A 115,343-nucleotide genomic window follows, 5' to 3' on the forward strand; every position below is an offset into this window, starting at 1 on the left:
CCCCGCAACCAATAAAAAACGCCTCTCAGCTTGTATAAGTTGAGGGGCGTTTTTTGTGCTCGGAAGTATTACGGAAGCCAATGATGTGTTTGTATTTAATTGTTAATGACGGGCAAAGCGGAGAAGCTTGAAAATATAGTAGAGATTTTGTTTTTATTCGAGGCGTTAATTTTAAGTTCAAACGTTGGATCGCTAAAGTAAATTTCTGTATAAAAACAATGACTACCGTTGTAAAATAAAGGTAAATTTTTAGTGTCGTCAACTTTGAAATTACTAAACCAACATGGGCGAGGCCGCTGCCAAGGCAAGCACATTTTTATTTCCGATCTATTTCCGGTGCATAATGCTGGACTCCGCTAAAGCGTCGAATGATCAACCTGGGCTTCTCGCTCAAACATCATTTCTTCAAGATCTCTACAACTGATACCATAGCGACAATACCAACGAACACATTGATGGATGAGTGTGCCATGATAGTGGCGCTATCTGACATCTAATAATTCCGAAAAGAAAATGAAAATATTTTAAATAATAAGATTTATACAATCTTTTGCAACAAACCCAGATCTCAGTGTATAGAGTTTACACTGAACAGCATCGGACAATTCTGACTTCGACCAAGGCATACAATGAATATTGGAATAACAGAATAGATAATTGATGTGAGGAAATTCAGCATCGAAAATTTATGTAAATATAACTTATCCAAGAATAGAAAACTTTAAAGATGACACGCCGAAATAATGGACAGGGCAAATGACAGAGCACACACCCCATAACCGTGATAAAAATTACAGAATTCGCAAGGAAAGCTCGTTTTTAAAAGCCTTAAGTGTTTCTAACGATGCCGGAGAAATTAAACCGAGCATGTACAACAAGTACAGGCAGATCTGTAGGTTTATCGAAATCTTCATGGAAAGGGTTGAGCGGACACAAGCCATAAAGCAAAAGAGAGTAAAGGTTTTAGATATTGGATCGGGCAAAAGCTACCTAACTTTCGCAATCTACGATCAACTTACTGAGGCAGGTCTCAATCCAAAAGTCGATGGCGTCGATACAAGGCCAGAGATGGTAAATCTCTGCAACGATGCAGCAGAAGTGTGTGGTTTTGAGAACCTTGCATTTCACAATCTGAAAGCTGAAGATTTTTTTGAAGGCTACTATGATGCAATCGTTGCTTTGCACGCCTGTGACACGGCGACAGATGATGCACTATTTTACGGAATTAAATCGAAATCCAAGTTGATAGTTTGCGCGCCTTGCTGTCAAAATGAAGTTTTAAAGGATCTTCAAAAAAGCGGCACACAAAGCAGGAAATTTATTTCACACGGGTTATTCCTACAAAAGCAAGCCGACATTATTACGGACAATAGCCGCGTGATGCTTCTGAGATCACAAGGGTATCAGGTGGACGTTATTGACTTCGTCTCTACAGAGCACACACAAAAGAACACACTTATTACAGCGACAAGAAAAAATAAACCTTCGCGTGAATATGAGAATGAATACGAAAATTACAAAAAATCTTTTGGTTTTAATGGTATAAAATTGGAAAGATTGATGAGGGTCGAGGGGTTGTTACGTTCCAAATGATCCCATTCTCAATTATTGTAAATCACGTATTTTTTCCTAATCGATAAGATGAGTAATTTTAAATGCCGTCATCTTTAAGGAGAAATCATCCTCTGGGTCATAATATAATCTAATCCTGGGTTTGTATGCCCCGCAACTATTAAAATCAACGCCTTAGGCGTTTTTTGCTGTGTGGAAAATTGTAGAAGAGAAAATGGGAGGGGGGGGGGATATGTGGGGTCAAATCGACGCGTAACTAAGTTCATAATACTATTAATGAAAGCGCGGTATACTGGGGAAAGCAATACTACCTCACTTAAGATAGCTGGGTGAAGTCTATGAAGGGCTTTTGTCACAGATATAAATGACGGGCTTTGAAAGTATACAAATGTACTGTCCAGCAAAAAAATGAGAAGTACCTGAGACTTTAGCCTCTCTGGGTATAACTTCATTGCGCCCTATAGTTTTGAAGTTATTCTAATGGTCGATAGATATATTTTTTATAACTGTCATCTAGCCCTTCTAAAAAAGGGTTATCAATTTCAAAGTACCGACGAGAATTCAGATTGGCAAAGGTTATGCTTGGGCCATAGGACTTCTCCCAGAGTTCTATGAGAGACCCGTCTTCATAAGCAATGATCAATCCTTCGTGTATGCGTTGAGCAGCCTCTTTGTTTTCCTTTGCGGTAAAGAAAAAGCGTGGAAGAGGATAATAAAGAGTAAAGCTTTCATCGTAAGCTAAGTTCGGGATATGTTGGTGAGCGATCCATTCTTCTAAAAGCTCATTTACGCCACGCGTGAAAAGATCAACTCTACCGTTCGCAACCATTTTGAACATACCTTCGTATGAACTGACAGATTCAACTTGAAGATCATGTGATTTCAGTATCTTAGTATCCAACCAACCAAAGCCTTGTACGATGTTAAATTTTTTTAAATCTTCTAGATTTTTAACTGAATTAAGGAGAGCTTTAGTACCCTCTGAAGTGAACGCAACTCGGTATCCGACAATGCCTAGATCTACGGGAAAAGGCACTGCCGCCATCTGGTCAACGTTTTTTAATGATACAGAATTTCGGACAAAGAAATTTTCATATTTACCTTGCCGAGCATCAGCAAGAGATCGCTTAATATTAGAACCTAATGGTGCAAATTCTAACTTATAAGAACCATATTTAGATTTGGTTTTTTCCAACGCTAGTTCAAGGAGTTTGATGGTGTAGTCTTGCCGTTTGTCATTAGGACTTTCAGGTGCTCTTGTTGTATAGACTGTTTGTGCTAGGACTTGGTTTGTATAAAAGCAAAGAAAAAATAATATGAGGAATTTCATGAGTACGCTATTTTTGAATAAAAACTAGATGTACTATAAGGTAGGGAAGTTAATGAAGTAATACTTACTTTTACTCTTTTGACAATTCATAGACATGCCAAAAAAAGTATGTGTTACAGAACATTGCACCCACTCCATTAATAGGCTGATAAATGAGTAAGAAGTCCCTCGTAATGAGAGGGATTTTCGCGTACAAACCAGCTCATTATTTGTATTTATGTATAGCCGATTCTTCGAAGGCACGTTTTCAGGAAAGATATAGTCAAATGGAAATCACTGTAAATTTTTTGGATAACCTTCGGCTAGAGGCTAAGTTTGATGACTTTTCGATAATAACTGATCAGCCTATCCGGTATAAGGGCGATGGAACAGCCCCAAGCCCTTTTGATTATTTCTTGGCCTCTTCCGCCCTTTGCGCTGCATACTTTGTAAAGGTTTATTGTCTGTCGCGTGATATCTCCACAGATGATATTCGGGTTTCTCAAAATAATATCATTGATCCGGAAAACAGATACAATCAGATCTTTCAAATTCAAATCGAATTACCGTCCAACATTTCTGAACGCGATCGGGCTGGTATTTTAAGGTCTGCCGATCGCTGCACTGTAAAAAAAGTCATCCAGCAAGGGCCTGGTTTTACAATTGACCCTGTGGACGATTTGAATGATACGTCGTTGTTACAAGCGTATGAGGGGGATGGCAATACAACGATTGTGGGCAAAGATCTTCCTTTGGAACAAACCATTGCCAATATGACGTCCATTCTATCGGATGTTGGCATTAAAATTGAAGTCTCGTCTTGGCGTAATATTGTACCAAATGTATGGTCGCTTCATGTTCGCGAAGCCTCGTCCCCTATGTGTTTTACCAACGGAAAAGGGGCGACGAAGGAAAGCGCGCTTTGTTCGGCCTTGGGCGAATATATCGAACGGATGAGCTGTAATTTCTTCTATAATGATTATTATTTTGGTGAAGAAATCTCGAATAGTAAATTTGTTCATTACCCCAACGAAAAGTGGTTTAAAGCCGGTACAAACGATGCGTTGCCTGAGGGGCTTATGGATGAAAGATGCCTGCAACTCTATAATCCAGATGATGAACTCAGGGCATCTCATTTAATTGATACAAATTCGGGGCTTACAGAGCGTGGCATCTGTGCTTTGCCCTTTACGCGTAGTTCCGATCAGGAGACGGTCTATTTCCCGTCTAATTTGCTCGAAAATTTATTTGTTAGCAATGGCATGAGTGCGGGCAATAATCTGTACGAGGCACAGGTACAATGCCTGTCTGAAATATTTGAACGCGCTGTCAAACGACAGATTATCGAGGAAGAAATCATTCTGCCCGATGTGCCAAAAGAAATTCTTGCAAAATACCCCCATATTTTAGCCGGTATAGAGGAGCTGGAAAATAAAGGTTTCCCCGTTTTGGTTAAGGATGCGTCTTTGGGGGGGAAGTTCCCTGTTATGTGTGTGACCTTAATGAACCCGAAAACAAGCGGTGTTTTTGCATCCTTCGGTGCGCATCCAAGTTTTGAAGTGGCGTTGGAACGTTCTCTTACGGAACTCCTACAAGGACGTAGTTTTGAGGGCTTAAATGACGTGCCTCCTCCGACATTCGATAGCAATGCGTTGACTGAGCCTAATAATTTTGTTGAGCATTTTATTGATTCAACCGGTGTTATCTCATGGAAATTTTTTAGTGCGAAACATGATTACGCGTTTTGTGAATGGGATTTTAGTGGCACGACAGAGCAAGAAAACGAATGTCTGATGAATATCCTTGCAGACCTTGGAAAAGAGGTTTATGTCGCGACCTATGAAGATTTTGGGGCGACTGCTTGTCGGATATTAGTACCAGATTATTCAGAAATTTATCCGACAGACGATTTGATTTGGGATAATACCAACCAGGCGCTGATGTTCAGAGAAGATATTCTGAACCTTCATTCATTAACGGATGAAAAGCTTGAAGAATTACTTGAACGTTTAGAAGGACCGGAACTGGATCCTTATACTGTAATATCAAGTCTGGTCGGAATAGTATTTGATGAAAATACGGTTTGGGGCAAGTTGGATATTCGTGAACTGAAGATATTAATTCATTTAGCTTTGAAACAATATGAAGACGCGAAAGAGCTTATCGGCGACTTCTTAAATTTCAATGATAATACGGTGGAGCGTGTTTTATTTTACCGGGCAATGGACGCAGTGCTTGATATTACAATGGATGATGACTTGGATATCGATGATTATGTACCAAATCTCATCAGGATGTACGGCTCTGAAGTCATGGACAGTGTGCTGGGGTCTGTGACGGGGGATGTTAAATTTTCGGGTTTAACAAAGACAAGCATGAAGCTCGAAGGACTAGATAAACACCTGAAATTGATTGAGAGCTATAAAAAATTACATAAGGCGCGGGAATTACAGCTTTAGAGCAGAGGTGGATTTTTTGTATAATTTTTTTGGGGGATGAGCGAAGAAAATCAATACTTGGTACTTTGTTCACTCTTCGCTGAATTACAAACGATAAATTGGCTAGTGCCATGGTGGTGTTTTATTCTTGAAGCAGCAGCATTTGGTCAGAGTTTGGAGAGACAGTTTAGGCTGGAACTTGGTTCTGGGCACGAACTTTTCGATACTTGCCAAAACTATAGAGCAATTGCGAAGAGAGAAGATTGCGATGATGTTCTGTTCTTTCTTCCTGACGCAACTAAGCCGTATGCTCTTGTGCATTTGACTTGGGGGAGTAAATTTTCGGATAGTCCTACTTGGCCTCAATTTATACAATTCAACGATTTGCAAGAGTTCAATCTGCGCGTACTACTCCCGGTTTATAAAGAGTTTAATGATTATGGGTGAGCATGAAGTTGTGATTATCGCACCTTAATTAATTTAAGCCCTCGTATTTGAGTCAAAACTAAAGAGAATGTCTTAGCTAAGAGGAGGCGCCTATTTCCGGGTCGTACTGTCACGCTGGATGAGATCAAAGCCGATATCGATTTGGTTGTGCTCTGGCGTTTCGCCTTTTAGGCGTTGGAATATTGCCTCTATGGCGAGTTGTCCAATTTTATATCTGTTGGTACGAACGCTTGTAAGAGATGGGTAGGCAGCGCTCATCATCTCAAAATCGTTAAACCCGATCAGCCCGATTTGATCGGGGACTAATATGCCTTGAGATTGACATTCAAAAAGGGCTCCCAAGGCGATATCATCATTGGCACAGATCACGGCGTCAGTGTCTGGGGCATTATCCAACAATTTACGCATTAAAGTTCGGCCGCAATTAACTGATGAAGCTTTTTCTGTGAGAATTACGCGTCTTGGATCATAGAGATCTAGAGGTTTAAGCATACTGCGATACGATTCCAGTCGCCGTTCCATACGGGGATCCATCCGGGCGGCTAGATATCCTATCTTACAGAAACTTTGTTCCAGTAGATGCTCTGTCATGGCCTGTCCAGCGGCTATGTGAGAGAGGCCAATATTCATATCAATAGGCTTATCACCTGTTTCATATATTTGAACGATAGGAATTTTTGCTTCATAAAGCAAGTTTACAGATTTTTCTGATTGATCAATACCCGCCACGATAAGAGCCGCAGGTCGATGCCCTAGAAAAAGGGAAATCAAACGATCTTCTTCTTGAGGATCATAACGGGTATTCCCGATCAAGACTTGATAGGGGGTGCCCTTAATACCGTCATGGATGGCACGGAGTGTGTCGGCAAAAACATTATTTGAGATCGAAGGAATAAGAACACCGATTATGTCGGCCTGGCCAGAAGCAAGTGCACGAGCCTTTGGGTCTGGGGTATAGTTTAAAGTCGTAATTGACTGCTCTATACGGGTTCGCAGTTTATCTGAGACTTTTGACGGATCGCGTAACATTCGTGAAACCGTGATAGCACCGACCTTGGCGTGTTCTGCAACATCTGTAATTGTTGCTCTTCCCGATCCTTTACGCTTTCCCACCGATAGTTATTCCTCACTAATTATTTACAAATTTACTTTTGAAACAAGATTCGAGGCCAAAATTAAATTTAATTTTAAGTACATTCTTAAGCCCGGATCATGGTTTTATCAAGATGGTTTAAAATCTTCGATTTACTAATTTTACTGTTCTCGTTTATTTCCACAATTGACAATATGGTAGCGCTACCATATTAAGGAAATAGCTACAAACAGCAGTCGCAATTAAAAAAATAAAGAAATTCAATAGGTTGTTATCAAGTGTTCTTTTTAAAGAGCACCTGCCTGGCTGAATAAATGATATAAAGTGAACAAAAATCGTCCTTGGGAGTAGTAACACGATGTTTAAGAAAATTACGACAGGTCTCGCTATGGGACTTTCAGCTGCAGTAATGTCCACAGCAATGTCTGGGGCGTCGTTTGCCGCAGATTATAACTTTAAATTCCAATCCAGCGATCCTGCTGGCAACCCGAACTTTATGCTAAAGCAAGAATGGGCCGAGCGTGTAGATATTATGACGGGTGGTCGTCTTAAAATCGAAATGATGCCTGTGAACTCTGTGGTTCAGCATTCAGAAACTCAAGATGCAGTTGCTGGTGGTATCTTGGATGGTCATATTACCGATACCAGTTATTTTGCGGGTAAAGATCCTGCTTTTGGTTTGATTGCCAACCCAGTTGGCGCTTGGTCCGATCCATCAGAAATGCTGCGATTTATCAATTACGGCGGCGGTTCTGAATTAATGAACGAAATCCTGGAGCCTTATGGCCTGCATTTCATTGGTGCTACAACACCTGGTCTGGAAGCTTTTATTTCCACAAAACCACTCGATGGTGTTGCTGATCTTAAAGGCCTTAAAATGCGTGCCCCAGAAGGCATGGTTCAAGAAGTCTTTGCTGCTGCTGGTGCTTCACCTGTTAATTTACCAGGTTCTGAAGTCTTTACATCTTTGGATAAGAAGGTGATTGAAGCTGCTGATTATACTGTGTTTTCAACCAACCACGCACAAGGCATGCACGACATTGCAAAGCACCCGGTTTATCCTGGTTTCCATTCTATGCCGATGGTTGAAGTATCCATGAACAAAGCCAAGTGGGATGCGTTACCTGCGGATATTCAGAAAATTATGGAAATATCTGTGCGTGATTTTGCAATAGATATGACTTCTAAGTTGGCAATGAAAGATCTGCAAGCTGTTGCGGAAGCAAGTAAAGATCCTAGCCTTACAATTCACAACTGGTCAGCGGTTGAACGCGCTAAATTTCGTAAGATTGCGCAAAATCAATGGGCAGAAGTGGCTAAACGTTCTGAAAATGCACAAAAAGTTTATGATGTGCTTTTGGGTTACCTTACCAGTCAGGGCCTGATCTGATACGTTGAAATAAGATGACGCCAATAGATGACGTACGAGAGGGGTTCTCTCGTACGTTTCTTGCCAGGAGTAAGTTATGGCCGACCCCATTACCCCCGATAATATCCCAAAGGCTCCAAAAGTACTGGAAAGCCTTGAAAACGAAACCGCTCCAGCAGAAGCTGGCGCTCTTGGCCGGGTTATTAATGCACTAGGTTCTGTATTTGCCTTTTGCTTTGCCGTAAGTATGGCAGTGCTGATTTACGAAATTGTGTTGCGTCACCTCTTTGACGCCCCAACTTTGTGGGCTCATGAAACTACGACATTTCTCTGCGCAGCAGGTTTTATTTTCGGTGGCCTTTTCAGCGCTTCGCGTAATAAGCATATCCGAGTAGTGATCTTTTACGATTACGTTGGACCAAAAGTTAAATGCTGGCTAGATATCGGGATATATATCACCTGTGCGATCGCAACCGGTTTTTTCTCTTATGCAGCGTGGCTTGTCGTGAAACGGGCAATTTTTACACCTGGCGGCGAATTACGTTTTGAGACCAGTGGCAGCGCGTGGAATCCTCCAACGCCGGCTCTACTGAAGATGTTTTTACTGACCGTTTTAGTGGTTATGACCATTCAGTTCATTGTATTTGCTATTTCCCACATTCGCGCGAATACATCCGGTGATAAGAAATCCCTGAACAACGCTTAAAATCGGAATAAATTGATGATTGATCTTTCTTTGCTCGGCGTTGAATACGGGACGCTGGTCATGTTTATAATGCTGCTTGTGATGTTGCTCACGGGTATGCCGCTTGCGTTTGTAACACTCCTTGTTGCCTTGGTGTTTGCCCTAGGATGGTTTGGACCTATGGCTGTGCCTTTGATAACCAGCAGGGTATATTCTTTCGTATCCTCCTTTGTTTTTGTGTCTGTTCCCATGTTTGTTCTCATGGCTGCGTTATTGGATAGGTCAGGCATTGCACGCGATCTGTTCGATGCTATGAAACTGGTTGGTGGACGTGTTAGGGGCGCTGTTGCAATCCAAACTATTTTTGTCGCTGTGGTACTTGCCGCCATGAGCGGTATTATTGGCGGTGAGATTATTTTGCTTGGTTTATTGGCATTGCCACAGATGTTGCGACAGGGCTATGATCGTAACCTTGCAATTGGTGTCGTTTGCGCCGGTGGATCACTTGGTACTATGGTGCCGCCGTCTATTGTTCTTATCATTTACGGCCTAACAGCAAATGTATCAATTGGTGATCTCTTTACCTCTGCTTTTATTCCGGGCTTGATGTTAGCGAGCTTTTATGTCGCTTACGTTCTAATTCGTTGTTATCTCAATCCAAATTTAGCGCCTGCCCCAGAAGTGGAACCTCTGCCGTTTAAAGAAAAGCTTCAACTTCTCAAGGGAATTGTTCTCCCGATTATGGTTGTAATCTTTGTTTTGGGATCAATTTACGGCGGGATCGCGTCTGTAACGGAGGCATCCGCCGTGGGTGTAGCCGGGGTATTACTTTCGGTGATCATTCGTGGTGAATTTACTTTTGATATGTTCAAAGGGGCTGCCATCCAAACTTTATCTACCTGTGGCATGATTGTCTGGATCGGGATCGGAGCTAGTGCCCTGGTTGGAGTTTTCAACCTTATGGGAGGGATAAATTTTGTCTCTTCTTTGATCACGGGTATTTCTGACAGCGGGATTGTTATCATACTCTTTATGATGTTGATTTTGTTTGTGCTTGGTATGTTCCTTGATTGGGTCGGTATCGCGCTTTTAACCATGCCTATTTTTGTACCTATCGTTATTTCTCTTGGGTATGATCCCGTATGGTTTGGTGTTTTGTTTGCCATGAATATGCAGGTAAGTTTTCTATCACCGCCCTTTGGCCCGGCAGCGTTCTATCTTAAATCTGTGGCTCCGCCCGATATTAGCTTAGGGGTTATCTTCCGGTCGTTATTGCCTTTTATCTGTATTCAAATTGTTGCCGTTGGTTTGCTGATCGCATTCCCTGGTTTGACTGGTCGTTAAGGGATTTAAGACTATGACAAAAAATAAACCACAACTTCGATCTCGTTCTTGGTTCGATGATCCTGACCATCCGGATATGACGGCGCTCTATCTCGAACGCTATTTAAATTATGGCCTGACCCGCGAAGAGCTTCAGTCTGGTAAACCGATTATTGGTATAGCCCAAACGGGATCTGATTTATCGCCGTGTAATCGCCCGCACCTAGAGCTTGCCAAACGTATTCGCGATGGCATTAGGGATGCTGGTGGTATTGCGATGGAATTTCCTGTTCACCCCATACAAGAAACGGGCAAACGTCCGACAGCTTCACTCGATCGAAATTTAGCATATCTTGGTCTCGTTGAAATTCTTTACGGTTATCCACTAGATGGGGTGGTTCTGACTGTTGGTTGCGATAAAACGACACCAGCATGTTTAATGGCAGCCGCCACGGTTGACATTCCGGCGATTGTTTTGAGCGGAGGACCAATGCTCAATGGATATTCAGGTGGACGATTATGTGGATCAGGAACCGCTATTTGGGAAGCACGAGAAGAACATGCCAAGGGTGAACTTGATTACGAAGGTTTCATGAAGCGCGCGGCAGATTCTGCGCCTTCTGCAGGCTATTGTAACACCATGGGAACGGCCTCGACCATGAACTCTCTCTCAGAAGTTTTGGGCATGCAACTTCCCGGGGGCGGTTCAATTCCTGCTCCTTATCGGGAACGAGGTCAGGTTGCTTATCATACCGGACAACGAATTGTTGATTTGGTACGTGAGGATATAAGGCCTTCTTCGATCCTGACCCGTGAAGCATTTGAGAACGCAATCGTGGTCAATTCTGCGCTTGGTGGCTCAACCAATGCACCCATTCATATTACAGCAGTTGCCCGTCACATTGGTGTTGATCTTCAAATTGAAGATTGGGAAAAGCATGGTTTGGATGTGCCGATGCTGGTTAATCTCCAACCTGCAGGAAAGTACTTAGCCGAAGATTTTCATCGTGCAGGAGGGGTTCCGGCGGTTGTTGGTGAGTTATCGAAGAAAGGCTTGATCCATGAGGGATGTTTAACCGTCTCGGGTCAATCTATTGGCGAGAATTGCAAAGGTCGCGGGTCAGAAAACTCCGATGTTATCAGATCTTTTGATAAGGCCTTGATGCCGTCGGCTGGTTTTAAAGTTATTAGCGGGAATTTGTTTGATTCAGCCATTATGAAACTGAGCGTTCTATCAGAAGATTTTCGAGATCGCTATTTGAACAATCCAGATGATCCCGATGCTTTCGAGGGAGATGCTGTGGTTTTTGATGGCCCAGAGCATTACCGTAAACTGATTGATGATCCGAGCTTGAACATAACTAAGAACTCGATCCTCTTTATTCGTGGGGCAGGGCCTATTGGTTACCCTGGTGCGGCAGAAGTCGTAAACATGCGGGTGCCGGATTATCTTTTAAGACGTGGAATAAAATATCTTCCGTGTATTGGTGATGGAAGACAGTCAGGTACTTCAGGATCTCCTTCCATTCTCAATGCGTCCCCAGAAGCTGCGGTTGGGGGTGGGCTTGCTCTTCTTAAAAATGGCGACCGGATACGTATTGACCTAAACAAAGGTCAAGCCAATATGCTTGTGTCCGAACAGGAGATTCAAAGTAGACAACAAGACTTGGAAGCCGCAGGCGGTTACGCCTATCCAGAAAGCCAAACTCCCTGGCAGGAAATTCAACGTGGAATTGTCGACCAATTGTCAGAAGGCATGGTGTTGAAGAATGCTGTTAAATATCAAAGAATAGTTGCAACAAAAGGTGTTCCCAGAGACAGCCACTAAAAATAGGACAGTAACGAGTTCTGTCTTAATAAGTGCTTTCATATAAGACCACTGGACCCGTAAATGAGTGACTGAATAACGGTTATGACAAAAATATTGACGATTGGTGAAGTAATGCTCGAGATGTCTGATGTGGGCGACGGGCTGTTTAAAAAGAGTTTTGCCGGCGATACCTTTAATGTGGCGCACTACATCAATGTTGCAAGTCACGGCCTTATAAAGGCTGAATATCTTACTGCCCTGGGGCAAGATGATAGTAGTAGAGATTGTCTGTCTTTCCTTGAAGAAATGGGGGTTTCAACAAACAAGGTACAAACCCTTGAGGGGCGCACCATTGGTCTCTTTGTACTTAGTAACGACGCTGCTGGGGAAAAGAAATATGGCTATTGGCGCGGCCAATCGGCGGCGAGGCACTTGTTTGATCAAGTACAGGATTTATCTGGTTTTGATATCGTTTACTTTTCCGGGATCACTGCTGCGATCACGGAAAACAAAAATAACCTGATTAAGTCGCTCGCCCAAGTTAAACAAAACAGGGGATCTGATAAGGTTAAAATCATTTATGATTTTAACCACCGTGCCCAGTTGTGGTCAAAAGATGAAGCCCGTGATTTTGCTTTTGAGATACTGCCTTTGGTTGATATTGCTAAAATATCAGATGAAGAGCTTGTTGTCCTCTACGATGAAAAAGATGTTCAGGCGTTTTCCAAACAATACTCGGATACTGAATGGGTCCTCACTTGCGGTGGTGAAAAAGCTGAAGTTTGGCAAGCGGGCGAACGGCTCGCAAGACAATGCTTTACGTCTGTTACAAATGTTGTTGATACATCTGCAGCCGGGGATGCTTTTATTGGAACTTATTTGACGGCAAAATCCGATGGTTCGTCATTAGATAATTGCTTAAAAAAGGCGCACTCCATTGCGTCTCAAGTTGTCTGTGCCAAGGGGTCTATTGTTAAAATCGACCTCTCTAAACTCAATTAATTTTTGGAAGAACTATGTTTAAAGACTTAAAAAGCCGAATTGAGCAGATGCCGCTAATCGCGATTTTACGTGGTATTACCCCAGAGGAAGTCGAAGATATTTCGGATGCACTGGTAGATAACGGAATAATCTTTATGGAGGTCACACTCAATAGTCTGAATTGGGAAGAAAGTCTAAGGCGGATCAAAGCAAGGCACGGGGATCATATCATTTTGGGTGCTGGGACCGTGCTGTCAGAGGCCGATGTTGATCGCGTTAAGGCAGTAGGCGGTCAGGTCATTATCTCTCCTAATATGGATATGGATGTTATTAAGCGTACTAAAGAGCACGGTCTTGTTTCTGTACCGGGTTGTTATACTCCGTCCGAGTGTTTTACTGCTCTTAAAGCCGGGGCTGATATCTTGAAAATTTTTCCAGCAGATACTTTGGGAGTTCCTTTTATAAAAGCAATATCAGCAGTTCTTCCATCGGGAACGCCGATCTGCCCTACAGGCGGCGTTACTGCTGAGAACATGCACACTTTTATGGATGCTGGGGTCTATGCAATGGGGATGGGATCTGCACTTTATAAAACAGGCAGATCTAAAGAAGATGTTGGTGTTCAAGCAACTAAATTGGTTAAAGCATTTGAACGGGCAGTTCTTGGATAGATCCAAGGCATAGTGAGGATCATCAAGATTACCTCTTAAGCTAGAAAGACCTATACGATCACAAAGTTCTGATTGGTTAGACAGAGTAATTGTCGTGGGACTCTACTTGAGCTCTGTTGAAAAAATATCACCTTTGTGTATAATGTTGACCAAGTAATCATTGCGACCTCTGAAATTTTTATGTCTGGAAGATCAATGGATGTTCCACTTAAATTCAGGAGTTTTGTAACTGGTAAAAAAATATCTTTGTTAGCGATTATTTTTTTATTCTTGGTTCAGTATGTTGGTTCTTCCACGGTTACATTCTCTGATGAAATCAGTCTGAAAGAGCGTCAGCACTTGCAGGCTTTGCAGCTTCGAGAAAATTCAAAAGCAAAGGCTCAGTCTCAATTGGGATATGAGAATGTATATGGAGATCCTCGAGATAGGCAAATTGATTACTACGCTCTTAACCAACAGATAAATCATTTATCTAATATAATAAAATCCCTTGCCGAAAACGATCAGGTAAACAAGGACTTTAGGTCTCCTCCTTCAGTTTTGCCGCGATCTCTCAATCCCGTTGGTAACTTTAACATTCCAGATAAAGACAAGGTCTATGGACCTTTAGGTCCTTCGGACAAAGCGGTGCGGTTACTTTTGGAATATCAGTTAATGGTTAATGGTAATGAACGATTGCAAGTCGGTAAAATAGTAGAAAATGAAACATTTATTACGGCAGAAGTCGTTACGGTCGAAGGGTCCTTGGTTGAGCGATATAAAATTGATAAATCAAACGGATCTTGGGTTACTGATTAACAAACCCTCCTGTGGTTATCAGGCTAGATAATCTGTGGTCATAAGTATGGAAAGGTAACTCAAACATGTTTGGTCTCCGGTTTCCAGGTCGATTAAATAACCTGTTATTATCTTTGTTTTCCTTAATTGTTTTTATAATTCATTTTAATCCAGCCTATTCACAGTCAACTACGGGTGATGAGACTGAGAAAGTCGTAATCCTTACCGAGACGGTTCAAGAAATTGCGGGCCCTAAACGTGTGGTTAGTGTCGGTAAATTTGATGCTGTAGGGTCGTTTGAACAAAAATATGGAGACTGGGATATTGGTGGTGGGTTGTCTGCCATGATGACATCTGCATTGGTTGAATCGGGACGCTTTATTGTCGTAGAGCGTGCAAACGTCCAGCAAGTGTTAGCGGAACAGCAGATGAAGGGTCAAAACATCACGAGCCCAACGACAGGCCCAGAACTGGGGCAGGTCACAGGGCTTAATTTTTTAATCTATGGCGCGGTTACAGAATTTGGTGATCAAGACGAAGGCGGGGGCTTTGGTGTCGGCCTTTCCGGTGGCAATATAGGTAATCTTTTTAGCGGTGCGCTATCTCGTCAATCAGCGTCAGGGAAAGTGGCGATGGACATTCGTCTCGTTAATGCAACGACGTCTCAGGTTGAAGAGGTCTATCGGGTGTCCGAGACTATCGATAACTCATCTTGGGACCTATCTCTTGGTTACAAGGGAGTGAGTATGGGGACTAATCAGTTCCTTAAAACACCTTTAGGTGAAGCCACTCGTAAAGCGATCACCCGTGCAGTACAAATGATTGCTGCAAAGAGTAATTCGGTGGCTTGGACCGGACGTGTTGTCGATTTTGATTCAGGGCAAGTATACATCAATGCAGGTTCTAATTCCGGCATACAGACAAACGACAAATTTATGGTTGAGCGGGTTATAAAAAAGCTGACAGATCCTCAAACTGGAGAGGTACTTATGATTCGTAAAAAAGAACTCGGTTTGGTGACTGTTTCTGATGTGACACAAAAAGTCTCTTTTGGGAATTTTGTTCCTCTTGATATAGATACGCCTCAACGTGGGGATATCATTGTTATTGTTAGGTAAAGGTAATGCATAACCTCTAAGGAGGTATTTTCTATCCGGGAACGTACGCATAAGACGAGCTGAAATTCAGCCTTTAGTACAAATAGCCATTGTTGAATTTCTCTTGTCCTGAGTGAGGGTTGGGAGAATTCACATGCTTGGTACTATTGTTCATCGAATTAAAATTTCTCTCAGTTTCTTGGGAGGAGTATCGGCGTGTATTACTATTATTTGGCCTCTTTCGACTGCAATTTCACAGACCTATGAAGCCCAACAATACTTAAATCAGGGCTATTCCGTCTTTACGCCCGGGCAGGAGGCTATACCTGGTGGAGGCTATGCCACACAAGCTACACAAGCTGGGCAGGCAACACAGGCAAGGCAGTCAGAAGGTTATGTATCGCCTTATAGCCCCAGTCAGCCCTATCGCCCTGCTTTACCTGTCGGTCCTATTATTGAAAATCCCATCCCTACGTATAATGTTCAAACCTACATAGCACCGTTGGCCATGCCGATCCAAAATGGAACACCTGGTATGACGGGACGGCTAGCGACGACTGAGACCACTACGTATACATCCGGGGGAACAACGACGACTTCGTCAACGTCAAGAACAACAGTTTATCAAGTACCAAACGTGGTTGGTACTGCCCGTACAGAGCCAGTCGCTGGTGGGAATACTTTTATTTCAGTTGCTCCCAGTTCACCTAGCGTTATTCAAGTGCCCCCTTTTATAGAAAACCCTTCTGTCATAGAGGCAGTTCCTCAAGCCCCAGCTGTTGTTTCTCGGATTGAAACAACGACTTCTGATGCAGTCTCGACTCTGTCAGAGGATACCGATTCAAACGAAACATCCAGTGCTGAAACTACAACTAAAGAAGTTGAAGAGGGAACGGGCGATACGGAAATCGTGGCGGAGGGAGATCAGCCGGCCTCTGTCGGTGAAACAGAAACTTCATCTCAGAGTGGAGAGACGGTTCACCATGAAAAAAAGAAAAAACAACCGGGTATGACGCTTGAGCAGATTACGGCAATGCGTAAGGCTTCTGAAGAACGCGCAAAACGTAATCTTGTACGTGAAGATGTTGCCCCTATTACCAGTGTTGATACGGTACGGGAATGGTCTGGTCCAAACCTCAACAATCTCATTACTCAAGTTGGTGAAATTGTACGAGCTGCCGGAAGTAATTCACTCGCCATGTTAGATAAGAATACTCTGGAGGTTGAGGTTGATCCGAAAGACATCGAAGATGCGGCCTCCGAAGAAGATAAAAAAAGAGAAAAGGAGAAAAAGAAACTTCTTAAAACGTTAAAAGAACTAAAAGAACGTCAAGAAAAAGAAAGGCAAAAGATAAAAGATGAACTGAAAAGAGAGAAAAAAGACAAAAAATATAAAGCTCGAAAAGAAGCAGAAAGAAAGCTTAAAGAAGAACGCAAAGAGCTCGAAAAAAAGAATAGAGAGTTAAAGAGAAAAGCTGAAAAGCATAAGAAAGATGGCAAGGATCTGGATCAGGCAGAAAAAAATCTTAGGGAAATTGAGCAGGAAATGCGACGAGATGGGGATCCAAACTGTAGGAGTTCTGCCTGTCAGAATGTCCGTCGATTGAGAGCTGATAACCAGTCGGAAAGATTGGATCATCTTAAGAGCGGTGATGCGCTTCAAAAAGAAGCAAAACAGTTTAACCGCGATGTAAAGAACTATCAAAACGCTTCACAGGAACTAGAGGATCTTAAAGATCGTGGCTTTGGTATGAACGAAGCTGAGAGAGCTGATCGTAAAGCAGATCAACGTGTTGAAAAATTAGCTGAGCAAGAAGCAAAAATTAAGCAAGCGATGAAGGATCTTAAAAAAAATGCTGACTTGAAACAAAAAACTGAAGGGGTTTCTCGTGAAGAAGCTGATGAATTAAGAAAACAAATGAAGGGATTGGAAGGGTTATTAGAAAAAACAAACGATGCACAAAAAATAGCAGAAAAAAAAGCGTTTATAACTGAATCTGTAACTCTTGGTTTGGATGCTAAAGCCGCTTCTATTGCTTATGATCAAGATGTACCTCGGGCGTTTGAAAATAAAATTGATGAAGCAAAATCTATCAGAGGAATGACGACTGAAAATTTGGTAAAAGTAAGTCGTCGGTATGATGACTCTTTAAAAGCTTTAGATGGGGTGGAACAAGCTATCAAAACAGGAAAAATTCCTAAAGGAGGACCACCTGAAGCATTGGCTGAGTTTAGTCAACTATCTGATAACTACGAAGCATTAGATAAAGAAAAACGAAATCTATGGGGGCAAACGATAAAACTAAGAAGTCGGGCTGACACAATAAAGAATTTCATCAAATTTGGAAGCTCTTCATCTAAGGTAAGAAAAGAGTTATCGCAATACTCAAAGGATGAGTTGCGTGAACAGGTGAAAGAGCTTGAAAAAATAGAAGATAATTTAAGTTGGCGCGCTCAAAATCTGCACGAAAAATCTGAAGATGTTAGACGAGAAATGCGTGGATTATTACCTGTTGTTGAATCTGATATTTTTAACCGACAAGTTGGATTATTTAATACAGAAATCGCAAACGGACTTTCCTTGGGGGCAGATGGTAAGGTTAATAGAAAAGCTTTTGGGAATAACGTCGCGGCTGTTGCTGATCAACAAATACAATTGGCCAAGTTGGGCAGTGAACTTAATGCAGTTACGAGAAAGCTCTCTAGTTATAATTCTCAAAGCGGACTTACGGCTCAGCAGGCCCAAGAAACAGAAGTCCTTGCTTTTAAACGTGATCAAATCCAAGAAAGACAGAACGGTATTGTTAGTAAGCTCGGTGAACTGGGTGTTAGCGGTAAAATGCAAGAAGGGAAGTTTGTCCCCACACCGGTAACCAGAGGTGGAGCAATTACATGGAATACGGCAAGAGACCAAGTTGTTAATACCTTTAAGGGGATAGAAGAAAATCGCCGTAAAGTAGCTGCCGCGACCAATAAGAAAGTTAGTTTGGCAGGGTTACCTGAAACTCCTGATAAATCTAAAAAAAGCTCTATTCAGGAAGTAATCGATAAAGACAGAAATACCTTAAATCAAGCCTCTTCTCGTATGGGAGGGATCATTGGTGCAACACTCCCTGAAATCGTCCAAAAAATCGGATCACAGCAATTACTTTCTGATTCTAGTGAGGTTCTTTATGACCTATCTGGATCCGCTCAACAGAAGAAAAGTAAAGAAGTCACCGTACTCGAGGCTGCTATTTCTGATATTGATAACAACATTGAGGCCGTTGAAGAGACAATGTTCGTTGCCCGTTCAAACAATGTAAATTGGTTAGAGCAAGGGTTAAATATTCAACGAGAAACCCTTTTTTCCTCTAGAGCAATCCTTGAGGTTAAGCTCGATAGAGAGAAAGATAAATTAAAGCAAGAAATTGTTCGTGTACAAACCCGAGCAAAACAGACGTCTAAAGAAACGGAAGAACTAAAGCAGGCTCTTACCAGCTTGGATTTGAATATCTCTTCTGTAACTGCGGTGGAACAGGCCCTCGTAAAGAGTGGTCAACAAAATTTGTCGCAAGGATACCGGGCACAAAGACAAGCTTTGGAAATAAGCCGTAATCAGGTTGAGAAGGCATTGGAACGACAAAGGGCTATTGATAGGGAGAAAATTAAAAACAACCCAAGTGGCCTTAACACGATTGATCGTTTATTGGGGCGGAACGAATTAACTTTGGTTAAACATGATTCTCAACCAACACAGGTTTCGGTTGTTACCATTGAGAACAAAAAAACCAAGGAACTAGCAAATGCGATAGAAGCATTAAACAAATCTATTGATTCTATCGAAGAGACGATGTCTGCAACTGCTGGAAACAATGTGCCAGGTCTGCTGAAATCGCTTGAGGGCCAAAGAGAGGCGATGTTTACCGGACGAGACAGTCTCGAAAAACAGTTGAATGCTGAAAAGGTAAAATTAAAACAGCAGGTGGAAAAGTCGAAAAACCAAACACCTTCTGAACAACGCGAAATTGCCCGGAAAAAAGCAAACCCCGAAAGTATTAAAGAAAGTCTAAATGAAAACATCAAAGCATTTGATGCAGCAGCCAAGCATTATAGAGAAATTGGTCAGGATGGTTTAGCGCAAGTCTTTGACGTACAAAAAGCATCATTAGAAAAAGAAAAAAACCGACTTAAAGCCACCAAAGCCAGCTACACGATTGGGGAAAACAAATCTCCGGAACGCGCGGAACTTGATGCGATAAAATCTTTGGTTCTTTGGTTAAACAAAGATATCTTACCTGCTTTTTCCAAAGAAGACCCTGCTCTTAAAATATTACCATCTGTTATTGCTGAAATTACACATAAATTCGGTGCAGAAAGCACTGAACAGATTATTGACGAAGCTTTGGATGAATTGGTGGACAATGGCCTCAAACCGGATGGGGCTTTGTTTGTCGACGCGTTATTTAAAAGAATTAACAGAGAACTTAACTCTCAAAGCGAAAGCGATGAAATAACAGTAAGTGAGATTCCGCGTCTGAGTTTTTTGGCTAAGATACTATCAACGCGTAAGAAGGGTGTTAATGATCAGGAAACGGCTTATCTTCAAGGGTCATATGATACCTTAAAAGCCAAGTTGGAAAAAAAGCTTTATGAAAATCTCAATAAGCAAGGAGCGGCTCCCTTAGCTTTAATCCAAGATTTATCGACTTTGGTACAACTGGCTAGTTTCCCCGGAACAGATACAAAACAACTCCGGCCCTTGATTGCTCAGTTCGATCGTCAACTAACACGGTTAGAAATGAGTTTAAAAGAAAACAAAAAGGAAGAACTCAACACCGTTCTCTCTGAAGCAAATAGCAATATTAGAAAATTATTATTTAATATTAAACAATCAATACCAAAGGGCAGGGAGAAAGCTAATTTATCTGGTGAGCTTACGAAACAGCTTATAAAAATCAATGATTTGCGAGCAAAAATCTACGGACAACAATTTTCGTCGGAAGAGTCGAAATCCCAAACACAAATACGAAAAGATTATGGAATTTCCAGATTGGAACAGGTCCGTAACTTGATTAACTCGGGAAATCTGGTCAAGGCGCTTAAAGTTCTCAAAAATCTACAAATTGAAGATCCTGCTGTTAAACAAAGTAAAACTTTAGCGATAATCGATTTGGTTACACAAATTGAACGACGTTACGGCTTTTTGAACGAAAGCGTAAAACAGAAACTAGGGAAGTTATCAGACCTGCGCGAAATGCGTGAAACAGCTTTATCTGAGTTTGTTAAAGAAACCAAAGACCCTAAAATTATCACCGGAATTTCCTTTCATTGGGCAGAGAGGCTGCTCCGGGAAGGGCAATTTACCGAAGCAACGTCCGTTCTCAGCAAAGCTCTGGAGAAAAATCTGTTGGATCCGTCACTCCTTGCTTTGCAGGCAAGGGTGAATTTGGCTCAAAAAGGGGGAGAAATTACAGAAAAAGACATAAAATCCGTTTTGGGAAATATCCCAGCCTCAATAGGGGCTGAAGTGGGCAGCATTATGCTCAATGGTTTTGTTGAACTCGGCGATCATGCCAAGGCCAAGACATTAATATCCGTGCTCAGAACGGCCGAGGACTTTGACGAAGCAACCAAGACACGTCTTAACATTCAGCTGGATTTTGCGGAAATCTCTGTTATGGCAAGCGGTTTGGGCGCAGGGCAAGACGATGAAGCTCTGAAGAAGAGGATAAGAGACTTTCAAAAACGTCTCATGGGGGCAGAAGGTCTGAACGACAAATACAAAAAAGCCCTTATTGCATCGAGTAACCGGTTGGTTCAGGAAATTGATAAAGCCATCAAATGGAGAGCAAGTGTTGAAAAAAGCAGCACATATGCAAGTGAGTTGGGCAACATAGCCAGAAGAGCCGTGAGTTCTGGACGCTATGACATTGCAGAAAGCGCCTTAAGGAAACAAATTGAAAAACTTATAAACGAGCATGGACCAGAAGATATCGACCGTGGTTTCATGCAAGTCGTTCGTCTTTTGGATGGTATTCGGATGCGATCACAAGATCCCCGTTTAACGGAAGAGCAACGGAAAATTTTTGTTGAATTTCTACAAAAAACCGGCAGTTATATTAATGAAAAACTCGCGGGATATTTTAAAGAAAGAATAGCGACCGCTTCCAAACTGGCGCGAACAAAAGAAAAGAAAGAATCACACTTAAGAAGCCTGCAGCAAATCAATCTGGAACTTCGGTCTCTGGCCCAATTGAAGATGAGGCTGGACCTGTTATCTGTCTCCCCTAAAGAGCGGGTGAAGAAGATGTCCGAATTGGTATCGGCGGCAACAAAGGAGATAGATAAAAAAGAAGCGCAGATACTTAAAGCTTTCGATGGTTTGGGGACGGTGCTTCGAGACAATGAAACAACCAAGATTAACCTTGAAGAACAGATAGCCCAGTTGAATAGCCTTCGTGCCCTTCGGGATGGAATGAAGGATTATTATATTGAAAATGCAGGTAATTTCTCGGCTCCCGACTATCAGATGTATGGCATGAACTACGGATCTTTCCTTCCTAAAAATCATCGGGAGTGGGAGATTACAACTATTCAACGGACCCTTGCCGGTGTTTATGCCAATGGCAAGTCGGCAGATCGGATTTGGGAAGAGAGAAAACACCTCTCGAACTTTACTGTTGGGCGAGGATTGCGTGAAAAGACCCTCGCCAACCACAAAAATACGCCGAGAGATAGAGAATATGAAGCTGATGAGAAGAAATATCGTAACCATTGGCTTATCACGGCACTTGATGACGCGAAACTGAAATATCTGGATCAACGCCGGGCGGAACTGATCAATGAAGATCGGCAACGCAGTCGGTCAGAGCGGGGCAAGCTGTTTGAAGAGATGATCAACGCAGAAGCCAAATATTTAAAAGCGTTGGTCGGAACATCAAATGCTTTCCTAGAGATGTTTGAAAAATTAGCGCAAACAGGTCGCTTGATGAAGGGGGCGGCTCGTGAACTCGAAGGGCGGATTGTTTATAACCAACAGCGCTTGCTGGTTGAAGAATATCAAACAGCCCTGATAGATGAAGATGCGCAACGTCTGTTTCGGGCGATGATACCGCTGCGGGAAGCTTCTTTGGCGGGTGAACTTAACAGCTTTGTCAGCTACCTCCATATCGATTGGTATGAGGCAGGCCCCGCAAGAGCGGCAAACCTATTGGGAGGGATGGCAGATACCCAGGCGGAACTGGAGGAGGTCATTGCCGAAAGTCAAAAACTCAATATTGCTTTAATCCGAGCTGGACATAATCTTCCGAACCAGTTGAGTGAACAGGATAAAGAGGTTCTTCGGGAACACGGTTTCCTCAAGAATAACGTATACGTTATTCCAAAACAAATCGTGTTAGATCCAACAAAGGTCGGTAGTGAGTTTGTCAAAAAGACACAAACAGGTGTTGCTGGGACCATTGATCGTTTCTTAAACGCCAAACAAGCCGGGGAACTGTTCGCAACCATTGCCATACCGGGAGGTGTTGCCGGGAAATTTGGCCGCTGGGCAACGGCAGAAGTACTTGCTTATGGTGCGGTACGTTCTCTTGGCGGTAAGGCACTTGCTTATGGGACTGGTTTGGTACTCGAAGCGGGAGCCTTTACGCTTTTAAACAGAACGGCTCAAGTGGCACTTGATCCTGCACTTTTAATGAAAGAGGGCTATTGGTCCAGTGAAACTCTTTTAAAAGAGTATGCACATAACCTTTTAATAATTGGAGCGTTAAAAGGCTTTGGCGCTGGAGCCGAAGGGGTGGCAAAGCTTACCCAACGCATTGGTGCCAAACAACTGGCGGGTATGTTGAAGGCCACCACCATTTTTGGTGAAGCCGCGGTCCTAACCGCTTTGAACGGTCTTCTCGAAGGTAATCAGATTTCTCAGGATGAATATCTTGGCAACCTTTTGACCGTTGTGATGTTGAAAGGCACGGGAAAAGTTCTGGAGGGCAAAAAGAAGTCACCGCTTCAAAGGTTGAACGAAGTTCGGATCAATCGGTGGCTGGAGAGTATCGGCAAGCCGCCCATCGAAGGCACAGGACCGACAACTAAAGTCAGTCAACTGCGTGATGCCCAAATCCGCCATGTTGAATATGTTGATTGGTTACTGTTTGTTGATAAACCGACCAAGATATTGATGGAACGCTATAACGGGGACTGGGATGCTGCTCGTAAAGACTATCAAAATGGCAATCTGTCAGCTCAGGATATGCGTAAACTGGTTAACCTGCGTCGCCAGATCGTTGATAATCTGGCCAATGAAATTGTTCAGGAAATCGGCGGTGAAGTACAGGCCTTTGGCTCTGAAAACCTGACCAGTGATTATGACATCAGTTTTGTGGGTCCCAAGGCGGCTCTTGGGGTGATCCTCTTTAACGCGCGCTTTGCCAGTCGTTGGAAACTTGCCAGTGAAATCGGGGGGCGTGAGACAGGGCTGGTGCTTGATACCAACGCTTACACGGAAACTATTCAAAGTTTAATCGAAGCTGGGAAAGGGGATGTCCTTTTTCAGGACGCTTTTGCACATTTATCCGCACGGAAGGCGCTGCCAAAAGAAGCTTGGGATGCCCACAAAAAGTGGATTTTGGAAAATACTTCTGAAAGTAAAAAAGCCGAAGTGACCGAGGCGTTACGGTTGGCCGAAAAGTATAATGCGGAATACCGCGAAGCTATAGAGGCGCAAAAAGAGAAACTTCGCAATGATAAGGAAAATCCTGTTCAGGAGGTTGATCTACAGATCACGGCTGAAAACAGGCTCTACGAAAATGCCCTTAAGGATATTCTGGAATTGAGAAGCTCTTTTGAGAAAGCCACTGGAGCAGAAAAAGAAACACTGAGACAGAAGTTGCGTAATGCACAATCCAAGGCACTCTATTTTGCACAAGAAGCCTACTATACCCAAGCTGCGATTGAGCACGTCGTCTTTACCATTCAAGCAGCAAAAAGGTCGATCACGGTCGAGAGTTTGCTTGCTGATACAGCGCCTAAATTGAAGATTAACCTGACACCGGAACAAGGACGCCAGTCATACTTTGAACAAATCGCTCACATGTTGCATGAAATCACTCATTCTGGCGATCCCTCCAAGCTGGCATCTAAAGGGGCAAAGTATTTTGTCCGGGCCTTGGATGCGGCGCAGATTGCTGGCTTAAAACTCGGATCTTTGGAAAAAGTGGTTCGAGAGACAGTAGAGCTTAACGACAATCGGGCTGATATTGATAAGGTGAAAGAAATCCTCTCGAAAGAAGCCATCGAAGCCAGAGAGAAAGAGCTTAATCGAAAATTGAGTGACGTAGAGATTGAAGCCATACAAAACGAAGCGGGGCTGCGTTATCTTGCCGACATACAGGCGGCTGCAAATATTTTGACGGCTGCGCTTTACAATCAAACATCTGGTTTTCGAGAGGCTTCGGTTGAGGGGGCAAAAGGCGAAAAAACAAACCTCGAAATCGCAAATGATAATGTCGATCCAGATAAAAGAACGGCGCCACAACTCAACAAACCGGTCGTAGAAAAGACGCCCGTTATTGAAAAAGCACCTGCTGCCGAAGTTCCACGCGCACCGGGTAGTGAAGTCATCAAGGTTGATGTATCGCGCCCGGACTTAACAGCGAAAGCGCAAAACGAGTTTAACTTTACAGACCCAAGCGGGGCGGAACACTTTCTTCCTCTTGGTAAGTTTCTTGGCAGTGGTTCCACCAGTTATGTTTATGAACTCGCGAGACAAACCAAAACCCGCGTCGTCCGCGTCACCGTGGCTGAGAGTTGGGATGCCCGTGTCTTGGATGAATTTGGGCGCTTTGCGCTGGAGAAATTGGTGGATACCCGGTTTATCCGGATTGTTGAGCGTTTTATTCGCTATGACGTAACCAATACTAAAAACGAGTACTTTGAACCAAGAGACACACAGTCTGTTGAAATCAACGAGCGGATGGAGAGGGGAACTGCTGAACAAATTATGGCTGAACAAGGAGGAGAATTGACTAAAGGCCAATCTCTTGCTTTAGACCAAGCGGTGAGAGAGCTTAACCGGAGTGGCCTTGCTTGGCTGGATGTGAAGCCTGATAACTATTCCTTTGAAAAGCTAAAAGGTACAGATCGCTGGCGAGTAGTTGTATTGGACCCCGGTGGGATCGTGGCGCTGCACGGAGAGACTGCAAAACAGCGGTATGATAATGCTAGGAATGTTCAAGGCTTAATTAATCGTCCTTCTTTGGAACAGCTGGAAGTTTGGCAACAGTTTCAAAATGCGAGAGGAATGGTTCTTAATGAAATTCGCCAATTGGTTCGTGAAAATCATCGTGCCAACTTTAATCTCGCGGCTATGAAAATGTCCGCTGATGGAAAAGTAGCTTTCAATCCGGGAGGTTTCATGGAGCTGCCTGAAGTCAGACGTTTGTTCGATCTTAATCCAGAGGCATCTAACGATAACTATCTTCAACACTATAAAACTCCACCAGGTGCAAGGGCTAAGTCTCAATAGTGATTGCTTGTGGCTACAGCAGTTCATCCAGACCGTTTGGCAAATAAATCTAAAGAACGAGTTGGGATTTTGGCGAATAACGCGAGAGAGGTCCTCTGCCGTGTGTGTGTGTTCAATGTGAAAGAACTTACTCGTAACAATATGTCGAATTTCAACATTATTCGTAGCATACTCTAAAGAATTATTTTGCCTCACTGCGAGCTCTCAATCAGGTGCCGTGTACTATTCCGTGTTACCCGATACTTCCAAAGGAATACGGGTAATACGGACGTAGTATGTCGGGCTGGTTGGTGTTGTCAGGCGTGTCTTTGTATTTTTGTTCTTGATAAAATCCAATGCCTGAAGGCCTCAATTTTTTTTGTTTGTGATTTTGATTTTGATGATATCAGGTGATATCCAACTTGAGGGTTCGCGATGTGCGAATGGGCCAAGGTTAAACGACCATCGGCAAGTTCTCGTTGTATTAAAATGATAGGTAACATAGCAATGCCGTGCCCTGCCAATGTGGCTTCAATGATCATTTCAAACTGGGAAAAAAAGAGTGAGCCCTGCATTTCAGGTTTTTGTAACCCTGCACTTTGAAACCATATATCCCAGCTTTGCGGGCGTGTGGAGTGTTGAAGCAGGCGATAGCTGGATAGCACGTTGATATCAATATTAATATTTTTGACGAGCTTACTTGAAATGACTGGGGCGAGTTCTTCAGGCATCAAAAAGTCGTTCTGACATCCTGGCCAGTTCGGATCACCCTGAATAATACCGATATCGACAGCGTTAGGATCAAATTGTTTGTTGTCGAGATAGGTAATCGTATTGGTGTTAATATCCGGATATTCGGCGGCAAAAGCCATGAGGTGTTCTAATAGCCACCTCGAACCTAATGTTGGATAAGTACCGATGTTTAGCCCCCCTCTGATCTCTTGGAATTCGGGCATTCTTATGGTTGCGATTTCGAGTGTTGCGAGGAGTGGTTGGATTTGCAGCAGATAGTGCTGACCTGCACTTGTTAATTTCACTCTTTGTCGGATGCGCTCAAATAGTTTTTGCTCAAGTAGTTCTTCCAAAAGATTAATTTGTCGGCTTAAGGCGCTTTGGGTTAAATTGACGTCTATTGCTGCTTGAGTGAAATTTTCATAACGCGCAGCTGCTTCAAAGCAAATCAAGGCTCTCGTTGAGGGAAGAGTACGTCGCATATATTTTTCACCATCCAATAAACAACTTATTATTTGGCACAATATAAGAATAGATATCAAATAAATAGTTAGTTAATCCAATTAACTCATTAACTAATGCGAAAAAGGCGTTGTACTTTTAATCGAACAGCATGCGAGGCTAAAGTATAATTGAACTTTATTGGGCGATGGTTATGGCTTTTAATCAAATTAATGGGGATCAAATAAATAACGACCCCGATGTTTTACAAATGAAATCCTGGATGGCAGAGGACCGTATAACTGATTCTGTAGCTGGTTTTGTGGCTGGTGATGGTATTGGGAGGTTAACTCTCAGTTTTGATACGATAAAACTGCGGGAAGCCCTAGACGAAGTATTACAACTCACCGATTTTCAAGGCAATATGCAAGATCAGGGTTTTGCGGCTATTCCGCTTAATCGGCGCCCCGGTGAAGATGTCAGTGCCGCGAATGACTTGTCAGGGCGTTACTGGCTTAGAGCGGATGATCGGTATGTTGAAGAGCCGCGTGAAGATCTTGTCGACGAAGCGGCATTTTCTGAATTTAACCCAAAGTTTAAAGGAACCTATTTTGAAACGGTTCATACAGAGTTAAGTCGGCGCTTTCGCATAGGCCGGATGCGTATTCTTTCCAAAGGTCTCTACAACTGTAACTCATGGCATCGAGATCCTGAGCCGCGGTTACATATTCCTCTGGTGACGAACCCAGGTGCTTTGTTTATCGTCAACCATCACGTTACACATTTGCCTGCCGATGGGTCTGTTTATTTCACAGACACCCGTGGTTATCACACGGCATTAAATGGTGGAGAACATAATCGTGTTCATCTTGTTGCAGCTCTTGCGTACTAAAGAACGGGTAGATAAGCCGACAAAGAGAATACTGAATCTGGATACTCGTTGACAAGTTAATGAGTAATATTAAATATGTGACCTAAGGCTATAAAAATAAAAGTATTTTGGAGAAGTAGATGTACGCAGGAATGACCGGAAATATCGCTACAAGGCAAGGTGAAACGGGCTTTGTCTGGGACTTTCGCAGCGATACAGTGACCCGGCCGTCAAGTGACATGCGTTCTGCCATGGCCAAAGCGGAAGTCGGTGATGATGTTTACGAAGACGATCCTACTGTTCAAGCTCTCGAAGCTAAATTAGCAGCGATGGCTGGCATGGAAGCCGCCTTATTCTTCTCAACTGGGACGCAGAGTAATCTGGCGGCTCTTTTATGTTATTGTGGTCGCGGTGATGAATATATTGCTGGGGATCAATATCATATTTTTAGAGATGAAGCCGGTGGAGCGGCTGTCCTCGGTGGGATTTCTCCTTTTCCTTTGCCGACAAACGAGAACGGAGGCATTACTCCCGAACAGGTTACCGCATCGGTCAAACCCGATGATCCACATTGTCCGATTAGTAAATTACTCTGTTTGGAGAACACTGTTTCGGGAAGAGTGCAAGCTCAGAACTTAATTATCTCTCTTGCTGAAACAGCAAAAAAGAGTGGGTTATCCGTACATCTGGATGGTGCACGTATTTTTAATGCGTCTGTAAAGACAGGACTGTCTTTGAAGGAGTTATGTGCGCCTGTCGATAGTGTTTCTATCTGTTTATCAAAAGGTCTTGGTGCACCAGTTGGATCGGTTCTTTGCGGAAGTCATGATTTGATCCGGCGCGCCAAAAGAATGCGTAAAATTCTGGGTGGCGGCATGAGACAGGTTGGGGTCCTTGCCGCTTGCGGTCTTTATGCCTTGGAGCATAATATTGATCGCTTGTCAGAAGATCACGATACCGCTCTAAGATTGGCGGAAGGCTTAAGTCAGATTCCTCAGGTAAGCGTTGATGTTTCTACCGTTGAAACTAATATGGTCTTTTTGAACCCCGGTGAAGGGCATCATGAGAGTTTGCAAAAATTCTTGGCCAAAAATGGTATTTTGATAGGCTTGCAAATTCCAGAAATCAGGCTGGTTACTCATTTAAACATTGATAATGAAGCGATCGATTTTTTTATTCAAAAAGCCAAAGAGTATTATACTGCCCAATAAACGGTAAATTTAAGTTGAGTCATAATATTTGTTACTTCTAAGTATGTTTTGAAATAAGGTCTGTTAAACCAGTAACAGACCTTATTTCATGAAGTGATCAATGCTTCGGATTTATTTTTAGGGAAAATCTATTGAAAATATCTCCCTTACCGTCCTTAAAAAGCCTGGTTGCGTTTGAATCTGCGGCTAGGCATCTCAGCTTTACTGCTGCGGGAGCGGAGCTAAATGTAACGCAAGGGGCCGTTAGCCGACAAATACGGCAGTTAGAGGTTTTTCTGGGGAAAGCCTTATTTACCCGTATAAATCCGAATATCCACCTCACACCTACCGGGGCGCAGTATTATCAAACGGTAAAACGTTCCTTGGAGGACGTGGCCTCAGCAACGGGGGATATCCTTCAATGGCAAGGAGGGCGACAATTAACTGTTGCGACAACTTACGCCATGGCTTCTCTGTGGCTTTTACCAAGGATTGCAAGTTTCAAAAAGCGTTATGAAAACTTGGATATCCGCATACTGGCATCTGATGCTTCACAGGATTTTAAATATCCGGAGTTTGATATTGGTATGTTTTATGTCCGTAGTACCCCCTCAAATATGAAAGTCACATCGTTATTTGAGGAAGAGGTTTTTCCAGTATGTAGTCGTGGGTACCTCGATAACCATATGGGGATCAAAAAAATTGATGAACTTTCCAAAAGTACTCTGTTGTATCTTGATAATCTTCCGAGTGAGTGGATTAACTGGCCTGAATGGTTTCAACGGGTCGGAATAAAACCCTGCGACCCCAAGGCACGTATTAATATTAATAACTATCCGATGCTTATACAGGCGGCAATTGGCGGGCAGGGAATAGCCCTTGCCTGGCGTCATTTGGTTGATGATCATCTAAATAGTGGAGAGTTGGTACGCCCCATAGATACTGTTTTAAAAACCAAAGCACAGTTTTGTTTGTTGGAGCCTGAAGAGAACCGCCATATTAAAGATAATGTTGCCCTTTTTAGAAACTGGGTTTTAGAAGAACTCAAACAGAGTCCAAATTGAATAGGTCGTAAAATTATTTGTGTTCAATTTTTTTTTCATAGCCCAATGCAAACAAATTTATTTCGTGTAAAACATTTGTATTTAATGGGTAAATATAAAATAACTTAGGCCTTACTGCTTTTAAAGTTTGATGATGCACATCTCATGAGAAAAAATCATGAGATGCCTGCGTAAAAATGATTTGGATAATCATCTCATTAACCCTCAAAGTTCTCTCTAAAGAATAATAAGGACACCGTGTTAATAAAGGGCGTCCGGTTTCGTTTTGGAGAGTGAGCATGGAACAGAATTTTCTGATTTCCCAAGAAAGCCTGCGTGCCGTACTGAAACCCATAGAGCAAGCTCATGGGATGCCGAATGCGAGTTATGCTGATAAGGATTTTTTCCCAATTGAACGTGATAATGTTCTTGGGAAAACTTGGGCCTGTATCGGGTTCGCCAGTGATATTCCCTCAAAGGGTTATGCCAAACCAATCGATTTTATGGGTTTGCCATTGGTTGTGCTTCGTAACCGTAAAGATGAGCTAAACGTTTACCATAATGTTTGCAGCCATCGCGGCCGGAAATTGGTTCAGGAAGAAACCAAAGTTCAAGGCATGATTCGCTGCCCTTATCACTCTTGGACTTATGATTTAAATGGTGGGTTAAGGGGGACGCCCCATATTGGGGGCGTTGGAGTACACACCGCAGAAGGTTTTAGTTGCGAAGGTAATGGTTTACGCGAGATCCGTTCTGAAGTTTGGATGGATATGGTTTTTATCAATCTTTCTGGAGATGCTCTCTCTTTTGAAGAACATATAGCGCCCTTGGAGCAGCGCTGGAAACCTTTTTGGGGAGAGAGCGGCCTTACTGAAATTCGACGGTCTAATTCAGAAAGCGGGTTGGAGATTGAGGTAAATTGCAATTGGAAACTCGCGGTAGAGAATTATTGTGAAAGTTATCACCTTCCCTTTGTCCACCCAGCTTTGAACACTTATTCCCGATTGGAAGATCACTATAATATAGAACAGGATAATCGTTTTGCCGGTCAGGGGAGTCTGGCCTATAACTTGGCAGAAACAACAGGAACCAAATTACCTACTTTTACAGAGTGGCCAGACGACAAGTTAAAGCACGCAGAATATATCGCGGTTTATCCTAACGTCCTTCTCGGTATTCAGGCGGATCATGCTTTTGCCATGCTTTTGGAGCCTATCGCTCATGATAAAACCATTGAACATTTAAGGGTATATTTTGTCGGTGATGATGCGACTGATGATGCATGTGCAATCAGTAGGACGGCTATTTTGGAATCTTGGCGCGTGGTTTTTGACGAGGATATTGCTGCGGTTGAGGGCATGCAGCAAGGCCGGAGTTCACCAGCTTTTCAAGGGGGGGTATTTTCCCCCGTTATGGACGGCCCAACACACCACTTTAACAGATGGGTAGCACAATCACTACACGATGCTCAAAGTGGGTGATGTGTTGATCTATAGTATCACAAAGAGGAGCGGTCTTGCTCCCCTTTGTGATGAAAACACATACTAGTTTATACCAGAAAACGATCCCAAAACCCTTCAGGCTGCATTTCATTTTCAGGAAGTAAAATTTTGAAATGTTTGCGTAAATCTTTATCTAGGTCATCTGAAAGTATTTTAGGCCAATGATTTCCAAGATACTCTTTTGCTTGAACGATTGCAGTTTCACGTAGGTCAGATTTACCGGAAGCTTCCCAGTCATCCCGGGTCGTCCGATCCATCAGCTGAGGGTAGAGATATTCAGTGTTCATCAGCTCGAGTGTTTGAGCGTGGCCCAGGAAGTGATTGGGGCCATTAGTGCAAACGTCGTGTATGACATTAACGGAGAGAGTTTTATCGTTGACTTCGATGCCTCGGACCATGCGCATTACAGCGCCATTAATATCGTTATCAATGACATACTGTTCGTAAGCAACGGTAAGAAGGCTTTCTAGAAAACCAGCAGAGTGATGAATGTAGTTTGATCCAGCCAACGCTGCGGCAAGGCCAGTAAGACTTTTCTCTGCACCGGCTTGGGCGTCGGGAACTTTTGAATCAGAAATCCCTGATGAATTGTAAATTGGAATACGAAGATACTGAGATATCTGAGCACAAGCGGCGTTCAATAACGAGAACTCTCCAGACCCTCCGGTAAAGGCACCTGTCCGAAGATCTGCCTGGGCCGGGACGCAACCCATAATCAGAGGAAAACCCGGCTTGATAAGGTTTACATAAACGATACCGGACAGTTGTTCTGCGAGCAGTTGTACCAATGTTCCGGCAAGCGCGGCGGGGGAGGTTGCTCCTGCTTGAGGTGCGGAAGATATGACGACAGGGATATCATGCTCGATGGCCTCATCCAGCACTTCTACCGTCTCCATCGCATAGCGTAGCGGGCTAACGGTCCAACAGGCGGTAAAGGATATAATTGGCCTTTTGTTAAAGGCCTCTGCACCCCCGGAAATCATGTTCGCCATTATGCGCAGGTCCTTAACCTTTTCCGGCAGGTATGAGTTGGCCATGACATGTTTGTTGGTGGCGGCAAGACAAGAATAGAACTGATTTACATCGATATCTTCGTTTTCTAGATCCCGACAAACAACCGGACGCATGTAGAAGTGGATGTTGTCGAGTTTATCGACCAAACGGCCTATATGGTAGTTATCACTAGTGATTGTTTCTCTTACCCGTCCCTTTAGGTCGAGTAACTTTACGGCTTGCCCCCCGGTGCCCATGTAAACGCGGGCGCTGCCAAGGTGAAGATCATGTTCGGGCGTTCGTCCTGCAAGTAATACCTCATTCGCCATAGTACTCATTGCTTTTTCGACTAAATTTGGTGGAATAAATACCCGGTTTATACTGGGATCAATACGACATCCAGCATTGCGAAATGTTTCCCGGCAAGGGCTTTCCCCAACTTCAATACCCGTGCGTTCCAGCACGACCAATGCGGCGTCAAATATCTGTTTTACTTCACTATCAAGAAGAGGTTTGTAGCGTCCTCCCATTGATCCGGCTGGAGCAACAGAAGGTTTTTTTTCTTCTTGCCTATGCCCCTCGCGGCCTCGACGTCCAGGTCTTCCCAATTTACTCTCCTGCTTAAACTCAAATATGTGACAGCGGTAAGCTGCGCGTTAATTTCTTTGAGCCTAGGCCAAGTCATACCCTTGAAAATGTCTGAGGCGACGAGGATTGGTCTTTAAGCGACCTGAATTACTTGAGTAAATTATCAAGAGTTCTTGTCGCTGAGGAAGGCTATAGGGATTTTCCCTCAACCCTTTCATGCTCGGGCGTGCGTTCTTCGCTTGGGGAGCGTCCAAACTGTTTTCGATAACTTCTAGAGAAATGAGAAAAAGATATAAATCCACAGGCGACCGCTACTTCTGAGATCGGCATGGCTGTTTGGCGTAAAAAATAACTCGCGCGTTCCAAGCGTAATTGAAGGTAAAATAAAGAGGGCGAACTTTGGAGATGTTTTCCAAACAGTCTCTCTAACTGACGCACAGAAACGTTAGCAGTATCTGCAAGCTCTTGGCGTGACATAGGTTCTTCAAGATTATCTTCCATTAATCTGATAACATCGAGAAGTTTAAGGTTATGTATACTATAGCGTTCGACCCAATCGTTGCGTTGGGGTTCTTCTGGGGAACGTCCTGTACCGTGTAAAAATTGATCCGCCACCGCTGTTTTTGCGTTGTTTCCAAACTTTTTTGCAATCCATAAAAGGGCAAGATCAAAAGCTGCGGTGCCACCTGCACAGCTGAAGTGCCTGTCACTGACCTCATAAAGGCGGTTTGTGACTTCGAGGGTTGGAAATAGTTCACGAAAACTATCCTGATTTTCCCAATGTAGGGTGCAGGGGGTCCCCTCTAGCAATCCCGCCTTTGCCAGAAAATAAGTACCCGTGGATATCGCACCCATAATACGTCCCTTACGGGCTTCTTGTCGGAGCCAGCCTATGATCGCATCGCTGGCGTGGTAACTTACATCAATTCCGGTACAGACACATATTGAATCACATTGTGTCAATTGATCCATGGGAAAGTGTACATTGAGGGATGCGCCATTACTGGCCTGAACGGGTGCCCCGGTTTCGGATAGAAATATCCATTTGAAGTATTCGTGCCCAACTAGTCTGTTTAGTGCACGTAATGGCTCAATAAGGCTGGAGAAACACATCATGGAAAAGTCAGGAACCAACAAGAAAGCAATGGTCATCTCCTGTTCTTCATCATCTTCAAACCGAATTTGGTTATGGAGCTCAGTCATTATATATCCGAAGCAAATAGGGTTTAAACTTTTCTCATTATCAACAATGCCCAAATTATACTCTACATCAAGCAAAACAATTTTCGAAAATCATCATTGGAATTTTATCTTTTATGGGAGGCCGCTTGGTAACAAAATTAAGTCGTTTTAAGGCACTTACACATTATTTGATCTATAAGAATGGATAAGATTACGATGTTATAGATGATATGAAATGCCCAATACTTTGACCCTTGCTGTCGCACAGCTAAAGGCTGGCCCAACCTCACCAGAGGTTGGGGTGCGGCGACATCTTAAAATTATTGAGAAAGCGCAACAGCGTGGCGTTGATCTATTGGTTTTCCCAGAACTGTCTCTTACGGGCTATTCTTTAAACGATCGGGTTCCGGATGTTGCCTTGAGCCACGATGATGATCTCATCTTAAAAATTGCGAATGAGGCTGTTGGGATTACGGTGACTTTCGGTTTTATTGAAGTGAGTGAGGGTGCCCTTTATTATAATTCGGTAATGACCGTCCGTGATGGCACAGTCTTAAACCTGCATCGGAAAATAAATTTGGCAACCTATGGATTGTTGGAAGAGGGAAAACACTTTGCGCAGGGGGAGGAAGTTAATTCTTTTTCACTTGGTGAGATTGCTGCGAACAACACTGTTCCGACTTGCCGCCTTGAATCTGCTTCGTGGTGCGCATGCGCTTTAATCTGTGCAGATCATTGGAACCCGCTTTTACTTAGCCTTGCGGCCATACGTGGAGCAAATCTTCTTCTGGCACCTATAGCATCAGCAACAGAGGCGGTTGGCGGTGAGTTCTCCAACCCTCATGGCTGGCAACAGAATTTGGGAAATTCGGCTCTGACTTTTGGCAGTTATATTCTGATGAGCAACTGGGTTGGGCATCAAGATAACATTAATTTTTGGGGAGGGAGCTGTATTGTTTCTCCTCAAGGAAAAGTTCTCACGGCTGTTGAAACACAATCGATTGAACAAGCTGAGGGGAAAGTTGACGATTGCCTGATTACAGCGGTTGCAAGTTATTCAATAGTGAAAAAAGCCCGCTATCTCTTGCCGACCCTTCGTGATCTCGACCCATATCAGTTTGTTCGTGAAATTACACGTAAAACTTAAATTCTACGTCTAAGAGGGCCTGTGCCAATGCTTCCCCAAAGTTCGATTTTGTCCTTTATCCATGATACTCAATTCAATGATTTACCTTTGGATGTGGTTGCTATGGCCGAGCGTTGTTGCCTTGACTTGATTGGGGTTACTGTGGCTGGTCGACATACAGATTTAGCGCAAATCATCACCGAACATGCGGCTCTTTTTTTTGCCGGGAACAAAGAAATTTCTGCCATACCCTTTAGTGGTGAGACAGCCAGTCCCGTTGGCGCAGCACTTGCGATGGGGATGACTATTGATGCTTTTGATGCTCATGATGGGCATCGTTTAACCAAAGGGCATGCTGGGGCTGCAATTTTTCCGGCACTTCTGGCCTATAGTTATTGTCTTGCAGGGAATAAAAACAAGATTGATGGTTGTGAATTTCTCACCGCTCTAATCATTGGCTATGAGGTTAGTTTGCGTGCGGGGATTGCTCTTCACGCGACGGCTTGTGATTACCATACCTCTGGTGCATGGAATGCGATTGGGGCCGCTGCGATGGGGGCACGACTTCTTAAATTGTCACCTGAGAAAACCAAACATGCTTTGGGTATTGCTGAGTATCACGGTCCCAGAAGTCAGATGATGCGCTGCATTGATCATCCGACAATGTTAAAAGATGGATCGGGTTGGGGGGCGATGTCCGGTGTCAGTGCTGCCTATCTCTCACGCTCGGGGTTTACCGGGGCGCCAGCCATAACACTGGAAGGGGATGACTGCGCAATTTATTGGCAGAGCTTGGGTCAGGATTGGGAAGTTTTAGCACAATACTTTAAGCCATATCCTGTGTGTCGTTGGGCACAACCAGCCATACAAGCTATATCTGACTTGATGAAAAAACAGCCAATAGATTATCAAAAGATAGAGGCAATAGAAATCAGAACCTTCCATGAAGGTGTTTGTCTTGCAGGCTATAATCCACAAACAACAGAGGAAGCACAGTATGCAATTGCTTTTCCTGTTGCAGCCTTAATCGTTCGCGGGACTTTAGGTGCGAAAGAAATTGCTCCTGAGACTTTAAATGACTCAATTATTCTGGCTCTCGCGCAAAAAATAATTCTGAGTGAAGGTAAGGAATATAATGATCTTTTTCCTGGAGAACGTTGGGCGGATGTTACGATTAAATTTAATGATGGGAAAAAGATATCGACGCCAGCAACTTGCCCCATAGGCGACCCTGAAAACCCTTTGACGGATGATAATATTCTCACCAAGTTTTATACCTTGTGTCGAGGTTCTCTCCATAAAAAAACGGCTGATAATATTGTTAAAAGCGTTAAGGAATTAAAGAGTGAAACAAATGCGCTCTCCTGCCTTTTGGAATTGTTAAAACACCCGGTAAGTCCAAAGGAGTGCCAGCATAAAATTTCTGATTAAAGGTCGATATTAGAACAGGTAGGATTTCCGGTCAGAATTGTTAATCAAATGATGTTATACTGGATGGAAAGCGATAAGGCTGAACTGTGATAAGGTGACCGTAGTCATGAACAAGCTTATCATGCCACTTATACCAATCTTGGTTATAATGACCTGTACATCGACGCTATCGCGTGCAGAACAACCCTTGTTGACGATCCATGCTGTTGATTTCCCTCCCTACGAGATTGAAAACCCAGGCGTAGATAGTTTGCTTGGTTTCGATGTTGAAGTTGTGATCGAGGCTTTTGCGCGGGTCGGTCGTCGGGCCAGAGTTGATTTTCGTCCTTGGAAACGTATTGTGGCAATGGCGCAATCGGGTGCAACACTGGCCATGTTGTCTTGTGAAAAATCACCTGGTCGAGAAAAATTTATCAATTATTCAGACCCCATCAGTAAAGCGACCAGAACTTATGTTGCTTCGGCTGACTTTACTGGTAATCCGCCACAGAAAATGGAGGATGCGAAGGGAAGTAAAGTTCTTGTTGTAAGTGGGTATGCAGCAGAAAAAGAATTGATAGCAGCGCATATTCCGTACGAACCTATTATTGATGATACATCTGCATTACGAGTTTTATTAAATCGAGATTATGATCTTTTTTATTCTGCGCGTGAGTACGTGCAGTACGTCGCTGGAGGGATGGGGATTGCAGAAAAAGTTCAATATTTTGATACAGGTAAACAGGTGCTTTTTCATCTTTGCTTTAGTAAAAAATGGCCTGATTCAATGGCTATACGAGATAAATTCAACCAAGGTTTAGCTGAGATAATGGCCGATGGTACTTATACTGCGATCCATGCCAAATATAAATGAATTCAAACGAAAGCGATATTTCTCAACCAAGGTCTGTGATTATTTTGTTAAGTAAACCGTGATATCGTGAGAGGAAACATGGATAGACTAAATTAAGAGGGGGCCAATAGTCATGAGAAAATTTGTCAAATCTGTATTGTCTATCTTTACCTTTTGCATGGTTGCGCTTCCTCTGACGCGCATATCTCAAGCTCAAGAAACTGTTTTGGTTATACATGCTGTAAATTATCCCCCCTATGAAATAGAAAACCCGGATATCGATAGTTTACTTGGTTTTGATGTTGAAGTTGCGGTCCAAGCCTTTAAAAAGGTGGGACGGCGCGCACAAGTGGAGTTTCGTCCTTGGAAGCGCGTAGTCGCTATGGCTAAAGCTGGAACCACTGTTGCTATGTTGTCTTGTGGTAGAACGCCAGGTCGTGAAGATTATATATTTTATTCTGACCCCATCAGTACGGCAACGCGAACCTACGCTGCATCCGTTAAGTTCTCAGGGCAAGAGCCGACTTCGTTGGAGAGTGTTCAAGATTTAAGGATTTTAACTGTCAGTGGGTATGCTTCAGAAAAAGAACTGAAAGCTGCGAACATTGATTTTGATCCAATAATAGATGATGTCTCAGCCATACGTATATTGTTAAACCGTGATTTTGATCTCTTTTATACGACACGGGAATTCGTGGAATATATTGCTGGGGGCCTTGGTCTTTCAAAAAACCTGCAATACTTTGATACTGGAAAACAAATCTCATACCATCTTTGTTTTAGTAAGGGATGGCCTGGTGCAGAAACATTGAGAGATACTTTTAACAAGGGGCTTGCAGAAATTCGCGAGGATGGCACTTATGATGCGATCCATGCAAAATACAAATAAGCAGTAATTTCCAGATCCACAAAGGAAGAAGGAAGCACACCAATGTCTCCCTCCTTCACGGTCTTTGTTTCGAAATCCTAGCTCCAGGGGAAGGGGCTGTTACTCACGGGGTGGAGCTTACCTTCAGCATAACGGCTTAAGCGGAAGGGTTCTAACAGGGCAGATTTTTCGCCCAATACTTCCTGCGCAATAAGGGCGCCTACACCGATCATTTTATAACCATGGTTGGAATCTGCGATAATAGTCACATTTTCACGGAAATGATCGAAGACTGGAAAACTGTCAGGGGTAAAACAACCGAGTCCACCTGAGGGTTCGTTACGATATTTCACAATCTGGCCCTCGAAACGCTTTTGGCAGAAAGCTAAAGCAGAAGTCCACATATGAGCAAAGTGGTCATTGACGATAAATTCAGGAGATTTCGCGCCATAAGGGTCAATATTAACGTCATCAGCGTTCTTATCGATCTTGTAGGGCATTGCACCACCTTGGACGCCATTGAAATGAAAATCGGGTTTGTAGTAAATCCCCCACATCTCGTCTGTAATCATAGTGCCATCAACATCTGAATAGAGAGGTTCATCCGTATCAACGTGGATTACAGGCGGCATATTGCCCTGATTGTCCATTAAAAAACCTGGTTCGACCCCAAGAACACCTTCTTCAAGAGCCCAATAACGCCACATAGGAATGTCTTTGTGCGTCAGACCATCACGCCCTTTTATGTCGACGGTTTTTGGAAGTTCCAACATATCCCAAATCGTTTTTACCCAAGGGCCAACACCGACAATGACATGATCGCATTCGATTACACCTTTATTGGTTTCAACAGCCGTGACAGCAGATGAGCCATTGCCAAAGATAAATCCTTTGACCACTACACCAGACATAATACGAACCCCTTGGTCCTCTGCCTTTTTGGCGAGGCCGTAGATCGCTTTGGTGTTGTTGGCATAACCTCCACGTTTTTCATGTAGGATATTTGTTATGCCTTTAGCTTGCCAATCACTAAATATATTTTTCATATAAGACATGCACTTATCGCTACCTTCTATGAAATCAGATGAGTATTCAATGTCTGTTTGCTGACGATGAATTTCGGCACAATCGGCATGCATGGATTCTGGACTGATTTGTAGATAACCAACTGGATTGTAACTAAAAGCTTCTTGGTCACTTTCCCATACTCCCACCGAATGAGCCATAAGCTCACGCATGGCGGGTTGGAAATAGTTGTTGCGCACGACGCCACAAGCAATACCGCTAGCTCCGGAAGCGATACCTTCTTTGTCGATGACAATAATGTCTTTTCCGTCTCCTTGTCCTTTAGCCTTTAGCTTTTCTGCTAAATTCCAAGCCGTGGATAGACCGTGGATACCGGCGCCAATAATGACGTATTTTGCTTTTGTTGGAAAAGCCATTTGTCCTAACCCTTTAAACAGAAGAGACACATTTAATAAATATTCTTCTGTAGTTTAGAGCGGTATGTTTCTTATCAAACACAACAAATAAGACAGAAAAGAGCATAATTTATCAAATTGTGAGATAACTATCACACTTTCCTTGGAAAAATACTGCCTTTAGACCTTAGAGGGTTCGATATTGTCGGGGCGACATTCGCCATATTTTTTGAAAATGCCTGGCAAAATGTGAGGAGGAGGCAAATCCACAAGCAAAAGAAATTTCACTGATCGGAAGGCTGGTTTGGCGCAATAGGTAAGCTGCTCTTCGCACACGAAGCCCGATATAAAATTTACTTGGGCTTTCCCCTACGTATTGTTGGAAAATTCGATCCATTTGTCGTGGCGTGATCCCGACATATTCTGCAAGTTTGGGTAATGAGACAGGCGTTTCCAGGTTTTGTTCCATGTGCTGGATGATACCACTCAACTTGGGGCTTGAGGCCGCAAATTTATAGGCGGGATTAAGGCGCTGAGGGCTGACTTGTGGGCGGATGTCACTGTGAACAAAATTTTCCGCAATTTCGAGACTTAGGTGTCTTCCATAATCCCGTTCAACCAGTTGTAAAAAAAGATCAAATGCGGCTGCTCCCCCAGCACATGAAAAGCGATCACGGTCAATTTCATAGATTTGCCGGGTTATGTTCAGTTCAGGGTTTTGTTCGACATAACCATCGTGACATTGCCAGTGAATGGTTGACCTATAGCCGTCAAAAATCCCAGCACGTGCGGCGAGATATGAGCCATCTGAAATCGCACCTGAAAGGCGAGCTTTGCGAGCTTCTTCTCTGACGAATGAAAGAGTAGATGGATCTGTGAGGTTTTCAGATCCATCACCACCGCAAATGACAAGATGCGTTATTGCTGGTGTGGTTTCATGAATGGGGTCTGTCGGCAGAGCCAGGCCACCTGATGAAGCGTAAAGTCCCCCCTCAGATGATAAGAGTTGCCATGAATAGATCTCAGCTCTGGATAAGCGGTTGGCAGCCCTTAATACTTCTACTGCAGAACTCAGAGCGAGCAGGGAATAATTGGGAAGTAACAGGAATACGAAGTGCCCCGTAACGGGTAACGCAGATTTTTCAGCTGATTTCTGCATTGATTAAGGTTTAACTCACGGTAAATGGATGGGTGATAAATGCGGATCAACAGAAGTGTTGATATCTTTTGCCAATAAAGTCTAGAGAGATTTTTCTTTATAGAGTTTCTCATTACCCCCGAAGTGAGGAAGGGGGGGATCTGTATTTATCGTGGAATGCTTTTGAAAAATGCGCGGAGCTTGAAAAACCGGTGGAAAGTGCAACCTCAGTGATAGAAAGAGTGGTGTGCATTAAGAGGTTATGCGCTTTATCCAGCCTTAAATTACGATAAACGGACATTGTGCTCTGGTCTAATTTTTCGATAAAGAGCCGATTAAGTTGACGCGAACTGACACGCGCAAGAAGGGCGAGTTGGCTAAGATTCAATGGGTCCGCAATGTGATTTTCCATGGCTTCAACGGCCAAAATAATGGAAGGGTTGTGCGTATTGTAGCGTTCAACCATACCTGATCTTTGGGGGTCGCCTGAGGGTCTGACATCGGTGTGAATGAACCAGTCACTGACCTTGCGGGCAAATTCGGGCCCATGTATTTCGCTTTGTACGGCATACATCATGTCCATTGGGGCAATGCCCCCGGCGCAAGTTATCCGATCCCGATCCATGACATAAAGACTGCGTTCGATCAAAAGCGTAGGGGATATTTCGGATAGAGCTTCTGCGTGTTCCCAGTGTACGGTCATTCTCCGGCCTTCCATCAAGCCAGCCGCGGCCAGAATAACAGGGCCGCCGGATACGCCACCAAGCCTGACACCGTGGCGGGATAACTGACGAAGCCACTGGTAAACTTTTTCGTTCTTGTATGTGGTTGGGTCGCCCCCGGCCACGACGAGGACGAGATCAAAGTCTTGATCGTCAGAGATCTCGGCTGTGGCTTTTATGATCGCGCCGCTTGAGCTGACAGCCTGATATCCATCTGCAGCAAAGTGATCAACCTTATTGAGTTCTTGGTCAGCCAATAGATTTGCTGCTCTTAGGGGTTCTATGACCGAAGAGTAAGACATAAGCGAAAACCCATCAATCAGCAGTATGCCAATTCTAAAAGTAGATGGGGTAAATAATCCTTTGGCCATAATATATAAAATTTAGTCTGTTGTGTGAAATCTATTTCTTTATAACACTGCTGTTGTAGGGGCTGGCAACAAAATTGAGAACTCATAATGAAATACTCTGGCTTTAAGGTAATTAAAGAGGCCCTGACTGGGCACAAGGGATGGAAACCAGTCTGGCGCGATCCGAAACCAAAAAGTGAATACGATGTGATTATCGTTGGCGGCGGCGGGCATGGATTGGCTACGGCATATTATCTGGCGAAAGAATTTGGCATCACCAATGTTGCTGTTTTGGAAAAGGGTTGGATTGGGTCTGGAAATGTGGGGCGTAATACCACGATTGTGCGATCCAACTATCTGTTGCCGGGTAACGAGCCATTTTACGAATTTTCGATGAAATTATGGGAAAATCTGGAACAGGATTTCAACTACAATGCCATGGTTTCTCAACGAGGAATTTTGAACCTGTTCCACAATGATGCAGGTCGTGATGCCTATGCGCGTCGTGGTAATTCCATGATGCTTGCTGGTGCGGATGCGGTACTACTGGATCAAGATGGTGTCCGACAAATGTATCCCTGTCTGGATTTTGAGAATGCACGCTTTCCAATCAAAGGCGGGTTATTACAACCGCGCGGCGGAACGGTTCGTCATGATGCCGTTGCTTGGGGCTATGCCCGGGGGGCGGATAGTCGTGGTGTTGATATCATCCAAAATTGTGAAGTCACTGGTATGAATATCGAAAACGGTATTTGTACGGGGGTTGAAACCAGCCAGGGCACGATCAAAGCCAAAAAGGTTGCGGTCTGTGTTGCTGGATCATCCAGTCGGGTGATGTCCATGGCTGGTATGCGATTGCCGATCGAAAGTCATGTGTTACAGGCTTTTGTCTCTGAGGGACTAAAACCGATATTACCGGGCGTTGTCACTTTTGGTGCCGGGCATTTTTACGTCTCGCAATCGGATAAGGGCGGTCTCGTATTTGGTGGCGATATTGATGGCTACAACACCTACGCTCAACGTGGCAATTTACCTGTGGTCGAAGATGTTTGTGAAGGCGGAATGGCGCTGATGCCAATGATTGGCCGGGCGCGACTGCTGCGGATGTGGGGTGGTGTGATGGATATGTCTATGGATGGCTCGCCCTTTATTGATAAAACCCATATCAACGGTCTCTATTTTAATGGTGGATGGTGTTACGGCGGCTTTAAAGCAACACCTGCAAGTGGTTGGTGTTATGCCCACCTGTTGGCAAAGGATGAGCCTCATCCTGTCGCCACAGAATATCGTCTTGATCGCTTCCGTCGTGGGGCAATGATCGATGAAAAGGGCGTTGGCGCCCAACCGAACTTGCATTAAGGAAATTAGATTATGATCATTAATCATCCTCTTTTAGGTCCCCGCGATGCAGCTGAGTTCGTTTATCTAGGCGATGCATCTCTTATCAACCGCCCTGACTGGCAAGCTGATGATGCGGCTGAAAGTTTTTATGAATACTTATACCTTCGGGATAACCCTGCCGGGGAACATCGTGAACTCTGGTATCATGAGCAGGGCGATCGTTCCTGGCTCGTCGTGACCCGGAATACCTTGACCCATGATATTTCCAATGTTGAACTCGCCCGAGATGTGGCGCTTGCAGAGCGAGCAAAATAAATGAGCCAGATAAATCGAATTGATGGCGGGCTGATCGACCGTAGTAAAAAGCTAACCTTCACATTTAATGGTCAATCACTTGAAGGCTACGAAGGCGATACACTTGCCTCAGCTCTTCTTGCCAATGGTCATAAAATGGTAGGGCGGTCCTTTAAGTATCACCGCCCACGCGGTATTTTTTCCGCAGGATCTGAAGAACCCAATGCTTTGGTTCAACTTCGGACCGGGGCGCATCAAGAACCCAATACCCGGGCGACGGTAACCGAACTATTCCATGGACTGGAAGCTACCAGCCAAAACCACCGTGGATCGTTAAAGTACGATCTTATGGCCGTGAACGATCTCTTTTCTTCGTTCTTGTCAGCGGGTTTTTACTACAAGACATTTATGTGGCCAAAAGCCTTTTGGGAGAAATTTTACGAGCCCGTTATTCGCGCCGCAGCAGGACTTGGTCGTTTATCTGGTGAAGATGACCCTGATATCTATGATAAAGGCTTTTTGCACTGCGATGTACTGGTTGTAGGCGCAGGGGCTGCGGGATTATCTGCTGCTTTGTCTGCTGGTCGAGCAGGGGCACGTGTGATCCTTATGGACGAAGATTTCTGCATGGGTGGCCGCCTGAATGTTGAAACACTTTCCGTTGACGATCAAAACGGCAGCGAATGGGCTGCACAGGCCCTCGCTGAACTTGCAGCGATGGATAACGTTCGCCTAATGACGCGAACTACGGCATACGGGGCTTATGATCATGGTATCGTCGGTGCGCTAGAGCGTGTTACCGATCATCTGATTTCCAGTAATAATAAACCACGACAGATCCTTTGGCGGGTTTACACCAAACGCACAATTCTTTGCGCTGGGGCTACAGAACGCCCAATTGCCTTTGGTAACAATGATCGCCCCGGTGTTATGCTTGCTGGTGCCGTGCGCGCATATGTCAACCGCTGGGGGACACTTCCAGGTAAAAGAGTTGCGGTCTTTACCAATAATGATGATGGGTGGCGTACAGCGACAGATCTTGCATCAAAAGGTGTAGAGATTACGGCTGTCATTGACAGTCGCGAAGGCCAGCCACCCGCAGACGTTTCCAAGGGAGCTGCTGTTGTGATGGGCGGGCGTATAGTTGATACCAGTGGTCGTCATGGCATCCGCTCCATTACCTTGTCAAACGGTCAAAAAATTCCAGCTGACTGTCTTGCTGTATCCGGCGGTTGGAGCCCGAACGTTCAACTTACGTGTCATCAGCGCGGACGTCCGACCTGGCGCGAAGACATTGCGGCCTTTGTCCCTGGAGGAGAATTACCGCAAGGGATGAGTGTTGCTGGTGCTGCAAGTGGCAACCTTTCTCTGTCATCAGTGCTTTTGGACGGGCATGACGTCGGTAATTCTCTCGCGCGTGATCTGGGCTTTACACCATCAAAGGCCAAAGCATCTAGCTCTGAAGAAGAGACCACAGGAATTTCCGCTTTCTGGCACGTTAAAGAAAGCAAGGCACGGGCTTGGTTGGATCTCCAAAATGATGTCACCGTAAAAGACGTAAAACTCTCCCATCAGGAAGGGTTTCGTTCTGTCGAGCACCTCAAACGTTATACCACGCTCGGTATGGCGACGGATCAAGGCAAGACGGCAAATATCCCTGCTTTGGCTGTAATGGCTGAATGCACGGGTAAGTCTCTTCCCGAGACCGGGACTACTATATTCCGCCCGCCCTATACCCCTGTTGCCATTGGTGCTTTGGCGGGAAGGGCAAGGGGCAAAGACTTCAGACCTTCCCGGTTAAGCCCAAGCCATAAATGGGCCGAAGAACAAGGCGCTGTCTTTGTCGAAGCTGGTATGTGGTATCGCGCGCAATGGTTCCCAAGAACTGGCGAAACCCACTGGCGGCAATCGGTTGACCGCGAAGTGACACAAACCAGAGCCTCGGTTGGTGTGTGTGATGTCACGACACTTGGTAAGATTGACGTTCAAGGCCGTGATGCAGCTGAGTTCTTGAATAAAGTCTACGCCAACGCCTTCGCTAAACTACCCGTTGGTAAAGTTCGGTACGGCATCATGCTCCGTGAAGACGGTATCATGATGGATGACGGCACATCTGCGCGTTTTACTGAAAATCATTTTGTCATGACGACAACAACGGCCAATGCCGTCAGTGTTTTTCGGCATATGGAATTTTGTCGTCAGTGTCTCTGCCCTGAGATGGATGTCCATTTGATATCCAGCACGGAACAGTACGCCCAGTATGCTGTTGCGGGGCCAAATGCCCGTAAACTCCTGCAAAAAATTGTCGATAGCGATCACGACATTTCCAACGAAGCTTTCCCTTTTATGGCTTGTGGAGCAATCACTGTTTGTGGCGGGGTTCCTGCGCGGTTGTTTCGGATCTCCTTCTCGGGAGAATTGGCCTATGAAATTGCTGTACCGACCCGCTATGGAGACGCACTTGTACGCACCTTGATGGCAGCCGGGGAAGAATTTGATGTCACGCCTTATGGCACAGAAGCGCTTGGGGTGATGCGGATTGAAAAAGGTCATGCCGCCGGAAATGAATTAAACGGTCAAACCACGGCACAAGACCTTGGTATGGGGCGCATGGTTTCCAAGAAAAAAGATTCTATCGGCAATACTTTGTCAGAGCGTGAAGGCCTTAACCGCGCAGACGGTTTAAGTTTGGTTGGTTTTCGTCCGGTTAATCGAAACGAAGAACTTAAAGCTGGCTCTCACTTTATTGCCAAGGGAAATAAAGCTGATATGGCCCATGATGAAGGCTGGATGTCATCAGTTGCGTATTCTCCAAATCTTGGCCATTCCATTGGCCTTGGCTTTATAAAACGAGGAAGTGAACGGTTGGGAGAGGTTGTCGTTGCAACCGACCCTCTTCGAGGAGGCGAAATGGATGTTGAAATCGTCTCTGCTCACTTTATAGATCCAGAGGGAGAACGTCTCCGTGCCTAATTATATCCTTGCAGCAACATTACCATTAGATGGATTTCGTCATGACTTCAATGGCTTGTCAATTTTTGAAGTTACTGGACGGTCCATAGTGTCTATCGCGACACCTTTAGGCGGTGAACCAAATTTGAACAAAATATTAGCAAAAACATACAAAACTAACCTGCCTAAAGTTGGTCAGTCATTGATGTCTTCTCTGGATAACGCTGTTTTTATGGGAATGGCTCAGGATCAATTTCTTGTTTTGTTTGATCATTGTGATGATAAACCGTTGGAGGTTGTATCCAAGCATCTCAATGACAGTGCTTATTTAACTGACCAGTCTGATAGTTATGTGATGCTTAGAGTATCAGGTCTAAATAGCCGTTTAGTATTAGAACGTATTTGTCCGATTGATCTGGCGCCTACTGCGTTCCCTGAGGGGAGTGTAGCCCGGACAATAATGGAACATCTTGGAGCGGTGATTGTACATGAAAAGAAAGATACGTTTCTTCTCATGTCAGCACGGTCCTCTGCAAAGTCTTTTCTTGAAGCGGTGGAAACTTCTGCTGTAAATGTTTGTTAAGGAAGTTGGCTTTTCTCTGAGTAAATCTGCGAAAATATGAGATAAAAAGAGCTTGTTCAATGATGCCAGAACAAGCTCTTTTTGTATTTAAGGTGGCTCAAAATTTACCTATTAGATATTTAGGCCGCTGTTGGACCTTTTTCTTTTCTTTCAAAGCTGATGACAGGTTCCATTTTGGCCAATATATCATCTGCTAAATGACATTTAACCTGATGACCATCTGATAAATCCCTAAAAGGTGGAACTTCTTTGGAACATAGCCCTCCGGGGACCTCTGATACATGTGGGCAGCGGGTATGAAATGGACAACCTGATGGCGGGTTCATCGCGGAGGGAATGTCCCCGTCCAACACAATATGTTTCTTGTCCACAGATGTATCCGCAATCGGGATGGCCGATAGTAAAGCTTCTGTATAGGGGTGGTAAGGCGGTGCAAAAATCTGATCTGTTGTACCTTGTTCGACAATATGTCCCAGATACATAACGATCACGCGATCTGCAATATAACGTACGACTGATAAGTCATGAGAAATAAACAACATTGTTGTTTTATATTCGCGCTGAATATCCATCAGTAGTTCAGTAACTGCTGCTTGAACTGAAACATCCAAAGCAGAGACCGGTTCATCCGCAACAACAATTTTAGGATGTCCGGCAAAACAACGTGCAACACCTATACGTTGTTTCTGCCCCCCGGAAAGCTGTCGTGGCATGCGTGAAGCAAAAGCTCTGGGAAGTTTAACCAAATCAAGAAGTTCAAGCATGCGCGCTTCACGTTCTTTTTGGTTTGCGCCAATGTTGAATTTTTCAAGAGTACGTACAATTTGAGAACCAACAGAGTGACTTGGATTAAGTGTATCAAAGGGATTTTGAAATACCATTTGAAGGGAAGCAATGGTTTCAGGCGTACGGTTATCGACCTCTACAGATTCAATATTTACACCATCAAGGGATACTGTACCGTCTGTTGCCGTTTCTAACCCAAGTAACACTTTTGCCAATGTTGATTTTCCACAGCCGGACTCTCCGACAATTGCCGTGGTTTCAGATTCACGTGCTGTAAATGATAACGTTTCATTTGCTTTGACTGTGCGTGTATCTGATCCGCCAAATATTGCATTTGCAGCAACGTGATAGTGTTTTTTCAGGTTGTTAACTTGTAGAACAATACGTCCAGGTTCGACGGCTTTATGTTGCTTTATGTTTTTGGGAAGAGCACTCCAGTCGATGTCTTGGAACCGTAAGCAACGACTTGTATGGCCAGCCTGCTTTGGAACCGGGGTCATTTTTATGTGCCCTGCGTTACAAATTTCCTCATTAAAGTGTTGGCAACGTGGTCCGAAATTACATCCCCTTGGGCGTTGATTGGGAAGAGGAAGTTGCCCGGGAATGGCTACCAATGGGTGGGTGTTTTTATCTGCACCGGGTAAGGGAATAGATCTAAACAATCCTTGCGTATAAGGATGCTGCATCCGATCAAAAACATCGTCGACTGTTCCACTTTCAACAGCTTCACCAGAATACATGATCGTAATTCTGTCACAGGTTTCAAGGATAAGACCAAGGTTATGAGAGATGAAAAGAATAGAGGTGCCAAAACGTTTACCGAGATCTTTTACAAGATCAACAATCCCAGCTTCAACGGTTACATCAAGGGCGGTTGTCGGCTCATCAAGTAATAGGAGTTTTGGCTTTGACAATAAAGCCATGGCGATAACAATACGTTGTTGTTGCCCACCAGAAAGTTGGTGAGGGTAGGAACGCATCATCCGTTCAGGGTCGGGAAGTTTAACAGCTTCGAGCATCTCCAGAGACCGTGCATAAGCGGCATCCTTTGATACTTTTTCATGGATGATGGGAACTTCCATGAGTTGCTGTCCGACCTTCATTGCCGGGTTCAGGCTTGCCATAGGTTCTTGGTAAACCATAGAGATTTTGGAGCCACGGATATCTTGAAGTTCTGCCGCAGACATCTCGCCCATATCGCGGCCCATAAACTTAATCGTACCCTCGGTAATCTTTCCTATGTTTGAAAGATCCCGCATGATACCAAGTGCAACTGTGGACTTGCCGCAACCAGACTCACCAACAAGCCCCATGGCTTCTCCGGGCATTACCTTGCAGGAAAAATCCATAACAGCTGGTATTTCACCTGCACGGACAAAGAAGGAAATGGATAGGTTTTCTATTTCCAAAATAGGTGTTTCGTTTGTTATTTCTTCATGTGTTGTTTCTTCGGGCATCATATTTCCTCCCTTAGTCCTTCATGGACTCTTCACGAAGTGAGTCAGCCAATAAATTTAAACCCAGAACAAATGACATAAGGGCTGCGGCTGGGAATATTGCCGGGTGTACGTAAAGACGTAACAGCCTGGACCCTTCTTTAATTGCCGTTCCCCAATCAGGACTCTCGGGGGCCATACCAAGGCCAAAATAGCCAAGAGTTCCAAGGAGAATTGTCGTGTAGCCAATCCGTAAACAAGCGTCGACGATCAATGGTCCGCGAGCATTGGGGAGGATTTCCCAAAGCATAATGTACCAAGGTGTTTCTCCACGAGTTTGGGCCGCAGCAATATAATCCCGGGTTTTGATGTCCATAACCAGCCCGCGGACAATACGAAAAACTGCTGGGCTGGTGGCAAAAACAACCGCGACAAAAATATTAAGCTCATTCGGATCTATGGAAATTATTCCCAAAGGATCGGCATCAAAAACAAGACCGGCATAAATCCAGCCACCCAAAGAGAGTGTAATAGCGAGCTGCAGCCACAACTTGTCCGGGCGTTTTTTATATCTGGTATAAAACAGTGTGACGAAAAAAACGATCGGGAAGATAAAGAACAAACCCGCCATCGCATATGGTATCGGTGTTTCTGTAATCCCGGGTGTAACCAAAAGATAGAACAGTAAGATCACGGGGAAGGCCAGTACTAAATTTGCCAAAAAGGAAAGAACGGTATCTGTTTTTCCACCGTAATATCCGGCTGGTAATCCAAGGGATATTCCCACCATCAAGGCAAAACTAGTGGCTGCAGGGGCAATAATCAAAACGATCTGGCTGCCGTAAACCATGCGGCTAAAGACATCTCTCGCCAGCTTATCACCGCCAAAGAGAAAGGCCTGTCCTGTTTCTGGTTCAATAGCACCAGGCAGTTTATTTTTCATAACCACAATTTGAGCAAGGGGGTCAAAGGGAGCAATAAAGTCTGCAAAAATAGCCGTGAAGATCCAAAAGGCAACAATTGAAAGACCAACGATCCCGACACGATTGTCAAAGAGGCGCCCATAGAGGCCCAGATTATGTTGGAAGGCGTAGCTGAGAGCGAGCAAAACTACCAAGGCTAACCATGTGGGCCAAAATTGAAATAGCGTCGCGGTGATTACTTCGAAAGTAGATAAATATTCCATGATCACCCTCTCTTATTTTACACGAATACGTGGGTTGAGATAGGCATAGCCCACATCAGATATGAGCTGGGTGACCAACACGACCACGACAGAAACGAGAGAACAGGCCAACAATAAATCGATATCATTATTGCCAGCTGCTTGAACAAGGGTAAAGCCAAAGCCTTGGTATCGGAACATGATCTCGACAATAACCACACCGGTTAGCAACCAGGGGAATTGTAGCATAATAACGGTAAAGGGTGCGATTAGCGCATTGCGAAGCGCATGTTTAATGATGACAGCGTAAAACCCCATCCCCTTTAAACGTGCGGTACGTATATACTGTGCGGTCATGACTTCGACCATAGACGCGCGGGTCATACGTGCAACATAGCCCATTCCGTAAATGGCCATGGTCATAACAGGGAGAGCAAAATTGTAAAAAGTAATGCCTTTTGAGGTTGCTGTGGCTGCAGAGCCATTTAACCATCCCAGCCAAGAGGCAAAGATAACAGTAAAAAATATGCCTGATACATATTCGGGGGTTGCTGTGGACGTGATCGAAACGATAGATAACACACGATCCATTTTCGAACCTTCACGCATACCTGCGAGGATACCGATTAACAAGGCCGATGGTATCATCACCATCATGACCCAAAACATAAGCCAACCTGTCGATTGAAGGGCAGGTATAAGCTTGTCGGCTACTTTTTTCTTGAACTTAGTCGAACACCCAAGATCACCCTGAATTACGCCAGAAAAAGTAGACACTGTAGGGTCATCACAGTACTTAAAACGTGAGACTGGTTCGCCTGTTTTCTTGTCAATATTAGGATGTTTTTGCCAAACTCCTAACCAAGATCCATAGCGTTCTAAAAATGGATCACGATATCCATTTACGACAAGCCAGGATTCTATCTCTACATCTGTCGCTCTCATATTGGTTTGCGAAATAGAGAGTTTGCGGAGGTTTGGATCTAAATTAACAAGTGAAAAAACAACTATTGTCAGGCAAAGCATTGTCAAAGCCATGACACCTGCACGTCGTAAGATAAAAGTAAACATGATAGCCCCGTCGATCGTTCAAATTACGATTACATAGTTGGAATTAAAAGAGGGACCTCGAGCGTCGAGGCCCCTCTGTCATGTCCAAAAGGCGATCAGGCTTCGTCGAGCCATACTTTTTCGAAGTGGAATTCGAAAAGCGGGTGCATACCGTGGTCTCGAACATTATGTGTAGAGTGGTTAAACAGGTATCTCCAATAAGGCTGAATAATGTGTCCAGAATCTTGAAGAATCTGCTCAAGATCTTTCATTACTTCCCGACGTTTATCAGCGTCAGCAATTGCGAGAGCTTCTTCCATTTTTTTATCAAATTCCGGGTTACTATGCGCTGACTCGTTCCAAGCTTCACCTGAACGGTAAGCCAAAGCCATAATTTGTACGCCTAGTGGACGCATGTTCCAGTTTGTGATGGAGAAGGGGTATTTTGTCCAATCGTTCCAAAAGGTTGAACCAGGAAGGACTGTACGTTTAACATTAAATCCGGCTTCTCGAAGTTGAGCTGCCACTGCATCGGCGGTGTTTTTCCGATAATCATCGTCAATAGACATAAGCTCGTGCTCAAAATCCATCTGCCCAGCTTCGGTCATAAGCTTCTTGGCGCCTTCTAGATTCCGTTCTTGTTTTGGAAGCTCATAATATTCGGGATGGAGAGGCGCGACATGATGATTTTCAGCAACTGTACCTGCGCCACCATACCCGAGTTGGAGTACGGTTGAATTATCAACAGCCATTTGAAGAGCACGACGAACACGCTGGTCATCATAAGGTTTATGGGTTGCGTTCGTACGTAGTACGACCGTGGCAGACGTGACAACTTCTGATCTGGTTAGACCTAGGCTGTCCATGATTTCAATAAAATCAGCGGTGGTTTGATAATTTGTGTGAATTTCACCAGATTCAAAGGCAGAAACCTCTGCTGAAGGGTCTGTGCCATAGTCGATGAACTCAACACCATCGAGATAGACATCACCATCCCACCATTTACCATTTACGCGACGTTTTACAGAAGCCGAAGTACCAACTTCGTATGTTTCTAACTCGAATGGCCCTGTACCAATTGGATGAGCAGGAAGGTCGCTTCCCATTTCCTCGTAATCACGATGAACGATGAGGGCCGGATAATCAGACATACCCGGGATGATGGTGATGTCGGATTTTGGAAGATTTAAGCGAACGGTGTGGTTATCAATTTTTTCGACGGCGCCGTCTTTGACTTTTCCGGTTGTATCATCAATCAAGGTCGCCATGCGGCCCGCCATGGAATTACCTTCAATGGATTTGTCACACCAACGCGTAATGTTGAATACAACATCATCAGCATTGAATTCATCGCCATTGTTCCAAGTCACGCCTTTACGAATTTTTAAAGTATAGACCGTGGCGTCATCATTAATTTCCCAACCTTCAAGGAGCCGTCCTTCAAAGGTGAAATCTCTGTTGTATCGAACGAGTGGCTCAAGAAATTGGCGTGCTAGATTACCCATTTCGGACCAGTCAAAAGTACGAGGATCTTTAAGTTCCCGCACACTGGTTGAAACTTTAAGAACTCCACCTTTTTTAGGTTCTGCGGCGACAGCTTGTGACGGAGCAATCATGCCAAGCATTCCGTAAGCTGTTGCTGCGGTTGCGCCGAACGCGCTAGCAATAGCTAGAAATTCTCGACGATCCATGTTTCCAGATTTCGTTTCTTCAGCCATTTTAACGGTGTGAGACGGCATAGGTGAGCCGTTGCGTTTGAAAAATTTCATTTATAGTGCCTCCCGGTTGTGTATTCTTTTATTTTTCGTATTTTTGTCTTGTTTAAGTGTTTATTGTATCGATTTTTTTGTCAAACAATTGATATGACATATCTGAGATAAATCATTTTGTTTTATGACTAAATGTTAGTTTAGTGGGTAAATATTTTATTATTGTAACTTAACGCCCAAGTTGTGTGTAAGTATGTACAGCAAATTTTATTTAATCACCTAGCAGCAATATTAATTTTATAGTTTTTGAGTATTGCCTGCAGAGTGTTATTTTCTCCCTCTATTTTTCATAGAGCTATGAAGTGTCGCGTTCGTGACTTCAAGCGACATTTTGTTGTCAATGAGCGACGGTGTCGCTTAGTCGTTATTAGAACATTTAATAATGGTTTTGTATGCCTATAAAGCATTATTAAATGTTATATTTATATGAAATTTATACACTAGATTTGCTGTTTTAGCCGAAGAAAAGTGATCGGATCAGCAGAATATTATTTTAGTTCAGCCAAGAATTTTTGAATTTGTTCTTCAGCACGGTCGGGGCCAACTTTTGCCAATCTGATTAGCCGATCAAAGTGTTGTGTGAGTGCTTTTATGTGATCGACTGAATTGACAAGCAAATACATATTTCCCAGATAAACGGCGGCTCGTAAGGGGCCAAAAAGAGTGTAGGGGGCAGAGTAGGCCGTCTGTTGATCAAAGAAGAATAGCCGGAAAGTGGGATAGAATTCGCCCGTTAACTTTAGCATATGTTCAAGTTGTTTCTTACGAATCTCTTTTGGAAGTTCTTTCCACACACCTTCTCCTTTAGCGAAGAGTTCCAAGGTTTGTAATGGCATGCAAACTTCAATATCGGTGTCCGGTTTTAGAGTTTTTACGAGTAATTTTTTCGCCTGTTGATCTTGTGCCTTACGGATAAATAGGTGGTTGTATTTAAATTCAAATTCGCTGACTTCATTGATTCTCATTATATCAGGAAGAGTATTGGGCACATATCTGATTTTATATCCGATTGCATCACGATGCCATTCTTCAATCTTACGTGTGGCTTCTTCTTCGTTCATGCGCATGATTTCTATGGAGGGTACGATATCATCGCTGTTACCATCGTTGGCAATCAACCCCATGAGCCAATCGAGCGACACCCCACAAGCTCTTGATATAGCACAAAGCGTTTCTGCACGGGGAAGGCGGGTTGAATCCGGCGCCAAAAACTGACTCAAAGCAGAGCGATCAATACCGATTGATTTTGAAAATTGACTTAGATTGTTGCCGCTTTGAGCAATCAAGAGAGCCATACGTTCCCGAAAAATATAAGCGACATCTCGTTTATCGGAGCTATCAAGTGGTGAGTGTTGCGTATTCACATCATTATCCATTTAAAGTTACAATATGAACGATTGGTATCTAATTATCATTATTATGATTGAATTGTATGATTGTTGATAGTGTTTTTCAAGTGCATCGTAATTAAATAAACAATGGAGGTTCCAAAGTGTGGTTGCGCGATAATACAGAATGGCGAACATTGGCGTTAATATTTGCCTGCTATTCTTCCTTAGGTTTAATGATTGTAAATCCTTTTGGGATGCCATTATTTATTCAAATTATTACTTTAATTCCTTTAATCACACTACATTCATCGCTTCAGCATGAATGTATCCACGGGCACCCCTTTGCATCACAACGTATCAATGATGCTATTATTTTAATCCCTATGGGCGTTTTAGTACCTTATTACCGATTTAAAGCGTCGCACATCAAGCACCACCAAAATGCGAGTATTAGTGATCCTTACGAAGACCCTGAAAGCGGATATCAGGACCTGGAAATATGGCAAAAGCGACCACGTTGGCTCCAGTTGATTTTCGAATTCAACAACTCTCTTTTTGGCCGGATGTTAATTGGACCCGCACTTAGTGTGTTTGGATTTACACTTTCTGAACTGAGAAAGGGGGAACCCAAAATTACATTCACCTGGATTGCGCATCTTGTGATGAGTGTGTTTGTCCTTTTGGGAGTTTATAACTTAAGCGCAATGCCCGTTTGGGCCTACCTGATTTGCTGTTACTTTGCCTATTCTTTGTTGATGGTACGTACCTTTCTTGAACACCAAGCACATGAAACCATGCGTTCAAGAACCGTGATCGTAGAGGATAAGGGGTTTTTTAGCTTTCTCTTTCTTAACAACAACCTACACGTTGTTCATCATGCCTATCCGACCGTAGCATGGTATAAATTACCGACCATTTTCAAAAACAATCGCAAGCGATTTTTAGAAATGAACAAGGGTTATGTGTTTAAAAACTACGCAGAGATATTCAAACGCTTTGCCTTTACGCAAAAAGAGCCTGTTGCCTATCCTTTTATTTCGAAAAAGAGCTCCACAAACGACTTTAAAGAAAAGAATTTGGCTAGGGATATCTGATTATGGGCGAAAGTATTGTATCTCTGCCAATGTACGATTGGCCGGAATTACAGATTTATAACGATAAATTTTACCAAGAACTCCGTAAGAGTTTCTTAAGTCAGGGGTTTAATGCTCCTGCCACATTGAACCGAACACACAATAATATGGATGTTTGGTTGGATGATAATTTGTTGTTATCGCAAACTTGCGGCCTTCCTTTTCGCACTCAGCTCAAGGACAAGGTCTCATTGGTGGGCACGCCTGCTTATGGATTAAACTGTGGGGCAGGATCTTATTATAGTGTGATTGTTGTTCATCAAGACGCATCTGCAGTCGATCTTGACGACCTTAAGAATAAAACCTTCGTCTATAATGAAAAAGGTTCACAGTCTGGATATGCAGCCCTTTTATATACGTTGGGAACGCTTAAAGATGCACCACAATATTTCACATCCTCTGTGCAAAGTGGCAGCCATAGGCAGTCAATTAGGAATGTCGCAGAAGGGCGCGCTGATTTTGCTGCTATTGATGCATTAAGTTGGGAACTGGCACTACGTCACGAACCCTCAGCACAAAAGCTCCGTATTATTGCGAACAGTGAACCAACCCCGACACTTCCATTTATAAGCGCATCCCGCTCCAGAAAAGAACTGGATAAGCTTCATATGGCTGTGGTTGATGCCATGGTAGCTCTGGATGAAGATACGCGAGAAGCCTTGCTTTTTATCGGGTTCGCCCCAATGCAACTAAGTGATTATCACGTTATTGAAGATCGTTTGAAAGCGGTCGAGAAAATCTTTGGTTCGCAATACTAAAATAACATAAGGGTCCAAAAAAAACGAGGCTCGTAAATTACGGTGGGAGAAGCTTTAAATGATGCAAAGATCAGGACGAAAACGAAACAAGAGACCTCAGACGTCAACATCATTAAAGCAGTTGCCGTGGTCGCAGGTTAAAAGCCCCTACAAACCTTTTGAAATCCTTCACGAAGGCCAAATTGATGCCATTTGTGATACCGCTTATCGCATTTTGGAAGAAGTCGGGATGGATATTCTGCATGCAGAAGCCAAGGAAATTTTTCGCAAGGCTGGGGCACAAGTTGAAAGTGGGGGAGACCGGGTTCGTTTAGACCGTGGTTTGATAAAGGATGCGATGGCACAAGCGCCTTCATCTTTTACTCTTCATTCTCGTAATCCGGTTCATAACCTTGATTTGTCTCTTGGCAATATCTCTTTTGGTTCTGTCGCGTCTGCCCCAAATGTAAGTGATATTGAAAAAGGTCGCCGTCCGGGTAATCAGGACGATTATCGTAACCTTTTGAAGCTATGCCAGTCTTTGAACACGGTTCATTTTATTGCTGGCTATCCGGTCGAGCCTGTGGATATTCCACCACGAACACGGCATCTCGAATGCGTAGCTGATATGGCCATCTTAACAGACAAGGTTTATCACGCTTATTCCTTGGGTAAAGAGCGCATTACCGATGCTCTCGAAATCACCCGCATTGCGCACGGTTGTCAAAATTGGAATGAATTCAAACAAAAGGTCCGACTTTTCACTATTATCAATACCTCTTCTCCACTTCGTCTTGATGGTGTGATGATTGAAGGTGCTATGGAAATGGCGCGCCATAATCAGCTTTGCATTATCACACCCTTTACACTCTCAGGGGCGATGGCCCCGATTACGGTTGCGGGGGCTTTGGCGCAACAACACGCTGAAGCACTGGCGGGCATGACACTATTACAGCTAGTGGCACCGGGCTGTCCAGTTGCCTATGGCGGCTTTACTTCAAATGTGGATATGAAGACAGGATCACCTGCATTCGGGACACCGGAAAATGCGCAAGCAGCAATGATTGGTGGGCAATTAGCCAGACGGGTTGGAGTGCCCTATCGATCATCCAACGCCAATGCTTCTAACTGTGTAGACGCACAGGCGACCTATGAAAGTCAGATGTCAATTTGGTCTGCTGTAATGGGCCAAGCCAATATGGTCATGCATGGTGCAGGTTGGCTGGAAGGCGGTTTGTGTGCTTCTTTTGAGAAACTTATCATTGATGCTGAAATGTTACAGATGATGACGAAATTTTTACAGCCTCCCGAAGTCACTGAAGCAAGTTTGGGGCTGGATGCGGTTAAAGATGTTGGACCGGGTGGTCATTTCTTTGGCACGGCTCATACTTTGGAACGCTACGAAACAGCCTTTTATTCTCCGATTTTGTCAGACTGGAGCAATTTTGAAAATTGGGAAGAAAATGGATCTAAAACGACAACTGAACGGGCACACTTGATCTACAAAAATATACTTAATGAATACGAACAACCTGTGTTTGATATCGCGCTGAAAGACGAAATAAATGATTTTGTTGCTCGCAGAACTGCAGAAGGCGGCGTTTCCGGAGATTTTTAAGGAAGCAGGAGCTTGGATGCCAATTCGCAATACAAATCAACCTAAGTATTGAAAAATAAAAACTCCATTTATCTATGGGTGAACAGGGACGATTAAAAGAATGAGTAAATCTTACGATGCAATTATTATTGGTGCTGGTGTAATCGGTGCCTGTACTGCTTTTGAAATGGCAAAAAAAGGATGGAAAACTCTATCCATTGATAAATTACCTGAATCTGGCTACGGGTCCACATCTGGATCCTGTGCGATCATTCGGACTTATTATTCTGCGCTTGAAACTTGTGCGTTGGCTTATGAAGGTTGGCATTACTGGAAAGACTGGAACGGTTATATGGGCGTTCAGGACGACCACGGTATGATCGAATACAAAGAAACCGGGTGTCTTGTGATCAAAACACCGCACAATCATTCTTTGACAAAAGTTTGTTCTACCATGGATGAAATTGGTTGTCCTTACGAAGATATCATCACTTCAGATATTAAAAAGTATCTTCCGATTATCGATACGCAACAGTTTGAACCAGCGAAGCGTCCGGAAGATCCTGAATTTGGCCTGCCGACTGGGCCTGCTGTCGAAGGGGCGGTTTTCTTCCCCCATGGCGGTTATGTAAACGATCCAAAGCTTTCAGCCCATAACGCACAACGTGCCGCAGAGGCTCATGGCGCCGAATTTATCTTCAATACAGAAGTTAACAAAATCCTGCAAAAGGATGGACGTGTAAGCGGTGTGAAGTTGTCTGATGGAACTGAAGTGTTGTCACCTGTTGTCATTAATATCGCCGGACCTCATTCTTCCAAAATTAATGAGATGGCGGGTGTTGATGGTGAAATGAAAATGAGCACCCGGGCACTGCGTCACGAAGTTGCTCATGTACCATCACCTACCGGTTTTGATTTTGAAAAAGAAGGCATGATTTATTCAGATAGTGATATCCATACTTATTGTCGTCCAGAAACCGGGAACAATATTCTTATTGGTTCGGAAGATCCCGCCTGCGATGAAAAGGAATGGGTTGATGATCCTGATAACTATGATGAGAATTTTTCGGAACAATGGAAAGTTTTGGTCATGCGTATGGCGCAGCGGTTTCCTGAATTAGGTATTCCTTCAAAAACCAGAGGTGTTGTTGCTCTCTATGATGTGACCGAAGACTGGATGCCGATTTATGATAAAAGTAACCTGCCCGGGTTCTATATGGCGGTTGGCACCAGTGGTAATCAGTATAAAAATGCGCCCGTTGCAGGTAAAATGATGACCGCAATTGTTGAGGCCTGTGAAAGTGGTCATGACCATGATGCCAAGCCTCTGCAATTTCATCTTAAAAATATCGATAAGACCATTTCCCTCGGCGTGTTCTCTCGTAACCGGGAGATTAATCAGAATTCCAGTTTCTCTGTAATCGGATAAGTCATATGAAATCACATACTCGTGTAGCCGTTATTGGTGGTGGCGTAGTTGGTTGTTCCGTTCTCTATCATCTGACCAAACTGGGTTGGAATGATGTGATGTTGATCGAACGCTCAGAGCTCACCTCTGGGTCAACCTGGCATGCGGCAGGCGGCTTTCATACTCTGAACGCTGATACCAATATGGCGGCATTACAGGGTTATACCATTCGCCTCTACAAGGAACTCGAAGAAATCACAGGTATGTCCTGCGGTCTCCACCACGTCGGCGGAGTGACATTAGCGTCTACACCAGAGCGCATGGATTTTCTCAAGGCAGAACGGGCCAAACACCGTTACATGGGCCTTGATACTGAAATCGTTAGCCCGGAAGAGATCAAAAAGCTCTCTCCAATTACAAATATTGATGGTGTTCTGGGCGCACTTTACGATCCACTTGACGGCCATCTTGATCCATCAGGAACCACACACGCCTATGCTAAAGCCGCAAAAATGGCCGGGGCCGAGATTGTGTTGCGCAATCCGGTTCTTGAACTCAACCCTCAAGCCGATGGTTCATGGGAGATCGTAACCAAAGAAGGCACGGTTATCGCCGAGCATGTGGTTAATGCAGGTGGTCTCTGGGCACGTGAAGTCGGGGAAATGGCGGGTGTTTACATGCCGCTTCACCCAATGGAACATCAGTATCTGGTAACAGAAGACGCCCCCGAAGTTTATGAACTCGATCGCGAGCTACCACATGTGATGGACCCAGAGGGGGAAAGTTATTTACGTCAGGAAGGTCGAGGACTTTGTATTGGTTTTTACGAACAAGCTTGCGATGCCTGGGCGGAACGCGGAACACCAATGGATTTTGGCCATGAACTCCTGAACAATAACTTAGACAGGATCGGAGACTCTCTCGAGTTTGCCTTCAAACGTTTTCCGGTATTGGAAAACGTTGGGGTTAAGACCGTTATCAACGGGCCTTTTACCTTTGCGCCTGATGGTAATCCTTTAGTTGGCCCTGTACCGGGTCTTCGTAACTACTGGTCAGCATGTGGTGTTATGGCTGGTTTCTCCCAAGGGGGCGGCGTTGGACTTACTCTGGCTGAGTGGATGATCGAGGGCGAGCCTTCTCGTGATGTCTTTGCTATGGATGTTGCGCGGTTTGGCGACTGGATAACCCCTGGCTATACCCGTGCTAAAGTCCGTGAAAATTATCAGCGACGTTTTTCTGTCTCCTATCCAAACGAAGAGCTGCCTATTGCGCGCCCGCATCAAACCACGCCTGCCTACGGGATCTGGAAAGAACAGCGCGCCGTCTTTGGGGCTGGCTATGGTATAGAGGCGGTAAACTACTTTGCTCCAGAAGGGGAGCCACTGCACGAAACACCAAGTTTTCGCCGCAGCAATGCCTTTGACGCCGTTGGCGCGGAATGTCGTGCCGTGCGCGAAGCTGTGGGTATTAACGAAGTTCACAACTTCGGAAAATACCTTGTAACGGGTTCCGGGGCACGGGCTTGGCTTGATATTATCATGGCGGGCCGCATTCCAAAACCCGGGCGCCTCGCGCTGAATCCTATGTTGAGCTATAAGGGCAAACTCATAGGTGATTTTACCGTATCCTGTCTCTCTGACCAAGAGTTTATGGTTACAGCTTCTTTTGGCATGCAGGCAGCACACTTGCGATGGTTTGAAACAAACTTACCGTCTGATGGATCTGTAAGTATTGAGAACATTTCGACCAAACGCATTGGCTTCCAGATTGCCGGACCGAAAGCGCGAGAATTGCTTAGCCGTGTCGCTTTTGAAGACGTGTCAGCTGAGAATTTTAAATTTCTGGATATCAAAGAAACCGACATCGGAACTTGTCGTGCTTTGGTCCAAAGAGTTTCTTATACCGGAGACCTTGGGTATGAAATTTATGTCCGCTCTGAAGAGCAAGCAGCGCTTTATGGTATTCTGGCGGAAGCTGGAAAAGATCTTGGGCTTAAGCCATTTGGCATGCGGGCAATGATGTCTTTACGTTTGGAAAAATCCTTTGGTTCCTGGGGCAGGGAGTTTCGTCCGGACTATATGCCTGTGGAAACCGGGATGGATCGGTTTACTTCTTACAACAAAGCCGCAGACTTTATTGGTAAAGCAGCTGCCCTCAAAGAAAAGCAAGAGGGTGCAGCACGTAAACTCTGCACTTTTGTTGTTGATGCGATTGATGCCGATGTTTGGGGGGATGAGCCCATTTGGCACGACGGAAAAGTAGTTGGTTTTGTGACGTCGGGCGGTTACGCCCACTTCAGTCAAAAATCAGTGGCCAATGGCTTTCTGCCAACAGAAATCGCCAAGGAGGGTGTTGAAGTTGAAATCGAGGTCCTTGGCGTCATGTTAAAAGCTCGAATGTTCACGCAAACACTGTTTGATCCAAAGGCAGAAAGAATGCTTGGGTAAACCTGTTACATATCGTTTTAAAACATAAAGAGGTCAGAATTTTAGGATAAATCACTGACCTCTTTTTTTATACACGGACGTTGAGATAATTCATTCTTCGTAAATGTAATCGCCTTCAAACTTTTTTAAACCATCATCAATCTGATACCAGTCCGGTTTTGACGCTGTGTGGATATGAACCGTTGGACGTATTCCTGGGTCATCGTCCAAAGCAGAGGCGGCAATGACATAAATATCACCTGAGGACAAATCACCCAGAGAAGTTCCGCAATCTTTACAAAAGCAGCGGTCGAACTTTCCTTCTGGTTCGTACCGAAATTTTGCGATTGTGTCTTGTCCCTCTGTAACTCGGAGATCATCAGCTTTCCCGATCAGTACCGCAGAAAAAACGCCTGCTGCCTTGCGGCATCTTGAACAGTGGCAATAGCTCAATGAAGACGGCTCTCCCGTGATTTCGAACTTCACCTTGCCGCACAGGCAGCTTCCTTTGATCATAACAATTCCATTCCAATGATTTTAATATCGAAAAAGAACATACCATGAACATAATTTGATTTAAAGAGAAAAACCTCCGTCGTAAACATCGCTGTTTAAGAGGTTAAGAGTTAGTCTTTCCCCATAAGACGCTTATCCAATGGATAGTTTGAAAGCTGTTCATATCCGGTTTCCGTAATCAGGATTTGATCTTCAAGTTTGACACCTTCATGGCCTCCGTGAAGGCCGATATAACTTTCGACACAGACAACCATGCCAGCTTCAAGTTCACCTTCATAACCAACAGTTTCCCAATCTGAAGGATACCGCACGGCAGGATATTCATCACAAAGACCGACGCCATGAAACAGAACGGAATATCTGTTTGGCAGGTATTCATCGGGGAGACTTTTGCCTTGATGGGAGAGTTCTTTAAAACTGACGCCGGGAGCTAACATTTCCCGGTTATGATCAATTTGCTCGAGAGCCATTTGATAGAGTGCGCGTTGTTCGCTACTTGGTGCCCCATCACCGGCGAGCCAAGTTCTCGATATGTCACAACAAAAGCCATAAGAGCCAATAAGATCAGTGTCAAAGGAGACAAGATCACCAGCTTCGATGATCCGCGCCGAAGATTCCTGAAACCAGGGGTTGGTCCGTGGGCCAGAAGCCAATAACCGGGTTTCGATCCACTCGCCACCCCGGCGAATATTTTCGGCGTGCAGGATAGACCAAAGGTCATTTTCGCTCATACCGGGCTTGAGAGCTTTTTCCATCTCACCCATAGCGGCCTCGCAGGCGACAACAGCCCGACGCATGCAGAGGATTTCGTCCGGAGATTTAATTTTCCGGGCCTCTTCCATGACATCTTCACCGTAAATCACCTCTATGCCTTCACGGTTGAGGTGAGGAATACCATGTGAGTCGACCTGATCAAACGCGAGACGTTTATTCCCTCCGCCGTGTTGATGGACCAAATCGGCTGTTATTCTGGCCCATTTGGCGGCCTGTTCTTCTACACGATTACCAGCTTCAAAATAGAACCAGGCAATCCCGGCATGAACTTCATCTACGACTTCAGAGTGGTCCGAAAGGTGCTCACAGTTATGAAAATCATAAAGAATAACGGGACCATCTGTTGCGACAAAACAAGCCCGAACAGGGTTGTGTAGGGTTCAAAGCTGCATATTACTGGCATCGGTCGCATAGCGCACATTCAGGGGATCATAAAGATATATCCCTGCCAGATCACGTGCGCGAAGTTGTTTTCGGATACGCTCTAACCTGTAGCGACGCATTGTACCAAGATCAGGCTCGGGTATTTTAGCGGATTTCCATTCTCCTTCTGCTAAAGCACCGTAACCTATAACATGCTGGTTAAAGTTTGCGGCTTTGGAGCGTGCCCAGGCTTCCAGTTCTGCGTGACTGGCATCGGGTCCTGGATGTTCTGGAATCACAAAAGGGGTTATTTTTCGGTGATGACGGCCAAACAATTGACCTGTATTTGAAGAGGGATTTATGTCCATGACGTACTCCAGACAAAAGCAGTTGATGATCTATTCCATGCTTTGTTTGTTTTACCATGCGCGAGAGTACGAATATCAACAATCATACAATTCAATTATGATTATTATATTGTGACACAAAATATTCTATTGTTTGAACTTTTATGTTTTTGATGTGAACTCACATCAAAAACATGGGTAATGATAAATAATGCTCTTACCGTATTTGAGATATAAGCTCATTTAATTCCCTAAGCAGAAATGAATCAATCAAAAGGCCATTCTTTTTAGCATTTTCTATATTGTGGTGCCGATTTTTCCCCGGTATACGGGTGCCGCTCTGACTTTCTATCGAATGACACAAATGTTCAATGCTTTCTGTAAAGCCCGGATTGAATTTAAGAGGGTCTATAGCGATGATCGATTGCCCTGTTCTCGAAGGGCCACCTTGATCACCAAAATAGGGGCTGGCCTGTGAACTGAGTTGAGCGCCTGACAGAGCAGCACTTAACACTTCGACGATTAAGGCGACCCCAAACCCTTTGTGTCCTCCGTTTGGCGTCATACTACCTAAAAGTCCCTCGGTAGGATCGGTTGTTGGCATTCCATCTTGATCAAGCGCCCAACCTTCTGGAATAAGTTCTCCTCTGTCACGACGGAGAATGAGTTCCGTCATGGCAACAGCGCTTGTACTTTGGTCGATCACTATCATGGGGCCTTCTTTGCCCGGGATAGCCATCGCAATTGGGTTCGTACCTAAAACCGGAGTTTTCCCACCAGGAGGCGCCATGATGGCAGGGCAGTTGGCAAACCCGAGACCAATCAGACTTTCCTGAGCCAATGGAAGAACAAAGTGGGAAAGAGCGAGGCAATTGGTAGAGTTTTTGACGGTCATTGCGGCAATGCCAAGCTTTTTTGTTGCTTCTACTAAATAAGGTAAGCCAAGATCAATTGCTGGGTGAGCCAATCCATCGGCGGCATCTACTGTGATAGCTCCAGGCGCTGTGATCTCGACAGTTGCTTGGGCTTGGCCATCAATTTTTCCATATTTCAATTGCTCGCAGAGAAGTGGAATATAAAGTAATCCACAGATATTATTACCTTCGCTTTCAGCTTTAACTACAGCACGCGCGACTGATCGCGCCGCATCTTCTGAAGCACCCGAGGCAACCAAGGCTGCTTGTGAGAGTGTTTCAAGTTTAGATATTGAAGAAGTAACGACAGACATCGCGTTCCGATCCCGGGGCGTTTGATGATTTATGGCAAAGAAAGACACCATACTGTGCTATAATATGCGTTGGTTTGTCTCTTAAATTTATTAATGAATTTAATTCGGTTCGGTTTCTTTAAAGGTGTTGAACACCACTCTTTTTAAGTGCCTTTTACGGGTGGACAAAATGATCAATCTTGCAAAAGCAATGCTAGATCCCACGGCCTTGTTTGATACACCTGCTCAACTGCTCGCTAATGATGAATTGAGCCGTAGTCAAAAGATCGAGCTTCTGCAAGGTTGGGAGTATGATGCTCGTGAATTGGAAGTGGCCGAGGAAGAGGCTGGTATGACCGTTCGTCGTCCGGAAATGTTTGATCTGGTGGTCAAAGCGCTTAATGATCTTGGCGCGACGAGAGATACGGGACACACGCCGCCAACCAAATAACTATTACCTTGTTTTGGGAATTGATTTAGATATTTGAAAATTTATGTCTATGAACATTCACACGCTGTAAGTACGTCTCATATTATCAACGGCATGGACTTTGAGGTTGGGCTGAATATCCACAATATTCCGTATGTTCTCAATCGACATAAAGGAAAACCCGGTTGAGAGAGCATCTGCTGTTGTGGCGTCAGACGCGATTACGCTCATGGATTGATAGCGATATTCATCCTGATGAGTAAGTGGGTTTAACAGGTGAGGGGTGCCGTCAGTAATAGTCGTTCCCAGATATGAGGAGGTGGCAATTGCCTGACCATCGTTTAGAGAGACAGATTTCTGTTGTGTTTGGAGGGGGTCCTTATTCGAACTCGTATCTGCGATAGCGACTTTCCAATTGCGACCATCAGGGTGGTGACCGAGTGCTTTAATTTCCCCGATGTTTATCAGGCTATCTGTAAGGCCATGATTGGAAAGAAGTTGAGTGATCTTATCGGTAATATAGCCTTGTGCAATCCCGTTGAGGGTTATGGCCATCCCGCCTTTTTTAAAGGATATTTTTTCGCTGCTGACCTTTAAGTTCTTATAACCCAAAAGTCCTCTAATGGATTGTTCCAACTTAAGTAATTGCACTTTAGAATAACCTGAACCAGCACTGTGTAATTCCCACAGCGGCTGTACAGTTACATCAAAATTACCATTGGTCAGTTCTGAGACTTGTTTGGATTTTTGTAGGAGTTCAACGAACTCAGGTGAAGGGTTATTTAAGATGCCTTCTCTGTTTAACTGGCTAACTTCGGATGCTGTATCATAAAGGCTAAAAATCCGTTCCAGTCTTTTGAGTTCGGAAACAACATCATTTCCAATTAGCTCAACGTCTAATCCTGCTGGCAGTAGAATTTCAGCCTGTCCACCGAGCGCAACTCCTCGCCACCGATAGAGCGGGTTACTCGCAGAAGCTTGATAGCCGCCTGTTGCGCTTAATAACGCCGCTGTCGTTGTGATCTGTAGGAAACGTCGTCTGTTGAAGGACTGGGACATCTATCTGCACCTAAACATGTTATATAATATATTTATTGAGTAGAAGAGAGCTCGGGATTATCGGGGATCTCGACCATACCCAAAACATAATCAGCGGGAATATCATCTAACTTAACAATCCGCCCGCCATATTGGTTAACAAAGGACTGTGCATCTGTGACTTCGGCAAAAGGAACCACAGCGGGGGCGCCCATGCCGCCACTTCGAGAGCTTTCAATGACGAGGGTCGCTTTGTTGATATCTACCCAAGGGCCTATTTCAGGTGTTAACCAGCTGGCTTTTCCCATATCACTGACATAAAGAGCCAGAATTTCATTACTCTCTTCGGGCAGCTTTAAATAACCAACAGCATCTCTTGTTGCCGCGAACCATATTGGTTTTTTTCGTCCTAAAATATGGATCTGAGCTTTTGGGCCGGGGTGACCTGCTGCGGTCATTCCACAAAAGTAACTTTGATCATTGGACGTTAATTCCATCGGCTCGGGGATTACGACATCTTCTTTACCAAAACAACCTGTAAGTAAGGTGAGAAATGATAAAACAAAGAGTAATTTTCCTGCCAATTTTGATAAGGAGTTTTGCTTATAGGTAAGGAGGATCATATCTCTTTCCTCGAAAAAATGTAACCCGATATAAGTAAAGGCAATGTAATCCATGAAGCCAAAGCTAATAGAGCAAATTCAGGGGGCAAAATTGCTCGACCAGCTATAGATGACATGCCTGATAATGCTGCAGTACTGTCAAATCCGGTAAGGTTGAGTATGCGAAATGAATCTGCTGGATTGAAAAGCAAGAGGAGATTAACAAAATCAGCCTTCATGTTTTCACCTTGGTCAACAACAAGGGCACCAAGTAGGGCCATATCATAAAGCAGTACAAAAAATAACCATACGGCAACGGCCAAGCCAATGGCTGTTGCACGTTCTTTGACGATGACGCTCAATAAATAACCAAGAGAGATAAAGGCACTGCCTAGAAGTATTGTTGTTATGGTTAAGCTAATGAAGATAAGGGCGTCATCTACAGAAGTAATCTCAGTATTATAAGCGATTAAACAACCCGCTGAACCATATCCAATGATCGTTGCTATGGACAATATCATGGTATGTCCGAGAAATTTTCCGAAAATGATTTGCCATCGACTTACAGGATATGTGAGCAGTAATAACATGGACCCACGTTCAATTTCTCCGACGATTGTATCGTAAGACACCATGAGGGCGATAAGCGGGACCAAAAAAACGGATAAACTGGCGAGGCTAACAGCTGTAACCTGCATCATGCTTACGTCGACGTTGCCCACTGGGGCCGTACCAACAAATGCCAAACTTAGAGCAAGTAAAGCGAGTAACAGACTGGCCGCTAGGATCCAGCGATTACGAAGGGCATCTCGAAATTCTTTGAGAGCTATTGTCCAGATCGCATTCATATCACGCGCCCTTTCTGTCGCTGAACACTGCGTAAAGCTGATCAAGAGAAGAATTAAAGAGCTCGACATCTTCAACGTCTGAACCGGCTTTACTTATATGTCTCAATAATTGCATCTTTGATTGCGGGGCACATTCAAGCTCTAAATGACGACCATTCAGTTTTGTGATGGTGGCTTGTTGAGCGCGAAGAGGGGACGCAATTTGTTCACTCATACCTTCTTTGACCGTTATGCGCATGGATAGAGGTAACCCGGCTTGTTCTCTGAGTTCATCCAATGTTCCAGAAGCAATGACCCGGCCAGAATTCATAACCGTGACGCTATCTGTTTGTGCTTCAAGCTCTGTCAATACATGGGAGCAAAGTAAAATGGTTGCGCCATCTTGTCGTAAATCACGAATGATATCGTAAAAATGAAGGCGAGCAGCGGGATCAAGACCAGATGTCGGTTCGTCTAAAAGAAGTAACCGTGGTTTTCCGAGTAGCGCCTGTGCGAGCCCAAGACGTTGTTTCATACCTTTAGAATAGGTTTTAAAACGTCGGTCCATGGCTTCCGCAAGGCCAACCATTTCCAGTAGCTCTATTCCTCGGGATTTTTTTACCTGCTTGAGGCGTGAAAAGAAGGCAATAAGTTCACGGCCCGTCATATTTGCTTCAAAGGAAATGTTTTCCGGTAAAAAGCCAATACCTTCTCTGTATTTAAACAAGCTTTGATCGCCAGGATCTTTGCCTAAAATTGAAATATTACCAGACGTCGGCTGGATCAACCCAAGGATGAGTTTCATTAAGGTCGTTTTGCCAGCACCATTATGCCCAACAAGCGCCATTAAACACCCTTCAGGGACTTCCAAATTAACGTCAGTTACCGCTTTGTGGGAAGAGTACCATTTACTTACGTTATTTAGGGTTATGCTGTTATTATTAGTCATGTTTATCATGGTTTTGTTCCTCCGGATTTTGTTCATTAGCGGAAGAAGACTGATTTTCAGCAACACTTGACATCGCTGGTGTCATAAGCGGTGCGCTGTCATAAACGCCCCCGGGCTGCAAAGAAGGAAATTGAGATTGCGACCAACGCAAGATTTCCATAGCTGGTGAATTAATCAAGAGTTTGGCAGAAGGTGAGGCCCATATAACGCGATCTAGAACATCGTTTGGTCGATAAACGCTATCGGAAATACCATCTCCGTTAAGATCGAAAGCGGGGTTATCACTCCAATAATTACCTCTATTGTTTTTGGACCAATCTAGATCACGGGTTCCGACATATTTGACTTGATGTCTGTTGCCGATAAAAGCATTTTCAGTAATGGTGTTTTGCTCCGATCCTGCTGTGAAATGAATACCGATACCACAACCTTCAAAATGATTTTTCTTAAAAATATTTTTGTTTGAATTATAAATAAAGACACATTTTACACCGCCGTTTTTAACAGAATTTCCTTCAAAAACGGAGCTGTTTGCATAGTTCAACGCAAATCCATGTTCATTGTCATTGATTGAGTGATTATTTGTTACTTTTAGCTTTTTGGAAAACATCAAGGCAAAGCCAACATCATTATCGATGGAAACATTACCTGAAACTTCGCTGTTATTGGTATACATATAGTGGATGGCAAAACGGGTATTTTTGAAGGTGTTATTGAGAAACACATTTTTTTTACTTGTGGTCGTAAAAATACCATCTCTTCCATATTGAACGGTATTTCCTTCAATGATCGACCCAGGTGTATTCCAAAGCTGGATACCATTGCCACGATCGTTGACATGGAGAACTTGTAAACCTTCAATTCGATTGCCACGGACAACGGCTTTTTTAGGCCCCCAGAGATAGATGCCGATTAAGTTGTTCTGTAGGAAATTATTTTCAACAACAGTATTATGAGCTGTTTTATGGATAAAAATTCCACTGTCTTGCTCTGACAAATCCTGCCCTGAGTTTCTAATATGCAAACCACTTATAACTGTATTTGGCGCATTAATTTTAATTGTATGACCTTGCCCTTGCCCATCAATAACAGCACCACTTTCACCTTGAATAGTGATGCTTTTATCAATGATAAGAGAACCACTGTAAATTCCAGCGGTTAGAATAATGGTATCGCCGGTTTGAGTACTCTCCAGAACCTCTGTTAAAGACTGAGATTCTGGAGACACTCTTATGGTCTTGGCCCGAGTTTCAACGGGTAGAGCAGCAACTACCATTATCCCGAGCAATACGAGAAGCTTAGATGGTTGTGCTAACTTTTTGTCGAATAATCGAGCCATAACCTTCTTTCCATTAAACCTTAAGCAGGTTCAACTAGCATACGACCGCGCATTTCCATGTGCAGGGCGTGACAGAACCACTGGCAGTAGAACCAATGAACACCTGGGCGATCAGCCGTGAACGTTACGGAAGCCGTTTGTTGTGGGCTGACTTCAAAGCAAACACCATAATTAGCAAGCGTAAAGCCGTGGGTGAGATCTTCTACATCATCAAGGTTGGTAACTACGACGGTAACTTCATCACCTTGCTTGACAGTGAATTTTTCCAAGCTGAATTCTGGAGCAACAGAGTTCATATAAACCCGAACTTTGTTGCCATCTCTAATAACATCCTGACAATCTTCCAGATCAATACCATCAGCTTTTGCCATTGCAATGGTATCAGCAAAGGTTGGATCTGTTCTTTCATAGACATGAGCCGGATTTACAACGGATCTATGAACAATGATGCAATCGTGTGGTTCAGCAAAGGTTGGTCCGTCATGAACCAGTTTCATTTCATCGCCAGAAATGTCGATAAGTTGATCATTTTCAGGCTTCAGAGGACCAACATTGATGTAACGATCCTTTGAGAATTTATTAAGAGTTACCAACCATTTACCATCTGCTTCTGAGGTTTCGCCCATAGATGTATGGTTATGCCCTGGCTGATAATGCACATCCAGCTTTTGCAAAATAGGATCAACGTCTTCGCCCTTATAGGCACGGATTGCTTTATCTATATTCCATTTACAGATCTGGCTGTCGAGGAACAAAGTGGTAAAGGCATTGCCTCGACCATCAAAGGCCGTGTGAAGAGGTCCAAGACCCAATTGTGGTTCAGCAACAATTGCATCACGGGGTTTGATCTTACCTTCAAACACATCGTCCAACAGCTCAACATCGATAACGGATACGGTTGGTGATAGTTTACCATTTACAACGATGTGGCGTTTATCAGGCGCGGCATTAACACCGTGCGGGCTGTTAGAGATTGGGATATAAGTTGTGAGTGGAGACCCTTTGAGGCCGTTTACTACAGGGACGCCGCCGTCAAAGACTTCGTAGTCACCATTTGCAACAGCTTCTTCAATGCGTTTAATATTAAATACAACGGCATGATCTTGCTCTGCAGAAGTCATCTCAGCAAGATTTACGCCTTCTTCTGAATTGTAAGAAGAAGCGATGGCATATTTACCTTGATAATCGGCATCGACGTTATCTAGGTTGCCATTGACTTTAACTTGCCATTTAACTTCCATTGTGTCGCCGTCAATGGCAGTGAAAATTGCATAATACTTGCTCGGATCATCAAGAACCGTACCATCGTTTGGAAGCGGCACCCGATGTTCGCCATTTGCAAAGATATACCCAGTGCGCGGGTATCTTTGTGGACGCAGACCATGAATGTCAGAGGCATTCGGAACTTCGATAATTTTATCAACCTTCATGATGTCACAGCGAACACGAGCAACACGCGTGTTTGCTTTGTCGTTCATAAAGATATAACGACCATCGTAAGCACCATCCGTGAAGGACATATGAGGGTGATGGAGATCACCATTTAAGTAATTACCACCACGTGTTTTTAAAAACTCTTTGGTCTGCGGAAGCAGGTTCTCAGTCAGAATTTTCCGACTTTCGTTGGTTTGTCCCCAACCCGTTGCTGAGCAGCGATTAAAAACTGGGATACGCATCAATTCACGCATGGATGGAACACCCATAATGCGTAATTCGCCAGCTTGCCCTGAGGACCAGAAACCGTAATATTCATCTAATTGCCCAGGTTCAACCTCAGCAGGATTTTTGGCGTTCGCAGGGCTAACCGTTCCAACAAGAGCTGCAGCACCAACTCCAGCCATAGTCAGCTTAGCTGATCCTCCAAGTAGGTCACGTCGTGACATACCTTTATTTTTAGACATTTCTATGCTCCTCTTTATGTACCGTTCCTGTCTCTTGTCTCACCATTAAACAGGTTCGGCGTGCTATCACCTTAAGGTGACGGTTCGGCTGCTTTGGGACTTACTTTTCCAAAGCAGCCCCATCTTTTTTGCCCTTGGCGGCTTTGCCTTTGGCTTTCTGGATGGGATTGTTAATATCTTCACTAATAAAATCAGGCACTTCCGTTGCAGGACATCCTGGATTTTTAATGGCTGAACTCTTATTGCGCAGGTCACTCAAACGTTCTTTTCTTTTGCGCTTTTGCACCATTGGTGGGCAACGATGATCGTCGTAGTATACTTCTTGGCAATGCAGGCAATATAGGCATTCGTTCGGATTAATTTCACCGGTTGGATGGATCGCCTGAACCATGCACTCCTTGGCACAGGTATTACAGGGATTGCCACAGTCATTCGGGTGTCGTTTAAGCCATTCAAACATACGAATACGACCGGGGATAGCGAGAGCCGCGCCGAGAGGACAGATATAGCGGCAGTAAAATCTTTCGATGAAAAGCCCAATAGAAAGCAATGTTACGGCATAGAGCACCCAAGGCCAGTCTCTTGCAAATTTGAGAATGATAGAGGTTTTAAAAGGCTCTACCTCTGCCCAATGTTCTGCGTCCTGAAGTGAATATAGAGATAGACCGAACAACCCTAGAAAGAGAATATATTTGATCGGCCATAAACGTTCATGCAAGCCCCATGGAACTTCTATCTGAGGAATTTTGAGTTTTTTGGCAATTTGGCTGAGTAATTCTTGTAACGCTCCAAAAGGACACAACCATCCGCAATAGGCTCCACGTCCCCAAAAAATAAGAGCACCAGCGACTGACAGCCACAGAACAAAAATCATTGGCTCCATCAGGAAATAATTCCAGCTGAAGTCGCTTAGTAGAGCATTAAAGAAGGTAAGAACGTTAACGACGGAAAGTTGAGCCTGTGCGTAAAATCCAACGAAAACAAGCGTAAAAACAAGATATGAGCTTCTTGTCCAGAACAAAAGACGAGGTCTTTGTACAAGCCACTCTTGGAAAAAGAAGATCACAGTAAGAACGGCTAGGGCAATGGAAAGTATCACTATTTCGACCTTTTTGAGGTCCCACATCCGTTTCCATAGGGCAACTCTGGCGGCGTTATCGGCTTCATCAACCTCAGAAACATCATTTGTTATCTGCTGTGTTACAGATGGTTTAGGTGCCGGTTTTTCAATTTTAAGGTAGGGTTTAGGAAGATCGTAATTGACATCAAAAGCGAGAAAGATTTTCTTGATAGCTCCAATTGGACGATTAGCCAGCAGCTCAATTCTAAAGTTTTCTGCTGGATTAAAGTCAATATCGGCAGGAATTCTGAAAAGACCAATTTCCTTGAAATAAGGAGCACCTTCTGCACCAAGATCGCCAATACGTTTATGAAGTTTATCTCTAAAACGCACACTGCTTTCACCTTGTATCAGATGGAAGCGATCAAATATCCCACCTCGCACATATCCAGAACCTTTGAAGGAATAACGTCCATTGGCAAAAACCATAATAGCTTCTTGACCAGGTTCTAAATCTGCCAGAAGATTTTTGTATTCGGCTTCACCGAGTAAGCTACGTCCTATTGAAGGGACGGATACCGGGGCTAGATAGAGATCAATATAAATATCTTCAGGATTACCTTTTTCTGGACGGGCAGCTGCTTTTTCATTTCCCGATAGAATAAAAGTATCGTTGATTTCTTTAACGGTAATTACCCGGTGACGGACACCACCATTTCCAAGCAAAGTCTGCCAATCATCGGTTTCATCGTACGATGTATCGACGGAACGGATTTCTGTTGGCTGTGTATTATCTGCATCCCCGAGTCCTGCGAGGCCGATATTTCTGGCAAATTTTATGGCTGATCGAAGAATTGAGTCTTCTATCACCATAATAGTAACAGTCGCACCACTGATCATATCAACTTCGCCAGCATCCCTGTCTTGTCCGTTACGAGAGATACTATCAATCCCGGTGTAACCAGACATGAAATTGGCGATCTTTTCTTCGGGAATACCTACCAGGACAATGGGTTCACTGTGTTTAACCAGTTTGGTACCTGTTATAATTCCTTTCGGATCAATACCAACCATGACATGGATTGGTTTTCCAGAATAACCTGTGGCATTGACAAAGTCAGTGTTAAGGTAGGCATAACCAACAAGCTCGTCTTCTTTGAGTATTTCTGCATAGGAGGGAGCGCCTTTAACAATACGAAGATCTGTTGCGCCGCTATAAAGGTCCGTGGCTGTTACTTTACTAATATATTTATCAAACACGCTCTCTGCTGGATGCGCTTTTGTTGTACTTAGAGCGAGGCAACTTAGAATAAGTATTGTAATAAATGACAGATGTAAGGCAAAAGTCGCAAACCTGTTATGGTAAAAAGCCTGCGTATCAGCGGCACTTTCACCATTTTTGGTAATTCCTATCGCCCATGCCTTTTGGTTTGGCACGAAGCATCTCCCTTCGTTACAACATAATAAGTCCTAATAGGCTTTATAATCTGCTTATTAACGGGGGATGGCTTTGATTTAGGTCAAAAGATGTAAAAATATAACATCTTTTGAGGTATTTGATTCGAATGACGTAATGAGTTGGGAAAAACAACGTTATTCTTGTTTAGGGGATAGTGTCATCCAGACGGTCCAGGTTTCGTTCGGAGCCAAAACACGCATGCCTGTTTCTTGAGGAAATTTCCCTAATGAAGTATTATTGAAGGCATCCGTGATGTGGGATGTGGGCTCAACGCAAAAGAAATTTTCATTTTCTGGTGCGTAAACGACAAGCCGGTTTAGATCTTCACTGGAGGTCAGGGACAAGGAGGTGTTTTTCTTCGGCCAATGGATAAACGCAGTCCTGGACCAGGGATCAAATTGGTTGTCACAATGGAGTTTATCAACATTGACACCTGCGCTTAAGTTCCAATTTGGTGGACAATTTTTTCTTTCTATTGGCAAACCGGTTTCATTTGTCTGCCATACTTGGCCAACTTCAGCGGTGAGGAAGGCTTTACCGTGTCGAGGAAAATAGGGATGCATGCCCAATCCTGCTGGCATCGACTTCGATGCTAGATTGGTCAGTTGGATTTCGTTGTATAGGTCTGCCCCATTTAATTTAATGATTTGCCTTGCTTTGAAAGGAAAGGGCCAAGTTGTTCCCGGATGATAAAGCTCCATTATGATGTGATTTGCTTCATGCTCTATAAGTTGCCAGTTTTCTTGCCAGCCAACACCATGAATAGAGTGAGGGTGTTTTCCAAAATTTAGCGGCAACTGATATTGCTTTCCTTCAAATGAAAACCGACCTTCTTTAATGCGATTAGAATAGGGGATGAGAGGAAAGGAGGCTTTATTTCTTTGCCCAAAGGATCTTAGGATCTCCAGATCACTTTCGCTAGTTTGGATACTGTAAGATGTTATGCAGCCGCCTTTTAAGGTTGCACTCAAAGAGGCTCTGTCATTCGTTATCTGGAGAGAAGTATTCACGTTATAAATCCGTCTTTTGTCATCGTGATTGGTATTATATAATACGTCTACTGGTTCTGGGGGATTGTCCAAAACGATTTCTATAACTTCTCGCAAAGGATGTTGCAGAATTAAATCCACATCTTATAGCGATATCTAAAATAGAAAAATCAGTTTGTTTTAAAAGCCTTTGAGCAATATCAAGGCGGATGTTTCTGTAATAAGTTGCTGGGGATGTTTTTAAGTATTTTTTGAAAAGCCGTTCAAGTTCTCGAACAGTAGAGCCGATTTTTTTGGCAAGCTCTGGAATGAGGTAAGGTGTTTCGACGTTTTCTTCCATGGTTTCAATGGCGACAGAAAGTATTTTGTTTTTTCGAATTTGAGGGTTGTCTGATGCAAGACGTTGCGGATTGTTTCCCTCTCTGAAGCGCTGGTAAATAAAGACATCGGCGACGTCAGTTGATAATTTTAATCCGTACTGAACGCGGATCAGTTGCAGCATCATATCCAAGCTGGTCGTACCGCCACCACATGTAAATCGGTTTCGATCTACGACATAGATATCAAGTTCCGTTTGAATATTGGGGTATGTTTCGGTGAAACCTTCGAAATTTTCCCAATGAACTGTTGCCTTATAGCCATCTAACAGACCAACTTTGGCGAGGATTTCACTCCCGGCATCCATGCCGCCAAATTCAGTTCCTTTGGAGCGTAATTTTCTTAAAATTGAAGCGAGTTTTTCTGTATAACTCTGCTCTACATTGTAACTGGCGCAGATAATAAGCGTTGGAATATTTTCTTCACCACCAAGTTCGGCATCAACAGTGAGCTCCATGTCATTACTGGCTCGAACAGTTTGCCCGGTAATGGAATAGAGTTTCCACTCGTATAATTTTTCTCCAACTTTCATATTTGCGGCCCGCAAAGGTTCAAGCGCGGATGAGAAACAAAGCATTGAAAAGCCAGGGATCAATAAAAATGCAATTTTTTGAGGTTTTTTGTCTGCTGGTGTTCCAAAAAGATACATTGCAAATGTCCAGTTACTTTGGATTACGTTAGGAACTTACTTCTGATTATGATCGTATTTTTTAATGAGAAAAATGTTTCATAACTTGCGCAAAATGTAAAATAGATATCGTGAATCGACCTACACTTATTTTAAAATAAACGATGCGCTTAATTTTAGCGTGCCACCATTGATAAGATGAGTAAGAGCAATGAATAACGAAGTTATTATTACCTGCCCAGTTACAGGCGCTGGTGTTAAAAAAGATAAACACACCAACGTTCCGGTAACTCCTGAAGAAATTTCAGATGCTGCTATTGAAGCCGCAAAGGCAGGAGCGGCAATTGCTCATCTGCATGTACGTAATCCTGATACAGGCCAAGCTTGTAATGACATTAACCTTTACCAGGAAACTGTTGGCTTGCTCCGTGACAAAATGAACCATCAGGGCATTGATGTTGTTATCAACATTACCGCAGGTATGGGCGGAGAGTTTGTGCCTGATGCGACGAACCCTAATAACGGCGGTCCAGGGACAGACATGCTCAATCCGGTTGACCGTCTGAAACATATAGATCTTACTCGACCAGAGATTTGCACACTTGATTGTGGATCTTTGAATTTTAGTGATTACGCTTATGTCTCTACTCCGAATATGCTGCGAGAGATGACAGCATTAATCCAAAAAATGGGAGTGAAGCCAGAAATCGAAGCCTTTGAACTTGGTCACATTTGGATGGCAAAACAGCTTATGGCAGAAGGCCTGATTGATGCACCACCTCTCTTCCAGCTTTGCCTTGGAATTCCTTATGCTGCAGAAGCAAACGGGGAAACAATGCTTGCCATGCGCAATATGCTTCCAGAAGGAGCAAATTGGGGATCTTTTGGTGTCGGCCCTACACAAATGGCCATGGCAGCCCAGTCGGTGATCTTTGGTGGACATGTCCGTGTTGGTTTGGAAGATAACCTTTATATGGAACGTGGCGTGCTTGCCACAAACGGAATGCTTGTTACGAGAGCAAAAGAGATCGTGGAACGTATGGGGGCACGTATTTTAAACGCTGAAGACGCGCGTAAGAAATTTAATGCCATTAAACAAGTTTAAGCTCTGCGGTGATTAGTAATAGGGTTCAAGAATATGACGAATGAAATAAAGACTATCGCCATCGTTGGTGCGGGTGTGATTGGTGCAGGTTGGGCCGCACGCTGCCTACATCGCGGTATCAATGTTGTCGTAACAGATCTATCTGTAGATGCTGAACGTGGTGTGCGCGAAGTTATTGCGAATGCTGAAGTCTCACTAAATAACCTCAACCTTGCGCCAAGAAGAGAAAAGGGTACGCTCACCTTTACAACAAATTTAGCTGAAGCAGTATCTCAGGCTGATTTTGTCCAAGAAAATGCACCTGAAAGAGAAGATCTAAAACGTAATTTACTTGCAGAAATTAGTAAGCACGTAGGTGATGAAGTTATTATCGCCTCAAGTTCATCGGGTCTGTTGCCATCACGAATTCAGGTTGATTGCGTTAACCCTGAACGTGTTATCATTGGTCATCCTTTTAACCCAGTTTATCTTCTGCCGCTGGTAGAAGTTCTCGGTGGCGAGTTAACAGATAACAAATACGTTGAACAGGCCATTGAGTTCTATACTTCTATTGGTATGCACCCTCTTAAAGTTAGGAAGGAAATTGAAGGATACATTTCTGACCGCCTTCAAGAAGCTCTTTGGCGTGAATCCCTGCATATGGTTGCTGATGGGGTTGCCACTACAGATGAAATTGATCAGGCAATAATTTACGGGCCAGGTCTTCGTTGGGCCTTTATGGGAACTTGTTTGACGTTCCATCTTGCTGGGGGGGAGCAGGGCATGCGTCATATGCTGGAGCAGTTTGGTCCGGCTCTCGAGCTTCCTTGGACCAAATTGAAAGCGCCAGAGCTTACGGATCAACTTATAGATCGTATGGTCCAAGGTACTCAAGAACAAGCTGATGGGTATTCAATTCGTGATCTTGAAAAACTGCGTGATAATTGCCTCGTATCCATCATGCAGTCCTTGCGCAGTTATGATTACGCTTCAGGGAGTACCTTGAAAAAGGATGAAGAGCGTCAATACGCAGATACCTCTGGATCAACGTCTTGGTCTGCAAGCGATGATCTCTCTCAACCACTAGAACTTCATACAGATAAAGTACATCCAGAGTGGGTGGACTATAACGGTCATATGACTGAATCTCGGTACCTTCAAGTCTTCGGTGATTCTTCTGATGCGTTATACCAATATGTTGGAATTGATGCTGAATATCATGCCGATGGTAATTCTTATTACACGGTAGAAACGCACATTAATAACATCATGGAAATTAATGCTCATGAACCTTTGAAGGTGACGACACAACTTCTTGGTCTTGATAACAAGCGTTTGCATTTTATTCACAATATGTACAACGCAAAAGACAATAGCTTGTTGGCCACAGCGGAACAGATGGTTCTTCACGTTGATACAAACGCTGCAAAAGCGTGTCCTGCAAAGCCGGAAGTGTTGAGTATCTTGCAAAAAATTATGGATGCCCACGCTTTGCTGCCAAATCCTGAGCGTCGAAGCCGTGAAATGGCTGTGCCGGCACCGAAGGACTGATCGTATACTCAAGACCAGAGACCTTTTAATTGTTTTCTGGTCTTGAATATCGTGCTGAAGACTATTTCGTAAAACGAAGTCCCGCGTCTAATTTAACGCCGGACAAGGTCGTATATTCTTTTATTCAAACGGATGTTTACCAGAAATTTTCTGGTTTCATAGGAGCAGATTATGGACTTTGGTCTTTCTCAAGAACAACAAATGGTCGTTGATACCGTACGTGATTTTGTTGAAAAAGAGCTCTACCCGCATGAGAATAAAGTTGAAGAACTTGGCTATGTTCCCGCTGAAATAACCAAAGAAATCAGAGAAAAAGTACTCAGTCTTGGGTTTTATGCGGCCAATATTCCCGAAGAATTTGGCGGTGGCGGCCTTGACCATGTGACACTGTCATTGATGGAACGCGAACTCGGTCGTGCATCTCAGGCTTTAAGCGTTATTTTTGGTCGTCCGTCCAATATACTTTGCGGCTGCACAGGTGATCAGATTGAAAAGTACTTGTTGCCTGCCATTCGTGGAGAAAAAAACGACTGTATCGCCTTGACCGAACCAGATGCAGGATCCGATGTACGGTCCATGAAAGCATCGGCTCTAAAAGACGGGGATGACTGGATACTCAACGGCACTAAGCATTTTATTACTCATGCGGACGAGTCCGATTTTGCGATTGTCTTTATTGCCACGGGTGAAGAGGAAACATCCCGAGGAACCAAAAAGAAAATAACATGCTTTTTGGTTGATAAAGACACACCGGGTTTTGAGGTTAGAGATGGATATAAGTGCGTGTCTCACCGTGGTTATAATAACTCTATTTTGAATTTTGATAATTGCCGAGTTCCGTCTTCTCAGATTTTAGGTGAAGAGGGCACAGGGTTTGACGAGGCAAATACCTGGCTTGGTGCTACGCGGTTGACGGTGGCAGCTATGTCTGTTGGCCGTGCCCAACGTTGTTTTGATATGGGGGTCGCGTGGGCTGCAGAGAGAAAGCAATTTGGTCAGGCTATCGGCAAGTTTCAGGGGGTTTCATTTAAGCTGGCTGATATGGCTACAGAGATCCAAGCTGCAGAGTATCTGACACTTGGTGCCGCCTGGAAACTTGATCAAGGTATTTCCGCAGATCAGGATATTGCGATGGCAAAACTATTTGCCACTGAAATGCTGGGTAAAGTCACAGACGAGACGTTACAGATATATGGTGGTATGGGGCTTATGAGTGAATTGCCGATTGAACGCTTTTGGCGTGATGCTCGGGTTGAACGGATCTGGGATGGAACCAGTGAAATTCAACGTCACATTATATCGCGGGGTCTTCTCCGTCCTCTTGGGAGTTAGGTTGATATGACCTCTCTTACAAACATAAAGAGGCTCCTAAGCCCGAAATCGATCGCAGTCGTCGGGGGTAGAGAAGCTGCAGAAGTTATCAGACAATGCCAAAAAATGGGTTACGAAGGTAATATTTGGCCTGTAAACCCAAAGCGTGACAACGTTGAAGGATTATTCTGTTATGCATCAATAAAGGATTTACCTGCTGTCCCCGATGCATCTTTTGTGGCAATTCCACGCGGCCCAGCAGTCAAGGTCATTGGTGAGCTGGCACAAATGGGAGCAGGGGGCGCGGTATGTTATGCATCTGGGTTTTCCGAAACAACAGACGGCGCGCCGTATCATGACGCCCTCATATCTTGTTCAGGTGCTCTCGCCGTTGCCGGTCCAAATTGTTACGGTGTGTTGAACTATCTGGAGGGGGCTGCACTTTGGCCAGATCAACACGGAGGCGAGACAGTAGAACGTGGTGTTGCAATTATCACACAGAGTGGCAACATTGGCATTAGCCTGACAATGCAAGATAGGTCGTTACCACTTGCTTTTATGATTTCCGTTGGCAACCAAGCCATTCTTTCTATTCCCGATTATATCGAAGCTTTGTGTGAAGATGATCGCATCAGCGCTATTGGTCTTCATATGGAAGGAATTTCTGACATACCCGCTTTCTGTCGTGCGGTCGAAAAAGCACGCCATAAGGGCGTTCCTGTCGTAGCTCTCAAAGCAGGAGGATCGGAAATTGGTGCTCAATTGACAATGAGCCACACGTCAACGCTTGCAGGGTCTGACACGCTCTATAGTGCTTTGTTTTATCGTATTGGCATTGCCAGAGTTCACTCCTTGTCCGAACTCATTGAGACCCTCAAGTTCTTGCATGTCGTCGGACCTCTCTCTGGAAACAATATTTCTTCGCTGAGCTGTTCTGGTGGAGATGCTGCATTGGTTGCGGATATGGGCAGTAAACTTGATTTACAATTTGGGCCTATTCCAGAACAACAAACCCGTGAATTAGAAGAGCAAATGGGTGAGAAGGTTACAGTTTCTAATCCTTTTGATTATCACACCTATATTTGGGGAAATTTGGTTGAGAAAACAAATTGTTTTACGCGCCTGATGCAAGGCGGGTACGACGCTACGCTTTTGGTTTTGGACTACCCTAAAGAGCAGCTCGGTCAAGCGCCTGATTGGGATATTGCAGTGCAGGCAATGATCGCTGCGCAATTGGCTTCTGGGCATCAGGCCGTTGTTATTTCTACCTTACCGGAAAACTTACCAGCATACGCACGTAAAGTTTTGATTGAAAATAATGTTGTTCCTCTTCAGGGGTTGGATAATGGCCTGAAGGCGATCAATTCTGCTGCTTGGATCGGACGGCGCTGGCAGAAAATAAATGAGTGTGATGCCAATACCATATTGAATGAGCGTCATAACTTCATTGGCGAAGTTGAAATGTTAGATGAAGTCCATGCCAAGCAGCTTTTAAGCCAATACGGACTTCGTGTGCCTCAAAGTAAAACGGTTCCTATTGATCAAGCAGGAAAAGTATCAGAAGAGATTGGTTATCCTGTAGTTGTTAAAGCAGTTTCTAACAATTTAGCCCATAAAACGGAAGCCGGAGGCGTTGCCTTAAATCTCTTAAATAGAGACATGGTTGAGAATGCTTCACAAAAAATGCGCAGGTTGACCGATGTGGTTCTTGTTGAAGAAATGATAACAGATGTGGTTTCTGAAATCATTATCGGCGTGAGTCGAGACCCACAGTTTGGTTTGTCAATCGTGGTTGGAAGTGGTGGCGTGTTTGTTGAGTTACTTAAAGATTCAACCCCATTACTTCTACCGGCCTCTCGAAATGATATAGATACAGCCTTAAAGAGCTTGAAGCTTTATCCCATGATGGATGGGTATCGAGGCTTAGTGAGAGGTGATATTACAGCACTTACTGATACGATAGAGAAACTTATCCATTTCGTTGAAGAAAACGATACACGACTTATGGAAGTGGATATCAACCCGGTTATGGTATTACCCGAAGGCCGGGGCGTTATATTAGCCGATGCCATGATCCGTATGGCTAAACAATAAATCTGTTACTCGGGAAGCTGTGGAAATGAATGATGTAATTAAAGTTGAACAACGCGGTGCTGTACTAGAAGTAACGCTTGATCGTCCTAAGGCTAATGCAATTGATGCCAAAACCAGTTTTGCTTTGGGAGAGGTCTTTTGTAAGTTTCGAGATAACTCTGATCTTCGGGTTGCGATCTTAACCGGAGCAGGAGAGAGGTTTTTTTCAGCAGGCTGGGATCTTGTTGCAAGCAGCGAAGGGGAAGCGCCCGATACGGATTATGGTCCAGGTGGTTTTGCGGGAATTACTGAGCTTCACGATTGCTACAAACCAATCATTGCGGCTGTAAACGGTATGGCTGTGGGGGGCGGATTTGAGCTTGCTTTGTCTGCAGATCTTATTGTTGCAGCAGATCATGCGCAGTTTTTCCTCCCGGAAGTAAAAGTTGGGTTAATTGCAGATGCGGCTTCTTTCCGTTTACCAAAGCTTTTACCTAAAGCTTTGGCTATGGAAATGCTTTTAACCGGACGGCGTATGTCTGCCGATGAAGCATTGAAGTGGGGATTGGTAAATCAGGTTGTTTCTGGCGAAGATCTCTTAAGCACAGCACGCGCACTTGCAGATCAAATCCTTGAAGCTGCTCCTTTGTCAGTTAAGGCGGTAAAAGAAGTTATTCAAAAAACCCAAACTCTTGATATTGAAGAGTGCTATCAAGAAATGCGCAGCGGAAATTGGAAAAACTATGAACAGTTGCTTATCAGCGATGATGCCAAAGAAGGATCGTTGGCCTTTGTTGAAAAGAGATCTCCGGTATGGACAGGCAAATAGGTTTTAAGGCTTTAGAGGGGAGTATGTTAAAAACAGGTTTATGGAAGCACGGTCAGGCGCCCCATCTGATGTTTGTCTAGTATTTTTTGATAGGTACCGTCTGTCATTAATTTTGCTAGCCCGGCATTAAATATGTTGATCACATCGATATGATCAGGCCGACTTCTCGATGAGATAAAATATAACTTGTTTGTAACAATTGGCTTGGCGACGAAATCTACCATTTCGAGGCCCTCAGGAAGATCTTTCTTCATCGTTTCCATAATGTTGATCTCATCGTCACCAAAGAGATCAACTCGGCCGGAAAGTAATAATTTAAGAGCTGTTGTTACTGTCGGTACTTTATGTTTTTTTAAATAATCTGCTTTTTCAAACTCCGCTGAAACTACGGCATGATTTACTTGAGCGATGGTATATGGAGTGAGATCTTCATAAGTATCCCATGTAATCTCCTCATCACGCCTTTTTAAAAATGAGAGCCGATTTATTAAAAAAGGATCGCTAAATAAAAAATCCTTTTTTCTCTCTTCACTAAACCACGCGTCAGCAAGTCCTGTTACTTTACCTGTTCGCGCAAGGAAGAGGGCTCTTGCCCAAGGGTAAAATTCCCATTTTACTTGGTGTCCTTCACGTAAAAAGGCTGTGTTTACGATGTCATAAACTACTCCGCCAACCTCTGGCTTTTCAACAAGGTAAGGAGACCACTCATCACCGGAAAGAGTTATTGTATCTGCGCGGGCTCTTTCTATTAATAAAAGGGAGATAGTGACAAAAAAAATCTTACAAAACATACTAATTTTTACTTGTAACATTTTATAAATCAAATCCTATCTTTTTTGGTCAAAACCTATTAACGGACTAATTTTCTAGGGTATATTTTAATTTATAGAGAGACGCTTAACTTACTCTTAAGTTGTGTAGGTAAGGTGTGTTGTTGATGCAATCGGCACAACACAAAATTAACATACTCTACTTACAAACAAAGCAACCCCTTAATTAGGTTAGACAAAATATGGTTTGAAATTGATAGTTTATTTCTTCTATATTTTAATCTATCGATTCACCGAAAGGTGATTAAATTTTGTTTCTTCAGGTTCAGGCATAACTATGCGTTCGAATTTGTACCGGGGTTAAAAAAATGCAGTCTTTTGATTATGTCATTGTCGGCGCTGGTTCTGCTGGCTGTGTCCTTGCCAACCGTTTGAGTGAAAACGGAAAGTATTCGATCCTCATATTGGAGGCGGGGGGATCAGATAAGAGATTTTGGGTCCAGGTACCAATTGGATATGGCAAAACATACTATCAAAAAGCGGTTAACTGGATGTATTTGACCGAAGCTGATGCGGGGACAGCAAATCGTCAGAGTTATTGGCCCAGAGGAAAGGTTTTAGGTGGTTCCAGCTCGATTAACGCGATGGTTTATATCCGGGGTAACAAAAAAGATTATGATGATTGGGAAGCTTTTGGAAACCCTGGGTGGGGATACGACGATGTCTTACCATATTTTAAAAAATCAGAGAAAAATCAAATGGGGGACGACGGCTATCGTGGCACCACAGGTCCGATGTACGTTTCTGATGTCTCCAATGATTTGCACCCTCTGTGTCAAAATTTTATTAAATCTGGGCAAGAGCTTGGCTTAACATACAACGACAATTTCAACGGAGCAGAGCAAGAGGGCATCGGCCTATATCAAACCACAACGCGAAAAGGGTTTAGAGAGTCCGCTGCCAAGGCTTTTTTACATCCAGCATTAAAACGTAAAAATCTTAAACTTATTACCTACGCTCATGCTACCCGAGTGATTTTTGAAGGTAAAAAGGCAGTTGGGGTCGAATATCGGCATAAAGGAAAGAACGCACAGGTCTTAGCCAGTAAAGAGGTGATCCTTAGTGGCGGTTCAATTAATTCTCCTCAATTATTACAGCTGTCAGGTGTTGGCCCTAAAAAACTTTTACACGATTTAGGTATTCCGGTTGTTCATGATAGCCCCGCTGTTGGTCAACATCTTCAGGATCATTTGGGGATGGATTACCTTTTTACCTGTACCAAACCGAGTTTGAATGATGAACTTCATTCTCTCTGGGGAAAGTTTATGGCAGGTTTAAAATACGTATTTTTCCGTCGTGGTCCTTTGAGCCTTAGTATCAATCAGGGGGGAGGATTTATAAAAACACGACCTGGCTTGCCTCAACCAAATATTCAGCTTTATTTCTCCCCTGTAAGTTACACCCGTGCTCCAGCAGGCACGCGTCCAATGATGAACCCGGACCCTTTCTCAGCCTTTCAGCTTGGTCTGACAAATTGCCGTCCAACTTCTCGGGGAGAAATCAATATTAAATCTCGTGATCCTCTTGATGCACCAACTATTAAACCAAATTATCTATCTACTGATGAAGATGTTTATGAGTTACTTGAAGGTGTTAAATATTTGCGACAACTTGCTGAAACAAAGGCATTTAAAGAAATTATTATAGATGAATTTCGCCCAGGCCCTGACTGTAAATCAGATGAACAACTGATCAATGATATACGGGGGTATGCCTGGACTTGTTTTCATCCTACCAGTACTTGTCGAATGGGATCGAACCCGCATGAAAATGTCGTGGATAGTCGCTTAAAGGTTTATGGTGTCGACAATTTACGTGTGATTGATGCCTCTATTTTTCCGACCGTGGTTTCCGGTAATACCAATGCTGCTGCAATCATGGTTGGGGAAAAGGGAGCTGATCTTGTACTTGCAGATTCCTGAGTGGGATCAGGGGACGAAGTAGCGTTTGACGGATTCATCCATTTCAATTTGTTCTAGAAGCCAATTTTTAAAGAGTAAGCCTTCTGGTTTGGCTTTCTCTTCTTTAATTGGCTTCACCAAATAATGTGATTCATTATAGAAAAAATCGTCGTTAACGACCCTGACTAAACAACCAGAATCAATATCTCGCTGAACATAATGTTTTAGTAATAGGCTGATTGATGCCCCAGATTTAACAAGTTCTACCGCGCTTAATGATGTGTCGACTGTTACTTTCACCGACAGTCCTGAACCTTTTAACTGAGTTTCCAAGATGGGTTGCCAACGCCCTTCACAGCCCATAATTCGTATGCACCCAAGGTGCTGGGTTAATGATTCATCCCCAGTTTTTATTGCTTGATGGACCAGCTTGGCATTTTCAGGGGTCGCGACAATGACCGAGGGTTCATGGTGAATTTTTTGGGCGTGAAACCCAGGCCAATTTCCATCTCCGATGCGAATGTCAATATCAATATTTTCTTGCCCTAGTGCTTCAGTCCAAATGGCGGTATACAGGCGAACGTCTATATCGGGGTAACGGACAAGAAATCCCTTGAGACGCGGGGCCAGCCAAAAAATTGAAAAGGCCGCTGTACAGCGTATGTTTATTGACTGTTTTCCCTTGGTGCCAAATATTCCTGTGGTCGAAGCTGAAAGATCTTCAAAAGCCCGCCTTACAGAAGGTAAATAAGCCCGACCTTTATCTGTAAGTTTCAGGCTCCTCGCTAAGCGCTCAAACAGTTGAAATTCAAGGTGTTGTTCAAGAGAGCGAACTTGATGACTGATTGCGGCTGGTGTCAGGTTCAGTTCTTTTGCTGCAGTCGTGAAGTTATTATACCGAGCAGCAGATTCAAAGGCGCGTAACCAGTTTAAAGGGGGGAGATGGTAATTCATAATAACTATTACTTACTTACAAATAAAACGATGTCTTAGAGTAATAATACTTCGTTTGATTTTATTCGCAAGCCCTGTCCATAGTTCTTACCTAGAATGTTTTAGCCAAGAGAGTTCGGTGTGAAGATAGCGAGTATTGAAACCTTCTCAAATGAGTATGTTGGCTTTGTCCGGGTGCGAACTGTAGAGGGCGATGAAGGGTGGGGGCAGGTCTCGACCTATAACGCAGATATAACCTCGCAAATCGTGCACCGTCACATTGCCCCTCATGCCTTGGGGCAAGACGCAACAGACATAGATACCCTGGTTCAGCTTATTCTGGAGCGCGAGCATAAGTTCCCGGGAACTTATCTCTATCGTGCGCTCTGCGGTCTTGATACCGCCTTGTGGGACATCTATGGCAAAAGAGCTGGAAAATCTGTTACGCAGTTACTTGGCAGCACAAAACAGAGTTTCCCCGTTTATGCGTCGAGTATGCGTCGGGATATTACGCCCGAACAAGAGGCCGAACGCTTTATCGCATTACGAGAAGAATTTGGCTATCAGTCCTTCAAGTTCAGGATCGGGCGTGAATGTGGACGCGATGTTGATCAATGGCCGGGCCGGACAGAAAAAATCATAAAAACCGTTCGCAATGTTTTGGGGGATGATGTCACTCTCTTGGTTGATGCCAATAGTGCCTTCTCGCCACAAAAGGCGATTGAAGTTGGACATATGCTACAGGATTACGGGGTTTCTCATTTTGAGGAGCCGTGCTCTTACTGGGAACTGGATTGGACCAAACAGGTCACAGAAGCTCTGAGCATTGATATCTCTGGTGGTGAACAGGATAACAACCTTGCTGTCTGGAAACAGATAATTGACCAACGGGTTGTGGATATTGTTCAGCCTGATGTCTGTTATATGGGCGGGATAACCAGAACGCTGCAGGTGACCAAAATGGCAGAAGAGGCAGGTTTGCCATGCACACTTCATTGTGCAAACCTTTCATTGGTCACTCTGTTTTCAGCACATTTAATGGCGGCCATAGGAAATCCTGGAAAATACCTCGAGTTTTCTATTGAGGGTCTCGATTATTATCCATGGCAAGCCGGTTTGTTTGAACCGGGTTACAAGATTGAAAATGGACAATTGATCCTTCCTGACAAACCGGGGTGGGGCGTTGAAGTCGATACCCAATGGCTCGCTAATGCAAACTATCAAGTCAGTTACAATGCTTCTCGTTTCTAACTTTAAAAATTCACTCGCGTTAATAAACGCACGATATTGAGGCCATTGGGTTAAGACCATGTCAGTACAGATTGATGCGTTAACAGAAGAATATTTTAGCAGTGGCACAGTGCGTGGGTTGCCAAATAAATTGTTTATTGATGGTAACTGGATTTCTGCAATTTCGGGTGAGGAAATAGAAACTATTGATCCGGGGCTTGGAAATGTCTTTGCCAAAGTAAGCGCTGCACAAACAGAAGATGTTGAGCTTGCTGTTAACGCCGCAAGTAAGGCATTTAAAGAAGTATGGAAAGATTTTAAGCCAAGCAAAAGGGGCGAAATTTTAGCAAAGGCCGCTGATTTGTTAGAACAACAGTCAGATTTATTTGCTGTTGTTGAAGCCTTGGATACAGGTAAGCCTTTGGCGGAAGCGCAAGGGGATGTTTCAAGCTCGGTCGGGGCACTTCGTTATTACGCTGGATGTGCTGACAAAATTCAAGGTGACAGCTTTCCTCTTGGTGATGGTGTGTTTTCCTTCTCCAGCGTGGAAGCCGTTGGTGTGACAGCTCATATCATCCCATGGAATTACCCACTCGCAACAACAATCCGGGGAGTAGCACCCGCCTTAGCGGCAGGTTGCACGGCTGTGGTCAAACCTGCAGAACAAACACCTCTTAGTGCCTTGATGTTGGCAAAGATCTTCGAAGAAGCGGGGCTTCCGGCAGGTGTTTATAATGTAATCACGGGAACAGGTAAAAACGCAGGAAGCCCCTTGGTTGATCATCCAAAAGTTCAGCACATCACCTTTACAGGATCTGTTGGAACTGGGACTTTGGTCATGCAAGCCGCGGCGCGAAACATCAGCAGTGTCACGCTTGAACTTGGAGGGAAATCACCGATCGTCGCCTTGGCTGATTGTGATCTCGAAAAAACGGCTGAAGGTGTTTTATGGGCAATTTTCTATAATGCAGGCCAAATTTGTTCTGCTGGTTCCCGGCTTATCGTTGAGCGTTCTATTCATCGAAAGCTGGTTGAGAAGGTTGTTGAGAAAACAACGCAGTTGCAAGCTGGGCATGGCTTACGCAATACAAACTATGGGGCCATTAATTCAAAAGAGCAGTTGGATAAAATTGATAGCTTTGTCCAAAGAGCAAAAAGCCGTGGGATAAAATGTTTATGCGGAGGTCATCCTATATCTAACGAGGCAACAGGGAAGGGGTGGTTTTATGCCCCGACTATAATGGATGACGTGCCTATGGGGGATGAACTGGTCCAGGAAGAAATTTTCGGGCCTGTACTGAGTGTTCAGGTTGTGGATAGTGTTGAGCAAGCTGGTGAGGCCGCAAATTGTACTGACTTTGCCCTCGCTGCGGGAGTTTACACTCAGGATATTACGCATGCACTGAAACTTGCACATGAAATTGATTCTGGTCAGGTGACAATAAATGATTATTGGGCTGGTGGCATTGAAGTTCCGTTTGGAGGCAATCGTAAATCAGGGATTGGTCGTGAAAAAGGTTTAGAGGCCCTTAGTAACTATTGTACAACCAAATCAATCACGATGTCTTTTTCATAAAATGACTGTGAATAAATGACTGTGAATAATTGTAATTAGTTGTTACGTGAAACAATGTAATACCCTCGTTGATGGTAGGGAGAGCAAAGGGATTATGTATTAAATGTCATTATTTCAAAGCCCCACTTTAAAGTGGTGAGTTTTGAGCGAAATTTGACGTTTTTTGCATAGAAAGTCGCAGCTAGGGATGGTGTTGTCTTTGATGCGACAAGTGAGCGAAGTGGGATCCGTTCAAATATTTGATACTAAAAGAAATGATAAACGGTATCAAAACAGAGGTGGAATAAGTCAAAAGAGCGTTAAAAAAACTTAGTTGTTGTAGATCATGAAACATGAATTGAAAATTTCAATTCTTACCGGTTTTTATTTTTAACGACAATAATAGTAATGAAACGGTTTATACTTTTGAGAATAAGTCATATGATAACATACCTAATTTAATAATGATGTTCATATGTTTCGCACCTCTATAACAAATGAATAACAGGGAGTAGAATAAAAATGTCTGAAAAAATGAATTATTTGGCTAAACTGGCAGTTGAAGGTAAGTTAGATCGTAGATCTTTCCTTGGAAAAGCTGCAGCACTTGGCGCTTCGACTGCTGTTGCCACCAGCCTTCTTTCCGGAACGGCACTTGCTGCTGGTCCTAAAAAAGGTGGTCGCCTTATTGCTGGCCTAGGAGGCGGCGAAAGTACAAACAGCCTAGATCCGGCATTGTTTTTGACACAAGTTTCTCATGATTTTGGTAAAACTTGGGGCGAGACCCTTATTGAAGTTTCCCGAATTGGTGAAATCGAATATCGTCTTGCTGAAAGTATTGAGCCATCTGCTGATGCTAAAACATGGCACTTCACAATCCGCAAAGGGGTTAAATTCCACAACGGTAAAACCCTGACTGCTGAAGACGTCCTGAAAACAATGCAACGTCACTCCGGTGAAGATACAAAATCAGGCGCTTTGGGAATTATGCGTGGCATTGAGTCTATGAAAGCTGATGGAGATGTTTTCTCTGTTACGCTTACAACGCCGAATGCTGATTTACCTTATCTGATGTCAGATTATCACCTGATCATTCAACCTGATGGTGGTATGGATGCGCCTGATGCAGGTATAGGAACTGGCCCATACAAAATTACTGTTAATGAGCCTGGAGTACGTCATGTAGGTGAACGTTTCGATGACTATTGGGATGGTGCAAACCGCGGTCATGCTGATAGCATCGAAGTTATCGTTCTAAACGATGCAACAGCACGTACTGCGGCACTACAAGGCGGTCAGGTTCATATGATCAACCGCGTAGAGCCTAAAATTGCTGATCTTCTTGAACGCGTCCCAGGTGTTTCTGTGAAAAGTGTTTCTGGACGTGGTCACTATGTGTTCTTGATGCATTGTAATACGGCACCGTTTGATAACAATGATCTGCGTCTTGCTTTGAAATATGCAATCGACCGTGAAGAAATGGTTGATAAAATTTTACGTGGTTACGGTTCTGTCGGGAACGATATGCCAATCAATGGTGGCTATCCGTTGTTCTCTGAAGATATTCCTCAGCGTACTTTTGATCCAGATAAAGCGAAATTCCATTTCAAAAAATCTGGTCACTCTGGTCCTGTAACTCTTCAGACTGCAGCAACAGCATTTGCTGGTGCTGTTGATGCTGCACAGTTGTTCCAACAAAGCGCAGCTAAAGCTGGTATCACAATTGATGTCAAGCGCGAACCTGATGATGGTTACTGGACTGAAGTATGGAACAAGCAACCGTTCTCCGCCTCTTATTGGGGTGGTTCTCGTCCGGTTCAGGACCAAATGTATTCTACGGCTTATAAGTCAGACGCCGATTGGAACGATACACGTTTCTTCCGCCCAGACTTTGATAAACTTCTTATCGAAGCGCGTGGTGAACTTGATCAAGCTAAACGTGTTGCTCTTTATCGTGAAATGGGACTTATGGTTCACAATGAAGGTGGCGTGATTGTGCCAATGTTTAATGACTTTATCGCTGCTGTAAGTGATAAAGTTGGTGGTTATGAAGATGATCCAAGTGGTGAAATGATGAACGGCCACGCTCTTACCAAAACCTGGTTAGCGTAACGTATTGAACCATGGGACATCCCATTTTGAATTTGGCAGGCCAACGCATTGCGTTGGGCTGCCTTCTCCTCCTTATGGCATCAGTGCTAATTTTTATTGGCACCCAAATATTGCCTGGGGATATTGCTCAATCAATTTTAGGACAATCAGCGACACCGGAAGCTGTCGCAAACCTTAGAAAAGACCTAGGTCTGAACGACCCTGCTTACATTCGATACTTCACTTGGTTATCAGGTGTTTTACAGGGGGATCTTGGGGTTGCACTATCAAATGGCAAACCTATTGCTGAAGCCGTCGGACAAAGATTAAGTAATACTTTGTTTCTTGCAGGCTGGGCTGCTGTAATTTCGGTACCCTTGGCTGTTCTTCTTGGCCTCTTAGCTGTACAATACAAAAACCGTTGGCCTGATAAGCTTATTTCAGGGGTAACCTTAACAACAATATCCTTACCTGAATTCTTCCTTGGTTATTTACTGATTTACTTTATTTCGGTTCAATTGAGATGGTTTCCATCTGTGGCAATTATCAATGACACAATGTCTTTGTGGCAAAAACTAAATACAATAGCGTTACCTGTTGCTGTTTTGGTTCTCGTTGTTTTAGCTCAAATGATGCGTATGACCCGTGCTGCAATATTAAATGTGATGCAATCGGCTTATATTGAAACAGCAGAACTAAAGGGAATCACACCTTTTCAGGTTATCCGAAAACACGCTTTTCCGAATGCAATCGCTCCAATTATCAACGTGATTATGCTTAACCTTGCTTATTTGGTTGTCGGTGTTGTTATTGTTGAGGTGGTATTTGCATATCCTGGAATGGGACAATATCTGGTTGATCACGTCTCCAAACGTGATGTTCCAGTTGTTCAGGCGTGTGCCCTGATATTTGCCAGTGTCTATATCTCCTTAAATATTGTGGCAGATATTGTATCGATTGTTGCGAACCCTCGTTTGCGACATCCGAAATAAAGGGAAAGATATATGAACTTTAAAAAAATTCCCTTAAGCGCACTTGTTGGCATAATTGCAACAAGTGGCTTTCTCTTTGTAGCCCTGTTTGCACCGGTTATCGCGCCCTATGGTATGGCTGAGATCGTTGGTGATGTATGGGAACCAATGTCTTCCAAATTTTGGTTGGGAACAGATAACATTGGTCGAGATCTCCTTACCCGTATGATGTATGGCGCCCGAACAACAATTTTTATTGCTGGTGTCGCGACAATACTTTCTTTTGGACTAGGGTCTGTTCTCGGTTTTACAGCTGCTGTTAAAGGTGGTTGGGTTGATATGGTCATGTCACGTGGTGTTGATCTATTGATGTCCATTCCGACATTGATTTTTGCACTCGTTGTTCTCTCTGTTTTACCTGGGAACCTTACGACCTTGATCATCGTGATGGGCGTTCTTGATAGTACGCGCGTATACCGTTTGTCCCGAGCTGTTGCCGTAGATATCAACGTAATGGATTATGTGGAAGCTGCACGCCTCCGAGGGGAAGGTTTGCGTTGGATTATCTTCAAAGAAATTTTACCTAATGCACTCTCACCTTTGGTTGCTGAATTAGGTTTAAGATTTATCTTTATGATCCTTTTCCTGTCTTCTCTATCTTTCCTTGGGCTCGGAATACAGCCTCCAGAAGCTGATTGGGGAAGTATGGTTAAAGCAAATAAAGATGGTATTAACTTTGGTATTCCGGCGGCCTTGATACCAGGATTTGCCATAGCCATTCTTGCTATTTCTGTAAACCTTGTTGCTGATTGGGTCCTTAATAGAACCAGTGATCTTAAAGGAGGGCGTGGCTGATGACTGATAACTTACTTGAAATCAAGAACCTCAAAATCGGCGCAACAGTTTATCCTCCAGGGGAAAAACCACGCGGTATTACTATTGCCCAAGACATATCTTTGACCCTAAAAAAAGGTCAGGTTATGGGGCTTATTGGCGAGAGTGGTGCTGGTAAATCGACGATTGGTCTTTCTACGATGAGTTACGGCCGTGGCGGTGTCGAGCTTACGGGAGGTGAGGTCATTGTAAACGGACGTGATATCCTGCAAATCACATCATCTGAATTACGGGCGTTACGGGGGCGTGAGGTCACTTACGTCTCACAGTCAGCGGCAGCTTCGTTTAATCCGGCAATGCGTTTAATGGAACAGGTTATTGAAGCGACCTTGCTTCATGGTCTATCTACAAAAAAAGAGGCCGAAGAGCGTGCCATCGGGCTTTTTGACGCTCTTGGGCTGCCAGATCCTGAAAATATAGGTAGCCGTTATCCACACCAGGTTTCTGGTGGACAGTTACAACGTGTGATGACTGCAATGGCGCTTTGCCCGAAACCCGACTTGATTGTATTCGATGAGCCAACAACTGCGTTGGATGTCACCACGCAGATTGATGTTTTGGCAGCGATTAAAAAAGCCATTAGAGATACTGGTGTCGCAGCCTTGTATATCACGCACGATCTTGCTGTTGTTGCTCAGGTTTCTGATGAAATTCTGGTTTTACAGCACGGTAGAATGGTTGAGCACGGAACGACTGAGCATATTATTAACTCACCAACAGAAGAATATACGCAACAATTGGTTTCTGCTCATTCGATTAAGCATGAAGAAAAAAAACCAGCTGATACACCTATTTTGTCTGTCGAGAATATATCTGCTTCTTACGGCGGTGCGATTAAGGTTTTGTCTAACGTATCTGTAGATATTTACCCTGGCCAAACGCTTGCCGTTGTAGGTGAATCTGGATCAGGTAAGTCAACACTGGCAAGGGTTATTACAGGGCTACTACCGCCGAGTGAAGGGCGTGTTGTCTTTGAAGGGCAGGACCTTTCATCTGCATTGCAACAAAGATCTATCGAGGATCTGCGTCAACTTCAGATGATTTATCAAATGGCAGATGTGGCGATGAATCCACGCCAGACAGTTGGTACAATCATTGGTCGTCCATTAGAGTTATATTTCGGTATGCGTGGGGCTGAAAAGCGAAAACGTATTATTGAACTTCTCGATGAGATCGAAATGGGTGAAAAATTCATTGATCGTTACCCGGCAGAGCTTTCCGGTGGGCAGAAACAACGTGTTTGTATTGCGCGTTCACTGGCTGCAAAACCAAAGCTTATTATCTGTGATGAGGTCACCAGTGCGCTAGATCCCTTGGTTGCTGACGGTATTTTAAAACTGTTGCTCGACTTACAAAAAGTCGAGGATGTGGCCTATCTTTTCATTACCCATGATCTGGCCACCGTTAAATCAATATCTGATTCAATCGCTGTAATGTACCAGGGCGAACTTGTGCGTTACGGACAAAAATCAGAAGTCTTGGCGCCTCCGTTTGATGACTATACTGATCTCCTGCTTTCTTCTGTCCCAGAAATGAAATTAGGCTGGTTGGAAGAGGTCATTGCTCATAGGAAAATGGAAAGTGCCGGGAATTAGCAAGACTATTTCCGCGTTTTAAGGAGTTCGGCACTTGGCTGTGAAAAATAAAGTTCTGTTGATCATTCTTGATGGTCAACCGTGGAGAGATGCGCGTCGTTACATGGGGAATCTCGAAGGTTGGGTACAGTCTGGCGAAGCTCGCGTATGGAAAATGCGTGCGGTTCTGCCATCTACCTCTGCATGTTGTTACGCCTCAATCCATACTGGCGTTACGCCCCAGGAACATAACGTGGTTTCTAACCAGTCTATCTTTCGGGTTAAGCAGGCTGATATTTTCAGTCAAGTCCGTGCAGCTGGGGGGAAAACGGGTGCTGTGACGCATTCATTTTGGTCTGAATTCTTTAATCGCGCACCTTTCGATATGGTGCGCGATATTGAATATGATGAAGCAGATGGACCAATCAATCATGGTCGTTTTCATACCATGACTGGTTATGGTCATAAGAACCAGATGACACCATCTGATGAAGATTTGTTTGCGACCCTGACCATGCTGACAGAACGACATGGGATTGATTATGGTATCCTGCACACCTGTACGCTTGATTCAATGGGGCATCGGTTTGGGCATGATTGCGAACAGATGGACCATGCTTGTTTTACCATTGATGCAATGTTGGCTCATTACCTGCCGAGATGGATCAAAAATGGCTTTGAAGTCATTGTGACAGCTGATCACGGACAATCAGATCGCGGTCATCACGGTGGCCGGGGCGAAGATCAACAAGATGTAGCACTTTATTGGTTTGGGGGCGGTGAAGGTCCGAAAGAAGATGTTGTACTTGATCAATTACAATTGGCACCGACCATTCTGACCCGAATGGGGGCACCAATTCCAGAAACGATGAAGGCCAAGTCTTTTTTGAAATAAAGTAATAAACGGGAAGTGTTCTATCTTCCTAACCATTCTAGAGAATGAAGGCGATCAGCTTAGAAATGTCATGAATGTCCGACTATTAGGCAATCTGTCAAAGCTGATCGCCCTTTTTCATTTCCTAAAGGTTATGTCATGAGCAGCAGAAATACGCGAGACCCTCAAATTATTCAAAGGGATGGTTATGTTGAGTGGGATAATATATGGATACCTTTGGCTGATGGTAGACAACTTTCCGCCCGTGTGTGGTTACCTGAATGCGCTGATGAAAATAAAGGCACGTTAACCAGCGTTCCCGCGATATTCGAATACCTCCCTTATCGTAAACGCGACGGAACTGCACCACGTGATGAGAGCACATACCCCGTTTTTGCCAGAGCGGGGTATGCAGGTGTTCGCGTTGACATTTGTGGTACGGGCGAATCAGATGGTGTTTTTGACGAAGAATATTCTCCCCGTGAACTCTCGGATGGTGTTGAGGTCATTAACTGGATTGCGGCCCAAATCTGGTGTAATGGCAATCTCGGTATGATGGGAATTTCTTGGGGTGGTTTTAACGGTTTACAAATAGCTGCGATGCGTCCAGAGCCTTTAAAAGCCGTTATATCTATAGGATCGACAACAGATCGTTATAATTGTGATATTCATTACAAGAACGGCTGCCAACTTAATTCCCATCTCTCATGGTCTGGGGTGATGCAGTGCTATGCCTATCGTGCACCAGATCCACTTTTGGTTGGAGAGCGCTGGAGAGACATGTGGCTAGAACGTCTGGAAGGTTCCAAGCTTATTCTTGATGAGTGGCTTAATCATCAAAGATTTGATGATTTTTGGAAACAAGGATCGATTGGCCAAAACTACAATGATATAGAAATACCCTGTTTGGTGATTTCTGGCTGGGCAGATGCTTATAAAAATGCCCCTCCAGACGCGGCGGCAAACTTACCGGGCGTCGCCAAGGCAATTAATGGTCCGTGGGTGCACAAATATCCTCACTTTGCTTATCCACATCCTCGTGCTGATTTTCACAAAGAAGCCTTACGTTGGTGGGATCGTTGGCTGAAGGATGAGGAAAATGGTGCCGAAGATCTTCCTGATTACCGTGCATACATATCTGAGAATGTTCGTCCTTCTATTTGGCGTGAGTTTGAGCAGGGACGGTGGGTTAAGGAACAACAATGGCCTTCTACTAATATTTCTGACCAAAAGTGGTTTTTAAACGCTGATTATCACCTAAGTCGAGAAGCTGGAACAGCAAGAGAACTTTCAATTTGTTCACCAGAAGATACTGGAACTCAATGTGGAGAGGTATTTTCTCTAAAACCTGATTCTGAAACACCTGGTGATCAACGATTAGATGATGCGGGCTCTCTTGTCTTTGAGACAGAAACTTTGAGTGAAGCGCTTGAAATTCTTGGACGGGCAAAGCTTTCTCTCAATGTTTCAATTGATGCACCACTTGGTAACCTTGCGGTTCGTCTTATAGATGTCCATCCTGATGGTGTGTCACACCGTGTTAGCTTTGGCGTTTTAAATCTTGCGCATCGTGATGGTAATGCATCCCCAGAAAAGATGATTCCAGACCAATCAGAAGAAATAACAATTGTCCTTGATGAAGCCGGATATCGTTTCTTACCTGGACACCGCATTCGGGTTTCCATATCAACCGCTTATTGGCCGCTGATTATGCCTTCGCCCTATCACGTCACGGCTCGTATTCTCTTTGGTAAAGATGCCGTGCTAACTTTGCCAGTACGTAACGTGTCAACTTCCGACAACAAAGATGAAATTGACATGCCTCGACCAGATAATCTGGATCCCTTACCTCATTACAAACAGATTAGTCCACCATCCGTGGATAGATGGGTTAGAAAAGGGTTATCAAGTAACGAAACGCAATATAACGTTATTGAGGATAGTGGTGAGACTGAAATCCCTGAGCATGGATTGCGGCATCGATATTTAAGTTCGGGGAACTGGACAATCAATACTCAAACTCCAGAAGGAGCATCTGGACGATCACGTTGGACCTGTTGGATGTCGCGTGGTGATGAGTGGTCGATCCGTTTGGAAACCGAAGTGCGTATAATCCTGAAAGCCGATTGTTTTGAAATCTCTGGAGACATGAAGGCGTTTGATGATGAGAATCAGATCTTTAAGCGGACCTTTGAGAAAGCAATCAGGCGTGACCATATGTAAATTGGAAAGGGGATATTCCCCTTTCCATAGTGTGCCATGAGGAAATTTCATCGTTTTTTCAAATCATTCCTTTTGAACATCAAATATTGATTTGATTTTAATTTAATGTAATTTATTTGATGTGATTATTAAGCAGTTGAAAATAAGAAATAAATAATTAAAAAGTATAAATTTACTTAAATATTTTTCTAAATTTATCCAACAAATTAATTAAGCCAACTAGTTGACAGAAAATTCTGATAACCTCACTGTCTGATCGATTTTTTAATGATTCAACTGAGCTCTTATGGACGATCTTTGGCAGGCATTTTTTAAGGCTATTTCACTTGTTTTTACTTTAGATGAACAACTTTTAGAAATTGTCTGGCTCTCTTTGCGACTAAGTTTGTCAGCAGTTGGGATTGCCTTGATTATTGGATTACCTTTGGGGGCTATACTCGCACTTACCCGTTTTCCGGGGCGGCGGTTTTTAAACATTATCGTCAACGTTTTGATGGGACTGCCGCCTGTTGTTGTTGGTCTTTTTGTTTACCTGTTGTTATCGCGGAGTGGTCCATTTGGCGTGATGGGGCTTCTCTTTACCCCAACAGCGATGATTATGGCACAAGTCATTCTGGTGGTACCGATTGTTACAGCGATCTCGCGTCAAGTTCTTGAGGAACTGTATGGTGAATATGATGAACTGCTTCGTTCTTTGGATGCGAGTTGGTTTCGTCGTATAACGGCCTTGATTTGGGATGCGAAATTTTCGTTAACAACAGCTGGCTTAGCCGGGTTTGGGCGTGCGGTCTCAGAGGTCGGGGCCGTGATGATCGTTGGAGGAAATATAGATCACCTGACAAGAGTTATGACCACAGCGATCGCTTTGGAAGCCCGTAAAGGGGATCTCATTATGGCACTATCGTTGGGGATTGTACTGATGAGCGTTGCCCTTGGTGTAAATCTGATTGCTTATTGCATTACAGAATCAGCGAAAAGGGGGCAGGGTCAATGAGTTTTTTCTCATCAAATTCTCCATCCCCGTCTTCGTCGGCATCTGTTATGCCTTTGCAGTTAAAAGGTATCCGTTATTCGGCAGGCGGTAAGCCCCTTATTAAGGACTTAAGCTGCCAGTTTGAAGCGGGCCGACGCTATGTTATTTTGGGGCCGAACGGGGCAGGAAAAACACTACTGTTGCGTCTTTGTCATGGTCTTTTGAAGCCAGATAGCGGCCAGGTTAACTGGCTGGGAGCAAAAGGTGAAAACCCCAAACGTGCACAGGCTATGGTCAGTCAAAGGTCGGTCATGCTTCGGCGATCTGCCTATGCCAATATAGATTACGCCTTGTCAGTACGAGGGGTGAAACGCAGTCTTCGTCCTGACTTAATAAATGCTGTCATTGAACGGACAGGGCTAAAGCGGATCGCTGATAAACACGCCAGAGTATTATCTCTTGGAGAACAACAAAGGCTTGCGATTGCACGCGCTTGGGTTCTAAAGCCACAGGTTTTGTTTCTTGACGAACCAACGGCAAGCCTTGATCCGCCGGCAACCCATTCAATTGAAGAACTGATTGGAGAAATATCAGCCGAGGGCACCACAGTCATTATGACTTGTCATGATCTTGGACAAGCCAAGCGGTTGGCAACTGATGTTTTGTTTATGTTCCGCGGACGTCTGAAAGAAATGACAGCGGCAGAACAATTCTTTACCAAACCAGAGAATGATCTCGCCCAAGCCTTTATTGATGGTCACTTGATTTGGTGGAAACGGCGGCCTGAACGAGACGATGTTCAAATTTTAGAAAGCGAATTCTGAATTCTAAAATTAATCCAGAAATTACCCTAAAATAAAACAGTATTAGAGAGTTATGAGGAATGTTTAAAAACAAGTTTAGAGTATTATTATCAATAGTATTACTCGCTTTGAGCTTTGGATCTATTAAATCTACGCTCGCTGAAAGTATTATATTGGCTTCAACGACTTCAACGCAGAATTCAGGTCTATTTGATTACATTCTCCCTGCTTTTACAGAAGATACGGGTATTACAGTCAATGTTGTGGCTGTTGGTACCGGTGCAGCATTGAAGCTTGCTCGTAACGGAGATGCAGATGTTTTGATGGTACACCACAGAACATCTGAAGAGAAGTTCGTAACAGAAGGCTTTGGTGTTGAACGATTTGATCTGATGCACAATGACTTTGTGTTAGTTGGTCCTGATAATGATCCTGCAGAAATTAAAAGCGCTGCGAATGTGGTCGTTGCACTGAAGCGGATTGAAAAAGTTCAGGCTCCTTTCCTTTCCCGTGGAGATGACAGTGGCACAAATAAGCGCGAGCTTGAGCTTTGGCACCAAGCATCATTTGACCCAAAAACAGTATCTGGTGATTGGTATCGTGAAACGGGCTCGGGCATGGGTGCAACGCTTAATACTGCTGTTGCCATGCAAGGGTATGCTTTGACCGATCGTGCAACATGGTTGAGCTATAAGAACAAACAAAACATGCAGGTTTTGTTTGAGGGCGATAAACGCTTGTTCAATCAATACGGCGTGATTGTCGTAAATCCTGAAAAATACCCTCATGTTAAACTTAAGGAAGCAAACAGTTTTGTCGACTGGTTGCTTTCATCCAAAGGGCAATCTCTCATTGCAAGTTATAAAGTTTCGGGTGAACAACTCTTTACTCCTGATGCATTAAAGTAAAAACGATAATGGGGAACTAATAATTGGTTCTCCATTTTCTTTAAGACGTTTAATGAAATTTAACGGCAAAAAAATTGAGATAATTCAGTTCCTGCCTTAAGTTTAATAAATATCGCGTTATTTTCCTATCCCTCTGATATTCCCCGGGCCAAAACACGTGCGACTTCAGATATTCTATCACGCGATAATCCGTGCCGTGCTGCCCCTGAGAGACCTATCATGGCGATTTGGCAGGCATCAGCAAGTTGTTCGGGTTTTTGGGCGCCGAGCTGTGTTACCTTCTTCACAACAATCCTGTGGAAATCTTCGCGGAGTTGCTGCGTAAGGGCAAGGGCTTCGATATCCGTAGCATTTCGCGTGCCGTCAAGAACAAGACATCCACGCCCAGAGTCCTCTTGCGTGTAGCTGTTAACAGCACTGTTTAAAATTCCTGAGATGAATTCAGATAGATTATCTGTTTCAAAGGCATCTTTAAAAAACGGTGTACACTGGGCTTGATAAAGATCGATTGCTTTTGCAAATAACCCTGCCTTTGATCCAAATGCCGCGTAGAGACTGGGTGCTCCAACACCAATTGCATTCGTCAATTTTGATAAGCCTGTCGCTTCATATCCATCTTGCCAAAACAGCTTCAAGGCAATGGCTTCTGCTTGCTTCTTATCAAAATTGCGTGGACGTCCTCGCTTTATTTTTGTATCGACCACTAAAGAATCCTTGCTGGGTAAAGTTTATATCTGTAATGGTCACTATACAAATTGATAATGGAGATGACAATGTTCAACAGACCTTTTGGTATCGCAACCGTAATTTCTTTTCTTGTGATGGCTCCTGCTGCATTTGCACAGGAACTAAAATCAACGATCAATCCTAACACATCTATCTTAACGATGATCAACGTATTGACCCCGGTTGACGGCAATCAGGACGCTCTTGTGGAGCAACTAGAATTGGCCCTCGGGTCGACAATGATCAATGAACCTGGGTTTATTTCTGGTAACGTTCATCGGTCGCTAAATTCCAAACATGTCGTAAATTATGCCCAGTGGCAGGATCAGGCATCGCTTGAAGCCTTTGTGAAAAAACTTCAAGCTGGTGAAGCCCCAGATATGGCACAAGTTTTCAAATTGGCAATGCCTGACTATCACCCATACACCGTGGTCTCGACCTATGTGTCTAAAAATTAAGGGAGTATGATATGCTGACCCTTTATGGATTGAACACACCGAACGTTTATAAAGTCACTATCGGATTGGAGGAAATGGGCCTCGCCTATAATTTGCAAACGGTTGATGTCCGTTCAGGTAAGCAGTTTAGCCCTGCTATTGTTGCCATGAACCCAAATGCTAAGATCCCTATCTTGCATGATGATGACGCAGATATCACTATATCTGAATCCAACGCAATCCTGCTTTATCTCGCTGAAAATACTAATTTATTCTTTCCGACTGATGCGTTGGAACGGGCCAAGGGTCTGGAGCTTTTGTTCTTTCAGGCTGCTTCAGTCGGCCCTTTGTTTGGGCAGCGGGCGCATTTCTCTTTCCATTCAGGCGAGGGGGATAACGATTACGCATTGTCTCGTTATACCAAAGAGGGTGATCGGCTTTATGGTGTAATTGATGAGTACCTCTCCCGATCAGGAGATTGGTTTCTCAAGGATTACTCAATAGTCGATATGGCTATGTATGGTTGGATGCACACTGCTATTCATATGGGGTTTGGCACTGCCAAGTATCCGTATCTGAATGCATGGTGTGAGCGGATGAGTATACGGCCTGCTGTCATTAAAGGCATATGTACTCCGGATGTCTTGCCGACCTTTCTTGCCCCAAAAAGCGTTAATGCAAACGGTTAATTATAATTAGAAAAGGGAAGCCTTAATGTTGGCTTCCCTTAATTTTTTACAAACAGCTATTCGACAGCAAAAGGCGCGTCGGTTTCTGATATCTCTTCTCCTTTTGTGAAGGGAAAGACCTTAAAAGGTTCTTCTTTAGGGCCGCTCATGCCGGGGGATCCCATCGGCATACCTGGTAAGTAAATACCGGAAATATCAGGACGTTCGGCCAAAAGCTTGTCCACGATACCAACTGGTACGTGACCTTCAACAGCATAACCGTCTATAATCATTGTATGGCAAGACGCCATATCATCAGTAATGCCCTGAGATTGTTTTACCATTGCCATGTAGTCCGTTGGAACAACGGTAATCTTGTAACCGCTATCCCGCAGATAGTTTGCGTAACCCGTGCAACAGCCACACTCTGGATTTTTATAGAGTGTGGCTTCTTTTATTGGTACTGATGCTGCGATGGTTTGAGTGGCACTCAATGTTCCAAATAGAAACAGCGCTGTAATAAGAGCTTTCATTGAAATTTCCGTTACTTAAGTAGAGTTATATCACGAAGTCAGCTCACCTTGTTTAACCACAATCAAATAGATAGATGATACAGCAACAGGCAATGAACTGCGGGGTTATAAGTACGGGTTATGATCGCGGGGGGGTGAGTTCCAGATCGGGGATGTACTCTTGCATCTGCAAAACACGCACGTATGGTGGCTGATTTGATTTTTGTGAATGGTGATCTGGAATGATTGGTAAGATCGCTGTTGCTCCTGACAAACAAGAACTGGTGCAGATCTCTTTGTTTTCTTTTTCGATGCAATTTTGACACGGTTGTTTTGAATTAACAGAAACCTCGGACATCATAACCGTGTCCATCAGGGCGCGCATAGCCTTTGCCTGCTCAGCTTGGATTACAGGCCCTGTAATAAAGACTGTAAGAATTAGAATGAAAGCGCTTTGGGCAAAGAGACTGCGGATACTTGAAATCATAACTGATAATTTGGGACAAAACGGGGGTAATGTCGAGATCTATATTGTCGCAGTCTTTTGCCATAAAAAACGGGTGCTGCCTGATGACAACACCCGTTTTATTTTTCGTACTAAGCTGTTCTAATTAGCCGTAAGGACCTTTAAGGCCAAGCTTTTCGATCAACGTAATGTACTTGTTGGATTGCAGGGTCAACTGAGCACCATAGAGATCGACAAGTTCCTGGCGACGGTCCATATCTTTGGTCACGGATAGTGAACCCCAGATCGCTGCCATATCTTCGGTTAGTTTCCGCAATTCAGCAGCCGTTTCATCGCAAGCTGCAACAGAAGCCAATGCATTTGGTGTTACTTTACCAACGCCGTTTACGGTTGTTGCGCCAGCATTTTTGTAGCCTGCAGGAAGATCGCCTTTCAGGTTCATTATGGATTTAAACTGGATCGCATCAAAAATCTGATCAACGGCCTGTTTTGCACCCTGTACCCGAGAAACATGTTCGGTATCAGCAGCAGCATGCGGTAGAAGCTCGAGCTTATCGCCGTGGTTTTCAACCAAAGTAAGATAAGGAACCATTGGTCCGGTAAGCTCACCACTGTCCGCGTTCTTGAACAGGTCAGCATCAATCGCAGCGTAGCTGACTTTACCACTGGTTAGGGCCGCATCGAGAGCATCGATATTGATCACTTCACCACGGTCATAGTTTACGACAATAGCGCCATCGTTAAGCGCGTTTAGAACGCTTTCGTTGACCAGGCTATCGTTGGCAAATTTACCTGTCTCTGCATTGAACGCACCCAAACCAGTGTGAGGGCTGATTACATCAGCCCCTTTAGCGGCTTGTTCCGGTGTTTCAGCGTAATCAAAACCTTCAGATTCAATCCATGCTTTGTGGTGAGGGCGTGCGTAGATGGTGACTTCCATGCCGAAAGCCTTACCAAGATTTGCGACTTCACGACCGATGTTACCGTAACCGATCACAGCAAGGCGTTTGCCTTCGAGTTTTTCAGTCGGGAACTTGCAAAGATCTTTACCCGTGTCGAAGTCACCAGCACACACCAGCTTGTGCATTTCTTCGCAAGGAAGGTTAGGGCAAACTTTCAGCAGGGCTTTCATCGCCATCTGTGCTGTCGCACGGCTGTTAAAGCTTGGTGTGTTCATCAGGGCTGCTTCGCCACCATCACCGTTACCACCGCCCCATGAGTCTGAGCCCATGTTGCCTGTGCCCGCACCAATACGAACGCCGCCATGTTTGAAGACGGATGCACTTGGCAGGAAGGTCGCAGCTACGATCGTTGCGTCGAACTGGCCTTTGTCTGTCTGTGGCAGGAGTTCTTCAGCAGTGCTTAGGTTTGGCTGGTAGGAGAAATGAATTTTTCCGGCTTCGAGGTTTGCACCATCAGCAATCGGGCCTTCGTGAAAAACGCCGCCTTTGGCTTCCACATGTGCCTTAACTTCTGAGTGATCAGGATTGCCGTTGGCATCAAATTTCAAACCAATCAGATCAGCAACCAACACCTTATAGGCACGGTTCGCATCGTCTTGGCGAACTTTAGCACCAGATACTGCCTGTGCAGAGGCTTCGAAAGTTACACCTTCTTTGGCAAGGAGTTCTTCAAGGACAACGATTTTAGCCATGTGATAGGCATATTCAAGGTTTTCAAGTAAAGCAACAACATCATCAACTGGACGAATGCCACCGATCCACGCACGGTAATCACCGGGAGTTCCTGGGAAGGCGTTTACATAACGCGCAACATCCAAGCCTGCTTCGTGTTCGCCGTTGGGGTGCGTAATACCTTCGTAACCTAGGATCTGTTTTGATTTTGCAATGATTTCCGCGTGCAGCGCCGGATCTGTTTGACTGCCTTCCGTTACTTTAAGAAGCGTAACAGCCGCACCGCGGTTATCTGCATCGTCGACACCAAGCTCAAGTGTCGGATTTTTGGAAACCCAGTCATTAATTTTTAGGCGGTTCTCAATTGAACGCTTGTTGAGCTCACGTACCGATCCAATAGATTTTTCGGCGCGCAGAAGCCCGAACGTGGTTTCTGCAAAGGCGAGGGTGGAATAGGTATTGATGATACCGCCCAGCATTTTGTGCTCTGCAGGATCATAAACAGGACCGAGTTCCCAAGTCTTTTCACTTGAAAGTGGCTCTTTTGGATCGGTTGGAACCGCAATTTTAAGCTGACGTGCAATCGCCCAGGCCGGATCTTTTTGGTTGGCATTGATAAGCGCCAGAGCTTGCGGCGTGTAAGACGCAATAAAGTAGCCGGAAATACCGCCGATCGCTTTTTGGAACGGCATGAACATGCAGCATTTATCAAGAACGGCAGAAACGACTTCTTCAGCCCACGGCATAGCACCCAGCATAGATGTGCTGTCGATGATCGCGTGGTGTTCTGTTGGATTGCGGTCAATCCACGCAAGAAGGTTCTTGATTTCTGTTTCTTTATAGGTGGTTGCGCCCGTGGTTTCGTGCCCAACGCCAACAAAGAGCTTGATGCCTTTTGCTTCGAGCTCGTCAGCTGTTGGGATCGCACCTTCGCCTTCGCTGAAGTGAACCCGGTTTACATCACCGTTTTCTGCAAACTGTTGCATTTCCAGGATTTGTGATCCCCAGGACTGGCGGAAGAAACCACCCGCTTTACCTTCGTCAGACTCAGGCTTTGGGGTATCGACGTAAATTTTTTGATCAGCGTTGTTGGCATTCATCATGTGGAGAATGGAGACCGTGAAACCACTGTGTCCGCCACCAAGGCCTATGGCCATTTTGTTCTTTTTAGGGAATTCGAAATAGCGATGAATTTCACGCGCCATATCCAACAGAACTTTGTCGGCAGGGTATCCACGGTGCATGCTGCGTCCGATTTCAGCAGTCGTAAAGCTGCCAATACGGGTGCCGCGATCATCAAATTTGGCATAATTTTCTTCCAGCCAAGCGTCAAACTGGAAACGCAGACGGCGGCCGTCAACTTCATCAGCAGTCATGTCGGTGATTGGGCCAACGCCAAAGAACTGGTTAGACGTTCTTGTTGGTGCCCCATTTGCGGTTATTGCTAATGACGCGTCGCGCTGCGCCTTAAGGTCATCAATCATTGCCATGATTTCTAAATTCCCTGTATTACATAGTTGTGATGGCCTGCTGGGCGTGGTGAATGCACACGATCTATTGATTGTTGTCAATCGCAAGAAAATGGTTCAAGGACTTTAGACTTGGACCCAAAATGTAATTTAGTGTTCAATAACCAGCCGTTTACAGCACAAAATTTCGAAATTTTGCATTCGTGATGCTGTATATACCCCTCACAAATCAAAGGTATGCCGATCAGCGCAGCAAAATGTGGTAAATACGACCCACGCTTTCAGAGACGACATAATACCACAAATTTGATAGGAAATGCAGACTGGCTAATAGTGTAAAACAATGAGATGAATTATTTTTTCCTCAGCCAGAGCCCGCTTTCGGGCGCATTATTCACCAGGGACAGCTTTTGGATGATACTTCTATTAATGAGGTCAGGCATATCCTGAAGCAGATATTGGCTAGAGAACATGACATCATATCCGCCGTGTAAAAGTGCGCTGACAGCATTTTGCTCGTTATATCCGCGCCAGTCCCATGATTGGGGGTAGGGGTAGGGAAGGAAAATATCGTGGAAAAAGACGATCACTCCCGAGGGAAGGTTACCCAATATGTGATTGATAATAATATCAACATCTGTTCCGGGCATCAGAATGTGGCTTGAATCTACACAAAGAAAATCGCCGTGTTTTAACGCATGAAAAACGCTCAAATCTACATCTTGCAATGTGGATTGGTGCAGCGTAATCGGCAGGGCAGAAATCGAAGCTCGGGGGGCTGGATCTATTGAGGTAATGTCTGTGCTTAAAGCCCCATCGACAACTGCGCGGTATAAAAACCGGGTTGAATGCCCTGAACCGACTTCTATGATCCGTTTTGGCTTGAAGCGACGCACCATCGTATAGGCTGACGCAGCATCGAGACGCGGAAACCAGTCTTGCTCCCAGCGGGCTTTGTCTGGTCCTTGACCATCGATAGCTAAAAGCTCTTGTCGGTACTTTTCTATTGCAAGAAGGTGGTTTTTAAAATCTGTGCGGTGGTTATCCATCATGTTTTTAAGGGGGAGATAACACTCACGATTATCAACACAGCTAGAGGCATAACGATAGGGGGTAAAATAGCCGAGCTTGTTAATCCCTAAAACGGTTTTAAGCCCCATAATAACCGACTTGGCTTTCATTTAAATCTCACGTTTTACAGTTACATCTTACGGTTACTGGCAAAAGCCCTGAATAGGTCATATTACAACCTATTGTTCACAAACTCTCAACACTTTATCGGGAGGATTAAAATAAAGTTTCATTTGAAACAATTATCTGTATACTTTTCAAAATATTATGAAAACGGAGATTAATGGTTATGGCTGAAGGCTTTGCTTCTACAGGTGATTTAGGCGAAAAGAATGTTTCTTTCACAAAGTTAGGTGAGGGGGCCTATGCCTATACAGCCGAAGGAGATCCAAATACAGGAGTGATCATTGGCGATGAGGGTGTCATGGTTATTGATACTCAAGCAACCCCTTATATGGCTGGGGATGTCTTGCGCAAAATTCGCGAAATCACAGACAAGCCTGTTAAGTTTGCCCTCCTTAGTCATTATCATGCGGTTCGTGTTCTGGGGGCTGCTGCTTTTGATCCTGAAAACATTATTTCTAGCCGTCTTACCCTGGAAATGATTGAAGAGCGCGGCCAGCAAGACTGGGATTCCGAGTTTGGTCGTTTTCCGAGACTGTTTCAGGGGCACGAAACCATTCCGGGCCTGACTTGGCCAACCATCGTTTTTGATCAAAAGCTGACCGTTGACCTTGGCAACCGCAAGGTTGAGATCATGCACGTTGGTAAAGGCCATACCCAGGGTGATACCATCGCTTGGCTTCCTGAAGAAAAAGTACTCTACGCCGGAGATCTGGTTGAGTATGGCGCAACTCCTTACACGGGGGATGCCCACCTTGCAGAATGGCCCGCGACACTTGAAAAATTGAGAGCCTTAAAGCCCAACAAGTTGGTTCCGGGACGGGGCGATGCTTTGGAATCTGCCGAAAAATGCGAAGAAGCCATTAGTCAAACCAGAGCTTTTATCACTGACCTCTACAGTAACGCTCAAGAAGCCGTCGCCAAGGGCTGGGATCTTCAAACCCTCTTTAACAAATGCCGGGAAACCATGGCACCAAAGTACGGCCACTGGGTGATTTATGAGCACTGTATGCCTTTTGATGTCGCCCGGGCCTATGACGAAGCCAAAGGAAAGGTCCGTCCAACCATCTGGACAGCAGAACGCGACCGTGAAATGTGGGGCGCTCTTAATCAAGGGTAGCATTCAATTTGAGAAACATAAAAATGGCTGCATCAACGATCAATGCAGCCATTTTTTATGAGCGAGAAAATCTTTTAGAGAAACTCTTTTCTTGCGATCACCATGGCTTCGCTTAGCACTTCAGTATCGCCAATATGATTGGCCAACAGCAGGATCAGTTTGGAATTGACTGCAAGGCTTTGCTCTTCGGTTAGATCCCTGTGGATATCTATAAGCTCTTGATAGAAATCATCGGGGTGCGCAATGTTTGGCTCTGTGATCAAAGACATCGGGTTACTCGCTTATAATTGACAGGTTGCACGCAAGAGCGCGTCGTTGATCGCTTGAGGATCAAATGTGCGCCATCTTGCGGCAATATATTGGTCCGGCCTGATAAGATATGTTGTACCGGGTTTTCCATCATATCTTTGGGCTAATAGTCCTTTAGGATCTTCGATATCCTGACCAACGCGTATGATGTCGTAGGAAATATGCTGATCAAAAAGCGATTTGTCTAAAGGCTGATCCCCAAAAACCAAAACGACAAAACGGCCCCCAAGTTCGTTCAAAAGCCAGTTTTCAGAACTGTTTACCAAGATCGGTGCATCTGCACAATTTGTACCCGGAGACATCGAACCGGAGAAGAGGTCAACATCGGAAGTATTTAAAGCGCTGCTTAAGTAGGGCGTCGGCATGGACAAGCGACCCGAATTCACCAATGGGCGGGCGAATTCATATGTCTTTGCCAGATCGAGGGCGGCATCTCGAAAGGCAGTGCTGATTTTACTCTTGGGAGAGATAAAGTCGGTGGATCTGGTTGAGTTCTTTAAATTGTCATCAGCGGCAAAAATACGCTCTTCACAATAGGTGTCTAATAGATTTTCTGGCGCGCTACCTTCGATAACCAGTTTGAGTTTCCAAGCCAGATTATCAACATCTTGCACGCCGGTATTGGCCCCTCTGGCGCCAAAAGGGGAAACTTGATGGGCACTGTCACCGGCAAAGAAAACTCTGCCTGAGCGAAAGCTTTCCATCCTGCGGCAGGCGAATTGATAAACCGATACCCATTCAAGCTCAAACGCGGTGTCTTCTCCCAGCATTGCTTTTAGGCGTGGAATGACATTTTCCGGTTTCTTTTCTTCCTCCGGGTCACAGTCCCAACCAAGTTGGAAATCAATGCGCCAGACGTTTTCAGGCTGCATATGAAGCAAAACCGATTGCCCACGATGGAAAGGGGGATCGAACCAGAACCAGCGTTCGGCCGGGAAATCTGCTTTCATCACCACATCGGCGATCAGAAAACGGTCTTGAAAGAACTGTCCCTCAAAATCCAGCCCCAGCAGGGTCCGGGTATCAGAGCTGGCACCATCACACGCAATGACCCAATCGGCTTCCAGATCATAGGGTCCATCTGGTGTTTCGATTTTTAGGCGGGCGTGATCTTTGTTATTTTCAAGGTCAATCACCTTTGATTTCCAACGCAGGTCGATGAGGTCGGGAAATTCAAGGCAGCGTTCAACCAGATATTGCTCAAGGTAATATTGCTGGAGATTGATAAAGGCCGGGGCCTTGTGATCTTCTTCGGGCAGGAGGTCAAACTGGTAGGCAAGCTCTTCATCGCGAAAGACCTTACCAATTTGCCAGAGCACCCCTTTGTCAATCATGCGCTCGGCACAGCCAAGTCGATCCCATATTTCAAGAGGGCGCTTGGCATAACAAACAGCGCGGGATCCCACACTGACAGTATTGTTATCATCCAGCAGTACAACTGGGATGCCCTGAACCGCGAGGTCCAGGGCAGCAGTTAGGCCAACGGGACCGCCTCCTATGACGACGACTGGGTGTCTGGTAACACAGCCGTTTTTCTGTTCCTTGGATTGAATGTATTCAAACGTCGGTTGGTCATAGGATTGCAGCATATTCCCCCCTGGATGAAGTATCCTGGTATCAAGTGTTTTTGTATTCGACGACCTGCTGATCTATGCGACCAAAAATGGACGTGCCGTGCTCATCCAGCATTTCAATGGCAATACGATCACCAAATTTCATAAAGGATGTTTTCGGTGCGCCACTGTTGATGGTTTCAATCATGCGCACTTCGGCGATGCAGGAATAACCCATACCGCCATCGGATACATGTTTTCCCGGACCGCCATCGAGTTTGTTTGACACGGTGCCTGAACCAACAATGGTTCCTGCGCCAAGAGGGCGGGTTTTTGCCGCGTGGGATACAATAGTTGGGAAGTCAAAGGTCATATCAACCCCGGCTTCCGGTTTACCAAACAAATCGCCATTCAGTGTGGAGAGAAGGGGGAGGTGTACCTTGCCGTCTTTCCAGACACTACCGAGTTCATCAGGGGTTATGGCGACGGGTGAAAAGGCACTTGAAGGTTTTGATTGGAAAAAGCCAAAACCCTTTGCCAGTTCAGCCGGGATCAATCCACGCAGAGATACGTCGTTAACCAGCATAAGCAATTTGATGTGATCTGCGGCTTGTTCTGGGGTCGAGCCCATTGGCATATCATCGGTAATGACAGCTATTTCTGCTTCAAAATCAATACCCCAATTTTCAGAACCCAAAGGTATATCATCCCGCGGGCCGATAAAGCTGTCAGATCCGCCCTGATACATCAAAGGATCGGTCCAGAAGCTCTCCGGCAGTTCGGCGCCCCGTGCTTTTCGAACCAGTTCCACATGGTTTACATAGGCTGATCCATCAGCCCATTGATAGGCTCTTGGCAAGGGAGACATGCAAAGGGTTTGCTCAAACTCGAAAGTATCCGGCACTGTGCCTTCGTTTAGGGCGCTATAGACATCTTCAAGTTTGGGAGAGGTTTCTGCCCAGTTGTCCAAGGCAAATTGGAGCGTTGGCGCAATGGAGGCAACGGTAACACAGCATGAAAGATCTCTGCTGACGACGACAAGTTTGCCATCGCGGGAACCGTTTTTATAGGTCGCTAATTTCATTATTCTAACCGTAACTTATGAAGAGAGTTCTTTTTTGTGCATCCAGTCTGCGTGGTGGGGCGCTTTTTTGGTCTTAGCCCATTCGTTGAGCATGTCCCACTTCACAGTATCCAGCTTTTTGTTCATGTCTGGCGTACCTGTGTTTACGGCCAGTTCAATCCGGTGACCGCTGGGGTCAAAAAAGTAAATCGATTGGAATAGGGTGTGGTCTGTTGGTCCCAAAACATCGATGCCATCTGCCTCAAGCTTGGCCTTTACAGACATCATATCATCCATGGTGGCCACACTTAAGGCCAGATGCTGGACCCATTCCGGGGTGTTGATGTCGCGGCCCATAGGCGGGGAATTGGGAATTTCAAAAAAGGCCAAAATACTGCCTTTACCTGCATCCAAAAATACATGCATGTAAGGATCAGGTGCTTTGGTGGAGGGGACTTCATTTTCCGCAATTGCGAGGATGAAATCCATATTAAGGTACTTCCTGTACCACTCAACGGTTTCTTTTGCATCCTTACAACGGTATGCCACGTGGTGTATCTGTTCGATTTTCATATCTGACCTCTTTTTATTGAGACTGCAATTCTTTTGAAAACAGTCAAAAATAACAGGTATTCATCTTTGGATTTCGGACCCCGGTTAATCGGAGATTACAGGGGGGCGAGTTTACTTTTATTGTCTGATTTTATTTTAGTTGCAAATGAAACTAATGCAAGTGAATTCACTGAAATCATTTATTTCAACCGATATGGTAAGTGAAATAATCAAGATATAAATTTAATAAATGTAATATATACAAATAGATAAAAGATTATCTTAATAGAAATAAAAATGATTGTACAATTGTTTCAATTGAAACTATATTAGTTGAGTCAATAAAAACGAGATCGATATTTAAAAAGATCCAAAAGTTAAATGGGAAATTTAACGCCTCGAACAGGAAGGTCCTAATCCATGAAACGTACACTGTTTGCCAGTGCAGTCCTTGTCATAAGCACTGTTTTTAATCCGTCCCTGGCAGAAACCATTGAATTAAAACTAAGCCACTTTCTTCCATCCTCGCACCCGACCCAAAAGGAATTTTTGGAACCTTGGGCAAAAGAGTTGGAAGAGAGAACCAATGGGCAGGTGAAAGTTTCAATCTTTCCCGCAGGTTCTGCTTTTGGGCATGTGGCAAAGCAATATGATCAGGTCAAAGCTGGCGTTGTGGATATTTCTCACGGTCTAACTGGTTTCCCCCGGGGACGCTTACCACGCACTCTTATTATGGATTTACCTTTCCTTACCAAATCATCGGATGCGGCCTCCCGCACACTTTGGGATCTTTACCCGGAATATTTGGCTCAGGAATATGCAGGTCTTAAGGTTCTTGCGCTTCATGCCCACAACCCCGGCCTTATTCACACAAGGGGCAAACAGGTGAAGTCTATGGAAGACCTGAAGGGCATGCGTTTGCGTGCTCCCAGTGCCGCCATTTCGATGATGTTAAAGCAACTTGGCGCAACGCCTGTCGGTCTGCCGCCAACCCAGGTTTACGAGAACCTTCAAAAGGGCGTCATCGATGGTAATGTCTTTCCTTATGAAGCTGTTCACGGCTTTAAACTTTCTGAGGTTTTAGATTATCATTTGGATGCAAAGGCTTATACTACAAGCTTTTATTTCGTCATGAATGAGAAGAAATATAATGCGTTACCTGCTGATGTGCGTACCGTTATTGACGATATGTCTGGCGAAAGTCTCGTGGCTAAGTTTGGTCCCTGGTGGAACAGTTGGGACAAACCCGGCCTTGCCGACATCGAAAATAAAGGCAACCCGATTGTCACACTGAGCGATACACAACGTGAAGAATGGCGTGTGGCTTTACAGCCAACAACAGATGGCTATATCAAAGGCCTTGAAGAAAAAGGCGTTACCAATGCTCGAGAGATTTATGATGCGGCGGTGAAGACAATCGCCAAGTACGAGCAATAGACATTTATACCGGGTGCCTGAATTCAAAGGCAGGTACCCGGTAACAACAATCTACCGATTGCGTTAATTTAATGATTGATCTCTTAAAGAAAAGGCTAACCAGTACGACAAGATATGTCGCATGGCTGGGGATGTTCTTTTTGCTGGCCGCGATGATAATAACAACGGTTGATGTGGTTTTGCGCAAAGTTGATAACCAGGGCATCTATGGTACGATTGATCTTATCCAGTTGATGATTGTCTCGGCAGCCTATCTATCCATCCCCCATGCCTTTATGACAAAGAGCCATGTTTC

Annotated in this window: 89 protein-coding genes and 1 pseudogene (1 of these 90 running past the window's edge); 52 read left to right on the forward strand and 38 right to left on the reverse strand. The window is 44.2% G+C overall.

What is annotated here, in order from left to right; translation table 11 throughout:
* Positions 1 to 322 precede the first annotated feature (322 nt).
* Positions 323 to 461, reverse strand: a pseudogene (locus ACFSKO_RS15310) (IS6 family transposase); the annotation flags it as partial.
* A gap of 295 nt (positions 462 to 756) precedes the next feature.
* Between ACFSKO_RS15310 and ACFSKO_RS15315 the strand changes: the two are divergent.
* On the forward strand, positions 757 to 1,593 hold the full coding sequence (locus tag ACFSKO_RS15315; RefSeq protein ID WP_380253187.1) for a class I SAM-dependent methyltransferase: 837 nt from the start codon (positions 757 to 759) through the stop codon (positions 1,591 to 1,593).
* A 451-nt stretch (positions 1,594 to 2,044) separates the two neighbouring features.
* On the opposite strand, the gene ACFSKO_RS15320 is transcribed toward ACFSKO_RS15315, so the two are convergent.
* Positions 2,045 to 2,902, reverse strand: coding sequence for a hypothetical protein (locus ACFSKO_RS15320; RefSeq protein ID WP_380253189.1), 858 nt, complete (start codon positions 2,900 to 2,902; stop codon positions 2,045 to 2,047).
* Positions 2,903 to 3,168: 266 nt separating this feature from the next.
* On the opposite strand from ACFSKO_RS15320, the gene ACFSKO_RS15325 reads away from it, so the two are divergent.
* Entirely contained in the window at positions 3,169 to 5,340 is a 2,172-nt protein-coding gene (locus ACFSKO_RS15325; RefSeq protein WP_380253191.1) for an OsmC domain/YcaO domain-containing protein, read from the forward strand.
* A gap of 36 nt (positions 5,341 to 5,376) precedes the next feature.
* Entirely contained in the window at positions 5,377 to 5,766 is a 390-nt protein-coding gene (locus tag ACFSKO_RS15330; RefSeq protein ID WP_380253193.1) for a hypothetical protein, read from the forward strand.
* 90 nt (positions 5,767 to 5,856) lie between these two features.
* Here ACFSKO_RS15330 and ACFSKO_RS15335 read toward each other — a convergent pair whose 3' ends face one another.
* Positions 5,857 to 6,879: a LacI family DNA-binding transcriptional regulator gene (locus ACFSKO_RS15335; protein WP_380253195.1), complete on the reverse strand. Its 1,023-nt coding sequence runs from the start codon at positions 6,877 to 6,879 to the stop codon at positions 5,857 to 5,859.
* 338 nt (positions 6,880 to 7,217) lie between these two features.
* Here ACFSKO_RS15335 and ACFSKO_RS15340 point away from each other — a divergent pair, with 338 nt between their 5' ends.
* The 9 genes from ACFSKO_RS15340 to ACFSKO_RS15380 all read left to right on the forward strand — a co-directional run bounded on the left by ACFSKO_RS15340 (position 7,218) and on the right by ACFSKO_RS15380 (position 26,076).
* Entirely contained in the window at positions 7,218 to 8,249 is a 1,032-nt protein-coding gene (locus ACFSKO_RS15340) for a TRAP transporter substrate-binding protein (protein ID WP_380253197.1), read from the forward strand.
* Between the two features lie 76 nt (positions 8,250 to 8,325).
* Positions 8,326 to 8,934, forward strand: a complete 609-nt coding sequence (locus ACFSKO_RS15345; protein WP_380253199.1) for a TRAP transporter small permease subunit — start codon at positions 8,326 to 8,328, stop codon at positions 8,932 to 8,934.
* 15 nt (positions 8,935 to 8,949) lie between these two features.
* Positions 8,950 to 10,257, forward strand: a complete 1,308-nt coding sequence (locus tag ACFSKO_RS15350) for a TRAP transporter large permease (protein ID WP_380253201.1) — start codon at positions 8,950 to 8,952, stop codon at positions 10,255 to 10,257.
* 13 nt (positions 10,258 to 10,270) lie between these two features.
* Positions 10,271 to 12,064, forward strand: a complete 1,794-nt coding sequence (locus tag ACFSKO_RS15355; protein WP_380253203.1) for an IlvD/Edd family dehydratase — start codon at positions 10,271 to 10,273, stop codon at positions 12,062 to 12,064.
* 84 nt (positions 12,065 to 12,148) lie between these two features.
* Positions 12,149 to 13,048 carry a sugar kinase gene (locus ACFSKO_RS15360; protein ID WP_380253205.1) on the forward strand — a complete coding sequence of 300 codons (900 nt, stop codon included), beginning with the start codon at positions 12,149 to 12,151 and terminating at the stop codon, positions 13,046 to 13,048.
* A 14-nt stretch (positions 13,049 to 13,062) separates the two neighbouring features.
* Positions 13,063 to 13,698, forward strand: a complete 636-nt coding sequence (locus tag ACFSKO_RS15365; RefSeq protein WP_380253207.1) for a 2-dehydro-3-deoxy-6-phosphogalactonate aldolase — start codon at positions 13,063 to 13,065, stop codon at positions 13,696 to 13,698.
* A gap of 195 nt (positions 13,699 to 13,893) precedes the next feature.
* Positions 13,894 to 14,496, forward strand: coding sequence for a hypothetical protein (locus ACFSKO_RS15370; protein WP_380253209.1), 603 nt, complete (start codon positions 13,894 to 13,896; stop codon positions 14,494 to 14,496).
* Between the two features lie 65 nt (positions 14,497 to 14,561).
* The gene (locus ACFSKO_RS15375) at positions 14,562 to 15,593 is read left to right on the forward strand and encodes a CsgG/HfaB family protein (protein WP_380253210.1); all 1,032 of its coding nucleotides are present in this window, start codon (positions 14,562 to 14,564) and stop codon (positions 15,591 to 15,593) included.
* A gap of 133 nt (positions 15,594 to 15,726) precedes the next feature.
* Positions 15,727 to 26,076 (forward strand): coiled-coil domain-containing protein, encoded by a 10,350-nt coding sequence (locus ACFSKO_RS15380; protein WP_380253212.1) that lies wholly within the window; start codon positions 15,727 to 15,729, stop codon positions 26,074 to 26,076.
* Positions 26,077 to 26,372: 296 nt separating this feature from the next.
* On the opposite strand, the gene ACFSKO_RS15385 is transcribed toward ACFSKO_RS15380, so the two are convergent.
* A complete protein-coding gene (locus ACFSKO_RS15385; RefSeq protein ID WP_380253214.1) occupies positions 26,373 to 27,269 on the reverse strand; it encodes a LysR substrate-binding domain-containing protein in 897 nt (298 codons plus the stop codon).
* A gap of 173 nt (positions 27,270 to 27,442) precedes the next feature.
* Here ACFSKO_RS15385 and ACFSKO_RS15390 point away from each other — a divergent pair, with 173 nt between their 5' ends.
* From ACFSKO_RS15390 to ACFSKO_RS15405, 4 genes are all read left to right on the forward strand, one after another.
* Complete coding sequence (locus ACFSKO_RS15390; protein ID WP_380253216.1) at positions 27,443 to 28,120, forward strand: hypothetical protein; 678 nt, start codon at positions 27,443 to 27,445, stop codon at positions 28,118 to 28,120.
* A 119-nt stretch (positions 28,121 to 28,239) separates the two neighbouring features.
* Positions 28,240 to 29,310 (forward strand): low-specificity L-threonine aldolase, encoded by a 1,071-nt coding sequence (gene ltaE, locus ACFSKO_RS15395; RefSeq protein ID WP_380253218.1) that lies wholly within the window; start codon positions 28,240 to 28,242, stop codon positions 29,308 to 29,310.
* Positions 29,311 to 29,441: 131 nt separating this feature from the next.
* The gene (locus tag ACFSKO_RS15400) at positions 29,442 to 30,353 is read left to right on the forward strand and encodes a LysR substrate-binding domain-containing protein (RefSeq protein WP_380253220.1); all 912 of its coding nucleotides are present in this window, start codon (positions 29,442 to 29,444) and stop codon (positions 30,351 to 30,353) included.
* A 278-nt stretch (positions 30,354 to 30,631) separates the two neighbouring features.
* Positions 30,632 to 31,813, forward strand: a complete 1,182-nt coding sequence (locus ACFSKO_RS15405; RefSeq protein WP_380253222.1) for an aromatic ring-hydroxylating oxygenase subunit alpha — start codon at positions 30,632 to 30,634, stop codon at positions 31,811 to 31,813.
* A 68-nt stretch (positions 31,814 to 31,881) separates the two neighbouring features.
* Here the strand turns inward: ACFSKO_RS15405 and ACFSKO_RS15410 are convergent, their stop codons facing one another.
* A complete protein-coding gene (locus tag ACFSKO_RS15410) occupies positions 31,882 to 33,435 on the reverse strand; it encodes a trimethylamine methyltransferase family protein (RefSeq protein WP_380253224.1) in 1,554 nt (517 codons plus the stop codon).
* 169 nt (positions 33,436 to 33,604) lie between these two features.
* Positions 33,605 to 34,618 carry a GlxA family transcriptional regulator gene (locus tag ACFSKO_RS15415; RefSeq protein WP_380253226.1) on the reverse strand — a complete coding sequence of 338 codons (1,014 nt, stop codon included), beginning with the start codon at positions 34,616 to 34,618 and terminating at the stop codon, positions 33,605 to 33,607.
* Positions 34,619 to 34,832: 214 nt separating this feature from the next.
* On the opposite strand from ACFSKO_RS15415, the gene ACFSKO_RS15420 reads away from it, so the two are divergent.
* The 4 genes from ACFSKO_RS15420 to ACFSKO_RS15435 all read left to right on the forward strand — a co-directional run bounded on the left by ACFSKO_RS15420 (position 34,833) and on the right by ACFSKO_RS15435 (position 38,875).
* Positions 34,833 to 35,744: a nitrilase-related carbon-nitrogen hydrolase gene (locus ACFSKO_RS15420; RefSeq protein WP_380253228.1), complete on the forward strand. Its 912-nt coding sequence runs from the start codon at positions 34,833 to 34,835 to the stop codon at positions 35,742 to 35,744.
* A gap of 27 nt (positions 35,745 to 35,771) precedes the next feature.
* Positions 35,772 to 37,154, forward strand: coding sequence for an MmgE/PrpD family protein (locus ACFSKO_RS15425; protein ID WP_380253230.1), 1,383 nt, complete (start codon positions 35,772 to 35,774; stop codon positions 37,152 to 37,154).
* A gap of 106 nt (positions 37,155 to 37,260) precedes the next feature.
* Entirely contained in the window at positions 37,261 to 38,007 is a 747-nt protein-coding gene (locus ACFSKO_RS15430; protein ID WP_380253232.1) for a substrate-binding periplasmic protein, read from the forward strand.
* A 112-nt stretch (positions 38,008 to 38,119) separates the two neighbouring features.
* Positions 38,120 to 38,875 carry a substrate-binding periplasmic protein gene (locus ACFSKO_RS15435; RefSeq protein WP_380253234.1) on the forward strand — a complete coding sequence of 252 codons (756 nt, stop codon included), beginning with the start codon at positions 38,120 to 38,122 and terminating at the stop codon, positions 38,873 to 38,875.
* A 77-nt stretch (positions 38,876 to 38,952) separates the two neighbouring features.
* On the opposite strand, the gene ACFSKO_RS15440 is transcribed toward ACFSKO_RS15435, so the two are convergent.
* From ACFSKO_RS15440 to ACFSKO_RS15450, 3 genes are all read right to left on the reverse strand, one after another.
* Entirely contained in the window at positions 38,953 to 40,296 is a 1,344-nt protein-coding gene (locus ACFSKO_RS15440) for an NAD(P)/FAD-dependent oxidoreductase (protein ID WP_380253236.1), read from the reverse strand.
* Between the two features lie 166 nt (positions 40,297 to 40,462).
* A complete protein-coding gene (locus ACFSKO_RS15445) occupies positions 40,463 to 41,434 on the reverse strand; it encodes a GlxA family transcriptional regulator (RefSeq protein WP_380253238.1) in 972 nt (323 codons plus the stop codon).
* A 112-nt stretch (positions 41,435 to 41,546) separates the two neighbouring features.
* A complete protein-coding gene (locus ACFSKO_RS15450) occupies positions 41,547 to 42,506 on the reverse strand; it encodes a GlxA family transcriptional regulator (RefSeq protein ID WP_380253240.1) in 960 nt (319 codons plus the stop codon).
* A gap of 84 nt (positions 42,507 to 42,590) precedes the next feature.
* Between ACFSKO_RS15450 and ACFSKO_RS15455 the strand changes: the two genes are divergently transcribed.
* Genes ACFSKO_RS15455 through ACFSKO_RS15470 form a run of 4 tightly spaced genes read left to right on the forward strand, consistent with a single transcriptional unit; the run spans position 42,591 to position 47,655 of the window.
* A complete protein-coding gene (locus tag ACFSKO_RS15455) occupies positions 42,591 to 43,844 on the forward strand; it encodes a sarcosine oxidase subunit beta family protein (RefSeq protein WP_417457967.1) in 1,254 nt (417 codons plus the stop codon).
* Positions 43,845 to 43,856: 12 nt separating this feature from the next.
* Complete coding sequence (locus ACFSKO_RS15460) at positions 43,857 to 44,141, forward strand: sarcosine oxidase subunit delta (RefSeq protein ID WP_380253244.1); 285 nt, start codon at positions 43,857 to 43,859, stop codon at positions 44,139 to 44,141.
* Positions 44,142 to 47,093, forward strand: a complete 2,952-nt coding sequence (locus tag ACFSKO_RS15465) for a sarcosine oxidase subunit alpha family protein (protein ID WP_380253246.1) — start codon at positions 44,142 to 44,144, stop codon at positions 47,091 to 47,093.
* On the forward strand, positions 47,086 to 47,655 hold the full coding sequence (locus ACFSKO_RS15470) for a sarcosine oxidase subunit gamma (protein WP_380253248.1): 570 nt from the start codon (positions 47,086 to 47,088) through the stop codon (positions 47,653 to 47,655). The genes ACFSKO_RS15465 and ACFSKO_RS15470 overlap by 8 nt, the downstream gene beginning before the upstream one ends.
* Before the next feature lie 119 nt (positions 47,656 to 47,774).
* Here ACFSKO_RS15470 and ACFSKO_RS15475 read toward each other — a convergent pair whose 3' ends face one another.
* From ACFSKO_RS15475 to ACFSKO_RS15495, 5 genes are all read right to left on the reverse strand, one after another.
* On the reverse strand, positions 47,775 to 49,901 hold the full coding sequence (locus ACFSKO_RS15475; protein ID WP_380253250.1) for an ABC transporter ATP-binding protein: 2,127 nt from the start codon (positions 49,899 to 49,901) through the stop codon (positions 47,775 to 47,777).
* A gap of 10 nt (positions 49,902 to 49,911) precedes the next feature.
* Positions 49,912 to 51,063 (reverse strand): ABC transporter permease, encoded by a 1,152-nt coding sequence (locus tag ACFSKO_RS15480; RefSeq protein ID WP_380253252.1) that lies wholly within the window; start codon positions 51,061 to 51,063, stop codon positions 49,912 to 49,914.
* A 12-nt stretch (positions 51,064 to 51,075) separates the two neighbouring features.
* Complete coding sequence (locus tag ACFSKO_RS15485; RefSeq protein WP_380253254.1) at positions 51,076 to 52,113, reverse strand: ABC transporter permease; 1,038 nt, start codon at positions 52,111 to 52,113, stop codon at positions 51,076 to 51,078.
* A 95-nt stretch (positions 52,114 to 52,208) separates the two neighbouring features.
* Positions 52,209 to 53,861: an ABC transporter substrate-binding protein gene (locus tag ACFSKO_RS15490; RefSeq protein WP_380253256.1), complete on the reverse strand. Its 1,653-nt coding sequence runs from the start codon at positions 53,859 to 53,861 to the stop codon at positions 52,209 to 52,211.
* Positions 53,862 to 54,349: 488 nt separating this feature from the next.
* On the reverse strand, positions 54,350 to 55,225 hold the full coding sequence (locus ACFSKO_RS15495) for a helix-turn-helix domain-containing protein (RefSeq protein WP_380253258.1): 876 nt from the start codon (positions 55,223 to 55,225) through the stop codon (positions 54,350 to 54,352).
* 128 nt (positions 55,226 to 55,353) lie between these two features.
* Between ACFSKO_RS15495 and ACFSKO_RS15500 the strand changes: the two genes are divergently transcribed.
* The 5 genes from ACFSKO_RS15500 (at position 55,354) to ACFSKO_RS15520 (ending at position 62,514) form a co-directional block, all read left to right on the forward strand.
* Positions 55,354 to 56,286 (forward strand): fatty acid desaturase, encoded by a 933-nt coding sequence (locus ACFSKO_RS15500; protein ID WP_380253260.1) that lies wholly within the window; start codon positions 55,354 to 55,356, stop codon positions 56,284 to 56,286.
* Between the two features lie 2 nt (positions 56,287 to 56,288).
* Positions 56,289 to 57,083, forward strand: coding sequence for a phosphate/phosphite/phosphonate ABC transporter substrate-binding protein (locus tag ACFSKO_RS15505; protein WP_380253262.1), 795 nt, complete (start codon positions 56,289 to 56,291; stop codon positions 57,081 to 57,083).
* Between the two features lie 58 nt (positions 57,084 to 57,141).
* The gene (locus ACFSKO_RS15510) at positions 57,142 to 58,680 is read left to right on the forward strand and encodes a trimethylamine methyltransferase family protein (RefSeq protein WP_380253264.1); all 1,539 of its coding nucleotides are present in this window, start codon (positions 57,142 to 57,144) and stop codon (positions 58,678 to 58,680) included.
* Positions 58,681 to 58,780: 100 nt separating this feature from the next.
* Entirely contained in the window at positions 58,781 to 60,088 is a 1,308-nt protein-coding gene (locus ACFSKO_RS15515) for an NAD(P)/FAD-dependent oxidoreductase (RefSeq protein ID WP_380253266.1), read from the forward strand.
* A 5-nt stretch (positions 60,089 to 60,093) separates the two neighbouring features.
* The gene (locus tag ACFSKO_RS15520) at positions 60,094 to 62,514 is read left to right on the forward strand and encodes a GcvT family protein (protein ID WP_380253268.1); all 2,421 of its coding nucleotides are present in this window, start codon (positions 60,094 to 60,096) and stop codon (positions 62,512 to 62,514) included.
* A 90-nt stretch (positions 62,515 to 62,604) separates the two neighbouring features.
* On the opposite strand, the gene ACFSKO_RS15525 is transcribed toward ACFSKO_RS15520, so the two are convergent.
* The 4 genes from ACFSKO_RS15525 to ACFSKO_RS15540 form a co-directional block, all read right to left on the reverse strand.
* On the reverse strand, positions 62,605 to 63,009 hold the full coding sequence (locus ACFSKO_RS15525; protein WP_380253270.1) for a GFA family protein: 405 nt from the start codon (positions 63,007 to 63,009) through the stop codon (positions 62,605 to 62,607).
* A gap of 110 nt (positions 63,010 to 63,119) precedes the next feature.
* A complete protein-coding gene (locus ACFSKO_RS15530; protein WP_380253272.1) occupies positions 63,120 to 63,965 on the reverse strand; it encodes a M24 family metallopeptidase in 846 nt (281 codons plus the stop codon).
* Between the two features lie 198 nt (positions 63,966 to 64,163).
* Positions 64,164 to 64,514 carry a hypothetical protein gene (locus ACFSKO_RS15535; protein WP_380253274.1) on the reverse strand — a complete coding sequence of 117 codons (351 nt, stop codon included), beginning with the start codon at positions 64,512 to 64,514 and terminating at the stop codon, positions 64,164 to 64,166.
* A 196-nt stretch (positions 64,515 to 64,710) separates the two neighbouring features.
* Complete coding sequence (locus ACFSKO_RS15540; protein ID WP_380253276.1) at positions 64,711 to 65,721, reverse strand: Ldh family oxidoreductase; 1,011 nt, start codon at positions 65,719 to 65,721, stop codon at positions 64,711 to 64,713.
* Between the two features lie 169 nt (positions 65,722 to 65,890).
* Between ACFSKO_RS15540 and ACFSKO_RS15545 the strand changes: the two genes are divergently transcribed.
* Positions 65,891 to 66,151, forward strand: a complete 261-nt coding sequence (locus ACFSKO_RS15545) for a hypothetical protein (protein WP_380253278.1) — start codon at positions 65,891 to 65,893, stop codon at positions 66,149 to 66,151.
* Between the two features lie 57 nt (positions 66,152 to 66,208).
* Here the strand turns inward: ACFSKO_RS15545 and ACFSKO_RS15550 are convergent, their stop codons facing one another.
* From ACFSKO_RS15550 to ACFSKO_RS15590, 9 genes are all read right to left on the reverse strand, one after another.
* Entirely contained in the window at positions 66,209 to 67,189 is a 981-nt protein-coding gene (locus tag ACFSKO_RS15550; protein ID WP_380253280.1) for an FAD:protein FMN transferase, read from the reverse strand.
* A gap of 32 nt (positions 67,190 to 67,221) precedes the next feature.
* On the reverse strand, positions 67,222 to 67,791 hold the full coding sequence (locus ACFSKO_RS15555; protein ID WP_380253281.1) for a nitrous oxide reductase accessory protein NosL: 570 nt from the start codon (positions 67,789 to 67,791) through the stop codon (positions 67,222 to 67,224).
* Complete coding sequence (locus tag ACFSKO_RS15560; RefSeq protein ID WP_380253283.1) at positions 67,788 to 68,687, reverse strand: ABC transporter permease subunit; 900 nt, start codon at positions 68,685 to 68,687, stop codon at positions 67,788 to 67,790. Before ACFSKO_RS15560 ends, ACFSKO_RS15555 begins: the two co-directional genes overlap by 4 nt.
* On the reverse strand, positions 68,620 to 69,555 hold the full coding sequence (locus ACFSKO_RS15565; RefSeq protein WP_380253285.1) for an ABC transporter ATP-binding protein: 936 nt from the start codon (positions 69,553 to 69,555) through the stop codon (positions 68,620 to 68,622). The genes ACFSKO_RS15560 and ACFSKO_RS15565 overlap by 68 nt, the downstream gene beginning before the upstream one ends.
* The gene (locus ACFSKO_RS15570; RefSeq protein ID WP_380253287.1) at positions 69,539 to 70,774 is read right to left on the reverse strand and encodes a nitrous oxide reductase family maturation protein NosD; all 1,236 of its coding nucleotides are present in this window, start codon (positions 70,772 to 70,774) and stop codon (positions 69,539 to 69,541) included. The genes ACFSKO_RS15565 and ACFSKO_RS15570 overlap by 17 nt, the downstream gene beginning before the upstream one ends.
* A 131-nt stretch (positions 70,775 to 70,905) precedes the next feature.
* Positions 70,906 to 72,786, reverse strand: a complete 1,881-nt coding sequence (nosZ, locus tag ACFSKO_RS15575) for a TAT-dependent nitrous-oxide reductase (RefSeq protein WP_380253289.1) — start codon at positions 72,784 to 72,786, stop codon at positions 70,906 to 70,908.
* A 100-nt stretch (positions 72,787 to 72,886) separates the two neighbouring features.
* Positions 72,887 to 75,283: a 4Fe-4S binding protein gene (locus ACFSKO_RS15580; protein WP_380253291.1), complete on the reverse strand. Its 2,397-nt coding sequence runs from the start codon at positions 75,281 to 75,283 to the stop codon at positions 72,887 to 72,889.
* A gap of 156 nt (positions 75,284 to 75,439) precedes the next feature.
* Positions 75,440 to 76,315, reverse strand: coding sequence for an aldose 1-epimerase (locus ACFSKO_RS15585; RefSeq protein WP_380253293.1), 876 nt, complete (start codon positions 76,313 to 76,315; stop codon positions 75,440 to 75,442).
* Positions 76,316 to 76,349: 34 nt separating this feature from the next.
* Complete coding sequence (locus ACFSKO_RS15590; RefSeq protein WP_380253295.1) at positions 76,350 to 77,321, reverse strand: GlxA family transcriptional regulator; 972 nt, start codon at positions 77,319 to 77,321, stop codon at positions 76,350 to 76,352.
* 190 nt (positions 77,322 to 77,511) lie between these two features.
* Between ACFSKO_RS15590 and ACFSKO_RS15595 the strand changes: the two genes are divergently transcribed.
* The 5 genes from ACFSKO_RS15595 (at position 77,512) to ACFSKO_RS15615 (ending at position 84,148) form a co-directional block, all read left to right on the forward strand.
* On the forward strand, positions 77,512 to 78,405 hold the full coding sequence (locus tag ACFSKO_RS15595; RefSeq protein WP_380253297.1) for a beta-keto acid cleavage family enzyme: 894 nt from the start codon (positions 77,512 to 77,514) through the stop codon (positions 78,403 to 78,405).
* Between the two features lie 33 nt (positions 78,406 to 78,438).
* Positions 78,439 to 79,935: a carnitine 3-dehydrogenase gene (locus tag ACFSKO_RS15600; protein WP_380253299.1), complete on the forward strand. Its 1,497-nt coding sequence runs from the start codon at positions 78,439 to 78,441 to the stop codon at positions 79,933 to 79,935.
* Between the two features lie 171 nt (positions 79,936 to 80,106).
* Positions 80,107 to 81,267: an acyl-CoA dehydrogenase family protein gene (locus tag ACFSKO_RS15605; RefSeq protein WP_380253301.1), complete on the forward strand. Its 1,161-nt coding sequence runs from the start codon at positions 80,107 to 80,109 to the stop codon at positions 81,265 to 81,267.
* A 6-nt stretch (positions 81,268 to 81,273) separates the two neighbouring features.
* The gene (locus ACFSKO_RS15610; RefSeq protein ID WP_380253303.1) at positions 81,274 to 83,340 is read left to right on the forward strand and encodes an acetate--CoA ligase family protein; all 2,067 of its coding nucleotides are present in this window, start codon (positions 81,274 to 81,276) and stop codon (positions 83,338 to 83,340) included.
* Between the two features lie 25 nt (positions 83,341 to 83,365).
* Positions 83,366 to 84,148, forward strand: a complete 783-nt coding sequence (locus tag ACFSKO_RS15615; protein WP_380253305.1) for a carnitinyl-CoA dehydratase — start codon at positions 83,366 to 83,368, stop codon at positions 84,146 to 84,148.
* Between the two features lie 38 nt (positions 84,149 to 84,186).
* On the opposite strand, the gene ACFSKO_RS15620 is transcribed toward ACFSKO_RS15615, so the two are convergent.
* Complete coding sequence (locus ACFSKO_RS15620; protein ID WP_380253307.1) at positions 84,187 to 84,960, reverse strand: transporter substrate-binding domain-containing protein; 774 nt, start codon at positions 84,958 to 84,960, stop codon at positions 84,187 to 84,189.
* A gap of 326 nt (positions 84,961 to 85,286) precedes the next feature.
* Between ACFSKO_RS15620 and ACFSKO_RS15625 the strand changes: the two genes are divergently transcribed.
* A complete protein-coding gene (locus ACFSKO_RS15625) occupies positions 85,287 to 86,900 on the forward strand; it encodes a GMC family oxidoreductase (RefSeq protein WP_380253309.1) in 1,614 nt (537 codons plus the stop codon).
* 6 nt (positions 86,901 to 86,906) lie between these two features.
* On the opposite strand, the gene ACFSKO_RS15630 is transcribed toward ACFSKO_RS15625, so the two are convergent.
* Positions 86,907 to 87,833: a LysR family transcriptional regulator gene (locus ACFSKO_RS15630; protein ID WP_380253311.1), complete on the reverse strand. Its 927-nt coding sequence runs from the start codon at positions 87,831 to 87,833 to the stop codon at positions 86,907 to 86,909.
* Between the two features lie 120 nt (positions 87,834 to 87,953).
* On the opposite strand from ACFSKO_RS15630, the gene ACFSKO_RS15635 reads away from it, so the two are divergent.
* The 11 genes from ACFSKO_RS15635 to ACFSKO_RS15685 all read left to right on the forward strand — a co-directional run bounded on the left by ACFSKO_RS15635 (position 87,954) and on the right by ACFSKO_RS15685 (position 101,908).
* Positions 87,954 to 89,063 (forward strand): mandelate racemase/muconate lactonizing enzyme family protein, encoded by a 1,110-nt coding sequence (locus ACFSKO_RS15635; RefSeq protein WP_380253313.1) that lies wholly within the window; start codon positions 87,954 to 87,956, stop codon positions 89,061 to 89,063.
* Between the two features lie 58 nt (positions 89,064 to 89,121).
* Positions 89,122 to 90,618, forward strand: coding sequence for an aldehyde dehydrogenase family protein (locus ACFSKO_RS15640; RefSeq protein ID WP_380253315.1), 1,497 nt, complete (start codon positions 89,122 to 89,124; stop codon positions 90,616 to 90,618).
* 501 nt (positions 90,619 to 91,119) lie between these two features.
* Positions 91,120 to 92,709: an ABC transporter substrate-binding protein gene (locus ACFSKO_RS15645; RefSeq protein ID WP_380253317.1), complete on the forward strand. Its 1,590-nt coding sequence runs from the start codon at positions 91,120 to 91,122 to the stop codon at positions 92,707 to 92,709.
* A gap of 26 nt (positions 92,710 to 92,735) precedes the next feature.
* Positions 92,736 to 93,680, forward strand: coding sequence for an ABC transporter permease (locus ACFSKO_RS15650; protein ID WP_380253319.1), 945 nt, complete (start codon positions 92,736 to 92,738; stop codon positions 93,678 to 93,680).
* A 12-nt stretch (positions 93,681 to 93,692) separates the two neighbouring features.
* Positions 93,693 to 94,514, forward strand: coding sequence for an ABC transporter permease (locus ACFSKO_RS15655; protein WP_380253321.1), 822 nt, complete (start codon positions 93,693 to 93,695; stop codon positions 94,512 to 94,514).
* Positions 94,514 to 96,148: an ABC transporter ATP-binding protein gene (locus tag ACFSKO_RS15660; protein WP_380253323.1), complete on the forward strand. Its 1,635-nt coding sequence runs from the start codon at positions 94,514 to 94,516 to the stop codon at positions 96,146 to 96,148. Before ACFSKO_RS15655 ends, ACFSKO_RS15660 begins: the two co-directional genes overlap by 1 nt.
* A gap of 40 nt (positions 96,149 to 96,188) precedes the next feature.
* On the forward strand, positions 96,189 to 97,022 hold the full coding sequence (locus ACFSKO_RS15665) for an alkaline phosphatase family protein (protein ID WP_380253428.1): 834 nt from the start codon (positions 96,189 to 96,191) through the stop codon (positions 97,020 to 97,022).
* A 138-nt stretch (positions 97,023 to 97,160) separates the two neighbouring features.
* Positions 97,161 to 99,224, forward strand: a complete 2,064-nt coding sequence (locus tag ACFSKO_RS15670; protein WP_380253326.1) for a CocE/NonD family hydrolase — start codon at positions 97,161 to 97,163, stop codon at positions 99,222 to 99,224.
* Between the two features lie 286 nt (positions 99,225 to 99,510).
* Complete coding sequence (locus ACFSKO_RS15675; RefSeq protein ID WP_380253328.1) at positions 99,511 to 100,218, forward strand: ABC transporter permease; 708 nt, start codon at positions 99,511 to 99,513, stop codon at positions 100,216 to 100,218.
* A complete protein-coding gene (locus ACFSKO_RS15680) occupies positions 100,215 to 101,021 on the forward strand; it encodes an ATP-binding cassette domain-containing protein (RefSeq protein WP_380253330.1) in 807 nt (268 codons plus the stop codon). The genes ACFSKO_RS15675 and ACFSKO_RS15680 overlap by 4 nt, the downstream gene beginning before the upstream one ends.
* A gap of 59 nt (positions 101,022 to 101,080) precedes the next feature.
* A complete protein-coding gene (locus tag ACFSKO_RS15685) occupies positions 101,081 to 101,908 on the forward strand; it encodes an ABC transporter substrate-binding protein (RefSeq protein WP_380253332.1) in 828 nt (275 codons plus the stop codon).
* A 125-nt stretch (positions 101,909 to 102,033) separates the two neighbouring features.
* On the opposite strand, the gene ACFSKO_RS15690 is transcribed toward ACFSKO_RS15685, so the two are convergent.
* Positions 102,034 to 102,612 carry a TetR/AcrR family transcriptional regulator gene (locus ACFSKO_RS15690; RefSeq protein ID WP_380253334.1) on the reverse strand — a complete coding sequence of 193 codons (579 nt, stop codon included), beginning with the start codon at positions 102,610 to 102,612 and terminating at the stop codon, positions 102,034 to 102,036.
* A 69-nt stretch (positions 102,613 to 102,681) separates the two neighbouring features.
* Here ACFSKO_RS15690 and ACFSKO_RS15695 point away from each other — a divergent pair, with 69 nt between their 5' ends.
* Together ACFSKO_RS15695 and ACFSKO_RS15700 are read left to right on the forward strand one after the other, a co-directional pair.
* Complete coding sequence (locus ACFSKO_RS15695) at positions 102,682 to 103,092, forward strand: antibiotic biosynthesis monooxygenase family protein (protein ID WP_380253336.1); 411 nt, start codon at positions 102,682 to 102,684, stop codon at positions 103,090 to 103,092.
* A gap of 11 nt (positions 103,093 to 103,103) precedes the next feature.
* Positions 103,104 to 103,760, forward strand: coding sequence for a glutathione S-transferase family protein (locus ACFSKO_RS15700; protein WP_380253338.1), 657 nt, complete (start codon positions 103,104 to 103,106; stop codon positions 103,758 to 103,760).
* 56 nt (positions 103,761 to 103,816) lie between these two features.
* On the opposite strand, the gene ACFSKO_RS15705 is transcribed toward ACFSKO_RS15700, so the two are convergent.
* The 4 genes from ACFSKO_RS15705 to ACFSKO_RS15720 all read right to left on the reverse strand — a co-directional run bounded on the left by ACFSKO_RS15705 (position 103,817) and on the right by ACFSKO_RS15720 (position 109,001).
* Positions 103,817 to 104,272 carry a DUF411 domain-containing protein gene (locus tag ACFSKO_RS15705; RefSeq protein ID WP_380253340.1) on the reverse strand — a complete coding sequence of 152 codons (456 nt, stop codon included), beginning with the start codon at positions 104,270 to 104,272 and terminating at the stop codon, positions 103,817 to 103,819.
* A 118-nt stretch (positions 104,273 to 104,390) separates the two neighbouring features.
* Positions 104,391 to 104,738, reverse strand: coding sequence for a hypothetical protein (locus tag ACFSKO_RS15710; protein WP_380253342.1), 348 nt, complete (start codon positions 104,736 to 104,738; stop codon positions 104,391 to 104,393).
* Positions 104,739 to 104,862: 124 nt separating this feature from the next.
* A complete protein-coding gene (locus ACFSKO_RS15715) occupies positions 104,863 to 107,841 on the reverse strand; it encodes an NAD(P)-dependent oxidoreductase (RefSeq protein WP_380253344.1) in 2,979 nt (992 codons plus the stop codon).
* 332 nt (positions 107,842 to 108,173) lie between these two features.
* Positions 108,174 to 109,001, reverse strand: a complete 828-nt coding sequence (locus tag ACFSKO_RS15720) for a class I SAM-dependent methyltransferase (RefSeq protein WP_380253346.1) — start codon at positions 108,999 to 109,001, stop codon at positions 108,174 to 108,176.
* Positions 109,002 to 109,180: 179 nt separating this feature from the next.
* Between ACFSKO_RS15720 and ACFSKO_RS15725 the strand changes: the two genes are divergently transcribed.
* Positions 109,181 to 110,134: an MBL fold metallo-hydrolase gene (locus tag ACFSKO_RS15725; RefSeq protein ID WP_380253348.1), complete on the forward strand. Its 954-nt coding sequence runs from the start codon at positions 109,181 to 109,183 to the stop codon at positions 110,132 to 110,134.
* 74 nt (positions 110,135 to 110,208) lie between these two features.
* Here the strand turns inward: ACFSKO_RS15725 and ACFSKO_RS15730 are convergent, their stop codons facing one another.
* From ACFSKO_RS15730 to ACFSKO_RS15745, 4 genes are read right to left on the reverse strand one after another with little or no spacing between them, the layout of a single operon-like run.
* On the reverse strand, positions 110,209 to 110,403 hold the full coding sequence (locus ACFSKO_RS15730) for a DUF2783 domain-containing protein (RefSeq protein ID WP_380253350.1): 195 nt from the start codon (positions 110,401 to 110,403) through the stop codon (positions 110,209 to 110,211).
* A gap of 12 nt (positions 110,404 to 110,415) precedes the next feature.
* Complete coding sequence (locus ACFSKO_RS15735; protein ID WP_380253352.1) at positions 110,416 to 112,032, reverse strand: FAD-dependent oxidoreductase; 1,617 nt, start codon at positions 112,030 to 112,032, stop codon at positions 110,416 to 110,418.
* Between the two features lie 28 nt (positions 112,033 to 112,060).
* Positions 112,061 to 113,080 carry a fumarylacetoacetate hydrolase family protein gene (locus ACFSKO_RS15740; protein ID WP_380253354.1) on the reverse strand — a complete coding sequence of 340 codons (1,020 nt, stop codon included), beginning with the start codon at positions 113,078 to 113,080 and terminating at the stop codon, positions 112,061 to 112,063.
* A gap of 15 nt (positions 113,081 to 113,095) precedes the next feature.
* Positions 113,096 to 113,632 (reverse strand): VOC family protein, encoded by a 537-nt coding sequence (locus tag ACFSKO_RS15745; protein ID WP_380253356.1) that lies wholly within the window; start codon positions 113,630 to 113,632, stop codon positions 113,096 to 113,098.
* 399 nt (positions 113,633 to 114,031) lie between these two features.
* Here ACFSKO_RS15745 and ACFSKO_RS15750 point away from each other — a divergent pair, with 399 nt between their 5' ends.
* Positions 114,032 to 115,048 carry a TRAP transporter substrate-binding protein gene (locus ACFSKO_RS15750; protein WP_380253358.1) on the forward strand — a complete coding sequence of 339 codons (1,017 nt, stop codon included), beginning with the start codon at positions 114,032 to 114,034 and terminating at the stop codon, positions 115,046 to 115,048.
* Between the two features lie 71 nt (positions 115,049 to 115,119).
* Positions 115,120 to 115,343, forward strand: the 5' portion of a protein-coding gene (locus tag ACFSKO_RS15755; RefSeq protein WP_380253360.1) for a TRAP transporter small permease. The gene runs 295 nt beyond the window's last position; the window shows 224 of its 519 coding nt (coding positions 1-224); it begins with the start codon at positions 115,120 to 115,122; its stop codon lies off the right edge, out of view.

This window comes from Kiloniella antarctica, assembly GCF_042682825.1.
GTDB classification, from domain to species: Bacteria; Pseudomonadota; Alphaproteobacteria; order Kiloniellales; family Kiloniellaceae; genus Kiloniella; species Kiloniella antarctica.

Bases quoted from the DNA above. Each gene is read 5' to 3' on its own strand.
- ACFSKO_RS15315 (WP_380253187.1), top strand. From the start codon at position 757: ATGACAGAGCACACACCCCATAACCGTGATAAAAATTACAGAATTCGC.
- ACFSKO_RS15320 (WP_380253189.1), bottom strand. From the start codon at position 2,902: ATGAAATTCCTCATATTATTTTTTCTTTGCTTTTATACAAACCAAGTC.
- ACFSKO_RS15325 (WP_380253191.1), top strand. From the start codon at position 3,169: ATGGAAATCACTGTAAATTTTTTGGATAACCTTCGGCTAGAGGCTAAG.
- ACFSKO_RS15330 (WP_380253193.1), top strand. From the start codon at position 5,377: ATGAGCGAAGAAAATCAATACTTGGTACTTTGTTCACTCTTCGCTGAA.
- ACFSKO_RS15340 (WP_380253197.1), top strand. From the start codon at position 7,218: ATGTTTAAGAAAATTACGACAGGTCTCGCTATGGGACTTTCAGCTGCA.
- ACFSKO_RS15345 (WP_380253199.1), top strand. From the start codon at position 8,326: ATGGCCGACCCCATTACCCCCGATAATATCCCAAAGGCTCCAAAAGTA.
- ACFSKO_RS15350 (WP_380253201.1), top strand. From the start codon at position 8,950: ATGATTGATCTTTCTTTGCTCGGCGTTGAATACGGGACGCTGGTCATG.
- ACFSKO_RS15355 (WP_380253203.1), top strand. From the start codon at position 10,271: ATGACAAAAAATAAACCACAACTTCGATCTCGTTCTTGGTTCGATGAT.
- ACFSKO_RS15360 (WP_380253205.1), top strand. From the start codon at position 12,149: ATGACAAAAATATTGACGATTGGTGAAGTAATGCTCGAGATGTCTGAT.
- ACFSKO_RS15365 (WP_380253207.1), top strand. From the start codon at position 13,063: ATGTTTAAAGACTTAAAAAGCCGAATTGAGCAGATGCCGCTAATCGCG.
- ACFSKO_RS15370 (WP_380253209.1), top strand. From the start codon at position 13,894: ATGGATGTTCCACTTAAATTCAGGAGTTTTGTAACTGGTAAAAAAATA.
- ACFSKO_RS15375 (WP_380253210.1), top strand. From the start codon at position 14,562: ATGTTTGGTCTCCGGTTTCCAGGTCGATTAAATAACCTGTTATTATCT.
- ACFSKO_RS15380 (WP_380253212.1), top strand. From the start codon at position 15,727: ATGCTTGGTACTATTGTTCATCGAATTAAAATTTCTCTCAGTTTCTTG.
- ACFSKO_RS15385 (WP_380253214.1), bottom strand. From the start codon at position 27,269: ATGCGACGTACTCTTCCCTCAACGAGAGCCTTGATTTGCTTTGAAGCA.
- ACFSKO_RS15390 (WP_380253216.1), top strand. From the start codon at position 27,443: ATGGCTTTTAATCAAATTAATGGGGATCAAATAAATAACGACCCCGAT.
- ltaE (WP_380253218.1), top strand. From the start codon at position 28,240: ATGTACGCAGGAATGACCGGAAATATCGCTACAAGGCAAGGTGAAACG.
- ACFSKO_RS15405 (WP_380253222.1), top strand. From the start codon at position 30,632: ATGGAACAGAATTTTCTGATTTCCCAAGAAAGCCTGCGTGCCGTACTG.
- ACFSKO_RS15415 (WP_380253226.1), bottom strand. From the start codon at position 34,618: ATGACTGAGCTCCATAACCAAATTCGGTTTGAAGATGATGAAGAACAG.
- ACFSKO_RS15420 (WP_380253228.1), top strand. From the start codon at position 34,833: ATGCCCAATACTTTGACCCTTGCTGTCGCACAGCTAAAGGCTGGCCCA.
- ACFSKO_RS15425 (WP_380253230.1), top strand. From the start codon at position 35,772: ATGCTTCCCCAAAGTTCGATTTTGTCCTTTATCCATGATACTCAATTC.
- ACFSKO_RS15430 (WP_380253232.1), top strand. From the start codon at position 37,261: ATGAACAAGCTTATCATGCCACTTATACCAATCTTGGTTATAATGACC.
- ACFSKO_RS15435 (WP_380253234.1), top strand. From the start codon at position 38,120: ATGAGAAAATTTGTCAAATCTGTATTGTCTATCTTTACCTTTTGCATG.
- ACFSKO_RS15440 (WP_380253236.1), bottom strand. From the start codon at position 40,296: ATGGCTTTTCCAACAAAAGCAAAATACGTCATTATTGGCGCCGGTATC.
- ACFSKO_RS15445 (WP_380253238.1), bottom strand. From the start codon at position 41,434: ATGCAGAAATCAGCTGAAAAATCTGCGTTACCCGTTACGGGGCACTTC.
- ACFSKO_RS15450 (WP_380253240.1), bottom strand. From the start codon at position 42,506: ATGGCCAAAGGATTATTTACCCCATCTACTTTTAGAATTGGCATACTG.
- ACFSKO_RS15460 (WP_380253244.1), top strand. From the start codon at position 43,857: ATGATCATTAATCATCCTCTTTTAGGTCCCCGCGATGCAGCTGAGTTC.
- ACFSKO_RS15465 (WP_380253246.1), top strand. From the start codon at position 44,142: ATGAGCCAGATAAATCGAATTGATGGCGGGCTGATCGACCGTAGTAAA.
- ACFSKO_RS15475 (WP_380253250.1), bottom strand. From the start codon at position 49,901: ATGATGCCCGAAGAAACAACACATGAAGAAATAACAAACGAAACACCT.
- ACFSKO_RS15480 (WP_380253252.1), bottom strand. From the start codon at position 51,063: ATGGAATATTTATCTACTTTCGAAGTAATCACCGCGACGCTATTTCAA.
- ACFSKO_RS15485 (WP_380253254.1), bottom strand. From the start codon at position 52,113: ATGTTTACTTTTATCTTACGACGTGCAGGTGTCATGGCTTTGACAATG.
- ACFSKO_RS15490 (WP_380253256.1), bottom strand. From the start codon at position 53,861: ATGAAATTTTTCAAACGCAACGGCTCACCTATGCCGTCTCACACCGTT.
- ACFSKO_RS15505 (WP_380253262.1), top strand. From the start codon at position 56,289: ATGGGCGAAAGTATTGTATCTCTGCCAATGTACGATTGGCCGGAATTA.
- ACFSKO_RS15510 (WP_380253264.1), top strand. From the start codon at position 57,142: ATGATGCAAAGATCAGGACGAAAACGAAACAAGAGACCTCAGACGTCA.
- ACFSKO_RS15515 (WP_380253266.1), top strand. From the start codon at position 58,781: ATGAGTAAATCTTACGATGCAATTATTATTGGTGCTGGTGTAATCGGT.
- ACFSKO_RS15520 (WP_380253268.1), top strand. From the start codon at position 60,094: ATGAAATCACATACTCGTGTAGCCGTTATTGGTGGTGGCGTAGTTGGT.
- ACFSKO_RS15525 (WP_380253270.1), bottom strand. From the start codon at position 63,009: ATGATCAAAGGAAGCTGCCTGTGCGGCAAGGTGAAGTTCGAAATCACG.
- ACFSKO_RS15535 (WP_380253274.1), bottom strand. From the start codon at position 64,514: ATGGACATAAATCCCTCTTCAAATACAGGTCAATTGTTTGGCCGTCAT.
- ACFSKO_RS15540 (WP_380253276.1), bottom strand. From the start codon at position 65,721: ATGTCTGTCGTTACTTCTTCAATATCTAAACTTGAAACACTCTCACAA.
- ACFSKO_RS15545 (WP_380253278.1), top strand. From the start codon at position 65,891: ATGATCAATCTTGCAAAAGCAATGCTAGATCCCACGGCCTTGTTTGAT.
- ACFSKO_RS15550 (WP_380253280.1), bottom strand. From the start codon at position 67,189: ATGTCCCAGTCCTTCAACAGACGACGTTTCCTACAGATCACAACGACA.
- ACFSKO_RS15555 (WP_380253281.1), bottom strand. From the start codon at position 67,791: ATGATCCTCCTTACCTATAAGCAAAACTCCTTATCAAAATTGGCAGGA.
- ACFSKO_RS15560 (WP_380253283.1), bottom strand. From the start codon at position 68,687: ATGTCGAGCTCTTTAATTCTTCTCTTGATCAGCTTTACGCAGTGTTCA.
- ACFSKO_RS15565 (WP_380253285.1), bottom strand. From the start codon at position 69,555: ATGATAAACATGACTAATAATAACAGCATAACCCTAAATAACGTAAGT.
- nosZ (WP_380253289.1), bottom strand. From the start codon at position 72,786: ATGTCTAAAAATAAAGGTATGTCACGACGTGACCTACTTGGAGGATCA.
- ACFSKO_RS15590 (WP_380253295.1), bottom strand. From the start codon at position 77,321: ATGTATCTTTTTGGAACACCAGCAGACAAAAAACCTCAAAAAATTGCA.
- ACFSKO_RS15595 (WP_380253297.1), top strand. From the start codon at position 77,512: ATGAATAACGAAGTTATTATTACCTGCCCAGTTACAGGCGCTGGTGTT.
- ACFSKO_RS15600 (WP_380253299.1), top strand. From the start codon at position 78,439: ATGACGAATGAAATAAAGACTATCGCCATCGTTGGTGCGGGTGTGATT.
- ACFSKO_RS15605 (WP_380253301.1), top strand. From the start codon at position 80,107: ATGGACTTTGGTCTTTCTCAAGAACAACAAATGGTCGTTGATACCGTA.
- ACFSKO_RS15610 (WP_380253303.1), top strand. From the start codon at position 81,274: ATGACCTCTCTTACAAACATAAAGAGGCTCCTAAGCCCGAAATCGATC.
- ACFSKO_RS15615 (WP_380253305.1), top strand. From the start codon at position 83,366: ATGAATGATGTAATTAAAGTTGAACAACGCGGTGCTGTACTAGAAGTA.
- ACFSKO_RS15620 (WP_380253307.1), bottom strand. From the start codon at position 84,960: ATGTTACAAGTAAAAATTAGTATGTTTTGTAAGATTTTTTTTGTCACT.
- ACFSKO_RS15625 (WP_380253309.1), top strand. From the start codon at position 85,287: ATGCAGTCTTTTGATTATGTCATTGTCGGCGCTGGTTCTGCTGGCTGT.
- ACFSKO_RS15630 (WP_380253311.1), bottom strand. From the start codon at position 87,833: ATGAATTACCATCTCCCCCCTTTAAACTGGTTACGCGCCTTTGAATCT.
- ACFSKO_RS15640 (WP_380253315.1), top strand. From the start codon at position 89,122: ATGTCAGTACAGATTGATGCGTTAACAGAAGAATATTTTAGCAGTGGC.
- ACFSKO_RS15645 (WP_380253317.1), top strand. From the start codon at position 91,120: ATGTCTGAAAAAATGAATTATTTGGCTAAACTGGCAGTTGAAGGTAAG.
- ACFSKO_RS15655 (WP_380253321.1), top strand. From the start codon at position 93,693: ATGAACTTTAAAAAAATTCCCTTAAGCGCACTTGTTGGCATAATTGCA.
- ACFSKO_RS15660 (WP_380253323.1), top strand. From the start codon at position 94,514: ATGACTGATAACTTACTTGAAATCAAGAACCTCAAAATCGGCGCAACA.
- ACFSKO_RS15670 (WP_380253326.1), top strand. From the start codon at position 97,161: ATGAGCAGCAGAAATACGCGAGACCCTCAAATTATTCAAAGGGATGGT.
- ACFSKO_RS15675 (WP_380253328.1), top strand. From the start codon at position 99,511: ATGGACGATCTTTGGCAGGCATTTTTTAAGGCTATTTCACTTGTTTTT.
- ACFSKO_RS15680 (WP_380253330.1), top strand. From the start codon at position 100,215: ATGAGTTTTTTCTCATCAAATTCTCCATCCCCGTCTTCGTCGGCATCT.
- ACFSKO_RS15685 (WP_380253332.1), top strand. From the start codon at position 101,081: ATGTTTAAAAACAAGTTTAGAGTATTATTATCAATAGTATTACTCGCT.
- ACFSKO_RS15695 (WP_380253336.1), top strand. From the start codon at position 102,682: ATGTTCAACAGACCTTTTGGTATCGCAACCGTAATTTCTTTTCTTGTG.
- ACFSKO_RS15700 (WP_380253338.1), top strand. From the start codon at position 103,104: ATGCTGACCCTTTATGGATTGAACACACCGAACGTTTATAAAGTCACT.
- ACFSKO_RS15705 (WP_380253340.1), bottom strand. From the start codon at position 104,272: ATGAAAGCTCTTATTACAGCGCTGTTTCTATTTGGAACATTGAGTGCC.
- ACFSKO_RS15710 (WP_380253342.1), bottom strand. From the start codon at position 104,738: ATGATTTCAAGTATCCGCAGTCTCTTTGCCCAAAGCGCTTTCATTCTA.
- ACFSKO_RS15715 (WP_380253344.1), bottom strand. From the start codon at position 107,841: ATGGCAATGATTGATGACCTTAAGGCGCAGCGCGACGCGTCATTAGCA.
- ACFSKO_RS15720 (WP_380253346.1), bottom strand. From the start codon at position 109,001: ATGAAAGCCAAGTCGGTTATTATGGGGCTTAAAACCGTTTTAGGGATT.
- ACFSKO_RS15725 (WP_380253348.1), top strand. From the start codon at position 109,181: ATGGCTGAAGGCTTTGCTTCTACAGGTGATTTAGGCGAAAAGAATGTT.
- ACFSKO_RS15730 (WP_380253350.1), bottom strand. From the start codon at position 110,403: ATGTCTTTGATCACAGAGCCAAACATTGCGCACCCCGATGATTTCTAT.
- ACFSKO_RS15735 (WP_380253352.1), bottom strand. From the start codon at position 112,032: ATGCTGCAATCCTATGACCAACCGACGTTTGAATACATTCAATCCAAG.
- ACFSKO_RS15740 (WP_380253354.1), bottom strand. From the start codon at position 113,080: ATGAAATTAGCGACCTATAAAAACGGTTCCCGCGATGGCAAACTTGTC.
- ACFSKO_RS15745 (WP_380253356.1), bottom strand. From the start codon at position 113,632: ATGAAAATCGAACAGATACACCACGTGGCATACCGTTGTAAGGATGCA.
- ACFSKO_RS15750 (WP_380253358.1), top strand. From the start codon at position 114,032: ATGAAACGTACACTGTTTGCCAGTGCAGTCCTTGTCATAAGCACTGTT.